The organism is Chryseobacterium camelliae (assembly GCF_030818575.1).
Taxonomy (GTDB): domain Bacteria; phylum Bacteroidota; class Bacteroidia; order Flavobacteriales; family Weeksellaceae; genus Chryseobacterium; species Chryseobacterium camelliae_A.
This window is the reverse complement of the sequence record NZ_JAUTAL010000001.1, coordinates 749,346-864,688: the sequence shown is the minus strand read 5'-3', so window position 1 is coordinate 864,688 and position 115,343 is coordinate 749,346. Positions and strand designations below refer to the sequence as shown.

General features: G+C 41.6%; 111 protein-coding genes, 3 pseudogenes and 1 riboswitch (2 of these 115 cut by a window edge). Of the genes and pseudogenes, 48 read left to right on the top strand and 66 right to left on the bottom strand.

Features of this window, described 5'->3' with window-relative positions:
* A protein-coding gene (dnaA, locus tag QE404_RS03965) for a chromosomal replication initiator protein DnaA (protein ID WP_307446777.1) crosses the window boundary here: on the bottom strand, positions 1 to 231 show its beginning. Its footprint begins 1,224 nt before the window's first position; only the first 231 of its 1,455 coding nucleotides appear in the window; the start codon lies at positions 229 to 231; its stop codon lies beyond the left edge, outside the window.
* Positions 232 to 369: 138 nt separating this feature from the next.
* Here dnaA and QE404_RS03960 point away from each other — a divergent pair, with 138 nt between their 5' ends.
* The 5 genes from QE404_RS03960 to QE404_RS03940 all read left to right on the top strand — a co-directional run bounded on the left by QE404_RS03960 (position 370) and on the right by QE404_RS03940 (position 5,758).
* Positions 370 to 780, top strand: a complete 411-nt coding sequence (locus QE404_RS03960; RefSeq protein ID WP_307446774.1) for an acyl-CoA thioesterase — start codon at positions 370 to 372, stop codon at positions 778 to 780.
* A 9-nt stretch (positions 781 to 789) separates the two neighbouring features.
* A complete protein-coding gene (gene pheA, locus QE404_RS03955; RefSeq protein WP_307453346.1) occupies positions 790 to 1,638 on the top strand; it encodes a prephenate dehydratase in 849 nt (282 codons plus the stop codon).
* A gap of 530 nt (positions 1,639 to 2,168) precedes the next feature.
* Positions 2,169 to 2,885 (top strand): hypothetical protein, encoded by a 717-nt coding sequence (locus QE404_RS03950; RefSeq protein WP_307446771.1) that lies wholly within the window; start codon positions 2,169 to 2,171, stop codon positions 2,883 to 2,885.
* A 111-nt stretch (positions 2,886 to 2,996) separates the two neighbouring features.
* Positions 2,997 to 5,219 (top strand): DUF2339 domain-containing protein, encoded by a 2,223-nt coding sequence (locus QE404_RS03945; protein ID WP_307446768.1) that lies wholly within the window; start codon positions 2,997 to 2,999, stop codon positions 5,217 to 5,219.
* Positions 5,220 to 5,326: 107 nt separating this feature from the next.
* Positions 5,327 to 5,758, top strand: coding sequence for a hypothetical protein (locus QE404_RS03940; protein WP_307446764.1), 432 nt, complete (start codon positions 5,327 to 5,329; stop codon positions 5,756 to 5,758).
* Between the two features lie 45 nt (positions 5,759 to 5,803).
* Here the strand turns inward: QE404_RS03940 and QE404_RS03935 are convergent, their stop codons facing one another.
* Entirely contained in the window at positions 5,804 to 7,081 is a 1,278-nt protein-coding gene (locus tag QE404_RS03935) for a replication-associated recombination protein A (protein ID WP_307446761.1), read from the bottom strand.
* Positions 7,082 to 7,336: 255 nt separating this feature from the next.
* Positions 7,337 to 8,569, bottom strand: coding sequence for a hypothetical protein (locus tag QE404_RS03930; protein ID WP_307446758.1), 1,233 nt, complete (start codon positions 8,567 to 8,569; stop codon positions 7,337 to 7,339).
* 261 nt (positions 8,570 to 8,830) lie between these two features.
* On the opposite strand from QE404_RS03930, the gene yidD reads away from it, so the two are divergent.
* A complete protein-coding gene (yidD, locus tag QE404_RS03925) occupies positions 8,831 to 9,085 on the top strand; it encodes a membrane protein insertion efficiency factor YidD (RefSeq protein ID WP_307446756.1) in 255 nt (84 codons plus the stop codon).
* Positions 9,086 to 9,509: 424 nt separating this feature from the next.
* Positions 9,510 to 10,376 (top strand): prolipoprotein diacylglyceryl transferase, encoded by an 867-nt coding sequence (gene lgt, locus QE404_RS03920; protein ID WP_371935245.1) that lies wholly within the window; start codon positions 9,510 to 9,512, stop codon positions 10,374 to 10,376.
* A gap of 61 nt (positions 10,377 to 10,437) precedes the next feature.
* Here the strand turns inward: lgt and QE404_RS03915 are convergent, their stop codons facing one another.
* Positions 10,438 to 12,000: an NAD(P)H-hydrate dehydratase gene (locus QE404_RS03915; protein ID WP_307446753.1), complete on the bottom strand. Its 1,563-nt coding sequence runs from the start codon at positions 11,998 to 12,000 to the stop codon at positions 10,438 to 10,440.
* A gap of 132 nt (positions 12,001 to 12,132) precedes the next feature.
* Between QE404_RS03915 and mscL the strand changes: the two genes are divergently transcribed.
* Positions 12,133 to 12,513: a large conductance mechanosensitive channel protein MscL gene (gene mscL, locus QE404_RS03910; protein ID WP_307446750.1), complete on the top strand. Its 381-nt coding sequence runs from the start codon at positions 12,133 to 12,135 to the stop codon at positions 12,511 to 12,513.
* A 53-nt stretch (positions 12,514 to 12,566) separates the two neighbouring features.
* Here the strand turns inward: mscL and QE404_RS03905 are convergent, their stop codons facing one another.
* Positions 12,567 to 13,526, bottom strand: a complete 960-nt coding sequence (locus QE404_RS03905) for a D-2-hydroxyacid dehydrogenase (protein WP_307446748.1) — start codon at positions 13,524 to 13,526, stop codon at positions 12,567 to 12,569.
* A gap of 82 nt (positions 13,527 to 13,608) precedes the next feature.
* Positions 13,609 to 14,016 carry an LNS2 domain-containing protein gene (locus QE404_RS03900; protein WP_294206299.1) on the bottom strand — a complete coding sequence of 136 codons (408 nt, stop codon included), beginning with the start codon at positions 14,014 to 14,016 and terminating at the stop codon, positions 13,609 to 13,611.
* Between the two features lie 210 nt (positions 14,017 to 14,226).
* On the opposite strand from QE404_RS03900, the gene idi reads away from it, so the two are divergent.
* Genes idi through gcvT form a run of 3 tightly spaced genes read left to right on the top strand, consistent with a single transcriptional unit; the run spans position 14,227 to position 16,307 of the window.
* Complete coding sequence (idi, locus tag QE404_RS03895; RefSeq protein ID WP_307446744.1) at positions 14,227 to 14,742, top strand: isopentenyl-diphosphate Delta-isomerase; 516 nt, start codon at positions 14,227 to 14,229, stop codon at positions 14,740 to 14,742.
* Positions 14,739 to 15,215: a hypothetical protein gene (locus tag QE404_RS03890; protein WP_307446741.1), complete on the top strand. Its 477-nt coding sequence runs from the start codon at positions 14,739 to 14,741 to the stop codon at positions 15,213 to 15,215. Before idi ends, QE404_RS03890 begins: the two co-directional genes overlap by 4 nt.
* Before the next feature lie 15 nt (positions 15,216 to 15,230).
* Entirely contained in the window at positions 15,231 to 16,307 is a 1,077-nt protein-coding gene (gcvT, locus tag QE404_RS03885; protein ID WP_307453717.1) for a glycine cleavage system aminomethyltransferase GcvT, read from the top strand.
* A 292-nt stretch (positions 16,308 to 16,599) separates the two neighbouring features.
* On the opposite strand, the gene QE404_RS03880 is transcribed toward gcvT, so the two are convergent.
* Entirely contained in the window at positions 16,600 to 17,064 is a 465-nt protein-coding gene (locus QE404_RS03880) for a hypothetical protein (protein ID WP_307446739.1), read from the bottom strand.
* Positions 17,065 to 17,419: pseudogene (locus QE404_RS03875) on the bottom strand (arsenate reductase family protein).
* 111 nt (positions 17,420 to 17,530) lie between these two features.
* On the opposite strand from QE404_RS03875, the gene QE404_RS03870 reads away from it, so the two are divergent.
* From QE404_RS03870 to QE404_RS03860, 3 genes are all read left to right on the top strand, one after another.
* Positions 17,531 to 17,998: an acyl-CoA thioesterase gene (locus QE404_RS03870; protein WP_307446735.1), complete on the top strand. Its 468-nt coding sequence runs from the start codon at positions 17,531 to 17,533 to the stop codon at positions 17,996 to 17,998.
* A 5-nt stretch (positions 17,999 to 18,003) separates the two neighbouring features.
* Positions 18,004 to 18,879: a sugar phosphate isomerase/epimerase family protein gene (locus tag QE404_RS03865; RefSeq protein ID WP_307446732.1), complete on the top strand. Its 876-nt coding sequence runs from the start codon at positions 18,004 to 18,006 to the stop codon at positions 18,877 to 18,879.
* A 178-nt stretch (positions 18,880 to 19,057) separates the two neighbouring features.
* Positions 19,058 to 19,131: riboswitch (Fluoride riboswitch) on the top strand.
* 30 nt (positions 19,132 to 19,161) lie between these two features.
* Entirely contained in the window at positions 19,162 to 20,466 is a 1,305-nt protein-coding gene (locus QE404_RS03860) for a voltage-gated chloride channel family protein (RefSeq protein ID WP_307446728.1), read from the top strand.
* A gap of 84 nt (positions 20,467 to 20,550) precedes the next feature.
* On the opposite strand, the gene QE404_RS03855 is transcribed toward QE404_RS03860, so the two are convergent.
* From QE404_RS03855 to QE404_RS03820, 8 genes are all read right to left on the bottom strand, one after another.
* On the bottom strand, positions 20,551 to 20,742 hold the full coding sequence (locus QE404_RS03855; protein WP_307446725.1) for a hypothetical protein: 192 nt from the start codon (positions 20,740 to 20,742) through the stop codon (positions 20,551 to 20,553).
* 170 nt (positions 20,743 to 20,912) lie between these two features.
* Positions 20,913 to 22,154 carry an MFS transporter gene (locus QE404_RS03850; protein ID WP_307453715.1) on the bottom strand — a complete coding sequence of 414 codons (1,242 nt, stop codon included), beginning with the start codon at positions 22,152 to 22,154 and terminating at the stop codon, positions 20,913 to 20,915.
* Positions 22,155 to 22,234: 80 nt separating this feature from the next.
* Positions 22,235 to 23,800, bottom strand: a complete 1,566-nt coding sequence (gene rny / locus QE404_RS03845; RefSeq protein WP_307446719.1) for a ribonuclease Y — start codon at positions 23,798 to 23,800, stop codon at positions 22,235 to 22,237.
* Between the two features lie 252 nt (positions 23,801 to 24,052).
* On the bottom strand, positions 24,053 to 24,340 hold the full coding sequence (locus QE404_RS03840; protein ID WP_307446717.1) for a cell division protein ZapA: 288 nt from the start codon (positions 24,338 to 24,340) through the stop codon (positions 24,053 to 24,055).
* A complete protein-coding gene (locus QE404_RS03835) occupies positions 24,340 to 24,642 on the bottom strand; it encodes a hypothetical protein (RefSeq protein ID WP_307453340.1) in 303 nt (100 codons plus the stop codon). The genes QE404_RS03840 and QE404_RS03835 overlap by 1 nt, the downstream gene beginning before the upstream one ends.
* 134 nt (positions 24,643 to 24,776) lie before the next feature.
* On the bottom strand, positions 24,777 to 25,559 hold the full coding sequence (gene porT, locus QE404_RS03830) for a type IX secretion/gliding motility protein PorT/SprT (RefSeq protein WP_294214819.1): 783 nt from the start codon (positions 25,557 to 25,559) through the stop codon (positions 24,777 to 24,779).
* A 3-nt stretch (positions 25,560 to 25,562) separates the two neighbouring features.
* Positions 25,563 to 26,294 (bottom strand): bifunctional demethylmenaquinone methyltransferase/2-methoxy-6-polyprenyl-1,4-benzoquinol methylase UbiE, encoded by a 732-nt coding sequence (gene ubiE / locus QE404_RS03825; RefSeq protein ID WP_307446712.1) that lies wholly within the window; start codon positions 26,292 to 26,294, stop codon positions 25,563 to 25,565.
* A gap of 3 nt (positions 26,295 to 26,297) precedes the next feature.
* Complete coding sequence (locus QE404_RS03820) at positions 26,298 to 26,867, bottom strand: hypothetical protein (RefSeq protein WP_307446709.1); 570 nt, start codon at positions 26,865 to 26,867, stop codon at positions 26,298 to 26,300.
* Positions 26,868 to 26,967: 100 nt separating this feature from the next.
* Between QE404_RS03820 and QE404_RS03815 the strand changes: the two genes are divergently transcribed.
* The gene (locus QE404_RS03815) at positions 26,968 to 28,035 is read left to right on the top strand and encodes a 3-oxoacyl-ACP synthase III family protein (protein ID WP_307446707.1); all 1,068 of its coding nucleotides are present in this window, start codon (positions 26,968 to 26,970) and stop codon (positions 28,033 to 28,035) included.
* 70 nt (positions 28,036 to 28,105) lie between these two features.
* Positions 28,106 to 29,311 (top strand): metallophosphoesterase, encoded by a 1,206-nt coding sequence (locus QE404_RS03810; protein WP_307446705.1) that lies wholly within the window; start codon positions 28,106 to 28,108, stop codon positions 29,309 to 29,311.
* A gap of 41 nt (positions 29,312 to 29,352) precedes the next feature.
* Here the strand turns inward: QE404_RS03810 and QE404_RS03805 are convergent, their stop codons facing one another.
* Together QE404_RS03805 and QE404_RS03800 are read right to left on the bottom strand one after the other, a co-directional pair.
* Positions 29,353 to 30,105, bottom strand: coding sequence for a polysaccharide deacetylase (locus tag QE404_RS03805; RefSeq protein ID WP_307446703.1), 753 nt, complete (start codon positions 30,103 to 30,105; stop codon positions 29,353 to 29,355).
* A gap of 83 nt (positions 30,106 to 30,188) precedes the next feature.
* Positions 30,189 to 31,154 carry an NAD-dependent epimerase/dehydratase family protein gene (locus tag QE404_RS03800; RefSeq protein WP_307446700.1) on the bottom strand — a complete coding sequence of 322 codons (966 nt, stop codon included), beginning with the start codon at positions 31,152 to 31,154 and terminating at the stop codon, positions 30,189 to 30,191.
* An 88-nt stretch (positions 31,155 to 31,242) separates the two neighbouring features.
* On the opposite strand from QE404_RS03800, the gene ggt reads away from it, so the two are divergent.
* Positions 31,243 to 32,928: a gamma-glutamyltransferase gene (gene ggt, locus QE404_RS03795; RefSeq protein ID WP_307446698.1), complete on the top strand. Its 1,686-nt coding sequence runs from the start codon at positions 31,243 to 31,245 to the stop codon at positions 32,926 to 32,928.
* A gap of 102 nt (positions 32,929 to 33,030) precedes the next feature.
* Here the strand turns inward: ggt and QE404_RS03790 are convergent, their stop codons facing one another.
* Positions 33,031 to 34,260 carry a tyrosine-type recombinase/integrase gene (locus tag QE404_RS03790; protein ID WP_307446695.1) on the bottom strand — a complete coding sequence of 410 codons (1,230 nt, stop codon included), beginning with the start codon at positions 34,258 to 34,260 and terminating at the stop codon, positions 33,031 to 33,033.
* Between the two features lie 859 nt (positions 34,261 to 35,119).
* On the opposite strand from QE404_RS03790, the gene QE404_RS03785 reads away from it, so the two are divergent.
* From QE404_RS03785 to QE404_RS03740, 10 genes are all read left to right on the top strand, one after another.
* Positions 35,120 to 35,365 carry a hypothetical protein gene (locus tag QE404_RS03785; protein ID WP_307446692.1) on the top strand — a complete coding sequence of 82 codons (246 nt, stop codon included), beginning with the start codon at positions 35,120 to 35,122 and terminating at the stop codon, positions 35,363 to 35,365.
* A gap of 33 nt (positions 35,366 to 35,398) precedes the next feature.
* On the top strand, positions 35,399 to 37,204 hold the full coding sequence (locus QE404_RS03780; RefSeq protein WP_307446689.1) for a hypothetical protein: 1,806 nt from the start codon (positions 35,399 to 35,401) through the stop codon (positions 37,202 to 37,204).
* 192 nt (positions 37,205 to 37,396) lie between these two features.
* A complete protein-coding gene (locus tag QE404_RS03775) occupies positions 37,397 to 37,849 on the top strand; it encodes a transposase (protein ID WP_307446686.1) in 453 nt (150 codons plus the stop codon).
* Between the two features lie 184 nt (positions 37,850 to 38,033).
* Positions 38,034 to 38,246 carry a hypothetical protein gene (locus tag QE404_RS03770; RefSeq protein WP_307446683.1) on the top strand — a complete coding sequence of 71 codons (213 nt, stop codon included), beginning with the start codon at positions 38,034 to 38,036 and terminating at the stop codon, positions 38,244 to 38,246.
* 198 nt (positions 38,247 to 38,444) lie between these two features.
* A complete protein-coding gene (locus tag QE404_RS03765) occupies positions 38,445 to 38,762 on the top strand; it encodes a helix-turn-helix domain-containing protein (RefSeq protein WP_307446679.1) in 318 nt (105 codons plus the stop codon).
* 232 nt (positions 38,763 to 38,994) lie between these two features.
* Positions 38,995 to 40,275 (top strand): dicarboxylate/amino acid:cation symporter, encoded by a 1,281-nt coding sequence (locus QE404_RS03760; RefSeq protein WP_307446676.1) that lies wholly within the window; start codon positions 38,995 to 38,997, stop codon positions 40,273 to 40,275.
* Between the two features lie 14 nt (positions 40,276 to 40,289).
* Positions 40,290 to 40,736, top strand: coding sequence for a GNAT family N-acetyltransferase (locus tag QE404_RS03755; protein ID WP_307446673.1), 447 nt, complete (start codon positions 40,290 to 40,292; stop codon positions 40,734 to 40,736).
* 231 nt (positions 40,737 to 40,967) lie between these two features.
* Positions 40,968 to 41,096 (top strand): hypothetical protein, encoded by a 129-nt coding sequence (locus QE404_RS03750; RefSeq protein ID WP_307446670.1) that lies wholly within the window; start codon positions 40,968 to 40,970, stop codon positions 41,094 to 41,096.
* A gap of 88 nt (positions 41,097 to 41,184) precedes the next feature.
* A complete protein-coding gene (gene tsaA, locus QE404_RS03745; protein ID WP_307446667.1) occupies positions 41,185 to 41,643 on the top strand; it encodes a tRNA (N6-threonylcarbamoyladenosine(37)-N6)-methyltransferase TrmO in 459 nt (152 codons plus the stop codon).
* A gap of 479 nt (positions 41,644 to 42,122) precedes the next feature.
* The gene (locus QE404_RS03740; RefSeq protein ID WP_307446666.1) at positions 42,123 to 42,530 is read left to right on the top strand and encodes a VOC family protein; all 408 of its coding nucleotides are present in this window, start codon (positions 42,123 to 42,125) and stop codon (positions 42,528 to 42,530) included.
* 2 nt (positions 42,531 to 42,532) lie between these two features.
* Here the strand turns inward: QE404_RS03740 and QE404_RS03735 are convergent, their stop codons facing one another.
* The 5 genes from QE404_RS03735 to gyrB all read right to left on the bottom strand — a co-directional run bounded on the left by QE404_RS03735 (position 42,533) and on the right by gyrB (position 50,246).
* Entirely contained in the window at positions 42,533 to 43,384 is an 852-nt protein-coding gene (locus tag QE404_RS03735; protein ID WP_307446663.1) for a diacylglycerol/lipid kinase family protein, read from the bottom strand.
* Between the two features lie 44 nt (positions 43,385 to 43,428).
* Entirely contained in the window at positions 43,429 to 44,253 is an 825-nt protein-coding gene (locus QE404_RS03730) for a DUF3298 and DUF4163 domain-containing protein (RefSeq protein WP_307446660.1), read from the bottom strand.
* A 111-nt stretch (positions 44,254 to 44,364) separates the two neighbouring features.
* Positions 44,365 to 46,302: a transglutaminase-like domain-containing protein gene (locus QE404_RS03725; protein WP_307446659.1), complete on the bottom strand. Its 1,938-nt coding sequence runs from the start codon at positions 46,300 to 46,302 to the stop codon at positions 44,365 to 44,367.
* A 2-nt stretch (positions 46,303 to 46,304) separates the two neighbouring features.
* Complete coding sequence (locus QE404_RS03720) at positions 46,305 to 48,197, bottom strand: DUF3857 domain-containing protein (protein WP_307446656.1); 1,893 nt, start codon at positions 48,195 to 48,197, stop codon at positions 46,305 to 46,307.
* Between the two features lie 114 nt (positions 48,198 to 48,311).
* Entirely contained in the window at positions 48,312 to 50,246 is a 1,935-nt protein-coding gene (gene gyrB / locus QE404_RS03715) for a DNA topoisomerase (ATP-hydrolyzing) subunit B (RefSeq protein WP_307446654.1), read from the bottom strand.
* Positions 50,247 to 50,541: 295 nt separating this feature from the next.
* Between gyrB and QE404_RS03710 the strand changes: the two genes are divergently transcribed.
* Together QE404_RS03710 and QE404_RS03705 are read left to right on the top strand one after the other, a co-directional pair.
* Positions 50,542 to 51,888 carry a cytochrome ubiquinol oxidase subunit I gene (locus QE404_RS03710; protein WP_307446650.1) on the top strand — a complete coding sequence of 449 codons (1,347 nt, stop codon included), beginning with the start codon at positions 50,542 to 50,544 and terminating at the stop codon, positions 51,886 to 51,888.
* Entirely contained in the window at positions 51,885 to 52,913 is a 1,029-nt protein-coding gene (locus QE404_RS03705) for a cytochrome d ubiquinol oxidase subunit II (protein ID WP_307446647.1), read from the top strand. The genes QE404_RS03710 and QE404_RS03705 overlap by 4 nt, the downstream gene beginning before the upstream one ends.
* A 25-nt stretch (positions 52,914 to 52,938) precedes the next feature.
* Here QE404_RS03705 and QE404_RS03700 read toward each other — a convergent pair whose 3' ends face one another.
* From QE404_RS03700 to QE404_RS03685, 4 genes are all read right to left on the bottom strand, one after another.
* Entirely contained in the window at positions 52,939 to 54,345 is a 1,407-nt protein-coding gene (locus tag QE404_RS03700; RefSeq protein ID WP_307446645.1) for a T9SS type A sorting domain-containing protein, read from the bottom strand.
* A gap of 299 nt (positions 54,346 to 54,644) precedes the next feature.
* Positions 54,645 to 56,345 (bottom strand): lysine--tRNA ligase, encoded by a 1,701-nt coding sequence (gene lysS, locus QE404_RS03695; RefSeq protein ID WP_307446643.1) that lies wholly within the window; start codon positions 56,343 to 56,345, stop codon positions 54,645 to 54,647.
* 131 nt (positions 56,346 to 56,476) lie between these two features.
* The gene (locus QE404_RS03690) at positions 56,477 to 56,848 is read right to left on the bottom strand and encodes a c-type cytochrome (RefSeq protein WP_307446640.1); all 372 of its coding nucleotides are present in this window, start codon (positions 56,846 to 56,848) and stop codon (positions 56,477 to 56,479) included.
* Complete coding sequence (locus QE404_RS03685; RefSeq protein ID WP_307446637.1) at positions 56,848 to 57,075, bottom strand: hypothetical protein; 228 nt, start codon at positions 57,073 to 57,075, stop codon at positions 56,848 to 56,850. The genes QE404_RS03690 and QE404_RS03685 overlap by 1 nt, the downstream gene beginning before the upstream one ends.
* A 331-nt stretch (positions 57,076 to 57,406) precedes the next feature.
* On the opposite strand from QE404_RS03685, the gene QE404_RS03680 reads away from it, so the two are divergent.
* From QE404_RS03680 to lipB, 9 genes are all read left to right on the top strand, one after another.
* A complete protein-coding gene (locus tag QE404_RS03680; protein ID WP_307446635.1) occupies positions 57,407 to 58,828 on the top strand; it encodes an anthranilate synthase component I family protein in 1,422 nt (473 codons plus the stop codon).
* A gap of 63 nt (positions 58,829 to 58,891) precedes the next feature.
* A complete protein-coding gene (locus QE404_RS03675; RefSeq protein ID WP_307446631.1) occupies positions 58,892 to 59,506 on the top strand; it encodes an anthranilate synthase component II in 615 nt (204 codons plus the stop codon).
* Positions 59,507 to 59,539: 33 nt separating this feature from the next.
* Positions 59,540 to 60,526, top strand: coding sequence for an anthranilate phosphoribosyltransferase (trpD, locus tag QE404_RS03670; protein ID WP_307446628.1), 987 nt, complete (start codon positions 59,540 to 59,542; stop codon positions 60,524 to 60,526).
* A 55-nt stretch (positions 60,527 to 60,581) separates the two neighbouring features.
* Positions 60,582 to 61,373: an indole-3-glycerol phosphate synthase TrpC gene (trpC, locus tag QE404_RS03665; RefSeq protein WP_307446626.1), complete on the top strand. Its 792-nt coding sequence runs from the start codon at positions 60,582 to 60,584 to the stop codon at positions 61,371 to 61,373.
* Positions 61,374 to 61,378: 5 nt separating this feature from the next.
* The gene (locus QE404_RS03660; protein ID WP_307446623.1) at positions 61,379 to 62,047 is read left to right on the top strand and encodes a phosphoribosylanthranilate isomerase; all 669 of its coding nucleotides are present in this window, start codon (positions 61,379 to 61,381) and stop codon (positions 62,045 to 62,047) included.
* Positions 62,048 to 62,164: 117 nt separating this feature from the next.
* On the top strand, positions 62,165 to 62,701 hold the full coding sequence (locus QE404_RS03655) for a GNAT family N-acetyltransferase (protein ID WP_307446620.1): 537 nt from the start codon (positions 62,165 to 62,167) through the stop codon (positions 62,699 to 62,701).
* Between the two features lie 3 nt (positions 62,702 to 62,704).
* On the top strand, positions 62,705 to 63,916 hold the full coding sequence (gene trpB / locus QE404_RS03650) for a tryptophan synthase subunit beta (RefSeq protein ID WP_307446618.1): 1,212 nt from the start codon (positions 62,705 to 62,707) through the stop codon (positions 63,914 to 63,916).
* A 22-nt stretch (positions 63,917 to 63,938) separates the two neighbouring features.
* Positions 63,939 to 64,673, top strand: coding sequence for a tryptophan synthase subunit alpha (gene trpA / locus QE404_RS03645; RefSeq protein ID WP_307446616.1), 735 nt, complete (start codon positions 63,939 to 63,941; stop codon positions 64,671 to 64,673).
* 33 nt (positions 64,674 to 64,706) lie between these two features.
* Positions 64,707 to 65,435 (top strand): lipoyl(octanoyl) transferase LipB, encoded by a 729-nt coding sequence (gene lipB, locus QE404_RS03640; protein ID WP_307446613.1) that lies wholly within the window; start codon positions 64,707 to 64,709, stop codon positions 65,433 to 65,435.
* A gap of 82 nt (positions 65,436 to 65,517) precedes the next feature.
* On the opposite strand, the gene QE404_RS03635 is transcribed toward lipB, so the two are convergent.
* From QE404_RS03635 to tpx, 15 genes are all read right to left on the bottom strand, one after another.
* Positions 65,518 to 66,273: an SDR family oxidoreductase gene (locus tag QE404_RS03635; protein WP_307446610.1), complete on the bottom strand. Its 756-nt coding sequence runs from the start codon at positions 66,271 to 66,273 to the stop codon at positions 65,518 to 65,520.
* A 157-nt stretch (positions 66,274 to 66,430) separates the two neighbouring features.
* A complete protein-coding gene (locus tag QE404_RS03630) occupies positions 66,431 to 66,889 on the bottom strand; it encodes a DoxX family protein (protein ID WP_307446607.1) in 459 nt (152 codons plus the stop codon).
* 29 nt (positions 66,890 to 66,918) lie between these two features.
* On the bottom strand, positions 66,919 to 67,359 hold the full coding sequence (locus tag QE404_RS03625; RefSeq protein WP_307446603.1) for an SRPBCC domain-containing protein: 441 nt from the start codon (positions 67,357 to 67,359) through the stop codon (positions 66,919 to 66,921).
* A 99-nt stretch (positions 67,360 to 67,458) separates the two neighbouring features.
* Positions 67,459 to 68,292 carry an SDR family oxidoreductase gene (locus QE404_RS03620; protein WP_307446600.1) on the bottom strand — a complete coding sequence of 278 codons (834 nt, stop codon included), beginning with the start codon at positions 68,290 to 68,292 and terminating at the stop codon, positions 67,459 to 67,461.
* A 49-nt stretch (positions 68,293 to 68,341) separates the two neighbouring features.
* Positions 68,342 to 69,205, bottom strand: coding sequence for a VOC family protein (locus tag QE404_RS03615; protein WP_307446598.1), 864 nt, complete (start codon positions 69,203 to 69,205; stop codon positions 68,342 to 68,344).
* Between the two features lie 11 nt (positions 69,206 to 69,216).
* Complete coding sequence (locus tag QE404_RS03610; protein WP_307446595.1) at positions 69,217 to 69,531, bottom strand: DNA-directed RNA polymerase subunit alpha C-terminal domain-containing protein; 315 nt, start codon at positions 69,529 to 69,531, stop codon at positions 69,217 to 69,219.
* Positions 69,532 to 69,542: 11 nt separating this feature from the next.
* A complete protein-coding gene (locus QE404_RS03605; protein WP_307446592.1) occupies positions 69,543 to 69,959 on the bottom strand; it encodes an SRPBCC family protein in 417 nt (138 codons plus the stop codon).
* 73 nt (positions 69,960 to 70,032) lie between these two features.
* Positions 70,033 to 70,464: a VOC family protein gene (locus QE404_RS03600; protein ID WP_307446590.1), complete on the bottom strand. Its 432-nt coding sequence runs from the start codon at positions 70,462 to 70,464 to the stop codon at positions 70,033 to 70,035.
* A gap of 51 nt (positions 70,465 to 70,515) precedes the next feature.
* Positions 70,516 to 70,923 (bottom strand): VOC family protein, encoded by a 408-nt coding sequence (locus QE404_RS03595; RefSeq protein ID WP_307446587.1) that lies wholly within the window; start codon positions 70,921 to 70,923, stop codon positions 70,516 to 70,518.
* A 176-nt stretch (positions 70,924 to 71,099) separates the two neighbouring features.
* Positions 71,100 to 71,696 (bottom strand): Crp/Fnr family transcriptional regulator, encoded by a 597-nt coding sequence (locus QE404_RS03590; protein WP_307446583.1) that lies wholly within the window; start codon positions 71,694 to 71,696, stop codon positions 71,100 to 71,102.
* A 171-nt stretch (positions 71,697 to 71,867) separates the two neighbouring features.
* A complete protein-coding gene (locus QE404_RS03585; protein WP_307446580.1) occupies positions 71,868 to 73,079 on the bottom strand; it encodes a DUF763 domain-containing protein in 1,212 nt (403 codons plus the stop codon).
* 69 nt (positions 73,080 to 73,148) lie between these two features.
* Positions 73,149 to 74,282, bottom strand: a complete 1,134-nt coding sequence (locus QE404_RS03580; protein WP_307446578.1) for an FAD-dependent oxidoreductase — start codon at positions 74,280 to 74,282, stop codon at positions 73,149 to 73,151.
* Between the two features lie 79 nt (positions 74,283 to 74,361).
* Entirely contained in the window at positions 74,362 to 75,150 is a 789-nt protein-coding gene (locus QE404_RS03575) for a helix-turn-helix domain-containing protein (RefSeq protein ID WP_307446576.1), read from the bottom strand.
* A gap of 32 nt (positions 75,151 to 75,182) precedes the next feature.
* Positions 75,183 to 75,587: a glyoxalase superfamily protein gene (locus QE404_RS03570; RefSeq protein WP_294214906.1), complete on the bottom strand. Its 405-nt coding sequence runs from the start codon at positions 75,585 to 75,587 to the stop codon at positions 75,183 to 75,185.
* A 95-nt stretch (positions 75,588 to 75,682) separates the two neighbouring features.
* Positions 75,683 to 76,183: a thiol peroxidase gene (gene tpx, locus QE404_RS03565; RefSeq protein WP_307446572.1), complete on the bottom strand. Its 501-nt coding sequence runs from the start codon at positions 76,181 to 76,183 to the stop codon at positions 75,683 to 75,685.
* Between the two features lie 242 nt (positions 76,184 to 76,425).
* On the opposite strand from tpx, the gene QE404_RS03560 reads away from it, so the two are divergent.
* Positions 76,426 to 78,645 carry an NADP-dependent isocitrate dehydrogenase gene (locus QE404_RS03560; protein ID WP_307446570.1) on the top strand — a complete coding sequence of 740 codons (2,220 nt, stop codon included), beginning with the start codon at positions 76,426 to 76,428 and terminating at the stop codon, positions 78,643 to 78,645.
* Between the two features lie 171 nt (positions 78,646 to 78,816).
* Here the strand turns inward: QE404_RS03560 and QE404_RS03555 are convergent, their stop codons facing one another.
* From QE404_RS03555 to QE404_RS03535, 5 genes are all read right to left on the bottom strand, one after another.
* On the bottom strand, positions 78,817 to 79,800 hold the full coding sequence (locus QE404_RS03555) for an MBL fold metallo-hydrolase (protein WP_307446567.1): 984 nt from the start codon (positions 79,798 to 79,800) through the stop codon (positions 78,817 to 78,819).
* Between the two features lie 13 nt (positions 79,801 to 79,813).
* Positions 79,814 to 81,004, bottom strand: coding sequence for an MFS transporter (locus tag QE404_RS03550; RefSeq protein WP_307446565.1), 1,191 nt, complete (start codon positions 81,002 to 81,004; stop codon positions 79,814 to 79,816).
* A 72-nt stretch (positions 81,005 to 81,076) separates the two neighbouring features.
* Entirely contained in the window at positions 81,077 to 82,081 is a 1,005-nt protein-coding gene (locus QE404_RS03545; protein ID WP_307446562.1) for an aldo/keto reductase, read from the bottom strand.
* 73 nt (positions 82,082 to 82,154) lie between these two features.
* Positions 82,155 to 83,156, bottom strand: a complete 1,002-nt coding sequence (locus QE404_RS03540) for an aldo/keto reductase (RefSeq protein ID WP_307446559.1) — start codon at positions 83,154 to 83,156, stop codon at positions 82,155 to 82,157.
* Positions 83,157 to 83,244: 88 nt separating this feature from the next.
* Positions 83,245 to 84,150 carry a helix-turn-helix domain-containing protein gene (locus tag QE404_RS03535; protein ID WP_307446556.1) on the bottom strand — a complete coding sequence of 302 codons (906 nt, stop codon included), beginning with the start codon at positions 84,148 to 84,150 and terminating at the stop codon, positions 83,245 to 83,247.
* Positions 84,151 to 84,359: 209 nt separating this feature from the next.
* Here QE404_RS03535 and QE404_RS03530 point away from each other — a divergent pair, with 209 nt between their 5' ends.
* Both QE404_RS03530 and QE404_RS03525 read left to right on the top strand, forming a co-directional pair.
* The gene (locus QE404_RS03530; protein ID WP_307446553.1) at positions 84,360 to 85,661 is read left to right on the top strand and encodes a hemolysin family protein; all 1,302 of its coding nucleotides are present in this window, start codon (positions 84,360 to 84,362) and stop codon (positions 85,659 to 85,661) included.
* Between the two features lie 70 nt (positions 85,662 to 85,731).
* The gene (locus QE404_RS03525; protein WP_307446551.1) at positions 85,732 to 86,019 is read left to right on the top strand and encodes a GNAT family N-acetyltransferase; all 288 of its coding nucleotides are present in this window, start codon (positions 85,732 to 85,734) and stop codon (positions 86,017 to 86,019) included.
* Here the strand turns inward: QE404_RS03525 and QE404_RS03520 are convergent, their stop codons facing one another.
* Positions 86,020 to 87,117 (bottom strand): MBL fold metallo-hydrolase, encoded by a 1,098-nt coding sequence (locus QE404_RS03520; RefSeq protein WP_307446549.1) that lies wholly within the window; start codon positions 87,115 to 87,117, stop codon positions 86,020 to 86,022.
* 269 nt (positions 87,118 to 87,386) lie between these two features.
* Between QE404_RS03520 and QE404_RS03515 the strand changes: the two genes are divergently transcribed.
* Positions 87,387 to 88,946: a S41 family peptidase gene (locus QE404_RS03515; RefSeq protein ID WP_307453713.1), complete on the top strand. Its 1,560-nt coding sequence runs from the start codon at positions 87,387 to 87,389 to the stop codon at positions 88,944 to 88,946.
* Positions 88,947 to 89,040: 94 nt separating this feature from the next.
* Here QE404_RS03515 and QE404_RS03510 read toward each other — a convergent pair whose 3' ends face one another.
* Positions 89,041 to 89,634, bottom strand: coding sequence for a hypothetical protein (locus QE404_RS03510; RefSeq protein ID WP_307446545.1), 594 nt, complete (start codon positions 89,632 to 89,634; stop codon positions 89,041 to 89,043).
* 19 nt (positions 89,635 to 89,653) lie between these two features.
* Positions 89,654 to 90,151 (bottom strand): RNA polymerase sigma factor, encoded by a 498-nt coding sequence (locus QE404_RS03505; protein WP_307446542.1) that lies wholly within the window; start codon positions 90,149 to 90,151, stop codon positions 89,654 to 89,656.
* 174 nt (positions 90,152 to 90,325) lie between these two features.
* Here QE404_RS03505 and QE404_RS03500 point away from each other — a divergent pair, with 174 nt between their 5' ends.
* Positions 90,326 to 91,159 carry an alpha/beta fold hydrolase gene (locus QE404_RS03500; RefSeq protein WP_307446540.1) on the top strand — a complete coding sequence of 278 codons (834 nt, stop codon included), beginning with the start codon at positions 90,326 to 90,328 and terminating at the stop codon, positions 91,157 to 91,159.
* A gap of 751 nt (positions 91,160 to 91,910) precedes the next feature.
* Here the strand turns inward: QE404_RS03500 and QE404_RS03495 are convergent.
* The 4 genes and pseudogenes from QE404_RS03495 to QE404_RS03480 form a co-directional block, all read right to left on the bottom strand.
* Positions 91,911 to 92,612 (bottom strand): nuclear transport factor 2 family protein, encoded by a 702-nt coding sequence (locus QE404_RS03495; protein WP_307446537.1) that lies wholly within the window; start codon positions 92,610 to 92,612, stop codon positions 91,911 to 91,913.
* Between the two features lie 194 nt (positions 92,613 to 92,806).
* Positions 92,807 to 94,436, bottom strand: a pseudogene (locus QE404_RS03490) (NADP-dependent glyceraldehyde-3-phosphate dehydrogenase).
* Between the two features lie 167 nt (positions 94,437 to 94,603).
* Entirely contained in the window at positions 94,604 to 95,767 is a 1,164-nt protein-coding gene (locus QE404_RS03485) for a cation:proton antiporter (RefSeq protein ID WP_307446534.1), read from the bottom strand.
* A gap of 130 nt (positions 95,768 to 95,897) precedes the next feature.
* Positions 95,898 to 96,353, bottom strand: coding sequence for an Hsp20/alpha crystallin family protein (locus QE404_RS03480; protein ID WP_307446531.1), 456 nt, complete (start codon positions 96,351 to 96,353; stop codon positions 95,898 to 95,900).
* A gap of 364 nt (positions 96,354 to 96,717) precedes the next feature.
* Here QE404_RS03480 and QE404_RS03475 point away from each other — a divergent pair, with 364 nt between their 5' ends.
* From QE404_RS03475 to QE404_RS03465, 3 genes are all read left to right on the top strand, one after another.
* Entirely contained in the window at positions 96,718 to 96,969 is a 252-nt protein-coding gene (locus QE404_RS03475) for a hypothetical protein (protein ID WP_307446530.1), read from the top strand.
* Between the two features lie 17 nt (positions 96,970 to 96,986).
* On the top strand, positions 96,987 to 97,631 hold the full coding sequence (locus tag QE404_RS03470; protein ID WP_307446527.1) for a hypothetical protein: 645 nt from the start codon (positions 96,987 to 96,989) through the stop codon (positions 97,629 to 97,631).
* 276 nt (positions 97,632 to 97,907) lie between these two features.
* Positions 97,908 to 98,696: an EcsC family protein gene (locus QE404_RS03465; protein WP_307446523.1), complete on the top strand. Its 789-nt coding sequence runs from the start codon at positions 97,908 to 97,910 to the stop codon at positions 98,694 to 98,696.
* Positions 98,697 to 98,909: 213 nt separating this feature from the next.
* Here the strand turns inward: QE404_RS03465 and QE404_RS03460 are convergent, their stop codons facing one another.
* Positions 98,910 to 99,137, bottom strand: a complete 228-nt coding sequence (locus QE404_RS03460) for a hypothetical protein (protein WP_307446520.1) — start codon at positions 99,135 to 99,137, stop codon at positions 98,910 to 98,912.
* Between the two features lie 79 nt (positions 99,138 to 99,216).
* Entirely contained in the window at positions 99,217 to 99,462 is a 246-nt protein-coding gene (locus QE404_RS03455; RefSeq protein ID WP_307446518.1) for a hypothetical protein, read from the bottom strand.
* Between the two features lie 297 nt (positions 99,463 to 99,759).
* On the opposite strand from QE404_RS03455, the pseudogene QE404_RS03450 reads away from it, so the two are divergent.
* A pseudogene (locus QE404_RS03450) lies at positions 99,760 to 101,224 on the top strand (DUF2130 domain-containing protein).
* Positions 101,225 to 102,343: 1,119 nt separating this feature from the next.
* Entirely contained in the window at positions 102,344 to 102,646 is a 303-nt protein-coding gene (locus QE404_RS03440; RefSeq protein ID WP_307446513.1) for a GIY-YIG nuclease family protein, read from the top strand.
* Positions 102,647 to 102,808: 162 nt separating this feature from the next.
* Here QE404_RS03440 and QE404_RS03435 read toward each other — a convergent pair whose 3' ends face one another.
* The 9 genes from QE404_RS03435 to QE404_RS03395 form a co-directional block, all read right to left on the bottom strand.
* Positions 102,809 to 103,852, bottom strand: coding sequence for a bifunctional transcriptional activator/DNA repair enzyme AdaA (locus QE404_RS03435; protein ID WP_307446511.1), 1,044 nt, complete (start codon positions 103,850 to 103,852; stop codon positions 102,809 to 102,811).
* Between the two features lie 2 nt (positions 103,853 to 103,854).
* Positions 103,855 to 104,619 carry an isocitrate lyase/PEP mutase family protein gene (locus tag QE404_RS03430; RefSeq protein ID WP_307446508.1) on the bottom strand — a complete coding sequence of 255 codons (765 nt, stop codon included), beginning with the start codon at positions 104,617 to 104,619 and terminating at the stop codon, positions 103,855 to 103,857.
* A 431-nt stretch (positions 104,620 to 105,050) separates the two neighbouring features.
* On the bottom strand, positions 105,051 to 105,812 hold the full coding sequence (locus QE404_RS03425; RefSeq protein ID WP_307446505.1) for an MBL fold metallo-hydrolase: 762 nt from the start codon (positions 105,810 to 105,812) through the stop codon (positions 105,051 to 105,053).
* A 53-nt stretch (positions 105,813 to 105,865) separates the two neighbouring features.
* Positions 105,866 to 106,408 carry a Crp/Fnr family transcriptional regulator gene (locus tag QE404_RS03420; RefSeq protein ID WP_307446502.1) on the bottom strand — a complete coding sequence of 181 codons (543 nt, stop codon included), beginning with the start codon at positions 106,406 to 106,408 and terminating at the stop codon, positions 105,866 to 105,868.
* A gap of 66 nt (positions 106,409 to 106,474) precedes the next feature.
* Complete coding sequence (locus QE404_RS03415; protein WP_307446500.1) at positions 106,475 to 107,497, bottom strand: cytochrome-c peroxidase; 1,023 nt, start codon at positions 107,495 to 107,497, stop codon at positions 106,475 to 106,477.
* 26 nt (positions 107,498 to 107,523) lie between these two features.
* The gene (locus QE404_RS03410) at positions 107,524 to 109,512 is read right to left on the bottom strand and encodes a urocanate hydratase (RefSeq protein WP_307453338.1); all 1,989 of its coding nucleotides are present in this window, start codon (positions 109,510 to 109,512) and stop codon (positions 107,524 to 107,526) included.
* 271 nt (positions 109,513 to 109,783) lie between these two features.
* A complete protein-coding gene (locus QE404_RS03405) occupies positions 109,784 to 113,983 on the bottom strand; it encodes a T9SS type B sorting domain-containing protein (RefSeq protein ID WP_307446498.1) in 4,200 nt (1,399 codons plus the stop codon).
* A 171-nt stretch (positions 113,984 to 114,154) separates the two neighbouring features.
* Positions 114,155 to 114,448, bottom strand: a complete 294-nt coding sequence (locus tag QE404_RS03400) for a hypothetical protein (RefSeq protein WP_307446497.1) — start codon at positions 114,446 to 114,448, stop codon at positions 114,155 to 114,157.
* 53 nt (positions 114,449 to 114,501) lie between these two features.
* Positions 114,502 to 115,343, bottom strand: partial view of a 2-hydroxyacid dehydrogenase gene (locus tag QE404_RS03395; protein ID WP_307446495.1) — the 3' portion only. The gene runs 139 nt beyond the window's last position; only the last 842 of its 981 coding nucleotides appear in the window; its start codon lies beyond the right edge, outside the window; the stop codon is at positions 114,502 to 114,504.

Genomic DNA, 115,343 nt, shown 5'->3' with positions numbered 1-115,343 from the left:
GGCAGCCGAAAGCAAAGACAGGTAATTGTCTTCAATATATTCTTTGTAGAAATCACTCGGTACCATCAAAGTAAGATTATTGTCCACCAAAGAAATTGGCTGAACTTTATCAAACAGAAGGTCGAAGGATTTCTCGAGTTTTTTTAAATCAGAATTATCTTCAGCAGCGTTGAGATTGTCCCGCATAAACTGAAGGCAGTTCTGCCATATCAACATTAAATTTTCATCCATAATTTATGCCCAGATTATTCTTTAGATTAGTACGTTTTGTAGAAGGAAGACAAAGGTCCAATTTTTTATTTTCAAAAAAAAATTTTGCAGGTATTGATTATTTAAAAATATATTTGTATGTATAAATTAAGCCTCATTATGATACACACAAAACACTCATTACGAGTACGTTACGGAGAAACAGATCCTATGAAATATGTCTACTACGGTAATTATGCAGAGTACTTTGAAGTGGGCCGCGTGGAACTTTTCAGGAGCATAGGAATGTCGTATAATGAGATTGAAAACCAGGGAATTTGGCTACCGGTTTCTGAGTATAAAATTAAGTATTTAAAACCTGCTTTATATGATCAGAAATTAGAGATTCATACCTTTGTAAAAAAAATGCCGGGTGTGAGGATTGAATTCGAATATGAGATCTTTAATGAAGAAGGGACAAAAATTACTGAAGCCTCCACTACCCTTTTTTTCCTGGACGCTGCTACCCAAAAGGTTGTGAAATGTCCGGACTATTTACTGGAATTGATTGAAAAAAACTGGAAACATTAAATACATATGATGAAGATCGCATTTTTAGGACCGCAGGCAAGTTTTACCCAACTTGCAGCCACTCAACTTTTCCCGCATGATGAACTGGTTCCGAAAGCCAATATCCTGGACTGCTTCCACGCGGTGGAAAACGGGCTTGCCGATAAAGCTGTGGTACCGCTGGAGAATTCCATTGAAGGGACGGTATCCATGACCCTGGATTATCTTTACAGGATCCCAGCGATAAAAATAGAAGCGGAAGGCGTAATGCCGATTGCCCATCACCTGATGATCCATCCGGATAATGAAAGCCGGAAGGTAGAAAAAATATATTCTCATCCCCAGGCACTGGCGCAGACATTTCATTTCCTTGATACCAATTATAAGGACGCTTTACGGCAGGATTTTTCATCTACAGCCGCCGCAGCCCTGATGGTGTCTGAAAATCCGGAACTGAATATTGCAGCAGTGGCCAATCAGTTTGCCGCCAACCTTTACGGACTGAACATCATTCACCATAACATTCAGGATTTTGAGCAGAACCATACCCGGTTTATTATCATATCAAAAGGTGATGAATCCTATGATAACACACAGCTGGAAGTACTGGGTGAAAAATCCGGACTGCTGGTTACCCTTCCTGAGGATCATGCCGGTGGCCTGCATCAGGTATTATCTGTGTTTGCCTGGAGGAAGATGAATTTAAGCAAGATAGAATCCAGGACTTTAAAAACCGGCCTGGGAAATTACTTCTTCTACATCAATATCGCAGGAAAATGGGAATCGGTTCTGCATGAAAATGCTTTGAAAGAATTACAATCCATCCATGCTGATGTTGATTTTCTCGGAAGTTATAAGGAATTTCTCCTGGAAGCCTGATATACGAAAATCACTTGGCCATCTTATTCAGATGGCTTTTTTATGCTGTTCATGATCCATAAGAGTTCATGAATACACTGTAGAAAAGCGTTACGAATTTCTTTTCATAATTTTAAATCTCTTCTATTTTTGCTATATTTAACTATTAATACATGTATCGGTATTCGCTCCGCTTTTGTTCTGATTCGGGTGAATGATCGTTACCATATCATGATTATATGATATGACTATTCGTCACCGTATTTTAAAGGGTAATTAATTTTCAATTTCAGGAATACCATCTTTTTTGACAGAAGTTTTCTGGAAATCAATAAAAAGTGACATAAATTTGTTTTGATTTAAAAAAAATAGTTTTAAATTAGCAACACCAGAATTTTTAGTTAAATTTTTTAATATTAAAATTAATTTAAATTAAAATCATTAACTTTAGATTTGTCAAATGTAAAAAAAATTTACATTTGGAGGCATAATTTTTGCTGCATTTGAGGAAACTAATCTTACAATAAATATTAACTATTAATCACTTTATCATGAAAACAAAGTTTTACAATCTGCTTATGTCTTTGGCCGCAATACCTGTTTTCTCCCAAGTTGGGATCAATACTACAACGCCGCAGTCAACTTTGGATGTTAACGGTAATGTTATAATCAGACAAGTTCCTACAGGATCAAGTGTATCAGGCTATCAGGTTTTAGCAATTAATCAGTCGAACTCGGAAATTTCGAGTTTAGATCCTGCCCTTCTTTCCGGAGGCAGTGGCACAGCAAGTAACAGTACAGTATATGCTGCCAAGAAGGCTTCAGGAAACGTAACGCTTTTGAGCCTGGGACTTTTCCCTTCCGGTTTCCGTGCTGTTAATTTTGTTAATTCAGAAAGAACGATTGGAAGTTCAGCTTTATTCTCAGATACCGACAATACCTATACTGTACCTTCTACAGGAGTTTATGCTATAGGTTTTTACTTCCGGTATGGCACAGGACTACAGGCTGCATTATTAGCCAATTCACCGGGTGTAGGGATCGTAAGGACCAGAGCCGGCGTTGCTACATTGATTGACAGCCGCTCATTTACCGGTGCCAATCTTATTCTTTTAAGCTTAACCATTTCTGAGAGCAGCGTGAATTCCCTCTATCCTTTACAAGCCGGAGACAAAATTTCATTTGGGCTTACAGGATCTAGTCTCCTTGATGCCTCTATATTATCTACGAGTACCTCATCCTTTTATATTTATAAGATATCCGACTAAAAAACATATAGCTTAATAACTCTACACGATTAATCCATCATACGCTTGTATGGTGGATTAATTATTTATATTAACCATCAAATTGTGTATATTTGAAAAGAGTGCTCCCTAATGAACTATATCTTTTTTATCATACTGATCGTCATCTTATTCATTCTTTACCGGATGAATCAAAAGATCAACCGCCTGGACAATGAAATCCGCAAGATCAAGAATCAGTCTGCCGGGGCACCTATCAATTCAGAACCTTTACCGGGAATGCCCGAAAAACCTACCGCCCAAAAAGCTCTGCAGGAAAGTCCAAAGGCTCAGCCAGTGATGCCTGATGATGATAACGATCAATTTAAGGACAGAACATCCTGGCTTTCTCAATTATCTGAGTTCTTTGCACAAAATGCACTTACGGTTATCGGCATTTTTACGCTCGTACTGGGAATTGGTTATTTTATCAAATATGCGATAGACAATAACTGGATCGGAGAAACGGCAAGGATATCCATAGGTTTCATAGCTGGACTGGTGATTATTGGAATAGGATACCCGTTAAGGAAAAATTATCCCATATTTTCCTCCGTTATTACGGGAGGCGGCATTTCTGTTTTATATTTTACCGTAACCATCGCATTCCGGGATTACCATTTTTTCTCCCAGCAGGCCGCTTTTTCAATTACCTGTTTGATTACCTTGCTGTCAATCGCTTTTTCCTATGCGTACAAAAGTGAAACACTCAGTGTATTTTCCCTATTGGGAGGGTTTGCCGCTCCATTGATGATCAGCACGGGACAAAGCAATTATCTTTTTCTGTTCTCTTATATTACTATCCTGAACATAGGGATGCTGATCATTGTATTGTTAAGGAACTGGAGCCATGCGGGATGGATTTCTTTTATCCTGACCTACTGTTATCTCTTCTATTGGACTGCATCAAAAACGGAAACTGATTCAATTTATTTTTATATCCTCTCTTATTTTGTTTTTTATGCCTATGGGCTTCAGGGATACCTAAAGGGCCGAAAGCTGTGCGCTACAGACATACTGATGTTGGTTTTCCTTAATTTTTTCAGCATTACAGGACTGGTTTATACTTTTAATAAGCTTCACCTGGAACCGGTTGTTATTTTCCCGCTGATCTTTGCCTTATGTAACCTTTTACTTGCCTTACGGGAACATAAAGCAAAAAGGTCCGGGATCAGCTATTCAGTGTTTACAGCACTTTCCATCAGCCTGATTACCGTTGCGGCGGCGTTACAACTCAATACCCATCTTATTACCAGCGTATGGGCAATCGAGGCTACACTGCTGCTCTTTATCCTGAAAAAAAGCGGACATACCGTTTTCAGGAATGCCTTTTACATTCTGTTTCCTTTGGTTCTGATTGCTCAGACAGCAACATGGGCTCAGTATTTTGAAAAACAAAACTTACCCGTGATTTTTAATCCTGTATTTTTTACAAGCTGTGTGACGATTTTAAGTACTGCTATAAATCTTTTCATGATCAGAAAGAAAACTGCAACAGAGGAAGCAGCCTACTCACTCCCTGAAATCATTCTTTCTGCAGCTTTGTACTGCCTCATCTATGCAACCCTTCTTTTTGAGCTGTTGTACCATACGTCGACGCAACCTTTAACAGTAATCAACAGTATTGCAGCAATATATACTGTATACTATATCTTTATACTGTTATTATGCAGCAAAATATTTAAAATCAATAGCTTTACACAAACTCTACTCAAGTATTTACTGCTGATCCTTTGTATTGAGCATACTTCCGTAAATGGATCCTTTCTAGTCGATAACATTCTGCATCATACCCTTCCGGGAAGTTTCTATTTCCTATATGCCCTGTACCTTATTCCTTTTACCTATACTTTATGGAGCTTTCTCTCAAAGAAAAGAGCAGACCGTACGAGATTCGATTACCGGATCAGTTCCTTTGCTTTGGTTGTGATTATAAGCCTGGAGATTGGGCACCTCTATATTCTTGGGAATACAGAGAGCTGGTTTCAGAAAGATATACTTCAAAAACATTATATAATCCTGTACCTTCCCATCATCTGGATGCTGCTTGCCAGTGCTTTTATTTATACCGGAATAAAGAGGGATTGGATTGAGCTTCGTAAAATCGGTTTTTTCCTTACCGGCATTACCATCGTTAAATTATATATATACGATGTATGGCAGATGGACCATGTATCAAGAATTATCGCTTTCATCATTTTAGGGATTATTTTACTGTTCAGCTCATTTATATTCCAGAGGTTGAAAATAATAATCAGTACTCTGATTAAGGATAAGGAAAAAGAAGAGATCAGAAATAACAAAGAAATTCAATAATTAATAAATCCCTGTATCAATTTGATTTTCAAAATAGAATTTTTATTCATTATTGATAAAAAATAAGTATATTTATCCCGTTTTTAATCATGCTCTAAATTTTTATTATGAAAAAATTATTTTACTCCTTTTTAATGCTGTCATCAGCCATGCTGTTTGCACAAAAAAATACGGCGACAAGATTTGCGGTAGCCAATGGTATTGTAGGAACTGTGGATATGTTCAATAATAAAAAAGAGGTGATCCAGAGCATGAACGTCTATAAGACCGCTGCCAACCTCCCACAGAACCTGAAACAATACAGTTTTATTGCTGATAACGGGATTTCGGAGTTTAAAATTAAAAGCGGCTATGAAAACCTAGACAGGATTTCTTTATCCTCCCTGAATGAGCAATATGCTATTCCTAAGGATAATCCGGTAATTATTGACGGATATACTTTCAGCGATACCGCTACTAAGGTATACGGAGATATACTTGCCAAAATGGAAGTCAAGGATTATGAAGGAAAGAAGACTTTATTCATCTCTACAAAATAATACATCTTACAGATCATAATATAAAGGATACTTTTACAGTATCCTTTAATATTTATTGTTCCACTTTTTTTTCAGCTCGTCGTATATTTTCTTTTCCGTAGCATTATTGCCTGGCTCATAGAGCTTAGTGTCCTTAATTTCTGCAGGCAGGAAATCCTGATCGACAAAATTGCCTTCATAAGAATGGGCATACTTGTATTCCTTGCCATAATCAAGATCTTTCATCAGTTTGGTGGGTGCATTTCTGAGATGCAGAGGAACAGGAAGGTTACCGGTCTTTTTCACCAGGGCCAGCGCTTCATTAATCGCCATATAGGTAGAATTGCTTTTCGGGGACACGGCAAGGTAAACAGCTGTTTCACTTAAAATAATCCTGGCTTCAGGGTTTCCGATTACATTGACTGCCTGAAAACAGTTGTTGGCCATGATCAGAGCATTCGGATTGGCCAGCCCGATATCTTCTGCTGCGAGGATCAGCATGCGCCTGGCTATAAATTTAATGTCTTCCCCTCCGGCAATCATCCTCGCCAGCCAGTAAACCGTACCGTTAGGATCGCTGCCGCGCATGGATTTGATGAATGCTGAAATAATATCGTAATGCTGCTCGCCGTTCTTATCATAAAGTGCCATTGTTTCCTGCAGCACTTCCATAACATCTTCATTCGTAATCTCCCTGGCTCCGTTATCTTTATACTGGTTCAGCACCAGTTCTACAGAATTGATCAGTTTTCTGGCATCCCCTCCTGAATATTGAATAAAGGCCTCTTTTTCGGAAATTTTAAATTGGGTATGCTCATCTTTGTTATACCGCTCAGAAGCAATATCGATGAGCTCTTCCAGTTTTTCATAGCTCAGGGCTTTCAGGACATATACCTGGCTTCGGGAAAGCAATGCCGATACGACTTCAAAGCTCGGGTTTTCCGTTGTAGCACCGATCAGGACAATCCACCCTTTTTCCACGGCATGCAGAAGGGAATCCTGCTGTGATTTATTGAACCGGTGAATTTCATCAATAAAAAGAATGGGCGATTTCCCGGAAAACAAGTTCTGCTTTTTGGCATCTTCAATTACGTCACGCACATCTTTTACTCCTGATGAAACGGCCGAAAGTTTATAGAATTTCCTGCCGGACTGCTCAGAGATAATTTCTGCTAATGTCGTCTTTCCGGTTCCGGGGGGACCCCAGAAAATCACCGAATTCAGGGTATTGTTACTCAGCATTTTCCTGATGGTTCCCTTTTCTCCGGTAAGGTGTTCCTGCCCCAAAACATCATTCAGTGTCTTAGGTCTTAATTTTTCGGCTAATGGTATATTCTGGTTCAAGATGTTCAATTTTAAACAGACCTTAGCAGATATCATCTGCCCGTAAGAATCTGTACTGCTATTACAAAGTTAAAATTTTAATTTTTTAATCAGGCTATTGTGCAATAACTGTATGAAGTCTATGCAATAATCGTGAAGAATTTTATGTTGAGGACCATTTTTTACCAAAAGTCCATCAACCGTGCCCTGCTTATCAAATTCAGACCTAATATAATTGGGTAAACAAGGGAAATGATTTATGTTTCCGGAGACTGATCAACCGGGAATTTTATCTTCATATTTTTCTTTAAGAAAAGCAAAATATAACAGGTATGCAATCAGAAACAGCTGAAACCATTCAAAATCAAGCTTAAAACGGGTATTGGCACTATGGGTAAGCGCGTAAGGAGCTGTAAAATTCAAAAAAAACAAGACCGAAAAAGCCAGTAGCTTCCAGGATTTCCTCCTGTAGATAAAGACGAGTGAAAATACGGTCAGGAGATTAATGATAATGACATACAATTTCCTTGTAATCCATATCGATAAGCTCTGATCATGATAATACCTTGAGGGAACATACCAGAGCATCAGGATATTGGCCAAAGCCTTTTTGAATACAATGGATGGCTGGGCCTTTTCTATTTTCTTCACTTCGCGCCGGTACAGATCTTCCATCCTGAATTCATCCGTCTGCCTTCTCAAGCGCAGGATCTCAGCCTCATGTTCCACCGAATAGACCTGAAGCCCCTTGAAAACCTGTACATCCGAATAATAGCCGAAATACCGGTTCTGCCAGACCGGTGTTTTAGAAATTACCAGCCGGTTAAAAGTAATATAATTGCGTATTACCCATGGCGAATATCCCAGGGCAGTCAATATCAATACCAAGGCCAGTGGTTTCAGGCTGGCTTTCTTGAAGATATACAATGAAAGCAAAAGCAGTAAAGCGAACGGCACCACAACGACCTGACACAGAAACAACAGAGCTGTACTGAGTGACAGCAGCATGATTCGGGATGTATTGAAGCCTTCTTGCCAAACCCTGCTCCACCGGTACAGAAAATTCAGGAAAATAATGATGAAAACATTCGTACTTTCAAGCGTATTGGAATAGATAAAATAAGCAGGCGACAGGAGAAACAGGTAACCGGTAAGGATTCCCACCTTTTTTACATTGAATATCCCTGAAATCCTGACCATCAGCACCGGAATGAAAAAGTAAATCAGGTGTTGTGCAATGACTATAGCTTCTTTGGCAAGATCTTGGAAAAGAGATATAAAAGCGGATAAAAATAACGGATAAACAGGCAGCTTGTAAGCGGTTGGCCCTACATTAATAAACTCGGAATAAACGCCGTAATGTGCTATATTTTCGGCAATACTCCAGTCTTCAAAAGTATTGCCGCTGAAACCGGTGAGAAAAGAGTATAGAATTTTACCTGCCAAAATAATGCAGTTAAACATCATCAATGTTTTAAAGCTCATCAGGAAGCTATAGAGTTTTTTCATAAGCAGGTCACATCATTGCATCACATGACCAGGGGCATGCCCTGATCATTGCATCCGGGATTTGCTGTAAATATAAAACAAAATAACAGGGATCAGAAATTTCCTCTGCCAATCCTGTTTCAAAGACCGGAAGTTAATGATACACTGGTACAGATTTTAACATTTCATTCACTGTCTTCATTCTAGAGTACCCAACAATTAACAACAAAACCACGGTAATGTCATCCGGCTTTTATTTTTTTACGCTACTTTTGCATTGTTTTGATACCTTCATTCAATAAAATCATCACTTTCCCTCTGGTAATTCTGATCCGGTTTTACCAATGGTTTATTTCGCCGTTGCTTCCGAAGAACTGCCGTTACGAGCCTACATGTTCACATTATATGGTGAAAGCTCTGCAGGTTCACGGGCCATTCAAAGGTTTCTGGCTCGGCGTGAAAAGAATTGCAAGATGCCATCCCTGGGGCGGCAGCGGTTATGATCCCGTTCCCCCTAAAAACCATAATCATAATTAAACTACTAAAAAATAAAATAGAGATGAATAACATTTTTTTCAGGATTTATCTGTTTATACTGGTCTTTATGACACAATGCATATTTGCCCAGGACTATCCGGACGGCATGTCTGAGGGAACCTTACAGGTCAACTCCTCCAGTATTCCCGTAAAGATTTACGCGACTACGGAAATCGGAGACCTCAATACCTTTGCCGATAAAAGAACTGAAGGCAATACGCTTGTTATTCTTAATGAATCGAATTTTGAACCCGGATACTTTAATTACAGCGCTGCAACGATGGAAAAGTTCGGACAGGCAGGATATCAGTTTTTTGATAAGGACTTCAGGATGGTTAAATTGCCTGTCACCAAAGAAAATGCTGAAAAATTCAAGTACGCGGTAAAAACTTCAAAGCCTGTTGCCGCTACGGATCAGGTAAAGCTGGAAACACCGTTCAAAATCTGGGATCCTGCAAAGGGCATAAAACTGGGACCAATTACCCTGCACTTTTACAGCCTTATGTTTATTTTCGCGTTTGGTTTTGGCTACCTCCTGATGTCCAGGATATTTAAGATTGATAATGTGAATCAGAAATACCTTGAGCCTCTGTTCACCTGGACTCTGATCGGAACGATCCTGGGAGCAAGGTTAGGCCATGTCATTTTTTACCAGCCGGAACTGTTCAAAGAGGATTTCTGGAGCGTGTTTTTACCCATCAGTACAAAAGGCGGACTTAAATTCACCGGATTTTCGGGACTAGCCAGCCATGGCGCCACCATTGCACTGATATTCACGACTTTGTATTATTCATTCAAAATTATCAAAAAGAACCCGTTCTGGGTATATGACCGTCTGGGAATCGTTGTTGCCTTAGGAGGAGCTTTTGTTAGGATGGGTAATTTTTTCAATTCTGAAATCATCGGGAAACCGGTAGATCCTAATTCCCCATTTGCCTTATTGTTCCCACAGCAAAGCAGTGAATATGGAGTAACCGTTCCTCGATACCCTAGCCAGCTTTTTGAAGCGTTCGGCTATGTATGCCTGTTTATATTGCTGTGGATCCTGTATAGGAAAACAAATAAAAAATACCAGCAGGGATGGCTGTTCGGACTGTTTTTCATCATTCTGTGGGCCATCAGGTTTTTCGTAGAATTCCTGAAAATGCCTCAGGGTGACGAGTTTATCCAGATAGGATCTTTAAACACAGGACAGGTATTATCAATACCTTTCATGATTGCCGGGGTGATCATCATGGTAATATCTAAAAAGTTCACCATTACCCAGGCTGAGAACGAAAAACCGGATTAAATTCACGGGTACCAAAAAAAACAAAAGGCAAATCTACATCTGTAGCTTTGCCTTTTTCGCTTTATAACTTAACGGTTACTTTTTTATTCAGCTCTTCGAAAGCATGGCTTAAGGCATCGACTACATCTGTTGGCAGCATTGATTCCTTTGAATATTTCTCAGCCGCAAAATCCGCTGCCTTTCCGTGAAGCCATATGCCTAATATGGCAGCATGCTCTTCGGTATATCCCTGTGCCAGAAGTGAAGTGATAATTCCTGTCAAGATATCACCGCTTCCACCTTTTGCGAGCCCTGAATTCCCGTTGATATTATAAAATACCGTACCATCTGGGCTTACGATCTGAGTATGATGGTCTTTGAGTACAATGTAAATTTTATGCTCTGCCGCTTTTTTACGGGCAAGCTCCAGCCTTTCAAATGAATTGTCCGTTTTCCCAAACAGTCTTTCAAATTCCTTGGGATGGGGTGTAAGTATAGAATTTTCAGGAATCAGCCTGAGGTTTTTTTCATCTTCTGCCAGGATGTTAAGGGCATCTGCATCGAGCACCAGAGGCTTTTTATACTTTTTCAGGAATTTTATCAGTGCTACCACGGTTTGCGGTTCCCTGCCCAACCCCGGTCCAATTCCATATACGGCATCTTCATCAGCTTCAAAATGAGTGAGGCATCTGTCACCACTTTCCATAAACATGGCCTCGGGGCACAAAGTCTGCAAAATTTCATATCCACAGGCCGGAGCCAGCGTAAATGTGAGTCCTGCACCGGTTTTGAGAGCCGATTTTGTAGCCAGCACTGCTGCGCCGATCTTCCCGTAACTTCCTGCCGTTATCACTACTTTTCCAAAGCTTCCTTTATGAGTAAAATCTTCCCTGGGCATGAAGATACGCTCTACGACAGTATTATCTATAACACAGTCATCGGCATCTGTGGCAGCAATAAAATCTTCGCTCATATGAATATCAAGGATGATGACCTTTCCGGTAAATTTTCCTGTCTCGGGATGAAGGAAACTCTTCTTCCAGAACTGAAAACTCAGGGTATAATCTGCTTTAAAGACCACAGAATCTTCCTTTATGGCGCCATCAGCCGGAAGGCCGGACGGGATGTCTATGGCAATCCTGATATTCGACATTGTATTCAGATGGCTAACCACTTCTGCATAATCTTCCTGCAAAGGCCTGGAAAGCCCGGTCCCGAAGAGCGCATCAATGATAATCGTCTTGCTGTCAAAACGGTAGTTAAGCTTATCTTTAAAACTTTTTACTGACAGGCCGGGAATATCCCTCAGCTTTTTCAGGTTGGCTGCAGCATCTTCAGAAAATTTAGCTTTAAGGTTGTTGGTAAAGATCTCCACATCAAAGCCTTTGGAATGCAGCAGTCTTGCTATGGCAAAGCCATCACCTCCGTTATTGCCCGTACCGCAGAAAACAGCGATGTTCTTGTGGCTCTTGCAGTGCTCGGCAATCCAGTTGGCGCAGGCTACTGCAGCTCGTTCCATCAGCTGTACGGATGAGACTGGCTCATGCGCTATGGTATATTGATCACATTTCCGGATGTTTTCGGCAGTAAATACTTTCATGGATATTTTAAATTTGGTCAGAATAAGGTACGAATATTTTTCCATCCGGGAGGAATTTCGTCCCTGTATCGGGATTAAATAGTCATTAGAGTAGATAATTTTGCGATAAAAGGCATAAAATATCTGAAAAATTTTATATTTTTAAAATCATTTTAAAAAATATTAAAAATATAAATTATGGGATTGATTAAAGAATTCAAGTCTTTTGCCTTTAAAGGCAATGTGCTGGACCTGGCTGTCGGTGTAATCATAGGAGGTGCTTTTGGCAAAATAGTTTCTTCATTAGTAGAAGATGTGATCACTCCGCTGATCCTTAATCCAGCACTGAAGGCGGCCGGCGCGGAAAATATATCAAAACTGTCGTGGAACGGGGTTACGTATGGTAATTTCCTTTCAGCGGTGATCAGTTTCCTGTGTATCGCCATCGTTCTTTTCTGGATTGTAAAGGCAGCCAACAGGATGGTACGCAAAGAAGAGGCTGCTCCGGCAGGACCTACTCAGGATCAGAAATTACTCATGGAGATCCGGGATATCCTTAAAAGCAAAAATACATTATAATAAAAATACCTCCGTAAACAGGAGGTATTTCTCTTTTATTTTACAACAAGATTTTAGTGAATCTGTAAGATACTGCAAATCTGCTCTGCCAGAGATAACCCTATCCTGTCCTGTGCTTCAAGTGTAGAGGCACCGGTGTGGGGCGTAAGGGAAATCTTCGGATGGTTTAAAATAGCTTTAGAAGGTGTTGGCTCATTAATGAATACATCAAGACCGGCAAACCTTACTTTTCCGGAATCCAGGGCATCGATCAGGGCAGCTTCGTCTATCACTCCTCCTCTGGAACAGTTGATGACTGACACACCGTCCTTCATGCTGTCGAATTCATTCTTACCGATCATATAGCCATCCTTCTGTGCAGGAACATGAAGGGTAATAAAGTCCGAATGCTTAAGAACCTCCTGTAGAGGCTCGGTTTCAATATCCACATTGATGAACTGGCTGTTATAAAATTTAACCTTGATGCTTGCCCTTCCTACATTGTTATCCGCAGCAACCACTCTCATTCCCAATCCTAAAGCTATCCTGGCTACTTCCTGGCCGATTCTTCCCATTCCTACAATACCTATGGTCTTTCCGCGCAGCTCTATTCCTGCCGCGTATGCTTTCTTAAGGCCTGCAAAATCAGTATCTCCGGAAACCGGCATTTTTCTGTTGGAATCCTGCAGGAATCTCGCGCCTGAAAAAAGGTGCGCGAATACCAGCTCTGCCACAGATTCTGATGAAGCTGCAGGAGTATTGATGACATGGATGCCTTTTTCTCTGGCATAATCCACATCTATATTGTCCATTCCTACACCCCCTCTTCCGATGATCTCCAGAGACGGGCAGTTGTCAATCAGGTCTTTTCTTACCTGGGTGGCGCTACGTACCAGCACGGTACGGATTTTATGTTCGTTAATGTAATCCATCAGGAATTCCTGAGGTACCTTAGTAGTGATCACCTCAAAGCCCTTTTCAGTAAGTGCGTCAATGCCGGATTGGTCCAGGCCGTCGTTTGCTAAAACTTTCATAAATACTTTATCATATTGTTATAATCCAACCGGCCTCTTTTAACCTCCTACAGATTAAAAAAGGCCGGCCTTTCAATTCAATTTATTCGTCTTCTTTAAAAACTTCGATGGTTACCTGTTTTTCCACAAGGTCGGTAAACCTTCCTTTATATCGTGTAGCCCTCACCAGGTGGTTATCTATCCAGTGGTAGTTTCCGCCCCTTGGCTTTCCGCAAAGCACACTGTGGTATTTGAATCCGTGCTTATCCAGCCAGTCGATGGTAATCTGCTTCAGGTTTTCGGTTCTGGAAGTGAAAAAGCAGATCTGGTGCCCTTCGTCATACCATCTGTTGATGGTTTCAAGCGCGTCCGGAAAAGGCTCGCAGGTCACCATTCTTTCAGGCTCCTCGTTAGGAACATCTTCCGTGATGGTTCCGTCTATATCGATCAGGTAATTTTTAATTCCGTCCTTCAGAATAGGACTGATGTGGTCTTTGTGTTCTAACTCCATTATTACGATTTGAACCACGAAGTTAAGGTTTTTGTGTGTAAAAAGCATGTTAAACTTATCTTACATTTAAAATATCCGCAATAAAGGCCTTTCTGCTGTTTAAACACAAGTGCCACAATATCGATAAGCATCTCTATCCTTTAAGCCTTTAAGCTTATGATATTCATCAAAAATTTCCAAAATACATTTATTAGGCTTACATTTGTGGGGATGGAAGAATTCGTAGTTTTAGTAAATCCCGGCGATGAGGTTCTTGGCCTTATGGAAAAGCAGCAGGCCCATATCAACGGACTGTTGCACCGTGCTTTTTCCGTTTTTTTATTCAACAGAAAAGGCGAAATGCTTCTGCAAAAAAGGGCGACAGGAAAATACCATTCTCCTAACCAATGGACCAACGCCGTATGCTCGCATCCGAGGTCCGATGAATCTTATCTGGAAGGCGCCCGCCGCAGGGTAAAGGAAGAACTGGGCATAGATGTGGAACTCTCTGAAAAATTCAGTTTCATTTATAAAGCAGATGTTGGCGGCGGATTGTGGGAACATGAGCTGGACCACGTATTCGTAGGATTGTATGAAAATGAATTCCGCCTTAACCCGGAGGAAGTGGAAGAAGTACGCTATGTATCCATAGAAGAACTGGACCGTGAGCTGTCTGAAAACCCTGAACATTTTACGGAGTGGTTCAAAATTATTTTACAGGAATATAAAGATCACTTTACATTATGAAAAATATATTTGGAGCATTCTTATTGTTTGTCGCAGGTTTGATGTATGCTCAGACTGTGCCTACAAAGGTCTACGAAAACGATCACTACTCTATTTCCTATCCTGAAGGCTGGAAGCTCACGAATGACAGTGATATCATCAACATTTTTCCCGGTAATGAAATCGGGGCTGTTACCATTTCGGAATACCATGACCTGAATCTTCCGAAGACAGAAACCAAAAAGTTCATCATCGACCTGTACAAATCCGGTGATGATGAATCTAAAGTAAAAAGCAGGGGCAGCAAAAAAGGATATACGGAATACCTGTATGAATACGCAGATGAAAAGAACAAGCTTTTCTGGGTAACCAAAGTCTTCCAGAAAGGCAAAGACCTCTATCTGGTTTCCATAAACTGCGAACAGAAATACTGGAACGGCAACTACAGCAAGCTGTTCAGCGAATCCCTCAATAGTTTTAGCGTAAAGAAATAAAATAAACAATAAAAAATGAAGAAAACAGCCCTGTACGACAAACATGTTTCTTTGGGAGCGAAGATCGTACCTTTCGCAGGATTTGAAATGCCTGTGCAATATTCAGGAGTTACCGAAGAGCATTTTGCCGTAAGAGAAAAAGCCGGAATATTTGATGTTTCCCATATGGGACAATTTTTTGTGGAAGGTCCGGGGGCCAGGGAACTTTTACAATGGGTAACCACCAATAATGTTGATGCTCTGGAAAACGGAAAAGCACAGTATTCATGCCTTCCGAATGAAAACGGAGGGATCGTGGATGACCTTATCGTATACAAAATGGAAGACGATAAGTATTTTGTGGTTGTTAATGCGTCCAACATCGATAAAGACTGGGATCATATTTCAAAGCACAATACATTCGGGGCAAAGATGACCAACGCCTCAGACGAGATGTCTTTGCTTGCCATTCAGGGGCCTAAAGCTACCGAAATCCTGCAAAAACTTACAGATACTCCTCTTTCAGATATTCCTTACTATCATTTTACCGTAGGTTCTGTTGCCGGTGTAAGTGATGTAATCATCTCAAATACGGGCTACACAGGAAGCGGCGGTTTCGAAATCTATTTTAAGAATGAATCGGCTGAAAAACTCTGGGATGCCATCGTAGAAGCAGGAAAAGAAGAAGGCATCATCCCATGCGGACTGGCTGCCAGAGATACCCTGAGGCTAGAAAAAGGATTCTGCCTGTACGGAAATGATATTGATGACACTACGTCACCAATTGAAGCAGGATTGGGATGGATCACCAAATTCGATAAGGATTTTGTTTCCAAAGAAACTTTCGCCAAGCAGAAAGAAGAAGGAGTAACCAGAAAATTGGTTGGCTTTGAATTAACCGACAAAGGAGTTCCGAGACATGATTATCCGGTGGTAGATGCCGAAGGTAACGTGATCGGTAAAGTGACCTCAGGGACTCAGTCTCCGATGAAGAAAATCGGTTTGGGACTGGCTTATGTAGATAAACCGCATTTCAAACTGGGATCAGAGATCTTCATCCAGGTGAGAAACAAAAATATTCCTGCAAAAGTGGTGAAAGCCCCTTTCGTGTAAGGATCAGATAACTAAAAATAAAAGCCGTTTCATGATTTTTGAAGCGGCTTTTTATTATTTTTAGATAAGCACTCCGCGCTTATCCTTTATCCCCCTTAACCACTCCAGCTTCAGCCTAGGAATAATTGCTCCCATCCTATTTATAATCAGTCAATTAAATTAATATTTGAGTTGTGATAACTAAGTCAAATTACTCTGTAAAGTATTCTACCACTCTTTTACTTATTACTATCAAACTCTTCAACCCGAAATTTCTCTAATCTTTCACTCTAAATCTCTACTTCTACTCAACTCACCGATACACCAGAATATCTTTTACCACCTGCTTTCCGTAAAACTTTTCCTCAGATTCAGAAAAATAAAACTTATTCAGTTGATTATTCCTATTCACTGTACGATAGGACAAAGGAGAATCCCAGATGATCAGCATCTTGGTTTCGTTCATTACGGGATAATTCAGGGTATAGAACCGGAAGACAGATTTTTCCAGGATATCATTGTTATGTATTCCGGGAACAGTCCATACGGTTTGTGGTTTTATGAGGACCATTTTGCTTAAAAGAACAGAGAATGGCCTGCCGATATATTCCTTCTTATGGTCTTCAAAGGTTTTGAGATAGGATAAAGTATCCAGTACGGCAGGCTTAACCTTACCGGCATCGGGTAGCGGCAGTTTCTTTTTCTGGCCATGCAGGGGAAGACAGGCTGAAAAGGATATCAGCAGGACTGAAACAATTCTTTTGACTGAATTCATCATTTAGTCGGTCCCGAAAAATGTCCTGAGATCAGCAATGGTCTTCTGGTCATTGCCAATGAAAATCTTTTCATCAGTGATAAAGACAGGGCGTTTCAGAAAAGTGTAATGCTCGAGCAGCAGCGATTTGAAATCCTTGTTCGCCAAGTGCTTTTACATCCAGGTTCCTGAGTTTGATCTGGGTAGACTTCTTGCTGAACAGGGCTTCGTATGAGCCACTTTCTTTATGCATTTCCTCCAGTTCTTCTTCCGTTACAGGATCCTTTTTTATTTCCCGCAGGTCCCAGTCCGCCAGGTCAAACTGGGCCATAATTTTCCGGCAGGTATCGCATGTTTTCAAGTAAAATACTTTTTTCATTGTTGGTTTCTTTTGTTTAAGTTGCCTTTTTCAGGAATTTCAAAGGTCAAAAGTAGGATTTAATCTAAAATTCCGGAAATTATTAAATATCTTTATTCGAAATTTTTCAGCATGCAGAATAAACCTATCACTTTCCAGTTCATTTCCGAGCCTTCGGATGTCAACTACGGAGGCAATGTACACGGCGGAAGCGTCATGAAATGGATCGACCAGGCCGGGTATGCCTGTGCCACCACCTGGAGCGGGAATTATTCCGTTACCGTTTATGTGGGCGGAATCCGTTTTTACGATCCTATCAAAATCGGTGAAGTGGTCAAGGTAGATGCGCAGGTTATTTATACGGGAACCTCAAGCATGCATATTGCCATCAACGTATTCTCCAGAAACCTGAAACAGCCGGATTTTGAGAAAAAAACCCACTGCATCATTGTGTTTGTTGCCGTAGATGAAAACGGTAAAAAACTGCCGGTTCCCAAATGGACTCCCGAAACGGAGGAAGAAAAGCAGCTTGAGCAATACGCCAAACGCCTGATGGAACTGAGAAGCCAGATTGAAAACGAAATGAAACCTTTCCTGTAAGACGTATGCAGAGAAAAGATTTCATCAGGCTTTCATCATTAGGACTCTTAGGATTATACTCCTGCGGAATGACATATAAAAAGAACTATCACCAAAACGGAACATTAGGCATTCAGCTGTATACGGTACGCGACGCGCTTACTGCCGATCCTGAAAAAGCGTTGGAAAAACTCGCTGAAATGGGCTTTACTGACCTGGAAATTTATGGCTATAACGGGACATTTTTCGGCCGTACAGGAAATGAATTCAGATCCATCCTGAAAAATACCGGTCAGCGTGTGGTCAGTTCACACCATACCACAGGAATGGCACATCCCGACCAGGGGACCTTATTGCACGGCTGGGAAAAAGCGGTGGAAGATATGCAGGATATAGGTGCGGAATACATGGTATGCTCTTATCTTTTCCCTGAAGAAAGGACTTCGGAAAACTACCATAAGCTGCCCGATCTGCTTAACACAGCAGGAACGGTTGTCAGAAAAGCCGGAATGCAGTTGGCCTACCACAACCATGATTTTGAATTTGAAAGAATGGACGGCGCCGGAAATGTGTATGATTTTATCCTGGAAAATTCCTCCCCCGAACTGGTAAAAATGGAGTTAGACCTCTACTGGATTGCCAAAGCAGGATTAGACCCGCTTACTTATTTTGAACAATATCCCGGCAGGTTCCCGCTCTGGCATGTCAAGGATATGAAGGCAGGAACAAAAGATTTTACTGAAATCGGAAACGGCACCATTGATTTTAAAACGATTTTTGAAAAAAAGAAACAAGCCGGCCTTAAACATTGGTTCCTAGAGCAGGATTTCAGCGATAAGGATATTTTTGAAAGTATTACCATTAGCAAAAAGTATATCCAGAATAACAATTATTTTTATTAAAACCTATACATACTGAAAATCAAAATCTATCCCATGTATTTCCTCATTCAAACTATATGATCCCATAAGATTTGAAAAATCAAGAACCTTAAAAATGCTTCTGAAAACCAGAGGGAATACATCAGAAGGAAGATCAGTTCTTATTTATGATTTTATTATTAAAAATGATTATCTTCGCATCCTACAGGGAAATGGTGTTCTTCCCTACCCAACCGCCCCGTTTCAGACGGGACTGATGACGCCTGATTAAGAGATTATCAACCGTAATTGAATCAGGAACTTATGTCTATACATCAGCGAAATTTCAGTAAGATTTTATTATTTAACATCAGGTTTTTCTTCAGGAAATACCCCGCATTGCCCTATGTGCTTAAATGGCTGTGCATCAGCCTGATCATCGGAGCATTAGTAGGAAGCGCTTCCGCAGGATTCTTGATTTCCCTTACCTGGGCCACGGATTTCCGGGAACAGCACCTGTGGCTGATCTGGCTGCTGCCCTTCGCGGGTTTGGCTGTAGGGCTTTTATACCATTACTGGGGAAAAGATGTTGAAGCCGGGAACAATCTTCTGCTGAGTACCCTTAATAATCCTGAGGGTACTATTCCCCTGAAGATGGCTCCTTTTGTGTATCTGGGAACCCTGATGACGCACCTGTTCGGAGGCTCAGCAGGCCGTGAAGGAACGGCTCTTCAAATGGCAGGAGCTATAGCGGATCAGTTGGCAAAACCTTTCAGGCTTAACCGGAATGAAAGAAAGACATTGCTGACGGCAGCCATAGCTGCCGGTTTCGGATCTGTTTTCGGCACGCCGCTGGCCGGAGCCGTTTTTGCACTGGAAATATTATTCATCGGGAAAATCCGGTACCATGCTATCTTTCCGGTTTTTGCTTCTGCAATACTGGCCAGCATCATGACCGATCTATGGGGTGCACAGCATACCCATTACCCTATCGGAAAAATTCCGTCTCCCGGCTTTTTACCAGTAGTGTACAGTATTATTGCGGGAATGCTTTTCGGGATCTGTGCGGCAACGTTCAGCAAACTGCTCCATAGAATCAGTGCTGTGTTCAGAGCAAAGATAAACTATCCGCCGCTACGGCCTTTGATCGGTGGGATCATAATTGCAGCAGCCGTTTTTTCTTTAGGAACAACCCGCTACATTGGTCTGGGCATTCCTGTCATTACCGAATCCTTTGAACATAGGCTTCCTGTTGACGATTTTGCTTTAAAAATAGCCTTTACCATCATCACCCTCGCCGCTGGCTTTAAAGGCGGGGAAGTAACGCCGCTGTTCTTTACCGGGGCTGCATTGGGGAGCGCTTTATCCCTGTTTATCCCACTTCCGTTCGGACTATTGGCCGGAATGGGTTTTGTAGCGGTATTTGCAGGCGCTACAAATACTCCTCTTGCCTGTATCCTGATGGGTATGGAACTCTTCGGTGCCGAATGCGGCATCTATGTAGCTGTTGCCTGTGTGGTTTCCTATCTTTTTTCCGGGCATAACAGCATTTACTCGCAGCAGAAAATCGGTTCAGAGAAAAACAGCAGGTACCGTAGTGACCGGGACAAAAGCTTTTCTGACCTTTAAACCAAAATACAGAAGCGTTCCGGAAATCCGGAACGCTTCTGCGTATTAAATGTGGAAATGTTTTTTAATTTCTGATCCTCAGCATTATATCTTATCATTGCAGGTATAGACCTGTGGACAGGCAGTATACTTTACACAGTAAGAAGGACCTGTAACGGCACCTGAGCAGCTGCACTTGCACTGGCTTAGATCCGGGTTTCCGCTTACTCCACCTGTAATGTTTCTAAGATCTGACTTTCCTAATTTTTTAGCGTTTCTAAAAATGTTGTTTGACATGTGATTTGGATTTTTATAGATTAAACAAATTGTTTGGTCTGTTTCAAAGTTAAACAAATATTAATTATTCACAGCATAATTTAATATTAATTTATGAATTATTTATTATAATTGCTTTATCGTATTTAAAACGGAGAAAGCTTCATAAATATTTCTTAAACACCTATTAATTATTCCGTAAAATCAAGATCCTTATCATGGGTTTCAGATATGGTAAGGGAGGAATAGAAGGCAAGCCCGAATACAATTACCCCTAGTATTGCGGCACTCACCACAACGGAAAAGTCCCTCTTAAAAGAATCAAAAGCAAAAATCATGACCGGAACCAGCCCTCTGACCATATTCGGAACCGTGGTTGTTGCCGTATTTCTGATATTTGTTCCGAACTGCTCTGCTGCCAGAGTCACGAACATCGCCCAATAACCTGTTCCAAGACCAAGCCATACACAAAACAGATAATACTTCGTTTCAGAATCCGTATTACCAAAAAGCATGATAGCCACCCCGATGACCGTAAAAACCAGCATATAAAAAATAGCCATTTTACGTGATTTTAAAACATGCGAAATAAAACCGCTCAGCAAATCTCCCACGGAAATACCTACATACGCCCACATAATGGCTTTACCCGGGCTGATGTTAGTGATTCCCAGTTCAGGGGCAAACTGATTGGCCAGAACAGCCAGGATGCCGATGCAATACCAGGTGGGGAGCCCCACTGCAATGCATTTCATATACCGTATAAAACGGTCTTTATGGGTAAAGAAGGACAGAAAATTTCCTTTTGAGACTGCCTTATGCTCCATCGTCCTATAAATACCGGATTCTGAAACGCTGATCCTGAGGAAGAGGAGCACAATTCCCAAAATACCTCCGATGATATAGGAAATATTCCATCCTCCGGCCAGCTCTACGGTAAGCTGGGCAACTACGGCTCCCATCAGTCCGAAACCGGCTACCACAGATGTTCCTATCGCCCTCAGATTCTTTGGCAGGCTTTCTGAAACCAGTGTAATACCTGCTCCGAGCTCTCCGGCCAGTCCGATACCCGCAATAAACCTCAGGGCCGCATACTGGTATTCCAGGTGCGTTTTAGGGAAATAAGGCAGAAAACCGCAGGCAATATTGGCAAGTGAATACACCAGGATGGATCCGAACAGTACGGAAAGCCTTCCTTTCTTATCCCCAAAGATCCCCCAGAACACGCCCCCGATGAGCAAACCGGTCATCTGGCAGTTCAGGATGAATGTCCCGTCAGTATCCGGATTCAGTCCTAAAGCTTTCAGGCTCGGGATCCGCACAATGCCGAACAAAAGCAGGTCATAGATGTCTACAAAATATCCTAATGCGGAAATAATCACGGGGATGGAAAGAATATGTTTCAGTTTTGATGATAAAGAAAGTTCCTGCATACTGCGTTTTTAATTTGGATAAAAATAAAAAACCTTCCAGTTTCCTGAAAGGTTTTTTATCAAATATCTTTTTTGTCTGATTATCTCGCAATATTAACGGCTCTGGTCTCTCTGATCACAGTCACTTTCACCTGTCCAGGATAGGTAAGCTCGTTCTGGATCTTTTCGGAAATATCGTAAGAAAGCTGGGAAGCGATCTCATCATTTACTTTTCCGCTCTCTACCATTACTCTTAGCTCTCTACCTGCCTGAATTGCATAGGCACTGGATACCCCGTCAAAGCTCAATGCAGCGGATTCAAGATCCTTCAGCCTCTGGATATACGATTCCAGCACCTGACGCCTTGCTCCCGGTCTTGCTCCTGAAATAGCATCGGCTACCTGGATGATCGGAGACAACAGAGACTTCATTTCAATCTCATCGTGGTGGGCTCCGATGGCATTTACCACCTCAGGGTTTTCACCGTATTTCTCAGCCCATTGCATTCCCAGTAAAGCGTGAGGAAGTTCAGATTCCTGTTCAGGAACCTTACCGATGTCATGTAAAAGACCTGCTCTTTTAGCCAGTTTTACGTTCAGCCCTAATTCAGCAGCCATGGTAGCCGCGATATTCGCCACTTCTCTGGAGTGCTGCAAAAGGTTCTGACCATATGAGGAACGGTATTTCATTCTACCGATGATCTTGATCAGCTCAGGGTGCAACCCGTGGATTCCAAGGTCAATAATGGTTCTTTTTCCTACCTCGATGATTTCTTCTTCAATCTGTTTCCTTGTTTTTTCTACCACTTCCTCAATCCTAGCCGGGTGAATCCTTCCATCGGTTACCAGTCTGTGCAGGGATAATCTCGCAATTTCCCTTCTTACAGGATCAAAGCAGGAAAGAAGAATGGCTTCCGGGGTATCATCTACAATGATCTCAACACCGGTTACTGCTTCCAGGGCTCGGATGTTTCGCCCTTCCCTTCCGATGATTCTTCCTTTTACCTCGTCAGATTCAATGTTGAATACGGAAACAGAGTTTTCAATTGCCTGTTCGGTCCCGATTCTCTGTATGGTCTGGATAACGATTTTTCTGGCTTCGCTTTTGGCATTTAACTGAGCTTCTTCCATGATGCTCTGAACGTGCGCCTGTGCTCTTGTTTTTGCTTCAGCCTTCATAGTTTCCACCAGTTCTGCTTTGGCTTCCTCTGCGGTATAATTAGCTATCTTTTCCAGGACTTCCACTTTCTTAGCTGTAGCGGTATCCAGTTCGTGCTGTTTCTTTTCTAAGATTTCATTCTTCTTGGCGTAATCTGCAATCTGCTTATCAAGGTCTTTTTCGAGTTTCCCTACTTTACTAAGGTCATCATTAAGCTTATGCTCTTTATCTTTAATCCTCTTCTCAACTTCCTGCATTTTCTTTTCGCGGGCCTGGATATCGGCATCATGTTGAGATTTCAATTCCAGGAATTTTTCTTTAGCCTGAAGGTTTTTCTCTTTCTTTATGGATTCAGCCTGTACATTGGCTTTTTCTATAAGGTTTTCGGCATTTTTCTTGGCATCATCAATAATGAATTTCCCTTTAGTATTAAGTGAGCTTTTAGAGAACAGGATCCCTGCTGCTGCACCGATTACCAGGCAAATAGCGCCGATTATAATTTCTATCATAATATATATTAAGTTTTAATTGTCTTTATACTTCTATTTTTTACATAAAAAAAGCCCACAATAATCCAGAGATTGAGAGTAAACTCCTAATCAACACGATTTGAACTGATTTTCATGGTCTGTAATCCGGACGAATCCGGCACGCCATTCCATGAACATTTGTCCGGTAATTGTTTAGCGTTGAGTTTACCTTTAATGTGTTAGAATTATTGTAGGCAGTCTTTCCGGGAAAAAAATCTATTCCCTGTTATCTTATTCCTTTACTTCGTTCAACGATTGTGCGATTTTGGCTAATCTTTCGCTCGCAGAATGTACGGTCTTATCGTAGTTCACAGATACCACTTCGGCATTGGTTCCCAGTTTGAGGGCACACATGGCCAGGGCATCCTGTTTGTCTCTTACATCAAAATTCTGTTCAAAATCTTTGATCATATTTTCAATCTGCTTCCCTACCTTGCGCAGTGTTTCCTCCTCTGCTGCCGGGACATTCAGCGGATATACCCTTCCGGCGATATTAATGGTTATTCTTCTTACTTCCATTATAATCCACTGTTTTGAAGCTGAGCAATACAGAAATCAATCTCTTTTACCAATCGGTTAATGTGGTTTTTCATTAGCCTGTTGTGTTCAGGATTTCCTGATATCGCTGAATAAAGTTTTATATGTTTTTGTTCTTCTGCTAATACCTGATTTCTCCTCCTCTCTTCATCATATTTCTTCTTCAGTTCTTCATGCTCCATATTCAGCTCTGAAAATTTTTCGGTAAGATTTCTGTAGCCTTTTTGCAGGCCCGCAATCTTTTTTTCCAGCTCTGAAAAATTGTTTTCTAAGTCTTGAAGCATTTCAGGTTTTATTCTAACTAGTAGCAAAAATAAAAAAATATTAACACTAACAAAAATAAAACTCCCTATATTTTGGAATACCACGAAAAAAGGATGCACTTTGTGCATCCTTCCCTATATTCCTATTTTTTTATTTATTCAAATTTCAGTACGAACATTACAGCCCTGGTCTGAAGCGTAGACATTGCAGCGGTCCAGTAAGGCGGTGTAGTGGCGTTATCTGCCACGATCTCGTTGTTCATGATGAACGTCCCTCTGATGGCTGGCGTGAGCTTGAATTTATTAAAGTAGAACTGGATCCCCATTTCTGCAGACCATGCAAAATTGTGGGTGGTGGATCTGAATACCTGCTGACGGTTGTCATCCGTAGAGTCTGAATTGGACTGCAGGTTTACAATATAATTTACCCCTGCTGCCACATAAGGCCTGGAGTTATACCATCGGTCACCATGAAGTTCTAATAATACGGGAACATCAACAAGAGTTGATTTTACCTCTCTTACCCTGTCTTTCTCCGTTAACGGAAAAGGAGTAAAAGGCGGGTTGGTCAAAGTACCATTAGCGTACTGGTCATTCGATTGTGTATTGAATGTAAGCTGCCTCTGAGCAAATTGCAAGCCTGGCTCCAATCTCAGGTCCAAATAATCGTTCAGCCTCCATTTACCGATCAATCCGGCTCCGAAGCTATAACTTTCTTTAGAGGTAACAAGATTCTGATTGCCATTCATACCGTATCTCGGGTTGAGGACGATGCGGTAATCCAGTCTATTGCCGTTTAAGTAGAACCCCCAGCTGAACGTCTGCTGATCAAACTCTTCCAGTCTGTCCATTCTGTTACGGGTTCTGAATTGCGCGTTGGATAACACGGCAACATTTACTGAGGCTAAAACCAGTGCTTTTAATAGAAATTTATTCATAGGTTACTTTGTTGCTTTATAAATTGTGGCTATACCTAAACTTAGTTTTTTATATTCAACTTTTTTAAATCCTGTATCTAAAAGAATTTGCTTCATTTTCTCCCCATACGGAAAAGCATTTACAGAATCCGGAAGATATGTATATGCCCTGTTGTCTTTAGACACCAGTTTGCCGATGGCCGGCAGGATGTTTTTAAAATAAAACATATACAATGGCCCCATGAAACCCTCAACCTTTGAAAACTCCAGTATATAAACACTCTTGTTATCCTTCACTACCCTTCTTAGCTCTGCTAAACCTTTGGTAAGATTTTCAAAATTCCTTACTCCGAATGCAACGGACACTGCATCAAAGCGGTTGTCTTCAAATGAAAGATTTTCCGCATCGCCCTTTTGCATTGAAATTTTGCCGTCTAAATTAAGTTTTTTTATTTTAATAACGCCAACATTTAACATTTGTTGCGATAAATCCAAACCAATTACCTTTGCCTGTGTACCTTTCTGAACGGCAATAGCCAGATCTCCCGTTCCTGTAGCCACATCCAGCACTTCGCGGGGTTCATCTTTTTTCATCCATTTCACCAGCGTATTCCTCCATAAAACATCAATTTTCATGGATAAAACATGATTCAGAAGATCATATTTAGGTGCAATATTGTCGAACATATCCTCTACCTGGCTCTTTTTGGTAGCCTCAGAATTGTAGGGGGTTACTTGGTTGATATCTTTTGCCAAAATTTAAAACTTATAATATTCTTTATAATAATTGATGAAATCCTGCTTCCTGAAAATTTTCGATCTGGATTCCACTTTCTGGATGTTTTTAATGAGCTTGTCATAATCTTCATCCACGTTATAGTAAAAATCGTCGGTATACAGTTTATTGAAGCGTTTGGGTGCTCCCAGGTACGGCTTTCCGTCGATCATGGTTTTACCAAGCTCCAAAAGTAATGAATCTTTCTTAAGGTTGTATCCATAATATTGGGTATTGATATAATAATCCTGATGGGCGATATTCAATAAGCCACGGATTTTATTCACTTCAAATGCCGAATCGTACAGCAATTTTTTATTCTGATCAAATACCTTGATGGAATTTTTACCTTTATCGAGATTTACAGGAACGGTCTGGCCTGCGGAGATGATGCCTTCTGAGCCATTGTTGATTTTAAAGTAAAAAGTACCGGAAGTGGGGTTATCTATAACGTAATAGTTTCTTTTTGCCAGAAAAAGGTAATAGATCCCAAAAGCAACCATAAACGCCACAACTGCAACTAATAAACCTTTCAGGGATGCGTTATTTTTCATAAGGGGTAAAGTACGTTTTTGCAAATTTAATAATATTTTTAATTCTTTCTTATTAAGATTAATTATTAACTTTGCATTTTTAAAAAAAACATATTAACGAATGCCGAATACGATCATTATTGGTTCCGGGTCTTATATTCCCAACCGAATTATTGGTAGAGATTTCTTTTTAGATTCAGACTTTTATACGGAAGATGGAATAAAGATTGACAAACCTGCTGCAGAAACTATCGGAAAATTTGTAGAAATTACTGAAATCGAAAACCGGAGATTCATAGAAGATGATCTTTCAAATTCACAAATCGGTTACGAAGCTGCCAAAAAAGCACTTGAAGATGCCAATGTAGATGGTGAAGAGCTTGATTATATTATCTATGCAAGCAATTTCGGAGAGGTTACGCCTTACGGGTATGCCGATTTTATGCCGACTATGGCTGCAAGAGTAAAAAACAAACTGGGAATCAGAAACAGAAAATGCATCACCTACGATATGCTCTTCGGATGTCCGGGATGGGTGGAAGCCATGATCCTTGCCGATACCCTGATCAAAGCAGGAACCGCTAAAACCATCCTTGTTATAGGTGGTGAAACATTAAGCCGCGTAACAGACCCTCACGACAGGAACAGAATGATTTTTGCCGACGGAGCCGGTGCCGTTGTAGTTCAGGCTACCGAACAGGAAAATGTAGGGATCATCGCGCATAATACCATCTGTGATAACGGGCCGGAGCTGGATTACCTGGCTAACGGACCTTCCATTAATAAAGAATCGGACCAGACCAGGCTGTTCGTAAGAATGCAGGGAAGAAAGATCTATGAGTACGCTCTTAAAAATGTCCCTGTAGCCATTAAGGAAACCATTGATGACGCAGGACTTTCCATTACTGATATTGATAAAATCCTGATCCACCAGGCTAATGCCAAAATGGACTATGCCATGATTGAAAGGCTTCATAAGCTGTATGACATCAAAGAATACAACCACAGCATCTCCCCAATGACAATCCAGGAGTTCGGAAATTCATCTGTGGCAACGATTCCTACCATGTTTGACCTTATCGTTAAAGGAAAAATGGAGGGTCAAACGTTTAAAGATAAAGGGAACATTGTGATGACTTCGGTGGGAGCCGGAATGAACATCAATGCCATTGTTTACCGATTTCCTTAAATCATTATTTTAATAGTAATAAATTCAGAAGCACAAGGAAGTTATTCTTTGTGCTTTTTTAAACCACCATATGCAAAAGAATTTTTTATTTATAGCAGCGCTTTTCCTTGTTCTGGAAGTCTATATCTACCAGGCGGTAAGAACCCTTACGGATAATTTCTGGCTCAGGCTGGGGTACTGGATTATCTCTCTGGCTATCTACGGTGTCTTCGCCTATGAAATTACCCATTTTCAACGCTCAGACAGAAATCCTTTCAGAATCCATCTGATGATTTCGCTGTTCCTTGTTGCCATTCTTCCTAAAATATTCATTGTTTTATTTCTGCTGATCGATGACATTTTCCGGACGGGAACCTATCTCATTGGCCTTACAAGACCGGATGAGCATCTTTTTCCAGAGAGAAGGAAGTTTTTAAGCCTTTTAGGTCTTGGTCTCGGCGGCGTGCTATCAGCATTGTTCATAGACGGGATCACATTCGGAAAATACAGGCATAAGGTGAGAAAGGTAACGGTAAAAATCAAGAACCTGCCTGAAAGCTTCAGAGGATACAAAATTATTCAGATTTCGGATGTACACAGTGGAAGTTTTTCCGACCCTTCAAAGCTCGAACATGCCATCCATCTGATTAACGAACAAAAGCCTGACCTGGTCCTGTTCACTGGGGATATGGTGAATAATGTTGCCGAGGAATTCAAGCCGTTTATCCCTCTTTTTTCTACAATAAAAGCCATCGATGGTAAATTTGCCGTGCTGGGCAATCATGATTACGCGGACTATGTTACCTGGAACTCCCTGGATGCGAAAAAGAAAAACCTGGAAACACTGATTGGGTATGAAAAAGAAGCCGGTTTTGAGATGCTGAGGAACGAGCACAGGATCATTGAGAAAAACGGCGAGAAGCTGTATATCCTTGGTGTAGACAACTGGGGGCTCAAACCGTTCCCACAGTTCGGAGACCTGGACAAGGCTCTTAAAAACGTCCCGGAATCTGCCGCAAAAATCCTGATGAGCCATGACCCTACCCATTTTGATTATGTCGTTAAAAAGCACCCGGGAAATGTCCAGCTGACCCTTTCAGGCCATACCCATGGCATGCAGTTCGGACTTGATCTGAAAAATATCAAATGGTCCCCGGTACAATACCGCTATCCGAAATGGGCAGACCTGTATGAAAGTGAGGGAAAAATGTTGTATGTAAACCGTGGATTCGGGGTATTGGGTTATCCGGGAAGGGTGGGCGTTTTGCCTGAAATTACGCTTTTTGAACTTGCTTAAAAACATCTGCAGTATAACGTCTGATATATGACATCTGCTATCTAAAAAATATAATCCTTTACGCGGGAAGTAGCCAGCTCCTTCTCATTGATCCAGCTAAGGAGGGCATCCAGCTTGTCCTCCATTTTTTTGCCTGCATTCAGGCGCCTGTAAAAAGGTACTGAGAAGCAGTGTTTCTTAAGATCGGTAAACTGCCATGAATCGAGGTAGATGAGGACAAAGTCATCATTTTTCAAAGTCTCGAAGACCATGTTCTGATAGAATTTTACCGGCAGGAACTGGAAAACGAAATCATTATAAGGCAGCTGGCTGTAGGGAGAAATGCTTTCCGGAATAATACTTAATCCGTCTTCCTCTGTAATTTTTGTCGTCGTCTTAAGCCTCTTCAAAGGGAACAGCACATGCGCATGATCAATCCGAGAGATATAATTGAACCCTGCCATCTTCAGGATCTCCGGAGATATTATCAGATCTTTCTGACGGATTCCTCTTACCTGCTTCTCCAGAAAATATTCTGTTTCTTTTTTGGTTTCTTCAATAAAGTCAGCCTGTGAATCTTTATTATAAAAAGCAATTTCATGCCCTTGGGATGAAATTGCTTTGATCATATTTTTGAGTTTTCCGGCAATGGAAATCTCTATAAAAAAGCTAGCCTTGATATCATGGAGATCTAAAATCCTGAGTATAGCTTTGGTATTATCTATAGTTATATTCAGCCTGTCTTCATAAGAAATTTCACTCCCTTTTTGAGCGGGAGCTTCTATGTTGACGATGTTAAAAGTTAATAATATCATTTAAATATAATTCTAGATAATTTGTGTAATTAATTAAAAATCAGATGTTAAAATAAATATTATTTAAAGTTCAAGTTGAACAATTAATCTTTACCTAATTTTACTCTGAGATTTTTGATCATATCTTTAGTCATTTCAGAAATTCCGAAATCATAAGAGAGATTCCAGTCTTTCTTAGCTGTTGAATCATCAATGGATGCAGGCCATGAATCTGCTATAGCCTGTCTGAAATCCGGCTGATAGCTGATCTCAAATTCCGGGATCTCTTTCTTGATTTCTTCAGCCAGCTGCTTCGGGGTAAATGACATTCCACCCAGGTTGTATGACGAACGTACACTAAGGCTTTCTTTGGGTGCATCCATTAATTTCAGCGTAGCCTCAATGGCATCATCCATATACAGCATCGGCATGGCCGTATCCTCAGAAATAAAGCTGGTGTATTTTCCGTCTTCAATGGCTTTATAAAAAATCTCCACAGCATAATCCGTAGTTCCGCCTCCTGCCGGTGTTTTCCAGGAGATCAATCCTGGATACCTGATGCTTCTCACATCAACCCCATATTTGTCAAAATAATATTCGCACCACTTCTCTCCTGCCATTTTAGAAATCCCATATACGGTGGTAGGATTCAGGACCACCTCCTGCCCTACATTTTGCTTTGGAATTCCTTTCCCGAAGACTGCAATGGAACTGGGCCAGAAAATCTTTTTAATAAGCCCTTCCTTCGCCATTTCACAAAAATCAATAAGAGGCTCCAGGTTTAATTTCCATGCAAAGAGCGGCTGTTTTTCTGAAGTCCCGGACAACAGGGATGCCAGATGATATACTGTGGTGATCTTATAATCTTTGATGACTTGTCTCACCAAGTTTGTATTGGTAACATCTATTCTCTCATAATGACCTGCAGAAGTGATGTCTTTCTGCCATTTGTCAAGACCCGAAGCTACTACATTGTCTGCGCCGTGAATTTCAACCAGGCGGTTCGTAAGCTCTGTGCCGATTTGGCCCAAAGCACCGGTAATCAGGATTTTTTCCGTATAGGATTCCATTGTTTTCTTTTTAGTTGATTGAAGCAAAAATAAAGATTTTACCCCCCTATTCAAAAACAAAATTGTAAATTCGGGTATATTTTTTATCATGAAGAAGCTGATCATTATAGGGGTACTGATAACGCAATATTTCTCAGCGCAGTACACAGACATTACGATTGTAAAGGAAGTAAAAGTAAAAAACAAGGGCGTGGTAGTCTCCGCCCATCCGCTCGCCAGCGAGGCAGGTGCCAGAATCCTGAAAATGGGTGGTAATGCGTATGATGCGGTAGTTGCCACTCAATATGCATTGGCAGTGGTTTATCCCCAGGCTGGTAACATAGGCGGCGGCGGCTTTCTGGTAGGAGTAAAAAGCAACGGTGAAAAGTTCACTGTGGATTACCGGGAAACCGCCCCACTCAAAGCATCAAGAGACATGTATCTTGATAAAAACGGAAAAGCCAATACCGACCTTTCCCAGAACGGAAGACTTGCCGTGGGCATTCCCGGAAGCGTGGCAGGCTTTTTTGCTACGCTGAAGTACTGCAGGCTTCCTATGGAGAAGATCATTCAGCCATCTATCGACCTGGCTGAGAAGGGATTTGCCATTACAGAGCAGGAAGCGGAAATGCTCAACAGGCATAGGGATGCATTCAAGAAACACAATAAAACAGCCATCGCTTTTGTGAAAGATGTACCCTGGAAGGCAGGTGACATCCTCATCCAGAAAGAGCTGGCCGAAACTTTAAAACTGATCCAGAAGCTTGGAGCAAAAGGCTTTTATGAAGGTAGGACTGCTGAATTGTTGGTTGCAGAAATGAAGAGAGGCAACGGAATCATCACGATGCAGGATCTTAAAAATTACAGGGTTGCAGAAAGGAAGGCGCTCGAATTCGATTATAAAGGCAACCATGTGGTCTCCATGCCTTTGCCGTCCAGCGGCGGGCTTCTCCTCGCCCAGATGCTCAGAATGGCCAGTTTTGAAAACCTTGAACATTACCAGCAGAACTCAGCAAAGGCCGTACAGATCATGGCAGAAGCAGAGAGGAGGGCATTTGCAGACCGTGCAGAATATATGGGCGACCCGGATTTCATTCAGGATAAAACCAATTACCTGATCTCTGATGATTACCTGAAAAGCCGTTGGAAAAGTTTCAGCTTTGATCATGCCACCCCAAGTTCAGAAGTGGGAAAAATCATTGCCCAGCCGAAAGAATCTACCCAGACTACCCATATTTCCGTCCTTGACAAAGATGGTAATGCAGCTTCCGTCACCACTACGCTTAACGGATACTACGGAAGCAAAGTAGTCGTATCCGGAGCAGGATTCTTCCTCAACAACGAAATGGATGATTTTTCCATCAAGCCAGGAGTTCCGAATATGTTCGGAGCCGTAGGCGGTGAAGCCAATTCCATACAGCCTAATAAGAGGATGCTGTCTTCTATGACTCCTACTATCCTTCTTAAAAACGGAAAACCGTTTATGGTGGTCGGGACACCCGGCGGAACGACCATTCCTACCTCGGTTTATCAATCGGTTGTGGATGTTATTGATTTTAAATTAAATGCCAACATTTCCGTTAATTCTCCAAAATTCCATCACCAATGGCTTCCTGAAGCCGTTGCCTTTGAAAAGAACTTCCCTGAGACTACCATCAGTGAGATGAAAAAACTGGGCTACAAAGCCGAAAGATGGAACCAGATCGGAAGAACCGAAATGATCCTGATTGATGAAACCGGAAATATTCATGCGGTAGCTGATGGCCGCGGCGATGATTCTGTGGCGGTAGAGTAATGGAAAGTTGTCTTATTCATAATTAAAATTCTTCCTTTCATAAAATTCATCAACTACATATTCATTTATAATTTTATGTTGAAATTTGTTCATCGTGGTCATCTATCCCCTATAAAGTTGATCAAAATAGTTTCCCAGCGTTGCCAGGCGATCATGGCTATTGTGATTAATATAATTTAAAAACATTTTTTCCGTGCTATGTCCGGTAGCCTGCATCAGCAGAGGAGTCGGGATCTTTCCGTAAAAATTGGAAGCAAAACTGCGCCTGCCGATGTGGCTGCTGATGACTTCCCATTTTTTTACCAGAGCATCTTCCGAACGGTGACCGGTACGCTTCCTGGCATTGATTTTTTCGTTGATCCCTGCCAGTTTGGCAATCTTCCTGATTCGCCGGTTATAAATATTATGGTCGATGGGATCGGGAAAGCTGTAATTGTTTTTCTTCAGAATATTCAAAACCACAGGATGGAGCGGGAGGATAATTTCCTTTTGTGTTTTCTGCTGTACAAAGGTTATGTACATACGATTCCCCGCTTCCGAAAGCTGATTTTTATGAAAAACCATAAAATCTGAGATCCTTTGCCCGGTATAGCAGCTGATCAGCAGCCATTTTTTAGCTGTTTCATATTCTTCAGGAACTTCGGTTTGCTTTATTGTTGCGATTTCGGACTCGGTAAGGATAATAATGCGGGATGACTGTTTTTCCCTTCGGATTTCCAATTCACGTACATTGGTTGCAATTCCTTTCCTCTCCACAAAATTCAGGATGGTCCTTACAAAATGAACCGTTCTGTGAAGCGTATTTTCGCTGTATTCCTCTTCTTTACCGAAGATTAAAAAATCCCGTACAAATCCTGCATCAATGTCTTCTATCAGTAGATGCCTTTGTAAAAATCCTTCAAAGCGCTGGAGAAGCCTGAAGAACACAAGATACCGTTTGTAGGTTGAATGACAGATTATTTCTTTACGGGCAGTAATATAAGAAAGGGTAAGATTAAGAAAAGAGTTTTCTGATCGCTGAACAGGCTTTGTGGTGATGACTTCACTAAGTTTTTTTGAAATCCCTGTTTTGGTAACTGCTTTCCTGCCTGTTCTCCGTTGCCGGATATATTCAGCCAATTCTACTTTGATACGATCCAAAACAGTATTAATGTTTTTATTTTTTTTCAGGTAAATATTTTTCGGACGCCCCTTTTCAACGTTCCATTCCTCAGGAGCCACTGTAATACCCGTACAAAAAATAAAATCAAGATGAAATGATTCATCCAGAAGGTGCAAATAAATAAGCCCGGAATCTTTGGATGTTTCCGGAAGATAAAAAGTGAAATTCATTTATTATTTTAATCATTTTATAGTCGCTAAAATAATAAAAAAGTAGTCCTATCTAGACTACTTATATGCACAAATATAGATAAAATATCCATACCACCAAAAAAACTAAAACATTGTTCTATAAGTGTTTATAACTCATCCATAAGTGTTTATTGTTTGAAAAAAATTACTGTTTTCATTTGCTTTAACATAAATCTTCATCAAAAACACAATATAAATTATTGAACTGCAAATCAGTTGAATACAAAAGTAGTCTAGATAGGACTACGTTTAAAATTAAAGATCGAAAACAAGCATTACTCCAACAAATTAATGTTCATTTATCCCAAACCAAATGCGTTTAAGAATAACTTTAATTTATAGAAACGATAACCAATAGTATAAACTAAAAATAGAAATATGACAATTTTTTAATTACAATATAAACACAATACAGAACATGATGAAGAACACAATTTTAATACTTACTTCAGAATAAATCGCTCCAATACTTTTAATATAGGACACCGATATTTTCTGCCACAAATCCAAGACCGCTTTGTTTTCCGATTCTTATTTCTAAAAGAAAATTCTCAGGAGTTTCTTTTAGAGGTGTAAAGATCAATCCGAAATTCTTATCAAAGAATCAAGTTTGTGATACACAAGAATCAGAAATTTTAATGAATAATAAAAACCTAAAAAAGTATGATAATTAAAACGGTACCAACACAAAAGATGAAAATTCTAATAAAAAAGTAATGACGATTGATCTATTAAAGTATCTGTGGTTTAGGTATAATAGATGACCAACTCGTATATAACTGCTTTTTATATACTAAGCTTTAATTATTTAATATAACAACCTTTTATAAAACTTCAAATGAAAAAAACATTTCTATCGGCCGGTATCATTTTATCAAGCCTTGTTTACAGCCAGATAGGCATCAACAACAATACACCCAAAGCGACATTGGATGTGACTACAAAAACCACTGACGGTAGCAAGCCGGAAGGAATGATTGCCCCTCGCCTGACCGGCGACCAGATCAAATCCGCTGATGCCAGCTACGGAACTGATCAGAAAGGAAAATTGATCGGGATTAAACTTAAACAGGCTCATAGATAAAAAAATATCATTTAACACAAAAAATCTGAAAAAATGAAATATATACATAATTTGTTTACATTAATATTTTTTATTAATATCAATATATCTGCACAGGTGGGCATCAATACAGACAAGCCCAATGCATATGCTGGGCTTCATATCTCTGAAAGAAAAGATCCGGCAAGCGCAAGTCCCGACAAATATAATGGGATCATCATTCAGCGTTATACCGAAGCACAGCGGGATACGCAGCTTACTCCGAATATGACTGCCGGGCAAAACAGTCTGATGATATTTAATACCACCGAAAACTGTTACAACTATTGGAATAGTGAAGATAATGAATGGAAAAGCCTTTGCGGACGTTTTGGAAAAGGCACGTTTTCTTATAATTGTAATGCAGATGTGACTGTTCATGGTATTTACAGCAAAGGAAAAGAACTCACTACATCCCATTATCTCAGTATTAGAGTAACGGTTACAAAACCGGGATCTTATGAGATTGCAGGAACAACCAACAATGGATACAACTTTTACAAGACGGGGACTTTTCTGACGACCGGCAGCTATACAGTGAATATTCCCGGAACTGGGATCCCGGCAAATACTAACACTGCAGGTGGTGGCGATACTGTAGCTATTACCAACAATGGAGTCTCTCAGCCATGTTCTCCACCTGTACAGGTCCCGGTACTTTCGGACTCGGGAACATACACTATGAGCTGCGGTTCGGCTATTGTGAATGGAGTTTATAAAGTAGGTACCGCACTTACTTCAAGTAATACCATTACTTTACCGGTAAATGTGACAGCATTGGGAAGCTATACCGTTACCACCAACACGGTGGATGGAATTTCTTTTAGTGCTTCAGGTACTTTTACAGCAACAGGTAACCAGAACATCATGCTAAACGGAGCAGGAACACCCACATCTACAGCTATAAAAAAGTTAACGATAACATCAGATAGCCAGGGTGGCGTTTCCAAATCGTGTAATGTAAATGTGATTGTAGTTATTCCTAAAAAAATATTATTGACTATAGGGACTTCTCCTAATGAATATGGTTATAATTTTTCCGGTACAGCAGCCTCAAATGGACTTATCACAACGACAGCTAACTATGGAACGCTTGCTAATAGCATCGTTAAATATGAAGGCTGGGACCAGATCATAAACGGAACAAATGCACCATCAGCAGCTCAGCTTACTGGTTGGACAACAGGCAGCAATCCCGTAGACATTATTGTAATAGGGTACTCTTGGGCAGCAAGTACCACCGAAGCCCAAATACTTGCAAACTATATTGCGAAAGGAGGCGTTGTATTGGCATTCTCTGAAAGCACCGGGGGGATGCAAAACTTATTAAGAATAGTATTTGATGCTTCAGTTTCTACGGGAAGTGTAAATAGTGCGGGCGCATTGTACAAATTACCTCTCACAAATGATTCTATTTTGAATGGCCCTTTTGGTGACATCAGGGGATTACAATGGGGAGAAGATGCTTCCTCAACAACTTACGCCACGGGATTACCTTCCAGCGAAATAACTGTATATTCTGGTGATACCAATATATCAACAGCTAATCCGGCAGGAACCATAGGACGTGTTACAGCATTCAGGCACAATACCCTCAATTTTATTTGGGTAGGTGATGGCGGTTTTAACTCTAATAATGGCGGTACTTCGGATACTATTTGTCCATTCGTTTTAAATGCCAACAATTTTCCTGTATTTAAGCCTAATTATGGAAATGGAGCTGCTACTTATAAGATGAATGTATATAATTCAATATTTACAGCCAATGCTTTTGCTTGGGCTCTCGACAAAGCTGAGCACAATGGTATTAATAAATATTAATCGATTTTAATGTTTTGGTTTTCAAACCATCCGTATGAAACAAATGATGAGAGAGAAGGTTGCAGAAAGCGGGATAGAAATATCCCAATGCCTTCAATTAAATACAGAACCTATTTCAATGCAAATTGTTAAATCATAACGATGCGAAAAGCGGGCTGAAACCGATATTTTAAAATAAAAACATAAAAGATAATGAATTTCAAAAAAATACACATCGGAGAACTGATCAAACAGCGGGTATACGAAACCGAAATCGAACATATGCGGATCTGTAAATTCTTCGACTGCACTGAAAAGGAAATCGCTGAAATGTATGAAGCTGAAATCCTATACCCGGATGTGATTATGAAATGGTGCAAGCTTCTAGAATACGATTTTTTCAGAATCTACACTCAGCATTTGATCCTTTACGCTCCTATTAATCACGAGAAATACAGCAAGAAAAAAACCGGTAAATCAGCATTGCCTTCCTTCAGTAAGAGCATTTATACCCAGGAAGTCATCGAATTTATTTTAGAGCTTATCCTTACCGGCCAGAAAACCAAAACAGAAATCATAAGTGATTATAACATTCCTAAAACAACTTTATATAAATGGCTGCAAAAATACAGTACAACAGAGGGGAAAAAAGAAAAAAAACAATGATGTATAAAATAAGCGTATATAAATTTATTCAAATTTCAGCTTATGTCTGCACATTTAACAGATCATACAATCAAGAAAATAGACAAAAAATGTTTACATCTTGCAAGAATTATATTCACCATAAAGAATATTTCAACAAGATTAATCTAATGTATTAAAATGAGTGTAACATAATATAATGACGATGAAGAATAAAAGAAAAAATAAAACTCCACAAAATATAGTGCTCATCGGTAAAAAAAAAGCAGAAATCACTAAAATTCTAGGTGAGAATTATACGATTGACCTGGATGAGAATATGGTTTATACGATAAGAAGAATGTTTTTTTTCACTCAGAGGATTTGTATTGGATTTAACGAAGCCGGGATTAGTGACAGCATTCACAGGGTGGGTTGATTTTCATCTCTGTTATACAGGAGTATTTACACAACTTAATATCACACTTGGAAGGCCTAATACATTCAATGAATGCTTCCGGCATCACCAGATACTATTGCCGGATAAGAATACTTACACTTGAATCCAGATATTCTCATCATAATCAGCTCCCTTGCTATCAAGCATTACATTTAATACTATTAAAAACAATTATCTATGAAGCATCCAAACTATAAAAAAATTTATGCCGATATGATTACCATGAAGATTCCCGATAAGCAGGAAATCTGCAGGAGCATACTTGACAAATCGAAACTAAGCACAATTGATATCATCGATCTACAAAAGAAAATATTCGGAATAGATAATATTTCAATGGGACAGTCTAATCAGCGCTATAAATCCTATGACAAATCTACGATACTGAAAATCTTGGACTATCAAAAGAAGAACGGACTTAACAATAATGAACTGGCCAGACATTTTAATTTAAGCAGAAATACCGTAGCCAAATGGAAAAAGCTGTTTCAGTGATCTGTATTTTTAAAAATCTTTCACACATTTATTATAAGCAGAGAATCTAATAAAGTTTAATATAAACGGATTGTATTTTAATCTTATTGAAATCAAAGAAGCTATATATTACGATCTTAATCCAATCGGTGCAATTATTAATTTCCGTACGATCGAAACAAAACAAATATTTCATGACTGTTATCATCAATCCCATAAATTTTCTTATTTTTCGGTACTAAATTCGGTTTCATTGAAAGCAAAAAAAATTTACCGGCAGATCTATTTTCAGGTTATTGTCGCCATTATTGCAGGAATTCTTTTAGGAAGGTTTTATCCGGAACTGGGTGAAAAAATGAAGCCTTTAGGCGACGGATTTATCCGGCTGGTAAAAATGATTATTGCTCCGGTGATTTTCATTACGCTTACCCTGGGGATTGCGCATATGACCGATCTTAAGAAAGTAGGCAGAATTGCCATGAAGGCGATGATCTATTTCATTACCTTCTCAACGCTTGCGCTGATTATCGGACTTATTGTAGGCAATCTTTTGCAGCCCGGGCATGGGCTGAACGTTAACCCAGCCACACTTTCCGGAGACGTTACCCAGTACCAGCAGAAAGCGCACGAATCTACTCTCACAGGCTTCATCATGAATATCATTCCTGAAACCCTGTTCAGTCCTTTGGTTGGTGAAAACATATTACAGGTACTTTTGGTAGCCGTTCTAATGGGCGTTACCCTGGTCCTTACGAAAGAAAAAAGTGCTAAAGTAACTGAATTCCTGCAGGATCTTTCTGCCCCGGTCTTCAAAATTGTGCACATGCTGATGAAACTGGCGCCTGTCGGGGCTTTCGGGGCAATGGCCTTTACCATCGGAAAATACGGGCTACATTCAGTACTGAACCTTATTTTCCTGGTTGGAACGTTTTATATTACTTCCATCCTGTTTGTGGTGATTGTTCTGGGTTCTGTTGCGCTCTATAACGGCTTCAACATCTTCAAGCTGATGTATTACCTTAAAGAGGAGCTTTTACTGGTATTGGGAACCAGCTCCTCGGAATCCGCTTTACCGGGAATCATGGAGAAACTGGAAAAGGCTGGCTGTTCAAAAGCCATTGTAGGACTCGTAGTTCCTACAGGTTATTCATTCAATCTGGACGGCACCAATATATACATGACGTTAGCTTCCCTGTTCATTGCCCAGGCACTGAACATCCACCTGCCGCTGGAAAAACAATTGCTTCTTCTTCTTGTTGCCATGCTCAGTTCAAAAGGTGCGGCAGGAGTAACGGGAGCCGGATTTGTCACTTTAGCGGCAACGCTGGCTGTTGTCCCTGAAATTCCGCTCGCGGGAATGACCCTGATCCTGGGTATTGATAAATTTATGAGTGAATGCAGGGCTTTGACGAATGTGATCGGAAATTCCGTAGCTACTGTAGTTGTCGCCAATTGGGAGAAGCAGCTGGATAAGGAGCAGCTGCATTTCGCTTTAGACCATCCGAATGAGGCTGAAAAGAAAATTGAAATTTAAATAGGTACTGAGAAATGGAACACATAACGCTGTATAAAGACCAATTCTGCATTTCTACAGATAAAACAAGACTGGATATTGATGATATACACGGCTTCCTTTCAACGAAGGCATACTGGTGCCTGAATATTCCTAAAGAAACAGTACTGGCCGCCATACAAAACTCCCTTTGTTTCGGAGTTTACCTGAACGAAAAACAAATAGGTTTTGCCAGGATTATCTCTGATTTTTCCACTATTGCTTATTTAGGGGACGTCTACATTTTAGAGGAATACCGCGGAAACGGACTTTCTAAATGGTTGATGGAAACCATTATGAACCATCCGGATTTACAGGGTTTAAGACGATGGATTTTGCTCACCGGAGATGCACATGGACTTTACCGACAATTTGGATGGACCGATATTGCGGATCCTAGCAAATGGATGGAACTGCATAACAAAAATGTTTACAGCAAATAATTCATGTTAAATTAAGGGTAGTAAGGCTAGAAGGCTGTACCTTTAGATGAGTGGGAGATTTTATCTTATTAAATTCCCGGTTCAAATTTCAGTTTTTGGTATTTATCTTAAATTCAATCTCAAAAACGGGAATATAGGTGGGGGAATGATAATCACTGAGCTTGTTAGGTAACATCCGGAATGCAAGTAATGCGGAATATGTCAAAGGAAATTTTTGACCAAAACCATAAAATGGAACGCCCCCCCATGCTTGGTATTGATAAATTTACGAGCAAATGCAGAGCGCTGACGAATGTGATCGGAAATTCCGCAGCTAATGTTGTGGTTGCCAACTGGAAGCAGCAGCTGGCTAAGGAATAACTTCTATACTGCCTGGATCACCCGCGTTAAGTTGAGAAAAAACTGGAAATCTAAAAATCAATATAAAATATTAATAATCAAATCATATATGGAAATTACACTTCAGCCTGTAGCAACGGTAAAAAATTTCAGGACGGAACCAATCGACGACAATTGGGAAACCATCATTGCAGAAATTGAATTGGCAGACCATATTCCTACAGAAGCTTTTAACAACATTTCAAGCTTTTCCCATCTGGAAATTATTTATTATTTTGATAAGGTAGAAAAAGAAGATATCGTTTTTTCAGGCCATCCGAGAGGTAATGTAAATTATCCGATGACAGGTATTTTCGGGCAGCGTAAAAAGGATAGACCGAACACAATAGGGCTTGCAACAGTGGAATTACTGGAACACAATAATAGAACCATCAAAGTAAAGTTTCTTGATGCTATTAACGGAACGCCTGTACTTGATATTAAACCTGTATTTAAGGAATTCCAGCCAAAAACAGAGATCAAACAGCCTATATGGGTAGCGGATCTTATGAAAAACTACTGGAAATAGTCCGGCAAAAAACTATATTAAAATATTTAAAATTAACGGCTGTACTTTCATATGAATCGGTAATTTCATTTTGTTAAATTCCCCGTCAAGATTCCAGTTTTTGGTATTCACCTTAAATTCAAATCTCAGAAACTGGAATATAGGTGATGTCATCATCATCCCTGAGATTGTTAGGTAATATCCGGAATACAAATAACGCGGAATATGTCAAAAGAAATTTTTGACCAAAACCATAAAATGGACTGACCTAATGCTTGGTATTGATAGATTCATGAGCGAATGCAGAGCGCTGACGAATGTGATCGGAAATTCAGTAGCGATGGTTGTGGTGGCCAACTGGGAAGCAGCTGGATAGAGAGCAGTTGCAGTACTGCCTTAATAACCCTCATAAGATTGAGGAAAAACTGGAAGTCTAATTAATTACTGTTGAAATGCATCAATACATCAGGAAGCTGTTATACGTGATTTGTATCTTGCTTATGTCCTGTACACAAAACACCAATAAGATCATGAAAGAAAACAATCCTGTGGTCTACTTTGAAATTCCTGTCACAGATCTGGAAAGGGCCCAAAAGTTTTACAGCCATGTATTTGGCTTCAGGTTTGAAAAAGAAATTATTGATGATTATGAAATGCTGCTGTTCCCTTTTGAAGAAACCGGAAGCGGGATTTCCGGGGCGCTGGCAAAAGGCGATGTCTACCAGCCGACCCAAAAAGGTGTTATCCTTTATTTCAGGACCCAGGACATTGATCTCACATTAGAAAAAGTCCTGGAGAAAGGAGGAAAAATCCTTTATCCTAAAACCCTTAATGAAAAACATGGTTTTGCAGTCGCAGAATTTGAAGATAGCGAAGGAAACCGCATTGCCATTCATCAGGCATTATAATCTCAGATCAGGATATTCAGGCTGGCCGGCTGGACTTTGACATGTATCGGAGATTTTATTTTGTTGAATTCCCCGTCAAGATGCCAATTTTTGGTATTTACTTTAAACTCTATTTCTGAAACCGGAAGATAGGTGACGTAATCATCATCTTTCAGCCGTTTTGTAAACATCCGGAATGCAAACAACGCGGAATATGTCAAAGGAAATTTTTTGACCAAAACCATATCGACCAGACCGTCACTTTTACTGGCTTTCGGGGCGATGTAGGCGTTATTGCCGAACTGCCGGGTATTGGCGATATTCAGCATCAGGTATTTCCCGTTATACTGATGATACTTTTCATCAAGGAATTTAACCTTGATGGGTTTATAATTAAAGAATGTTTTAAAGGAAACTTTGATGTAGTTTTTGAATCCGCGGTCTGTCTTTTCAAATTCTTTTACGACTTTACCATCGAAACCGGTACCGGAAACATTGATAGAAAGTTTGCCATTTACGGTAAAGGTATCTATTTTTCTTGATTTTCCAGACTGCAATTTACTGACCAGCTCATCCAGGTTCTTGCTGAAATTGTTTTCATTTGAAAATCCATTTCCCGAACCTGCAGGAAAGATCGCCAGAATTTTGGAAGTCCCGATCAGATACTGCGCCACCGTAGAAATCGTTCCGTCCCCTCCTACTGCAACAAAAATATCCACATGGCTAAAATGTTCCTGTATGAAATCATGGGTTCCGGCAATAGAATCTGAAATGTAATATAAAGGGTCTTTAATCTTTGATTTCAGCGCATTGAGAAACGGCTGGTAATTTCCTTTGGCTGAAAAAGGATTGATGATGAATGCGACATTGTTCATTATCACAAAAATAAAAAATGCTTCCGTAAAGGAAGCATTAAATATTATTTAAATTTCATTCTTTCCCGGAACGCGGGCGTAAGGGTTTTATCCAGTTCCTGCCAGGAAACCGGAATCGTTATATCACCGGCTGCGAAAGCTGCAATTTCGTACGGGCTGTAATGGAAATACAGGTTTTTATCATCAAAATAAAAATTATCCGTTGCCGGGATCACGTCTACCAGAAGCATTTCGGAATTGTTTATCTGTCCATTGTTGTCTGTGCTTCCGCTGCTGATCTTATCGATATTTTTGATCAGCAATGCTTGAAGGCTGCTGACCGGCATGGTGGTAATATCTTTCAGTTCCAGTTTTTTATTGTTTTTAAGGTCGAAAACACGTTCAAAAAAACCATAATTGCTATGGGCTCCGCCTTCATATGAACCCCAGGTATACTGGATATGCATAAAATCATTGGTGCGGGATTTCAGTCGCATAGCCGTATCAAGATACCATTTTTGCCCGAAATCTATGTCCGACAGGTAATCTTTGCTCTCTTTTCTTATTTTGTTGAAATAATCATCCTTACCCTTTTCAAGATAAGACTGAATGCCTTTTTTAGAAAAATCCTCCAGTCCCTTTCTGTCGAAATAAATGCTGTCGAGCAAGGTCTTATCCTGTAGGGAAGGAAATACCAGCAGCCTGGCAGAATACTGTACGGTAAGGGAATCCGCAATCTTTACGGAATCATTGATGGCTACGGAATCTACCCTGAAAGGTTCAGGTCTGGAAATCTCCGTTGCAGAGGCTATGCCTGATTTTTCATTTTTCTTACAGGCCGAAATAGTAAAGAGAGCAGCCAATGCTGCAGCTGCCAGCAGATTTTTCATAATTCTTATTTTAGGTACGTATGCAAAAACCATTCAAAAATGAATGGTTTTTAACATAATCTGAAAGCTTTTTTTATATCAGGTAAATCTTAGCGTCAGCAGTTTAACTCATTATGATTTCCTGATCAGGCTGATCACCTGGTTTTCGCTTTTGGAGGCTGTTCCCCAGATCTGTTTAAAGGCAGGGTAATATTCCTTAGGATAATCTGCACTCTTAACAGTCATTACAGAGGTTACCTCCAGCATATTGCCGTTTTGCTCTGCAGAATAGCTGTACTCTATTTCTTTATCCTGAGTGACGATTTTTTTGCTTTTAGGCATTTCTTCTATAGCGTAGCCTTCAGGGATTTCCAGTGTGATCTTTTTCACCTTGGTGAATGGGGAAATGAAATCAATCTGGTACTTTCTTTCATCAGTCTGGTCAAACTCATTTGAGTTTTTATTCAGGAACAGCATTGGATTGATGATGATTTTCTTCCCTACTTTGTCAATCAGGTTTTCGGATGAAAAGCTCATGCTGCTTTCAAAATCGCCATTATCCAATACTTTGGAGGTAATGCCGGTAAAGTCGAGTGCAAAGTTCTCTTTGTACTGCTTTTTGTAATTTTCCTGGTTATCATCGTAGTTTTCTTTGGCATACATCGCGTAAGTTCCTGTATCCCTGTCAGTATAAGTACCGGAAATGCTTCCATCCGGGTTTATTTTAGCAGTTGTGGTCAGGTAATTAAAACTCGGTTTACCGTTTACCATCTGGATCTGCTTTACATTTTCTTTAGCCATGAGGATGCCATATTGGTTCCAGTCTCTTGGCGGAAGCTGGTCTACGGAAGACTGTTTGGTGGTCGCATCATAAATATGCAGTTCACCGTTGACCTCAATAGCAGCAATCACCAGGTTCAGATTGGCTACATTGGGAGAAACCAGGTTAATCATGCCGTTATTGATGGTAGAAATCAGTACAGGATCAGCTTTGATACCCGCTTCACGCAGCAACATTACCAGGAACAGATTGATTTCCGCTGCATTACCGGTCTTGGTTTCCAGCATTTTTCTTATTCCGTCTTCTGTATAAATTCCACGGTTGTTGTTCCAGGTAAAGGCTTTCTGTACATAGTTGAATATGGCATTCGCCTTGTCCAGGTCATTTTTCATTCCTGCAATGGCGGCAGGCATATTATCTTTGGCCAACCTGTTTTTTTTCAGTTCTCCTCCGAAGTCTTCATCTTCGTACAGCCTCTTCCTGATCTGGTCCCATGATGAGGAATAGAGTTTAAGCTCACTGAAATTGGTGGAATGCAGCTCTGCACTTACTTTTGTTCTGTAATTACGGTCGTTTTTAACGAATTTTTCAACCTTGAAAGGCTTAAGGTTTTCGTAGGCAAAACGGTACGTCTTATAATCCATCCCATACAGGTTTTTATCTGCAATTTCCCTGTATTTTGGATTTAACGACCCGGTATAATTTACATTATAGGACATATTGATAGGATTGTCCAGTACATATTCCGTATAGATGGATGGCGTATCCATCTCAATGAGGAATTCAGGAATGGAATAGCTGAAAGGAGATTCTACTGTATATTGGTATTCGATTATGGAGCCGTCCTTGACATTAGGAAATGCGAATTTTGTTACCGTAACATTCTTATTTTCCTTGCTTTTATATTTGGAATTGTTCTCCACCTTGGTCTCTACTTTTACCCCGTTGTCCAGATTATAGGTGAATGCTTTGATCTTGCTGATGGTTTCCTGGTTTCCGCCATCACTATGATACAAAGGAATTTCAAGATTCAGCCAGTCTTCAGCCTTATCTTTCTGATAGATCTTCACCCGGTAAAAATAGCTTTTGGAAAGATATCCGGTACGGGAATCCATCTTATAATGTGCTGAACGGTACAGCACTTCCGCCGGAGCATTCTCATCCAGCAGGGATTTGGGTTTGGAAAGATCAGCATCATTAAACTTCGGAGGATCGAGGAACTCATGTTTTTGAGCCTTGACGAAAGTGATGGCAAGGGAGCCTACTGCTGCCCACAATATTTTTTTCATGGTTATATTTTTGAAATTAAAATTTTTGAATTATCATTTTTTAATGTCTTCTTCCTGAAGTTGATGTACTCATTGTATTTTTCTTTCGGATAAATACCTTTGTTGATCCTGATACTCCGCACAACTTTCAGCTCCTCCCCGTTGCGGACAAAATTCAGCTGGTAGCTTCCGAATTCAGAACTGAAACTGACATTCTCAGGAACCTCATCCAGCTTATAATGGGCAGGAACAGTAAATGTGATCTCATAATCATCCTGGAATGACTGCTGGAGCTCAAAAGGAAGCGTCCTCGACTCATCCGTTTTATAAATAACATTGGTAAAGATAGGGACAGCCCTGAACAGCATGCTGTTTCCTGCAGTTTTAGCATAATTCCCGGCTTTGAAGTCCAGTTCATACTTGGCAACGGCATTGTCCCTGTCATTAATGACGTTTTTCATCTCGATCTTATCAAAATTCAGAATATTCAGCCTTTCCCTGATGGCTTCATTCCGTTCTTTCGGTGAAAGGCCTGTAAAAGCTACGTTATAATCATATTGATTTCCGGTATAGGAGAACTGGCCTTCGCCGCTGATACTGTTGTCTTCGTTGATCCTTACTTTCAGGATCTGCTTTTCATTATTCTGCTCCGGCGGATATACGGGAGTATTGATCAGTTCTATGCCGTCTTTTCGGATCGAGAGCACATTCCTGTCTGTGGTGAAAGTGCTTAAATGGTTGAATGCCATCATCTGGCTCGTATTTTCCAGCCAAATGCTCCCCTTTTCTGTAGGAACCATGAGTATCACATGATTTCCGCCCATTTTCGGGAAGTCCGGATCGAAAGTAAGCTGTGAATCCCCTGAGTTGATCACACAGTAATAAGAAGGAATTCCTGCTTCCTCCAGCAATACTTTCATGTAGTTTGTAAGCCCCTTACAGTCTCCATAGCCTTTTTTGGATACTTCCTCCGGCTGCATCGGCTGCCATCCTCCAATTCCTAAAGCTACCGCAATATACCTGGTCTTAGACTGCATATACTGGTACAGCTTCTTGACTTTCTCTTCTGTAGACCCCTGTAAATGCAGTGCCGCTACTTCGGCTTTAACTGTAGGGGTCACGGTAGATACGGGCTGCAAAATACTGCTATAGTACCAGGCACCGAAATCCTTCCAGCTGCTGATACTCCCCTGCTTGCCCATCAGGTTGAACTTCGTTAATGCAAAGCTTACTTTAGGCAGGATTTTATCCGGCTGAGGCATTAAAAAAGTACCGTCAACCGCAGGAATATCTTTATAGGAATAGAGTTTATCCGCACTACTGCCGTTTTCAGCAACCTCAGCATAATTGTATTTTGAAGGATAAGTTTTGGTTTTAAGCTCTATTCCTGAATTGTTAATGACTCTCAGCTCCTTGCTTTCAACCGATGTGTTGGTTGTAGAAAACGGTACAAAATCCGGAATGAAGACCGTATTCTTATCTTTAAGCTGATAAGAAAATTCTATGGTGTAAGGATATTGTGTTGGAATATAGGATAGCGCCATAAAACGGTCATCCGAATAGAATATGCCATCCGGAGTATTGGCAAAATCACCAAAGTCTGATTTGGAGAATGATTTGATTTTCTTGCCGGCTTCATCATAGATGGTCACTTTTACATCTGAAATCTGGTCTCCTTTCTGATAGTTGATAACGGGAGTCGCCTGATCTTTACCGTCCTTATTCATCACGGTTCTTACTTTCTGGTACTGGTACCGTATTTCATCTACGCTGTTGATCTGGAGGGTGGTCAGGTCTTTCCGGATGACCAGGTTTGCGTTCTTTTTTAAGGGTTCAGGGATGGCCGAAGCGGGATAATTCTGAGCAAAATGTAAAGAAGCAATAGAGAGGGCTCCTATACAAAATATTTTCATCATAGTTACTAAAATTTTCCAAAAGTAATGAAATACTGAGAAATTGGAAAATTAATTTTTAATCATAAAAAAAAGCCTCCGTTAAAGAGGCTTTTATACATTATGTTTTGCTATCGATTAGGCATCAATATTGGCATATTTGGCATTTTTCTCAATGAATTCCCTTCTTGGCGGAACTTCATCTCCCATCAGCATAGAGAAGATACTGTCAGCCTCTACGGCATTATCAATGGTTACCTGCTTCAGGATCCTGTGTTCAGGATTCAGTGTGGTTTCCCAAAGCTGCTCAGGATTCATCTCTCCAAGACCTTTGTAACGCTGAACTTCCACTCCTTTTCCGTCCGGAGACATTTCCAGAGTGAATTCTTCACGCTCCTTTTCATTATATGCATATATCTTTTTATTCCCTTTCTTGAGGAGATACAAAGGCGGCTGAGCGATATAGATGTATCCGTTCTCAATAAGTTCCTTCATATACCTGAAGAAGAATGTAAGGATCAGCGTGGAGATGTGGGAACCATCGATATCGGCATCGGTCATGATGACAATTTTGTGATATCTTAATTTGGCCATATTCAGCGCTTTGCTGTCTTCTTCAGTTCCTACGGAAACACCTAGAGCGGTATAGATATTCTTGATTTCTTCATTATCATATACTTTATGAAGCATTGACTTCTCCACATTCAGGATCTTACCCCTTAAAGGAAGGATAGCCTGGAAGTGCCTGTCTCTCCCTTGTTTAGCGGTTCCACCTGCGGAATCACCCTCTACCAGGAAAAGTTCAGATATGGCAGGATCTTTGGAAGAACAGTCGGAAAGCTTACCCGGAAGTCCGGAACCTCCCATCGGGGATTTTCTTTGGACCATTTCACGGGCTTTTTTTGCGGCCTGTCTTGCCTTGGCTGCCAGTACTACCTTTTGTACGATCTGCTTGGCTTCCGTAGGGTTTTCTTCCAGGAAGTTAGACAGCATTTCCCCTACGATTTTATCTACAGCTCCTGAAACTTCAGAGTTTCCAAGTTTGGTTTTGGTCTGTCCTTCAAACTGAGGTTCCATTACTTTCACGGAAACCACGGCGGTCAATCCTTCTCTGAAGTCATCACCGGTGATGTCCACTTTTTCCTTCTGCGGAATCCCAAGGTCATCGGCATACTTTTTAAGTGTCCGGGTGAGTGCCCTTCTGAACCCTGCCAGGTGCGTTCCTCCTTCGTGCGTATTGATATTATTAACATACGAGTGCAGGTTTTCATTGAAAGAAGTGTTGTAACGCATCGCTACTTCAACCGGGATATCGTCACGCTCACCTTCCATAAAGATGACATTTTCCATGATGGATTCACGGTTTCCGTCGATATAGGCAACAAATTCCTTTAATCCTCCTTCAGAATGGAACACTTCTGTACGGAAAGATCCGTCTTCCAGTTGTTCCCTTTCATCTGTTAATGTAATGGTAATTCCTTTATTAAGATAAGAAAGTTCTCTTAAACGGCTTGCCAGCGTATCATAGTTGTACACCAATTCGGTAAAAATGGAATCATCCGGCTGGAAAAACTGCTTAGTTCCTCTCTTGTCGCTGTGTCCTATTTCCTCAACACCGGTTTGGGCTTTTCCTCTGGAATAAATCTGCTGATAGATATTGCCGTCACGGTAAACGGTAGTCACCATTTCGTTGGAAAGCGCATTCACACACGATACTCCAACCCCGTGAAGACCTCCTGAAACTTTGTAAGAATCTTTATCGAACTTACCTCCGGCCCCAATTTTTGTCATTACAACCTCAAGAGCGGATTTCTGTTCCTTTTCATGGAAGTCAACCGGAATACCTCTACCGTTATCGCTTACCTCAATCCCGTTCCCTTCCTTGATGCTGACGAAGATCGTATCGCAGTACCCTGCCAAAGCCTCATCAATAGAGTTATCCACTACTTCATAAACCAAATGGTGGAGGCCTCTTACGCCTACATCACCAATGTACATGGAAGGACGCATACGTACGTGCTCCATTCCTTCCAATGCCTGAATACTACTAGCTGTATATTGTTTCTGACTCATATAAAATATTAAAAATCCTGCTAAGTGCAAAGACCCACAAATATCGTGATTTTTTTCGAGGTATGAAAGTTAAAAAGTGTCAAAAAACAGGAGGAAAGAAACAGAATTATTCACTGTAATAAGGAAGGATGAATGCATTTTCCGCTAAACACAGGAACACGGATACTCCTGCACCGGATATGCTTTTAAAGGCATAAGAATTCAAAGGTAAGACAGATTTTGAAAACTCTTGCTGTCTTATATCATATCCCCTCTTATAATTTATCCGTAAATTGAGTACTTAAAAGTTGAGCGTATGGATGATTTTATTGCTGCCCGCGCCCAGATGGCCATGTCCTTGGGTTTTCACATTATCTTTTCATGTGTCGGGATGGTAATGCCGTTTTTAATGGCATTCGCACACTGGAAATACCTGAAAACGGGCAACGAAATTTACAAAGGTCTTACCAAAGCCTGGAGCAAAGGGGTAGCCATCCTTTTTGCTACCGGAGCGGTATCCGGGACCATGCTGTCTTTTGAGCTCGGCCTTTTATGGCCCCAATTCATGAAGCATGCAGGACCTATCTTCGGGATGCCGTTTTCCCTGGAAGGAACCGCTTTTTTTATTGAAGCCATTGCCATAGGCTTTTTCCTCTACGGATGGGACCGCTTCAACAAATGGTTCCACTGGTTCTGCGGATTTCTTGTAGGCATCAGCGGACTGGCATCCGGTATTCTGGTGGTTGCTGCCAATGCCTGGATGAACTCCCCTTCCGGATTTGATTACATCAACGGACAATACCTGAATATAGATCCTATAAAAGCCATGTTCAACGATGCCTGGTTTTCACAGGCACTTCATATGACAGTCGCTGCCTTCTGTGCTACCGGTTTTGCCGTAGCGGGAGTACATGCTTTCCTGATCATGCGCAGGAAAAACGTTGAATTCCATACCAAAGCGTTCAGGATTGCTGCCGGTTTTGCCATGATCGGAGCCTTCGGAGCACCTCTAACGGGTGATACTGCAGCAAAATCCGTTGCTGAAAGGCAACCCATCAAGCTTGCTGCTATGGAGGCACATTTTGAGACGGAAAAAGGAGCTGCTTTCGTGATCGGCGGAGTTCCGAATCAGCGAAAGGCAGAACTGAATTATGCGATTAAGATCCCCAAAATGCTCAGTTTTCTGGTAGCCAGTGATTTTAACGCTGAAGTAAAAGGACTGAAAGACTTCCCAAGGGATGAATGGCCACCGGTAGCCGTTGTCCATTATGCTTTTCAGATCATGATCTTTTTTGGCGTAGTGATGATCATTATCGGAATGATATACCTGTATGCGAGCTTTTTTAAGAAAGAGTGGCTGAATAAAACCTGGTTCCTGAAAACATTCCTGATTGCCACGCCTTTCGGGTATATGGCACTGGAAGCGGGCTGGACGGTAACCGAAGTCGGACGTCAGCCGTGGATCATCTACGGAATTATGAGAACAGTGGATGCAGTAACACCCATGCCAGGAATACAGTATTCATTCTACTTCTTCACCGCCATATTCGTTTCCCTGTCTTTTGTAATGGCATTCCTGCTGACTAGGCAGATTAAGATGGTACCTAAATTATATGACCCTACCGATCCTCAGTTCAACACTATTAAAAACAAAAAATTATGATTTATGTTGTCATAGGTTTTCTCTGGCTGTCCATCTGCCTCTATGTAATTTTAGGGGGAGCTGATTTCGGGGCAGGAATTGTGGAAATGTTCACCAAAAAAAAGAACCGCCACAAGACACAGATCATGATGTACGAATCAATCGCCCCGGTGTGGGAGGCCAATCATATGTGGCTGATTATTGCCATCGTTATTCTTTTTGTTGGTTTTCCTGAAGTCTATACTACACTGTCCACCTATCTTCATATTCCGCTGGTCCTGATGCTGATTGGCATCATCGCCAGAGGAACATCCTTTACGTTCAGGCATTATGATGCCGTGAAAGACCAGTGGCAGAAAGTATATACCCAGATTTTTTATCTCTCCAGCTTATTAACGCCGTTTTTTTTAGGACTAATCGCTGCTGCAACCATTTCAAGATCCATTCATCCGGACGCGAACAGCTTCCTGAAACTCTATATTTTCAGCTGGCTGAACTGGTTCGGCGTGGCTGTAGGCCTTTTTACGATTGCCATCTGCGCCTATGTTGCTTCGGTATTTGCCCTCCGGGAAGCGATAGACCGTATGGAACTGAAGCTGATGATCAAAAAATCAAAACAGACCATGGTGTTTGTAGTCATCACAGGGATTTTGGTTTTTATAACAGCATACATTTCCGATATTCCTTTGGTAATGTGGGTGTTCTCCAAACCTTTGGGAATCATGGCTACCGTTTTTGCAACGGTGTGCCTAGGACTGATCCTAAGAGCGATGCATACCGGAAAACTGCTTTCTGTAAGAGCTCTTGCAGGATTCCAGATCATTATGATCCTGGTAGCTGCCACATATCAGCATAATCCGAATATCATCCTGTTCGGGAATGGCCAGCATCTCTCCCTGCTAGAACATGTGGCCGCCCCTAAAACCATCAATGCATTGGGATGGGCTTTAATCTTAGGCTCTGTTTTTATCCTTCCGTTCCTGTTCTACCTGATGGTTTCATTCAGCAAACAAAGAAGATCTTTACTGAAAAAACCGTCGCGATGACGGTTTTTTTAGTCTATATCATGTGTTAGTTTTTAATTCCTTTTTTCACTGTTCCTTTACCGGATGCTGAAATTATTCTGATGAGGTAGTTGCCTTTAAGCAGAGATGAGGTATTTAGTTTTGAACCTTTTCCTGTCAGGACGATTTTTCCGCTTTCATCCAGGATTTCCACTTCTCTGATATCCGCATCAGACAACAGGATCAATTGTTCATTAAAAGGATTTTCAAATCTTATGGCATCTTTCTGATCTGTCCGTTCCTTTACAGATAATACGGGTTTTTGAATAATATACCTTGAAATATTGTTGTCATGCATCACGTAGAGGAAATTATCTTGTACAAACATAAACCTCAGCGTTGTATATGAAGTGCCTGGCAGAGGATAAAAGGTACTGTTATTGACGGTCAGATTACCGCCATTCAAAGAATAGCAGGCAATTCCCAGATCCTGGGAATAAGTTTCCGCAGGAACCAGAATCACATCATTGTATACGAGAGGTTCGGTATCCTGTGCCGAGTAAGAAGTCCCGTTGTACAGAAATGATTTATCCGTGGTAATCACACCACTGCCTCCCACAGTCTGGTCAAGCATTCCCTGGCCGTCTGTCTTTGTAAAGTACAGATTGTTGCTACCGGTAAATTTATTGATAAAAGAGCCATCAGCCAGAGCTGTCCTTACGCTGGTTGCATAAGCGGCAGATACCGGAAGAACCAAATTTCTTACCTGAGCATAGCCGCCCTGTCCATACGAAGCATCCAAATTACCGGTAGCCACACTTACTTTCCGGATATTGGACAGCCCCGCTGATGGAGATATAAATTCATACACGGCCTGGTCTTTATTGAAAAAGAATTCATAATGGCTATTTCCGCTGGGATCTCCGGCAACTGAAGCATCAGTATTTACAGAACCGTTAGTCCCGTAAGAAGTATCAGGGTTGCCGCTTGGAAGGAATTTACTGAATGCATTATCCCCTCGAAAGAAAATCTTACCATCCGGAAATACAATTTTGTAATTCCAGTCCGTATTCTGCATGTCCACATTAGAAAATCCGGTATCTTCCTGGCCAGTGGAAAGGTATTTCTGGTTTCCGGTGGTATAGAAAAAATCATTATTGGCATAAAAATAATAGGCTTCAAACACCGGAATCACCACATTTCCATTGGTGCCGAATGTTGTATCGGGAGAACCGTCTGTATTCAGTCTGGTAAACTGGGTGAAAGAACTGTTGTCCGCATGGTAGCTGACAAAAATTTTGTTTCCCTGAAAGGTGGAGTGAATGCGTGGAATCAATAACAACCAGTCATTGGGTGAAGAAGATCCTAAACCGCTTACGGTTCCGTTGTTTCCGAATGAAGTGTCTTTAGTAATGGTAATCTGGGCATTAGCTATAGAAAAAGCCAATACCAAAAAGGTAAATGTTTTTTTCATTGATTGTGTTTTTTATAATCACAAATGTACAAATTAATTTAGATTTTGAAAATAACATGTACTAACACGTGAGACTCTTTATATAAGACTACATTGCAAAAGCTTTTTAACACTTTAGAATAGTAAGAGACATCTTTGAAAACAGAAGAGCACATGAGTTTTGCAAAATCTGCGATTTTATCCTTAAGGAGAATAAAAGATATCTTATCTGATTAGATTACAGCACAAAACAGAAAACCACAAAAAAACCTCTGCAAAATTGCAGAGGTATATATCAATGATCAATAGAAGTATCTGTATTATGCCAGCTTCATCAAAAGGTGGTCATCAGTCTTTTCTACCTTCACCAGGTTATTTTTGGTCAGTACCTTTGAAGCTTTGTCCCATTTTTTACCGGACAGCTGGCTTCTTTCTTTAACCTCTGCCAATGAAAAAGGCTCCTCCCGGGAATTGAGGATCTCAAGGATTACTTTTTCATCTTCTCCCAGCTCAATTTGAGGAACGGCTTTTTCCGGTTTCATTTGTGGGAAGAACAGCACTTCCTGGATGGAAGCATTGTTGGTAAGGAACATGATCAGACGGTCCATTCCGATTCCTAAACCGGATGTCGGCGGCATTCCGTACTCCAGTGCTCTCAGGAAATCCTCATCAATGAACTGGCCTGCTTCGTCATCTCCTTTTTCAGATAATTTCAGCTGGTCTTCAAAACGTTCCCTCTGATCGATCGGGTCATTCAGCTCAGAATAGGCATTGGCGATTTCCTTACCGCACACCATCAGTTCAAAACGCTCGGTAAGCCCTTCTTTGCTTCGGTGTTTTTTGGTTAACGGAGACATTTCCACCGGATAATCCGTAATGAATGTCGGCTGGATAAAGTTCCCTTCACATTTCTCCCCGAAAATCTCGTCGATCAGCTTTCCTTTCCCCATGGTTTCGTTCACATCAATGCCAATTGACTTGGCAAAATCGAACAGTTCCTGCTCTGTTTTCCCGGTAATATCAAAACCGGTAAACTTCAGGATTGCATCGGTCATGGAAATCCTCTGGTACGGTGCTTTGAAATCCACTTCATATTCACCGAAAGTTGCTTTGGTAGTCCCGTTAACCTGTACGGCACAGAATTCCAGCAGCTTTTCAGTGAAATCCATCATCCAGTTGTAGTCTTTATAAGCTACATAGATTTCCATAGCGGTAAATTCAGGGTTATGGGTCCTGTCCATCCCTTCATTCCTGAAGTTTTTGGAAAACTCATACACACCGTCGAAACCACCTACGATCAGCCTTTTCAGATATAATTCGTTGGCAATTCTTAAATATAATGGGATATCTAATGCATTATGATGGGTAATGAACGGCCTTGCAGCAGCTCCTCCGGGAATAGACTGCAGGATCGGCGTTTCCACTTCAAAATAACCGGCATCATTAAAGAAGGTCCTCATGGCATTGAAAAGCTTGGTCCTTTTCACGAAGACTTCTTTTACCTGAGGGTTAACCGTTAAATCCACATAACGCTGTCTGTATCTTAGCTCAGGATCGTTAAATGCATCGTATACAACGCCATTTTCATCAGTTCTCGGTTGTGGAAGCGGGCGCAGTGACTTTGTAAGAAGGGTAAAGTTCTTTACCATTACCGTCATTTCCCCTACCTGTGTTTTGAATAGTTCACCTTCAATACCAATGATATCACCGATGTCCAGAAGATGTTTGTACACTTCATTATATAAAGTCTTGTCTTCTCCGGTACAGATTTCATCTCTGTTAAAATACACCTGAATCTTTCCTTTGGAATCCTGCAATTCGGCAAAAGAAGCTTTCCCCTGTATCCTTCTGGACATCAGTCTCCCGGCAATCTTAACCTGTTTATTATCAGCGAAATCCTGTTTTATAGATTCTGTAGTATCTGTGATGGTATACTCATCGGCAGGGAAAGCGTTGATCCCCATTTCAGTCAGCTTGGACAGCTTTTCTCTTCGGATTATTTCCTGTTCTGATAATTGCATTTTTCTGTATTTCAATAACGTGCAAAGATAAGGGTTTTTCAGGGTATGAGGCAAAAAAAATTCCGCTCCTTACACAACAAAATGCTGCCCCATATATGGAACAGCATTTATTCTTTTGCGACCGTGAAAGTTTATTTGTTTTTCAGGGTAAGGATATATCCTACCATCTTCTTTGCATCTTCTTTGGAAATCTGCTGATGAGGCGGCATAGGTACACTCCCCCATACTCCGCTTCCCCCTTCAATGATCTTGGAGGCCAGCAGTTCCATATCCTTTTCCGTATATTTCCCGGCAATTTCCCGGTAGGAAGGTCCGATCATCCTTTCATCCACAGCGTGGCAACCCGAGCAATCCAGCGTCTGGATCATCTGTTCCCCGGAAAGCTGGGTAACCTTTTGCTCGGATTGCCCTGACCCTTCCGTAGATTGCACGGCCGTATTTTCTTTTTTAGAACAGGACGCTATTAGTAACCCAATGCATCCTGTTAAAAACAGTTTTTTCATTATTTTGCTGCTGTAGAATCTTTTTTGGCAGCAGCAGTAGCGGTTGATGCAGGTGCTGTAGCTGTGGCAGCCGGTGTATCTGCCTTTTTAGCAGTAGAATCGGTTACTGTTGGCGCTTCAGGTTCTTCCAGCATCGTGTTGCTGTCCTGTAGGGAATGATCGGTTTTCTTAGAGCAGTTGATCATGAATAAGCTTGCTATAAATGCGGCGGCTAATACTTTTTTCATTATTTTTCTATATTATTTAAGCAAAAATATAAAAAATAAATTTCAGGTTATGACAAATCCTGATTTTTTCAGGCTTCTGCCCCTTTAATAGTATGATAAAGGTTAAGCTTTAATAATTTTTTCCTTTTTTTATCCTTCGTATTAAAAAAATATTTACATTTGTCCCATGAATCAGATCAGCAACAATAACTGGTGGTGGCTTTCAAACTCTTCGTCGGGTCTGGAAGTATTGTTATGTTGTTAACGCAAGACAAAAATAATATAAGCATATAAAGACTTTGACGGATACCGTTGAAGTCTTTTTTTTATTTAAAAATTTAAACAAGTACAGATGTTCCACAAAAAAATCAAAATAAAAACCGTTTCAAAAAAAACACTCGGAGACCTCCAGACTCCCATGAACATTTACCTTCAGGTAAGGGATCATTTCAGGGATACCGTACTGCTGGAAAGTTCGGATTCAAGGAATGCAGAGCACAACTTCTCGTATATCGGCATCAATGCCATCGCCGGAATTGAGATCAGGTCACTGAAAGAATACGAAGTGAAACTTCCTCTGGAAGAACCGGTAAAACAGTCGCTGGAAGGTCATTCCGTTACGGATATATTCAGCAACTTCTGTCAGATCTTTGAATGTGAAAAAGCAAAGGACGCGGTAGAGGAAACTGCCCAAAGCGTATTCGGGTATACCAGTTTTGATGCCGTACAGCTCTTTGAAAAAATCACTTTTAAGGCGCAGAGCCCGGAGGTGGAGATTCCACTGCTCAGGTATCGCCTTTATCAGTATGTCATTGCTATTAATCATTATAATGATGAAATGCATTTTATTGAAAACCGCATCGAAGGTGTCCACTCCGAACTTTATCTCCTGGAAAGCCTCATCAAAAACAGGAATCCTGTGATCTATCCTTTCGGAAAAGCCGGTTCCGAAACTTCCAACCTTACAGATGAAGAATATATAGCGCTGGTAAAAACAGCCCAGAAGCATTGTATGAGAGGTGATGTATTCCAGCTGGTACTCAGCAGGAGGTTTCAGCAGAAGTTTACCGGTGACGAATTCAATGTATACCGCGCTTTGCGGAATATCAACCCTTCCCCTTACCTCTTTTTCTTCGACTATGGCAATTACAGGCTGTTTGGTTCCAGTCCGGAAAGCCAGCTAATTATTAAAAATAACCAGGCAGTGATCCATCCGATTGCCGGGACATTCAAAAGAACAGGACATCTGGAAACTGACCTGAAGGCTATTGAAACCTTAAAAAAGGATCCAAAAGAAAATGCAGAGCATACCATGCTGGTGGACCTGGCCAGAAATGACCTCGGAAAGCTGGGTAAAAATGTAACCGTTACGAAACTGAAAGAAATCCAGCTGTTTTCACACGTTATTCACATGGTAAGCGAAGTCACTGCTGATCTTCCGGAGGGCATTCAGCCTTTTGAGATGGTATCTGCCACTTTCCCTCAGGGTACTTTAAGCGGGGCTCCGAAGCATAAAGCGCTTCAGCTGATTGATGCGTATGAAAAAGATTCCAGGGGATACTATGGGGGCTGCATCGGGATGATCGGCCTGAACGGTACCTGCAACCAGGCCATTATGATCAGGACGTTCCTGAGTAAGAACAATACGCTGTATTATCAGGCAGGAGCAGGCCTTGTAGCCCACTCGGTGCCTGAAAACGAACTTCAGGAAGTCAATAACAAACTGAATGCCCTGAAGAAAGCAGTGGAAAAAGCAGAGAAAATAGTAGATTAACCTACCTTTAATTGCTTGTACCCCATCCATTACTCCTAACTAAACAAACAACTGTTAATAAAAATGAACACTACCCTACCTATAAATACATCCGATACAAATCAGGAAACAAAAATCCTGGTTTTTGATAACTATGACAGTTTTACCTATAATCTTGTGCAGATCATAGAGAGAATCTTAAACAGAAAAGTGGATGTTGTAAGGAACGATGAAATTTCTCTGGAAGAGATTGCACAATATGATAAAATCATTCTTTCACCTGGTCCCGGTATTCCGGAAGAAGCAGGCATCCTGCTGGACCTGATCCGGGAATATGCTCCCAGCAAAAGCATCCTGGGCGTTTGCCTGGGTCAGCAAGCCATTGCAGAAGCATTTGGCGGAACTCTGATCAACCTGTCTGAGATCTTCCATGGTGTTTCTACCCCGGCCCATCTGGTCAGGGAAGAAACCAAACTTTTCCGGAACCTTAGTTCCGGAATGGAAGTCGGAAGATACCACAGCTGGGCTGTTGACACGGAAGGTTTTCCAGAAGAACTGGAGATTACCGCCGTGGATAATGATGGCATGATCATGGCCCTGCAACATAGACAATATGATGTGCATGGCGTCCAGTTCCATCCTGAAAGCATCCTGACGCCGGACGGAGAAACCATCATCCGAAACTTTCTTCTGCATTAAGACCAGACTGATTAATATTTACAGAATCCTGTTATGAAAGAAATACTGCAATACCTGTTCAATCATTATACACTCTCCAAATCTGAGGCGAAAGCGATCATGCTTGAAATTGCCCACAATAAATTCAATGATGCTGAAATCACAGCTTTCATCAGTGTCTTCCTGCTTAGAAATATCACCCTGCAGGAACTGGAAGGCTTCCGGGAAGCACTTTTACAGATGGCGGTCCCGGTAACGCTGGAAGAAGACGGCTTGCTGGATATCGTAGGAACGGGCGGTGACGGAAAAGACACCATCAATATCTCTACCCTGGCCAGCTTTGTTGTTGCGGGGACCGGACAGAAGGTGGCCAAGCATGGAAATTACGGCGCTTCAACGGCTACGGGTGCTTCCAATGTGCTGGAAGAGCTGGGCTACCAGTTTAAAAAAACCTCAGAAGACCTCAACGAAGACCTTTTCAAAGCCAACATCTGCTTCCTGCATGCCCCCTATTTCCATCCTGCCCTGAAGTCCGTGGGCGCCTTGAGGAAAGCCCTTGGACTGCGTACATTCTTCAATCTTTTAGGACCGTTAGTCAATCCTGCAAAACCAAAATATTCTGTGATCGGAGTCTATAACCTTGAAATTGCACGGATTTACCAATACCTGCTGCAGAAAGACAGCAGGGAATTTGTCCTGGTTCATGGCATGGATGGATATGACGAAATCAGCCTTACACAGGATACCAAGATCATCACAAAATACGGTGAGGAAATGTATTCCGCTCAGGACCTCGGCTTCCATGCCGTAAGTCCGGAAAGCATCCAGGCCGGAGCAACCATTGGAGAAACGGCGGCTTTATTCAGGAAGATCCTGGAAGGAAAAGGCACGGAACAGCAGAATTCCGTGGTGCTGGCGAATGCTGCCGTAGCACTTTACCATACTCACCAGTACGGAAGTTATAAAGATTGCCTCCTGATGGCTGAAGAAAGCCTGAAAAACGGCAAAGCCCTGCAAAGCCTAACATTGCTGCTTCAATAGAAGATGCGGAATTTTTAAAAAGCATCCATTATAATAGCCTTTAAAATAACCTATTATGACCATATTAGATCAAATCATACACAGGAAAAAAGAAGAAGTTTTATCAGCTAAATCTAAAATCCCTTTGGCCGTGCTTAAAGATTCTCCGTTTTTCAGGAGGAAAACTAATTCTTTAAAGACTTCCCTGAAAAACAGCACGGGAATTATTGCGGAATTCAAACGGCAGTCACCATCCAAAGGGATTATTAACGATACATCTACTCCTTTAGAAGTAGTTTCAGGCTATGAACGCACCGGAGCCGGGGGAGTGTCTATCCTTACCGACCATGATTTTTTCGGCGGAAGCCTGGATGATATTGCGGAAGTAAGAAACCACATCCGTATTCCGGTTTTACGTAAAGATTTCATGATTGATGAATACCAGTTTTATGAGGCTAAAAGCATTGGTGCCGATGCCGTGCTGCTGATTGCCGCATGCCTTTCTCCGGAACAGGTAACTGAATTCACTGCATTATCCCATGAACTGGGTCTGGAAGTACTGCTAGAAATCCATGCCGAAACCGAACTTCAGCATTATCATTCCGCTATTGATATGGTTGGCATTAATAACAGGAACCTGAAAGATTTTAAGGTTGATTTACAGCATTCCGTACAGCTTAAAGATATGCTTCCTAAAGAGACACTCTCTGTAGCGGAAAGCGGCATTTATACTGTTAAGGATTTCCTGTTCCTTAAAGAGCAAGGCTTTGATGCTTTCCTGATGGGCGAATATTTTATGAAAAACAGTGATCCGGGACAGGCTTTTGCAGGTTTTGTCAATGAGTTTACCCATGGACATTTATTATAAGGGATATGAAGAAAGGAATAGAGGCGCTGAAAGTATGCGGCATGACCAGGAAAGAGCAGATTAATGAGCTTATTGCCATGAATGTGGACTTTATAGGGTTCATATTTTATGAATGTTCTCCACGCTTTGTACTGAACTCGCTCACATTGGCCGACATTCAATCTATAGACCATTCTGGAAAGACCGGTGTATTTGTAAATGAATCAGTCGAAAAAATTATTGAAATAGCCGAAAAAGCTGGTTTAAATATGATCCAGCTGCACGGAGATGAAGATCAGGATTACATTAGTGAACTCAGAAAAGAGGCAGGCAATAAAATTAAAATTATGAAGGCTGTTAGAATTGGGTTCCAGGATACTGTTTCAAAAGAGCAGTATTCAGAAAAGATTTCGGAACAGATCCGGGCTGTTCGGCACGATGTGGATTATATTTTGTTTGATACGGACAGCAAAGGATACGGCGGTACAGGAAAAAGCTTTGACTGGAGTCTCCTTGACAGCCTGGATATTCCGATTCCCTATTTTTTAAGCGGCGGGATTTCAGAAGCCAATATAAATGACTTGGACATGATCAGCCATAAGCCTTTTGCCATTGATATCAATTCCAAGTTCGAACGGGCACCAGGTGATAAAGACATAGAAAAAATAAAAACTTTTAAAAATGGTATCTGCTAAAAAGAATACCGAGATGAATTCATCATCATTTCAGAAAAAAAATTTGATGAAAAAGTATTCCGAGGATTGATTTTGATAAAGCAATACGATCAGATTGTAATAATATTCGCTTGACAAATGAAATATGAAACCAAAAAAGTACATGAATTAACCGCCACACAGATTGAAGATATCCTGGAACTCTGGAATGTACCCCAGTGGAATGGCATTACAACAGATGAGTTCCGGACGTCATTCAGCAATTCGGAATTTCACTTTCTTGTAGAAGGTAATAAAATTCTTGCTGTACTGAGATTGAACATGGATTTAATTCTGGACATCGATGATAAAGAACACGCTTTTATGGAAGTAGTAGGTTTTGTTTCATCAGAAAAGAATAAAGGGTATGGCAGGAAACTCCTCCATTATTTTAAAGATCATATTCAGGAAAGAAATCTTGAAGTTATTGGTTTCTGTAAGGCAGAATTACGTCCCTTTTATGAAAAGTGTCAGATCAGAATTTTATATAATCAGGCCAGGATTATTAAAGAAAAAGAAGGAACAGCTTGGATCAATTCTGAAGATGATGATACCTTGATCTTCACTTTATCCGATGAAAAAGCAACATTGCTAAGCCAGCTTCCTGAAAACAAAACATATTTAAAAGATCAATAAAAAATGAAATATAAAAACCCAGACGAAAACGGATACTACGGTGCATTTGGCGGAGCGTTCATCCCCGAAATGCTGTACCCTAATGTAGAGGAACTGCAGAACAGTTATATTGCCATCATAGAATCTGAAGATTTCCAGCAGGAATACCAGGACCTCTTGAAAAATTATGTAGGACGTGCCACACCGCTGTATTTTGCTAAAAACTTAAGTAAAAAATACAATACTCAGATCTACCTGAAACGGGAAGATCTGAATCACACCGGAGCACACAAGATCAATAATGCACTTGGACAGGTTTTGTTGGCCAAAAGACTCGGCAAAAAAAGGATTATCGCAGAAACAGGAGCCGGACAGCACGGTGTGGCGACTGCGACCGCCTGCGCCCTGCTCGGACTGGAGTGCATCGTGTATATGGGAGAAGTGGATATCAAACGGCAGGCACCCAATGTAGCCCGGATGAATATGCTGGGTGCGAAGGTAGTGCCATCCACATCAGGTTCCAAAACCCTGAAAGATGCGGTAAACGAGGCACTGCGCGACTGGATCAGTAATCCTGTGACGACCCATTACGTCATCGGAAGCGTCGTTGGTCCCCATCCGTTCCCTGACCTTGTGGCAAGGTTCCAGAGTATTATCTCTCAGGAAATCCGGGAACAACTGTACGAGCAGACCGGAAACCGAAATCCTGACTATGTCATAGCCTGTGTAGGCGGCGGAAGCAATGCTGCGGGTACTTTTTACCATTTTGTGGAGGAAGAGAATGTTAAACTGATTGCCGCAGAAGCGGGTGGCTTAGGCATAGATTCAGGAAAAACAGCAGCAACGACTTTTTTAGGGACACTGGGCGTCCTGCATGGAAGCAAAAGCCTGGTCATGCAAACAGCGGACGGACAGGTGATTGAGCCGCATTCAATTTCTGCGGGGCTGGATTACCCGGGTATTGGACCTTTTCATGCGCACCTTTTCAACGAAAAACGGGCTGAATTTTTCAGCATTACGGATGAAGAGGCATTACAGTCTGCCTTTGCACTGACCCGCTCCGAAGGCATTATTCCGGCGCTGGAAAGTGCCCACGCTCTGGCAGTTCTGGACCAGAAAACGTTCAAACCTGATGAGGTGATCGTCATTTGCTTAAGCGGCCGCGGAGATAAGGATATGGAAACCTATTTAAAGAAAATCCAGGATATGGATCAGGAACTTTCTGGTCAACTCTAACCAATCTTAGCTTTTTATTCAAATGAAAAAACTTAATATATACTTTACGGCCGGTATTCCTGAAGCCGAAGACACAGCAGATATCATGAAGCTGATCCAGGATTCCGGAGCAGAAATGATGGAAATCGGCATGCCGTATTCTGATCCTGTAGCGGACGGACCGGTAATCCAGCAGGCCCATGAACGGGCCCTTCATAACGGCATGACGCTTGAGAAACTTTTTTCCCAATTGAAATCCGTTAAAGACGACATCACGATTCCGGTTATCCTGATGGGGTATATCAATCCGGTACTGAGTTTCGGATTTGAAAGGTTTTGTGCGGCCTGTGCGGAAAGCGGAGTTTCCGGACTCATCATTCCGGACCTGCCACCCGTTGAGTTTGAAAAGAATTATGGACCGGTGATCAGGAAATACGGCCTTAATTTCACATTTCTGGTAACTCCTGAAACGTCTTCGGAAAGAATCCTGTATCTGGATTCCCTGAGTTCAGGTTTTTTATATGCCGTAAGTTCTTCCTCTACAACCGGCAGCCAGAAAGCAGCCGTCAACAACGAAGATTATCTTTCCAAACTGGCCTCATTACCACTTACCAATCCTTTAATGATCGGCTTTGGCATCCAGTCCAGGCAGGATTTTGAAAGGGTGACCAAATATGCGGACGGCGGAATCATAGGGACTGCTTTCGTTAATATTCTGCTTCATGAAACCGAATGGAAGGAAAAAGCGACCCGCTTTATCCGCTCTGTTAAAGCTTAAAAAATCACTATCTTTGTACTTCAATAACTGGATATGAATACACATCAGAACAAAGCAGTGGTGTTTGAGGACTTAGGCATTAAAGACTATCAGTCTGCTTGGGATTATCAGGAGCAACTGATGAAAGGGATCATTGATACCAAGATCAGGAACCGGGACCTGCCTCCTGAGCAGCACCATACAACGTCCAATTATCTGCTTTTTGTAGAGCATCCGCATGTATACACACTGGGTAAAAGCGGTCATGAAGAAAATATGCTGGCCGGAATGGAGCAGCTTAAAGAAATAGAAGCCACTTTTGTAAAGACCAACCGTGGCGGGGACATTACCTATCACGGCTACGGGCAGCTGGTAGGATATCCGATTTTAGACCTTGAAAATTTCTTTACGGACATTCACCTGTATATGAGGAACCTTGAAGAAGTTATTATAAGGACTATTGCTGAATTCGGTCTGAAAGGGGAACGTTCAAAAGGGGAAACCGGCGTATGGCTGGATGTGGGAAAACCTTATGCGAGGAAAATCTGTGCCATGGGTGTTAAAGCATCCCGTTGGGTAACCCTGCACGGTTTTGCGCTCAACGTCAATACAGACATGCGGTATTTTGAATATATTATCCCATGCGGCATTAAAGACAAGCAGGTTACCTCTCTGAAAAGAGAGCTGGAAAGGGATCTGACTCCTGAAGAAATTGAAAAAGTAAAATCTGCGGTCAGAAAACATTTTACCGAAGTTTTTGAAGCAGAGCTTGTCAATGTATAATAAACTGACAAATATTGCAGCAGGCACCACGTGCGCAATAATAATATATAAAACCCATCGTGCATCAGATGGGTTTTAATTTTTAATGACCAACCACGGAAATCCCCGCGTCTACCCGGAGTTCCGCACCATGGATATAGGATGCATCACAGGAGGCCAGAAATAGTACAGCCCGGGCAATTTCAGCCGGATCTCCCTGCCGTTTAAATGGAATCGCAGGAATGATTTGCTGGATAGCTTCATCAATCTGCTCAGGGTTAAGACCGGTATTATTAAAAATATTCGTCTTGATATGTCCCGGACTTATGCCATTTACGCGGATTCCTCTGGCAGTAAGTTCCGTCGCAAAGCTTTTTATGAATGATTGTACGGCTGATTTCGCTGCTGAATAAACTGAGAAATTGGGCATTGACATTTCGGTGGCAATTGAAGTATTAAAGATAACCGAACTTCCCTCTTTCATGAGCGGCAGCATCTGCTGTACCGTAAAAAACGAACCTTTTACAAGCGTGTTGAACAGCTCATCAAAAAAGGTATCATTCACAGCCTCAATAGGGGCAAATTTTCCGTAGCCGGCATTCGCGAAGACAAGGTCTATGCTGTCTGTGTAATTTTTTACCTCCCGTTGCAAATTCATGACGTCTTTTAAATTGCCCGCATCACAGATCATTCCGAAAGCTCTGTTACCCAAATTTTTCATTGCTTCACTGACTGTTTTTTCACTTCTTCCTGTAATGACCACGCTTCCGCCTTCGCTGATGAACTGTTCTGCCGTAGCAAAGCCCATTCCGCTGGTTCCGCCAGTGATCAGGGCAAATTTGTTTTTAAATCTCTGCATTGTTTTTAATTTAAATGATGATGCAAAGATTATTATTTTAAGGCCTTGTAAAAATCCGGAACTTGCTGAATTCAGGATATGAATGATGCCGCTGGTATCGCATGGTGAAAAGTATGGATCAATAAAAACGTCTCAACATTACTGTGAGACGTTTTTATTAGTTTAAGTGTATTCCGAAGAACCATGTCCAGGCAATTAAGATAATCTGCATCGGAAGTCTTTCCTTATAGAGATAGTTCATGCCCGGGCCGGTATAATCTGCTTTGAACAGGTTAATCCTTTTCCTGGATGAATTGATATTGGCAACAAAAACCAGCATAAAAAAGATGATCAGCAAAACGGCAGTCAGTTCCCGTAAAGAGGGAATCAAAAGTCCTATGCCGGCGGCTATTTCAATAAAGCCGGTAGCATACACCCAGAATATTTTAGCAGGAATGAAATCAGGAATCATCATGGCCATCCCTTTCTGATATCTGAAATGAGCTATTCCGGTAAAAAAAAGGAATATGGCCATCCCGAAGTTTCCTGAAAACAGAATATTCCATTCTCCCTGAAACACCCTGGTTCCAACAAGTGCAAGTAGGAAACTCCCGAACATGATCACCAGTAATTTCATAGCCGCAATATTGTAATATAATTTATCATCTAAACCTGTTCTGCCAATTGTTTTACGGTTTGAAGGCCTTTTGTAAAGCCTGCATCCATCGCTTCCCGTCTCTGTTTCTCTGCCTGAACTTCTATATAAAGTTTGGTTTTTCCGCCAAACTCAGTAAGAAAATACCTTTCGAAAGAGCCGCTCCATTCTTTTACTTCTTTGCTCTGCGTATCTTCTACTCCGTCTTTTAATACGCCCAAATGTTTAAAAACTACGTAATGAGGCTGTTGCAGGCTCCCTATCGTAGAAACCAATCCGTTTCCTTCCGCATTCAGGAAATACGTTTTTCCTCCGATCTGCCAGTCAGATTTAACTTTAGATCCAGGGTTAAAGTACTGAGTCCATTTACCATACGTTTCATCACCCCAAAGCACATTCCAAACTTTCTGCAGCGAAGACTCAATCATAATCATGTAAGATAGTGTTTCCATAATTGTTATAGTGTAAAATCACAAATTTGTGAGTACAAAAAAAAGATTTTTTTTTTGATTTTTAAATATGTTAATAAGGCTTTAACATAATATTTTAATTTAACCTCCTACAAAATCTCCGCCATTAATGTGGATAATATCGCCGGTGATATAACTTGAGTCTTCAGAAGCCAGGAAAACGAATGCAGGAGCCACTTCAGAGGGTTGTCCTGCCCTCTTCAGCGGAGTGTCTTTTCCAAAATCGGAAACATCGTCAAAAGTTTCTTTTACCAGTGGGGTCCATATAGGTCCCGGTGCAATTCCATTAACCAGAATCTTCTTTTCGGCAAGATTGGTGGCCATGGAACGTATGAAGGTAGCAATAGCCCCTTTTGTGGAAGAATAATCGATGAGGTGGTCACTGCCGCGATAGGCCGTTACGGATGTAGTACAGATGATCCTGCTGCCTTGCTGCATGAGCGAAAGGCAATCCCGGGTAAAGGAGATCATGGAAATGATATTGGTATTGAAGGTTTTCAGGATCTGCTCGTCGCTGATATTTTCTATTTCATTTTTGGGAGACTGTATTGCGGCATTATTCACGAGGATATCAATCTTCCCCCAATCCTGGGCAATCTGATCTATGATCTGCTTCCTGAATGCTTTATCGGAAATATCGCCTTTCAGCAACAGGCATTGCCGGCCTTCTTCTTCAACAAGTTTTTTGGTTTCTTCAGCATCGTCATCACTTTCTTTATATATGATGGAAACATCTGCCCCTTCCCTGGCAAAGTGAACAGCCACTGCCTGGCCGATTCCGCTGTCACCTCCGGATATCAGAGCTTTCCGTCCCAGAAGCTTTTCACTGCCTTTGTAACCTTCCCGGATAATCTCGGGATACAGGCCTTCCTGGGGCACCTCTGATTTGGATTGTGATTGGTTGTGTGTTTTCATATTAATTTAGATTTCATAATAACACATCAAACAACACGCCGAAACACACTTATGAATAATAAGCTTTTTCCAAATCCTCTATAATAATTTTCTGCATCTGAAACATTGCCTGAACGACTTTATGAGCCTTTGCAGGATCCTGATCATTCATCAGCTCGATCAGCCTTTTGGGAACGATCTGCCAGCTGAGCCCATAACGGTCCTTCAGCCATCCGCACATGCTTTCCCTGCCGCCACCTGCAACCAGTGCATTCCAGTAATGGTCGGTTTGGCTCTGATCATCGGTCATTACCACAATTGATATGGCTTCGTTGAAATCAAACTGGTGATCATATGAGTTTTCCGTGCATAGAAAGCTGTACCCATTAATGATAAAATGCCCCTGGCTGATATGTCCTGCCGGTTCAGCATTATTATTTTCACCTGAATCACCATATCTCTGTATTTTTTTAATTTCCGAATCAGGAAAAATCTGTGTATACAATTCCATAGCTTGCTGTGCTTTACCATTGTTCTGATGGATGAACATTAAAGCAGGCATAATCTTCTGTTCAGGTATTTTTTCATCCAGCGTCAGTTGCCAGCTTACCCCGTACTGGTCTTCCACCCAGCCAAACTTCCTGCTCCACGGATAGGAATCCAGAGGCATCATCACTTTTCCTTTTTCACTGAGCCGTTGCCAATATCCGAGGATTTCTTCTTCAGTTTGGCAAAATACCGTAAAAGATACGGAAGGATTCTTGGTGAATTGCGGACCGGCATTCAGCAGCATGAATTTCTGTCCGAAAAGTTCGATGTTCAATACTACAGGAGTATCTGCCGTAAGCTTTCCGCCGAAAACCTCACAGTAAAACCGCGCCGATGCTACAGCATCCTGATCATACCACAGGCACGGAAAAATATTGTTGTTCATAATCTCTGATATTAAATAACGTTTGATTTGCCTTTTCTTTCTGTAAGTTCCGTCATAATTTTAATCTTACTTCCCGGATTGTTCCGGAAATCCGCCTGATGATCCTTCATATACTTCTTCAGCCTCTGCATGGAATATTTTCCGAAACCCTGCATTTGCAGGATTTCCGCTTCAGAATATCCGCACAGCTTTTCCAGTGAATCGATTTTCTCTCTTTCCAGCGCTCTTCTGGCTGTTACAGGCAGGATATCCTTTAAAAAGTCACTTTCCGGATGGTAAGGAACAACATTTTTAAGGCATTTGGCCATAAGCACTAAATTGATCATACCCGGAAGAGTTATGCATTTTCCTCCACATACTTATGGAAGTTATTCATAATGGCATACCATCCGTCCCGCTGCATCTGTATGGGATTTTGATTTTCAGGCTCGAAAGTCTGGATAAGCTTTGTGGTATGGGCATCGATCTGCTCGAAAAGAACTTTCACTTTTCGGCCGTCATCCAGATGGTATTTTATCCTGTGTTCAGGAACAATTTCATCGTATGTTCCCTGAAAGTCAAATCCGAAGCTGCCGTTTTTTGCTTCCATGCGGTACCTGAAAGTTCCGCCTTCCTTCAGGTTGTTTTCCGCTTCCGGACAATGCCAGGTTTCATCCGCAAAATTCCAGCGGATAATATGTTCCGGACTGTTAAAATACTGCCAGACTTTCTCTGCAGAAGCAAGAATAGTAATTTCAAGGGTGATAGATTCCATAATATCGATTTAAGAAATGGTGTAAAAAAGGTACCCACAACATGGATACCACTTAACTGATTTAAAGGTAAGACTATTTTGGATAGGATTCATTATAATTGATCATCCAATATATTCCGTAACGGTCCTGGAAGCTTCCGAAATAGTCTCCCCAGCACTGGTCTTCAATAGGCATCTCAATGGTTCCTCCCTCTGAAAGAGCATGGAAGATCCGGTCTGCTTCGTCCCTTGAATCGGGAAAAACAGATACATAATTGCTGTTTCCGATATTCAGCTTCTGTCCGAAACCCGGAACAATATCAGATGCCATGAGGAGATCATCTCCTATCGGAAGTGCAATGTGCATAACGCGGTTTTTCTCTTCTTCAGAAAGGCTTTCCGTTCCGGGGGCATTTCCCATTTTGTAAATTTCTCCCAGGAATTCCCCTCCGAAGACGGATTTGTAAAAATGAAAAGCTTCTTCTGCTTTTCCGTCAAAATTTAGGTACGGATTAAGTTTAGGCATAGGTTTGAAGTTATGAGTTATGAGTTTGCAGGCTTGTCTAATGATGATTGATTATTCCGGGAGCTTTGGAGAATCAACATAGATGATGTTCCAGCCATAGCCATTGATATCCCAGAAAGAGTTCTGGTACATCCCGTTGTAATCCTGAGGCTCTTCATGTTGGGAAGATCCATTTTTTACCGCGGTAGCTACCATCCGGTCCACCTCCTCACGGCTGTTCAGGCCTAAAGCAAGAAGCACCTGTATTGTCCCGGCTTCCGGAACAGGCTTTTCCGAAAAAGTGCGGAAATAGTCTTCCTGAAGAAACATAACCGATATCTGCCCCTGTTTCATCACAATACATACACCCTTTTCATTTGACATCTGTTCGTCGGCGGTAAAACCCAGCTTTGTCCAGAATTCCTTTGTTTCCTGAACGTTTTTCACAGCAAGGTTAATATAAATCTGATTGATTTCCATGTAGTTATTTTTAGTTAGACCTTTAAACCAAAATTAACGGCTTGGCAGGACAATTAGCTTGCCATAAGGCAAGAATTACCATTAAGTTCAAGTTTTTTATCCGTTGTGTGTGTATGCAGGAACCTTTTTTGACAAAATAACTATGGTCTGCTCCCAGGCAGAATAGGATTATGACATCAGGACTGGATTTTACCAGGATGTGAAACCAGTTCCTTCCGTATACGGCTCAAAGAGGTGTCCGTAACGCCCAGATAGGAAGCAATCTGTTTTAACGGCGCGTACCGGATGACTTCCGGTTTCTGCTCCAGGAGGTTCAGATAGCGCTTCGTAGCGGAGAGCGTAAACATTTCCACAGAACGCTGCTTGTACAGGAAAAGCTGCTGTGACATCCAGGCCCTTCCCCATTCCCTGAGGTTGGGAATCCTGTGGAATAAATCCTGAAAAGCTTCAAAACTCAGCTTCCAGCATTCACAATCCGTAATGCAGACCATATTTTCCTGTGCCGGTATCCGTTGAAACAGGGAAGAGACTTCAATGATAATTTCATTTTCGGTAAAAAAATTGGTGGTGACTTCATTTCCGTTGAAATCATTGACAAAAGAACGGGCAAGCCCCTTTTCAAGAATGAAATATTCATTGGCCGTTTTACTTTCCCTGAGGATATATTCTCCTTTATGAAAGGTAACCCGTTCGTGCGCCTGGAAAATTTCGGCAAGCTCTTCATCAAGGAAGAACGGAAATTCATACGAAATCTGTAACGCTTTGCTGGTCATTGCTTTTAAATTTAAACTTCTTAAAAGTAACTTTTTTACCGGATATGATCAAAAAAGATTCAGGGTTAACAATTCCCTGCCTTTATTAGAATATTTCAAACAAAAAATATTTGTAATTATGAATACTGTAAACCTGCTGAAATTTCAGGTCAGATTCCGGACAATGAAAAATTAGAAAAGGGAAAGCTGGATCGGTTTGGGAGGTGAAGGTTTCTGTGCATCTCCAAAGACAGTTTTTCCGCCAAAGCGCCAGGAATTCTGCCTTTCTTCTTCAATTACTTCCCGGATATCAAAATCCGGTGTGAAGCCTTTTTCGGTTTCAGCAATAATCTGATGAAGCTTGTTCAGGGTCTTGAGCTTATCTGAATTCCCAAGTTTAGATTTTTCAATTCCTTTCTTAATGATGCTGAGGCTTTCATCGTATACGAGTGTCGGAACCGGAAAAGGATGGCCGTCTTTACCTCCGTGGGCAAATGAAAACCGCGCAGGATCGGTAAACCGTGACGGTGCACCGTGGATCACTTCACTTACGAGTGCTAAAGACTGCATGGTTCGCGGTCCTACTCCCTCCAGCAGCAGGAGCTCCTCAAAATTTTGCGGCTGCTGCTCCCGGGTAACATATAAAAGCGCACCCAACCGTTTTAGGTCGACATCTGAAGCCTGCACATCATGGTGAGCAGGAAGAATCAGCCTCGAAAAATCATTCATAACCTCTGCGGAATCAGTATGGGATATTTCCAGGATGCCTTTCCTGTTGCCCGAAGCTTCTGCATCGGTGAGGTTCAGGATCATTCCTCTTGAAATGCCATCGATTCCTGTATGCGGTTCTTCCACAAAAGAGGTTATATTTTCAGAGTGCCAGTGGTAGCGTCTTGCCGTACTGTCAGATTCATGCATTCCCTGCTGCACAACGCTCCAGTTACCATTGTCGGCAAGGATGAAATTATGCAGGTAGAGCTGATAACCATCCTGAATAGCGGTATTATCCACTTTGGCAGAAAGCTTACTGGCTCTTACCAGTGCATTCCCGTCCAGGCCTGTTTTGTCTGCAATCTGAAGCAGTTCGGAAGGTGTTTCCCTTGAAAACTTGCCTTTTCCCCCGCAGATGTAAAGGCCCAGGGATCGGGAATTGGGATTAACAGAGCGTTTTAAAGCACCCATCACGGATGTGGTAATTCCTGAAGAATGCCAGTCCATTCCCATCACTGCTCCAAAACTCTGAAACCAGAACGGGTCCGCCAGTCTCCGCAATACCTCATCTTTACCGTAATCCATCAGGATGACTTCAATAACAGACAGTCCTAAAGCAGACATACGTTCATACAGCCATGGCGGAACTTTGCCATAGTGAAGCGGTAAATCTGCAGTGCCTGAACGTTTCATTATTATTTTAAAGCATAAAGATAGCTTTATTTATTTGAAAAATTAATGATCTGCATCATCTGATTGCGTTCAGGTCCAGTGAATGAAACTGGTAAACGAAAAATCAGGATCATGCATCTGCTTCTCGTTCTCTTCCGATTCTTTCTGTGCTTCTCCCGCATACACGAGCATCCTCTGTTCATAATCCTGGATAGCCGCCTCAATACTTTCAAAATTCCCGCCGGTTAGATTCTCTGATAAATGAACAGCATCCATCAATCCTGTATTCACGCCCTGCCCTGCAAAAGGCGGCATCAGGTGCGCAGCATCCCCGATCAGCGTAACAGGCAGAGGCCGGGCAATTTTCCACGGTTGATCTAAAGGCAGTTTCTTTGTCGGAAGGCCGACAAAAAAAGTAGTGGCCCTGAACAGCTCTTTGTAAACGTCCCCCCATCCTGAAAATCGCTGTAAAAGATATCTGACCACAGCATCCTGATCACTGAAATCCAGGGCATCCATATCCGGACCCTTCGGGGTTTTAAAAATAACACCGTAGCTCAGGGAGCCGCTATTATAAGGATTGGCAACCAGCAGATTTCCGTTTTTCGCCGTCATCAGCCTTTTGCCGTCACATAGGCGATAAAAATCCGGACAGTTGATTTCGGGTTTGGGAACATCTCCCTGTATGATAAGGGTTCCCGTTTCTTCAACTTTAGCATCCGTAATATAGCTGCGGACTTTAGACATTCCGCCATTCGCCACAATCACGACATCCGCCATTGCAGCAGCCTGCTGTTCAAATTGAAGTAACCATTGACCATTATGTTCTTTAAGTCCGGTCACTTTTCTGTCCCAAACTACCGTATCCGGCTTTAAACTATTGAATAGTAGAGTCCTCAGGCTGTTCCTGTTGATTTCGGGATTATTGAACTGTTCTTCCGGTTTTATTTCTTTAGAGAATACAATATGTCCGAGCTTATCTGCCACATTCACACCCATCGGGATAGCAGCCTGGTAATAATTTTCGAGCAGGCCGGCTTTTTCCATGGCCAGCTGCCCGGAGGTTTTATGCAGGTCCAGGGTTCCGCCCCAAATCCTTATTTCTGCATTTTGATCCCGCTCGTATACGGTTACATCAACATTTTTCAGCTGTAACAGCCGTGCCATGGTAAGACCAACAGGCCCGGCACCTAAGATCGCCACATGTTTGTTTTGCAATAGCATATTCTGTATAATTGAATGATTACAAAATTCAGCAATGCGGATAAGCGGTGATTGTATAAATGCGACAAATAAAGACGCGCTATTTATCTTTTTTAGATTTCCTGGCGAAGGCAGCAGGCGTCATATGGGCATAGCGCTTAAATTCCCTGGTGAGGTGGGATTGGTCGGTATAGCCCAGTTCATAAGCAAGACCTGCAAGATTAGAATCAGGATTGAGCATCAATTCATTTCTCACCTGTTCAAAACGGATGAGGGCACACATATCTTTTACGGTATGCCCGGAAGACTTTTTAAATTTCCGTTCGAGGGTACGAATCGTTGAATGAGAAGAATCTGCAACCTGATGTACGGGAATACTTCCTTTAGCCGTCCTAATGACGGCTCCTGCTTTGCTTAAAGTATTGTCAAAAGACATCTTTGAAAACAGTTCAAGGAAATATTGCTGTACTTTGGCAACAGCGGTTTCTATTTCTTCGGAAAGCATTAAAGCAGCCAGATCCGGATCCAACTCCTTAACAGGATGATCCAAAATATGGATCCCTTTACCCGGGGGAATATTCAACAAGTCAAATACCACCCATGGATAGCATCTGACGCCAATAATTTCGAGCGTATTGCCTATATAAAATAAAACAGGCCCATCCTGTAGTCCCATAATGAAAGGCGAAGGTAACGGATTCAGCATTTCATTGCAGTAAATCTTCAGCCCGTCTCCGAAATGAAAAATAATTTCGGCGTGTCCGTCCGGGATCACCTCAAAACAGGATTGCTCCTCACCAACAGCTCTCTTATGATACCAGAAACACTGGATGATGTGCTTTAAATTTTCTGCAGGCTCAAATTCCTGATAATAGGTCTGAAGCGACATGGCTTAAAAGGTAAGTTGTTGCATTGAATGAATCAATGAATGGAATTAAAATTTAAATCTTTATGCTTTTCCTCATCAAATTTCTCGTTAAAAATAATCCTGTTTCCAAAAGGATCAACCACCGTAAAAGCAACGGCTGCATAAAAGGTTTTCTCAAGCCCGGGGCGGTTGTATGGGTAGTTTTTATCGATCAGTTCTCTATGATATTCCGCAATCCCCTGTCCCCAGATAAATGTGCTGCTGCCTGGAGTTGCATCATCATGATGTTCGCTGAGGTGAAATACCATACCGTCTTTTATTATTTCCATATAGGCTGGCGAATGGTTTTCAAAACGATGTTCCCACACCATTTCAAAACCCAGCCAGTTCATATAAAACTCAACGGCTTTCTGATAATCAAATATTCTTATAACGGGTATAATTTGCTCTGCTTTCACATGAATGCTTTTACATTATTGCTTGTTCTGAATAATAAACAATCATAAAAAGCCTTGCGACGAAATCAATCTGCAAGGCTTATTAATTTTTCCAGTTATTTCAATGCTTTTAAAGCCGCATTATAATCCGGTTCCTGGGCAATTTCGGGAACCTGTTCGGTATAGACTACCTTATTGTCGGCATCCGTTACGATCACCGCACGGCTCAATAGCCCCTGCATAGGAGAATCCGTCATGGTAACTTCATAATCATCTCCGAAATTTCCCCTGAAATCCGAAAGCGTTTCCACATTGTTCAATCCTTCTGCTGCACAAAATCTTCCCAATGCAAACGGCAGGTCTTTAGACACATTGATGACTACAGTATTATCAAGGCCGGAAGCCGCTTCGTTGAATTTTCTTGCTGATTCGGCGCAGATGCCTGTATCGATGCTCGGGAAAATATTGAATACTTTTTTCTTACCTTCAAAGTCCTTAAGGGTTTTCACATTCAGACCGGAATCTACCAGAGCAAAGTCTTTTACTGTAGTCCCTACAGCAGGAAGCTTACCTATGGTATGCACTTCGTTGCCTTTCAAAGTAATGGTTGTTGACATAATGTATTTTTTTAGTTCCTTACAAATTTAACCAAAACAAGGACTTGTATGTTCAATGGGTGGTTAAATAAATCTTAAAGTGTACATAATGGATGTTTTAATATGGAATCATGTCTCATACCATAAGTCAAATATAATCTAAAGAGGCAGCAGCCTCTTTTTTTACGCAAAATAACTCAATACACAATCATATTTACTAAATTTGTGAGTCTTAAAAAAATCAAATAATAAATAACAGTATAATGTCAGACAAATCAAAAATCTATTACACCCTTACGGATGAAGCTCCCATGTTGGCAACACACTCATTTTTGCCGATTGTAAAAGCATTTACAAAATCAGCAGACATTGAAATTGCTGTTCCGGATATTTCCTTGGCAGGAAGGATTTTAGCCAACTTCCCGGAGTTCCTGAAAGAGGATCAGAAAATCGGGGATGCACTGGCGGAATTAGGTCAGCTGGCTACACAGCCGGATGCCAATATCATTAAGTTGCCGAATATTTCTGCTTCTGTGCCTCAGCTGGATGCAGCGATCGCAGAATTGCAGGCTAAAGGTTTCGCAGTTCCTGATTATCCGGCAGAACCTAAAAATGATGATGAGAAAGCGATTAAAGCTAAATATGCCAAAGTATTGGGAAGCGCCGTAAACCCTGTATTAAGAGAAGGAAATTCTGACAGACGTGCTCCGAAGGCCGTTAAAAATTATGCTAAAGCCAACCCGCACAGAATGGGCGACTGGGCTTCTGACAGCAAAACGGATGTAGCCCACATGGAAAGCGGTGATTTCTACGGGACGGAAACCTCCACAACCCTGGAACACGCAACACAATATAAAATTGTTTTCAAAGGAAATGACGGTACTGAAAACACATTAAAGGATTTTGCTAAACTTCAGGCGGGAGAAGTAATCGATTCTTCCGTGATGAACTTAAATGCTTTGAAAGCTTTCGTTCAGCAGGCGATCGACGAGGCAAAGAACAGGAATGTCTTGCTTTCTGCCCACCTGAAAGCCACGATGATGAAAATCTCTGACCCGATTATCTTCGGAGCTGTAGTGGAGACCTATTTCAAAGACGTATTCACGAAATATGCTGATACATTCAAGTCTTTGGATATCAACCCTAATAACGGCCTTGCCGATCTTTTTGAAAAAATCAAAGGTAATGCCCAGGAAGCTGACATCAGAGCTGACATCGAAGCTGCACTGGCCAAAGGACCTAGAGTGGCTATGGTAAATTCTGACAAAGGAATTACCAACTTCCACGTTCCTTCTGATATTATTGTGGATGCTTCTATGGCTGCCCTGGTAAGAGGCGGAGGTAAAATGTGGAATAAAGACGGAAAAGAAGAAGATACAGTATGCATCATCCCGGATCGTTCTTACGCAGGATTTTATCAGGCGGTGATCGATGATATGAAAGCACACGGTAAACTGGATCCTACTACCATGGGTTCTGTTCCGAATGTTGGTTTGATGGCGCAAAAAGCCGAAGAATACGGTTCCCACGATAAAACGTTCCAGGCATCTGCTGAAGGGACTATCGAGGTTCAGGATGAGAATGGAGCAGTTCTTCTTTCCCAGAAAGTGGAAAAAGGTGATATTTTCAGAATGTGCCAGACTAAGGATGCACCGATCCAGGATTGGGTAAAACTGGCTGTGAACAGATCAAGACTTTCTGATACGCCTGCCATTTTCTGGCTGGACAAAGGAAGAGCCCATGACAGGGAGATCATCAAAAAAGTAGAACAATATCTTAAAGATTACGATACAACCGGCCTAGACATCAGGATCATGGATGTGAAAGACGCCATGGCAGAAACCCTGAAAAGAGCCAGAGAAGGAAAAGATACCATCTCAGTTTCCGGGAATGTACTGAGGGATTACCTTACAGACCTTTTCCCGATCCTTGAGCTGGGAACCTCAGCAAAAATGCTTTCCATCGTTCCTTTGATGAACGGAGGAGGTTTATTTGAAACCGGTGCCGGAGGTTCTGCTCCTAAACATATTGAGCAGTTCCTTGAAGAAGGTTATCTTCGTTGGGATTCTCTGGGTGAATTCCTGGCGCTTCAGGCTTCTTTGGAGCATCTTGCACAGACCCAGGGCAATAAAAAATCTCAGGTTTTAGCCGACGCTCTTGATGAGGCTAATGCAAAATTCCTGGCTACGGACAAATCACCGGCAAGGAAAGTAGGACAGATTGACAACCGCGGATCTCACTTCTACCTGGCCATGTATTGGGCTGAAGCATTGGCAGCTCAGACTGCTGATGCAGAGCTTGCCGCTCAGTTTGCTCCTATTGCACAAGCCATGAAGGAAAACGAAGAGGTAATCAATACCGAATTAATCGGGGCTCAGGGTAAACCTCAAGACATCGGAGGCTACTACAAAGCGGACACTTACAAAACGTATTCTGCTATGAGACCGAGCACGGTTCTTAATGAAATCATTGACGGAATTTAATATCCGGATACGCTATAAATGAAAGCTCCTTTTTTAAAGGGGCTTTTTTGTTAGGAATACTTTGTGAAGCTGTATTCTTATATCAAAATGCATTTTTAGACCGTAAAAATCCCCTCAGCAATGAGGGGATTCATGAAGAAAATTATAAAATAGAAAATATAAGTGTCTTTATTAAGGCGTCATAAAGCTTTCCGGAAGCCATTCAAAACCCTGTGGCGCTATCTTTCTGGTGAAGCCTAATCCAGGCCACGGCATATGATAACCAAATGCCCTTGCCTTGGTTTCAGATAACTGCTGAAGAAACCTGATCCTGGTCTCTATTGCAATATCCTGATCTGTATCTCCGAAATAGCCCCAATCGGGGTGCGGGAATAACACGATATCAGAATGGACAATATCAGCAATATGGATCAGCTTTTCTTTTCCGGAAAAAATCGTGATCACGGTCAAGCCAGGGGTATGTCCCGGAGCCGCCTGAAACCTGAAATGGTTATAAAGCTCGCTGTTGAGATCAAAAAATGTCAGTTTAGGCTGTATGGTTTTCAGAATACCCTGCAACGGAGGAATCATCTGGCTGATCAATTCCGGTTGGTCCTTTAAAGCACTGTTGCCGAAATCTTCAAGGGTTGCATTCATCCAAAAGTCGTATTCAGTCTCTGATATAAAATAACCGGCATTGGAAAATACAAGGCTGTTTTGTTGATCCACCAATCCTCCAATGTGGTCGGGATGTGCATGAGAAATGAAAACATCGGTGATGTCTTCCGGGGAAAAGCCTGCCTTATGAAGGCTTTTTAATAGGAACCCGGCCCTTTCATCGGCAAAAATACCCATGCCTGCATCCAATAAGATCAGCCTGTCCTTTGTTTTTACCAGAAGGATATTCAACGCCATATCAATATAATCTTCAGGCCGGAAATGCTCCTTAAGAATGTTTTTCAGTTCCGATACCTGACTTCTCGGAGCAAAGGAGTTTACATTCTCTTCGTGAAGGTATCCATCCGTAAGGATAAATAGTTCCAGCTCGCCAAGTATCATTTTCCTAAAACCTGAAAGGTCATTTTTTATTTGCTGAAAACAATCTTTTGAAACCTGACCCGCACCGGCAGATTCAGCTAATGCATCTTTTTCTGAAATTTCTTTTTTATCCATCATTTTAAATTTTATCTTAAATATGGGCCTTCCTGATTTTGATCATGCTGAGAATAAACAATCCCAGTATCCCCAGAACAAAGTATCCTTCCGCAACCTCCAGCTGAACCTGCGGCCTGATGACCGCAACGATACCATAGCTTACTGCGGAAGTGATGATATAAGCTACCCCACCGGTCAGCCCGCCCGCTACACCTGCGGATTCAGGGAACCTGCCAATACAGTAGGCAAAATAGTTATTGAATACAAATCCGGCCGTAATATGAATGCAGAACGCAAAAGCCACAAGGCTGTAAATATTGCTTAAAAAATAAGAGGCGATAAACATCAGGACTATAAAAGCCAACTGGATGAAATTGGCATACCTTATTTTCGGCAGGAAAGCCTTATTGATCAGTGCTTTTCCCAGGAAGCCCCCGGTCATCCAGGCGAATCCTAGGATCAGGGAAACATATCCGGCCACTACCTCTGAATAGCCCATTTTATGCTCGATGATGAAAGAGCCGCAAAGGCTGAAGAACATAATCATCGAATAGCTGAGCCCGCACATGATCATGCCGTAAAAGAAATCTTTTGTTTTAAACATAGAAACGTACTGCTCAATCAGGTATTCTACATGGAAAGGATTCCTCTTCTTCAGTGTTTCGCCTGAAAAAACAAACTCCAGAACGAAAAGCAGCAGGCTGTACCCCGCCAGTACATAGAAATTGGACTGCCAGCCAAAATTTTTCTGAAGGTATCCCCCAATAAAGGGTGCAATAATAGGGCCCACCGACCATACAATGGTCATGATGCTGAGATAATGCTTCCGTTTGTCGCCATCATAGACATCCACAAAAAATGCCCGCTTCGATACCACTGCAAAGCCTGACAGTATCCCCTGCAGTACCCGCATGGCATAAATGATAAAAATATTCTGGGTAGTCGCTGTAATGATAAAAGAAACCACAAATAAAGCCAGCGAAATCATCGAAACCTTATATCGGCCAAATGAATCCACAATACTCCCGGCAAAAAACTGGGTTAACCCGTAACTGATCAGGAATATTGAAAGGGTAAGCTGGATACGACTTTCCGGCTGGTTCAGTTCCACGGCCATACTGGGCATGGATGGAAGGTAAATATCGGTTGACAGCCCGGACATCGGGATTACGGCAAAAGCCAGAAGTGTAGCAATAAATTTATTTTTCTCTTTAAGTGTAACCATTATCGTCTCTATATTGATAAAAAACTCAGATTCCGGATGATTCCGGAACCTGAAGATTATGGATTGTTGTCGTTAATTATTGACCAGTTCTTTCATAAGGCCTTCATTATACCTTTCTCCCACGTCAGGATATTTCTTTAAGATCGAATCAATGGTGATAAGGTCTTCCCCGGAAAGTTCAAGATTTGCAGCTTCAACATTTTCCTCCAGGTACTTAATCCTTTTCGTCCCTGGAATCGGGATGATATCGTTCCCCTGGTTCAGTACCCAGGCGAGAGCCAGCTGCGTTCCTTTTACTCCTTTCGAGGCTGCAAAATCATTGATCTCCTGAGCCAGTTTTCTGTTGTTCTCCAGGTGTTTTTCCTGGTAGCGGGGAAGGGATCTCCTGAAATCCTCCTTGTTGAGATTCTGTACTTCATTGATATTGGAAAACAACCCTCTTGCCAAAGGGGAAAACGGAACCAGGCTGATGCCGAGCTCCCTGACTACCGGCAGAATTTCTTTTTCAACATCCCTTGTCAGCAGCGAATACTCTGACTGTAAAGCGGCAATAGGATGAACCGCATGGGCTTTCCTGATGGAGGATGCGGAAGCTTCTGATAGACCCAGGTATTTTACTTTCCCGGCTTTTACCAGTTCCGCCATGGCGCCTACCGTTTCTTCAACCGGAATGTTCGGATCTACCCTATGTGCATAATATAGGTCTATTTCATCCACCTTAAGCCGCTGAAGACTTGCATCCACCGCCTTTCTGATCCATTCCGGAGAGCCATCGAAATATGTTCCCGTGGCAACACTGTGATTGGCCTCCCCTTCCCTGTACCTGAATCCGAATTTTGTAGCAATAAAAATTTTATCCCGGTTCGGAGCCAGCACCTTAGAGATCAGTTTTTCATTCTCACCATTGGCATAGATATCTGCGGTATCCCAGAAATTAACGCCAAGATCAAGAGCCCTATACAGCGTCCTGATATTATCCTGCTCATCAGCCGGGCCATAAGCAGCACTCATTCCCATACATCCCAGTCCAACGGCTGAAAGCTCTTTTCCTGTATTTCCTAATTTTCTGAATTGCATAATAATTTATGATTATATACGGCATTCTCCGAGTTACTACAATAACAAAGGATGCCGTCTTATTGATTACAATTTAATTATTGACCAGCTTCATGGATCCTTCACTGTACCTCTCTCCTACATGAGGGTATTTCTTTAAGATGGAATCAATGGTGATAAGGTCTTCTCCGGAAAGTTTCAGGTCTGTTGCCGCAATATTCTCTTCCAGGTATTTGATCCTTTTCGTGCCTGGAATCGGGATAATATCTTCTCCCTGATTCAATACCCAGGCAAGCGCAAGCTGTGTTCCTTTCACTCCCTTGGAAGCGGCGAAATCATTGATTTCCTGCGCCAGCTTCCTGTTGTTCTCCAGGTATTCATCCTGATATCTTGGAAGTGACTTTCTGAAATCTTCTGCTCCGAAGTTCTGAACATCATTGATGTTGGAGAATAATCCTCTTGCCAGCGGAGAATAAGGAACTAAAGTAATCCCAAGCTCCCTGATTACGGGTAAGATCTCATTTTCCACATCCCTGGTAAGCAGTGAGTATTCAGATTGTAAGGCAGTGATTGGATGAACAGCATTCGCCTTCCTGATAGAGGATGCAGAAGCTTCTGATAACCCGATATATTTTACCTTCCCGGCTTTTACCAGTTCTACCATGGCACCTACCGTTTCCTCGACTGGGATATTGGGATCTATGCGGTGGGCATAATACAAGTCGATTTCATCAACTTTTAGCCGCTGAAGACTTGCATCTACAGCCTGCCTTACCCATTCCGGGGAGCCGTCAAAATACGTTCCCGGCGCGCCGCTGTGGCTTGCCTTACCGTCTTTAAATCTAAATCCGAATTTAGTGGCAATGAAAATTTTATCCCGGTTCGGAACCAGCACTTTAGAGATTAGTTTTTCATTCTCCCCATTGGCATACATGTCTGCGGTATCCCAGAAGTTTACACCAAGATCAAGTGCTTTATGAAGTGTGTTGATGCTTTCCTGCTCATCCGCTGGGCCATAGGCAAAACTCATCCCCATGCACCCTAATCCAATAGCTGAAAGTTCTTTTCCTGTATTTCCTAATTTTCTGAATTGCATAACGGTTTGTATTTTATGATTAATAAGACAAAGTTAGAATGGAAATAGATCCTTTACCCTATAAAATTCAAACTAAGAATTATAAAAATCAAACCAGTGTATTTCTTACGGCATTAGGCGTTATCCCGGCCTGTTTTTTAAAATAGTTGGTAAAATAAGAAGGCTCTTCAAAACCCAGTGCATAAGCAATTTCCGAAATATTCCAGTCCGTATGCTTAAGCAGCGCGTGGGCTTCCTGGATTACCCTTGAGGCAATCTGCTGCCCTGTTGTCCTGCCTGTAATCTCTTTTACGGAACGGTTCAGCGAGTTGACATGAATGGAAAGGCTTGCCGCATAGTCATTGGGGGTTTTCAGCCTTAGATACCGTTCCGGACTGTCAATCGGGAACTGGCGCTCAAGGAGTTCCATAAACAGCGAAGCAATGCGCTGTGAAGAATTCTGGTAGGGCTGGAAGTTTTCCGTAGGATGCATTTTCATCGTTTCATGAATGAGAAGATGGAGGTAAGCCCTCAGCAAATCATATTTGTGTGGATAATCCGACTGTATTTCCGCCATCATCTTACCAAAGAGCTCTCCCACTTCCTGCTGCTGTTTTTCATCTACAAAAAATACCGGGGTGCCGCCTATTTTAAAGAGCCAGGAATCCGAAAGGCTGCCGAAACGACTGCCATTATGAAGGAAATGGTCTGTAAAAAGGCAGAAAAAACCCTTCTGATCTTCATTTTCAGCCTCCCATGAATACGGAATCATGGGATTTGAAAACAGGACTGCGGGCCGGTCTAAATAAATCCACTTATCTGCATAATGGATTGTTCCTTTCCCTATGATGAGTGAGATTTTATAATAATCCCTTCTGCTGTAAGGAGTGGCAGAGGAACAGTTATCCCGTGCAAATACATTGAAATGCCCGAGCCCGGGAGCCGTGCAGCCTTCCGGCAGCCTGTAAAAAGTGTTCCTTTCGTAAAAACCTTTTAATGTCTCAGTTGTTTCCATACCTCTAAATTATAAAATTCAAACAACATACAAACAACAAATATCATTTCGTTACAAGAAAAATACTGTTGGCAGCAGAGCATACAAATGGATCATCTTAAGCTCTTTAACACATTTTACTTTATAATATCCGTCAAACATGGCTGCTCAACCTTCGATCTGTAAAATTATGTCTATATTTAGAGAACACCATTTACAGATAATTCATTATGGAAATGATCATTATCATCCTGCTCATCCTTCTTAACGGCATTTTTTCAATGTCTGAAATGGCATTGGTATCAGCCAAAAATTTTAAACTCGAAAATGAAAAAAGATTGGGCAGCCGCCATGCACAAAGGGCTCTTCAGCTAACCGGAAATCCCGGCACTTTCCTTTCAACGGTACAAATCGGGATTACCCTGATCGGCATCCTTCTGGGAATTTATTCAGGCGACCGCCTTACTGCTGACCTTGCTGCACAGATTTCCGGCATTGGGCCGCTGAGTGCTTATTCCAGGCCGATTGCATCTGTCATCATCATTGGAATGGTTACATTTTTGTCCATTGTATTTGGGGAGCTGATTCCTAAAAGGCTGGGACTGAAATTTCCGGAAAAGATTTCCATGCTGATAGCCGGGCCTATGTACTGGCTGGTCTTGTTTACATCCCCGTTTGTCTGGCTTTTAACGGTTACCAATGAAGGAATCTTAAAACTCTTCGGGATCAGTCATGATGAAAAAGAAACCGTGACTGAGGAAGAAATAAAATCCATTATCCGGGAAGGAAGAGAAGGCGGAATTATTGAGAATAAGGAGCATGATGTCCTCGAAAATGCATTCGAACTGGTTAACAGAAAGGTCAGTTCATTGGCTACCCACCGGTCAAAGATCATTTCTGTGGATGCCGACGATGATTATCAAACGGTAAAACAGAAAATCAGAAACTGCTCGTTTTCCACCTATCCCGTCACGGATAATCATAATCCCGATCATATTATCGGGATCGTAAAACTCTGCGACCTTTTTGACCTGGAGACCAACAGCTTCAATGTAAGGTCACACCTGAGAAAAGCTTTATTCATCAGTGAAAACTCTTTTGTTTACCCGCTCATGGAAAGTTTCCAGAAAAACAGGGCTCACCTGGCCATCGTCATTGACGAATACGGCACAACAAAAGGGATTGTAACCCTCAATGATATCCTGGATGATCTGGTAGGCAATATTCCGTACGGTTTGGATGACGAGCCTGAGATTGCCGTAAGAGATGAGCATTCATGGCTGATAGACGGCAAATGTTCCATCTATGATTTCAGGAAATATTTTAACCTTACGCTTGATGAAGATATTGAAAAGAATTTCGTAAGCGTTTCAGGGCTGTTCATTCACGGCAAACATACAGTTCCCAGAACCGGTGACCGGATCGATATTGGCGATCTGATCCTTGAAATTGTAGATAAGGACGGCCATAAAATCGACAAAATCCTGGCCACAAGAAGAGACGAATCTACTATGGCAATTCATAATTCATAACTAATAAATTAATTCGTAACTTTAATCAAGAGAAAAGTTCTCTGTCCTTTCAACACAAATATCAAAAGTCATGGAAAATATAACATTTGAGGTAACTCCTTACCAGGATGAGCTGCAGCTGTTGATCGACGGCCGGAAAGCAGGTTATATGTCTATAAAGATAGACGGAAGACAACTGATTGTATATTACACCAAGCTTGATGAGGAATATGAAGGGCATGGCTATGCTAAAATGCTGCTGGACGAATTGGTGCGCTACGCCGAGGAAAATGACCTTTTGGTAGATCCGGAATGCGATTTCGTAAGGCAGCAGTTTGAAAACCATCCGGACCGTTACCGGGATATCTGGCATGCCTGATCAATCCTTCCACCAAGGATCGAAATGCTGTGGTGAGCCATTGAGATTAACAGGCTGACCGATCATCGGAGTCAGGATATTCAGGTGGTTTTCTTTGCCCAGAAGGGTTACTTTTTCAAGCGGTTCATTCCACGGATGGAGTGCAAGAGCAAACTTTGCGGAATGTACGGGAATGATATTTCTTGCTTTCACATCTATCCCCGCCTTAACAACATCTTCAGGTAAAGAATGGATGTATTTCCAGGCTTCGTTGTACTGGCCGTTTTCCATAATGGCATAATCGAAAGGGCCGTACTGTTCGCCAATGGCTTTAAAATGGGTGTCGTAGCCGCTGTCTCCGCCCAGAAATATTTTCTTGTCCGGGGTCTGCAATACGTAAGAAGTCCATAATGTTCCGTTTCTTCTGACTTTCCTCCCCGAAAAGTGCCTTGCCGGCGTAAAAGTGATGCTAATATTATTTTTCAGCTGTACGGTGGCGCCCCACTCCTCTTCAATAAGACTGCTTCCGGCATATCCCCATCGTTCCAGATGTGCACCGACACCCAATGGCAAAATAACCTGGTCCACCCTATCCCGCAGGGCTTTTACCGTAGGATAGTCCAGATGGTCATAATGGTCATGGGTAATGACCAAATAATCCAGGTGCGGGATATCATCAGGACGAAAAATATCTGATCCTGAAAATGCTTTATTGAAATATTTAAACGGTGAACCGTAAGAACTCAGGACCGGGTCAATCAGGAAAGAGACACCATTGGTGCGGATATAATAGGATGAATGGCCCAGCCATACCATTACATCCTGATCCGCAGGAATCGCTTTTAAATCGGTATGAACGGATGGGATTGCTTTAAGCGGTTTCAGCAGCGGGTCCTTTTTACCAAAGAAAAAATCAAACATCACGCGCGGCATGCTGTATCCCTCGGCAATGGACGGTGTATAGCTGAGGTTCTGAAACTGCCGGTTTTTATAATGCTGAGACAGCTTCATCCTTTCCAGCCTATTTCCGCTGGGTTCAGCCCCGAAAACTTCACGGGAAGTAATAAGATAATAAACTCCGATAACGATCAATGCAATAACAACGATGGAAAAAATCATAAATAGTGGCAGAAATTAAGGTTCAAATGTAATACTTTTCAGGTAACAGGCAAATCCGGTCCTGTATGATCTTCATCAACAGACGAAGCTAGCACCTTTTTACTTTAAAAATCGCGATCAGGACTATAGTTTCCACGTCTATTTACACACAGATGCGCAGATCACCCTGATATTCAATTAATCCGTACCAGGAAAAAATGCAGGAAATTTCCGGGAGCAGGAGACGAAAATAATATCGCAGATTCAATTTAAATTTTTAAATTCACTGCTTGAAAAATCATCAGATATTAATATTTATCATTGTATTTCTTACTTCATGCACATCGGTAAGCAAATACAATACTCAAAGAATGTCCTGCATCCCTCCTGAAAAGCTTAGGGAAGATGTGGACTATGCTTATAACAAGCTGAAAGAAATGCACCCTAACCTGTATTGGTACATTTCGGAACAGGATCTTAAATATAAATTTGACAGTCTTAAGAACACGCTTAACACTCCCCTGAGCCCGCTGCAGTTTTACTTCAGGCTGCAACCGCTCATCGCTTCGGTCCGTGAGGGGCACCTTTCCCTGAAGGTTCCTGCACGCAGGTTTACCAAGAAAGAAATCAAGGCATTGGAGCATACCAAAGGGCTTTTCAGCCGTTTCGGGTATTATGTGGAAGGTGACCGCCTGTTTATCGTCAGCAATGCAGATTCTATCCAAAATATACAGCCCGGTACCGAAATCCTTTCCATCAATCATGTTCCCGTTTCAGATTATATGAAAAAATACAGGAAGCTGATCAGCAGCGACGGATTCAACACAACTTTTTATCCTTATTACCTGAAGGATGTATTTTTCAATTTTTATACAGCAGAACACGGATTTGACAACCAGGCAGTACTGGAAACCGTTTATCAGGGACAACACAAGACCTACACCCTGAAAAGGGAATCCAAGTCTGAGTCTGAACTTGCCAGCGAAAAAAAGCAGGCCAAGCTTACCCCTGAAAAAAAAGTACATGATTACGATGCATTCACACAAAGCTATAACCGGAGCTTCAGTTTTCTGGATCAGGACAGCACGGTTGCCTATATCGGAGTAAAAAGTTTTTCAGAAAACCATTCCGAACAATTTTACAAAGATGCCTTTGCCCGGATCAAAGCAGCCGGTTCAACATACCTTATCTTAGACATCCGGAATAATTACGGCGGTTCACTGTATGAAATCAACCATCTGTATTCTTACCTGACGTCTAAACCTTATACCCTGATCCGGCCTTCCATGCTGGCTTCTTCCAAAACCCCGCTGAAGACCAATTACTTCAGGCAGAGCAGCCCTTGGCAATACATTATTAAAGGCATCACCTACCCTGTTTACCTCACTACCCAGGCATTCAGCACGTACAGCAGGGACGGAAAGATATATTACAGGATGAAGGAAAGCAGGCAGAACAAGCCACAGCCCAACGCTTTTACGGGAAAAATTTTTGTACTGATCAACGGTTCCAGTTTTTCTGCCTCATCTATTTTAGCTTCCAAGCTCAAAAACGACCGCCGTGCTATATTGGTGGGAGAAGAAACCGGCGGAGCCAACGACGGTACGGTGGCAGGATTTTATTCTTATCAACAACTTCCAAATTCAAAGCTCAGCCTGCCGGTAGGATTGCTGCTGGTACAGCCTGATATTACTTTTTCCGGAACCCGTCAGGGAGTCGTTCCTGATGTTATCATACGGAAAAGCATACAGGAAGTCATAGATCAAAAGGATCCGGAGATGAATTGGGTTATGAGCACGATTATGATGGAAAAGGGAGATCCGGTGAAACGGCATGCAGAGGCCAGGTGATATAATAACACCGTTGTTCAAGCATTTTCTCTAAAATCTCCTCCGAATTTCAAAATTAAATGAGGATAACCGGATTGATAAAGGCATCCTTATCTCAGCTGCCAAGCTCTTTAACCAGTTTTTCAATTTTGGTAATATGCTTTCCATAAAGCCTTTCAAACCACCACTGACCAAAGAAGTACAGAGCGAAAAGGCCTGCAACCATAGTGCTGATGAGGACCACTGCAATTCTTAGATCAGACAAAGGTTCTTTTCTTGGGATACATTCTATCACAATGATCAGTTCACAGACCAGAAACGGCACAAAAGCCAGGCAAAACGAAAGATAGTATTGTTTGTTGAGGTTCAGCTGTAACAAAAGATCACGCAGGGAATCAGCGGTTTTCATAACCGGATTGCTCATTTCCCTGTACAGTTTAAAAAACTTACTGAAGAAAAATGCGGTTACAATCAGCATCGAGGCAATCAGCACGTCAAAGTAAAATTTAAATTTAAACGGAGCCGCACAAACGGTAATAATGCTGAAGGAAAAAACAAAAATAGCAACCGTGGACCAAAATTCCATACGCATATTTTTACGTATTTTTTCCAACGGAAGGTTGATTTTATGGCTTTGCTCGGTACTTATTTCAGGGGTGTTTTCAAAAATGTCTTCATTCCAGGCATTTTTTAATTCATCTATATTCATTGCTGTACATTTTAAGGGTTTAGGTATTGGAGTGTAAGATATCTTTAAGTTTATTTTTGGCACGATTCATTTTTACTCGGACGTTGCCTTCGGAGATTCCCATCTGCTCAGCAATCTGCTTTCCGGAAAAATTTTCCAGGTAATAGAAGATGAATGCCTTATCTATGGGGTTGAGCTGATGGATCGCAGCATACATTTTTTCCAGACGCTCTTCCTTTTCATGGTCATACTCATCTTGCTCGATTTTATATTCTGTATAATCCTCATGGCTGATCAGGCTTCTTTTCTTTTCAGATTTCAGGAAGATGATTGCAGTGTTAAGGGCTATCCTGTACATCCAGGTGGAAAACTCACTTTCACCTTTAAAATTGGGATAGGCTTTCCAGACCTGATAAATGATCTCCTGGAAGAGATCATCCCGATCGTCTTTTTCATCCATGTACATTTTGGAAATCTTAAAGAGGATTCCCTTATGCTTCTCCATTTTAGCTAAAAATTCGTGTTCCAGTGTAACCATGGTTGTAAACTCTATACAGTTAGTTGTATTCTGAAAAAAATGTTACACCAGTTTCAAAGAATATAACCCAACCTATTCTATGGTTTTTCACAGACTGTTAATTATTTTTAACCATTTGATTGTTTTTTATGGCTCAGTATTTGTTCAGAACGATACAACACTAAAAATCAAAATATGCCTTACATTACAAAAGAAAATGAAAAAAATGTTCAGATTTACTATGAAGATTTAGGTTCCGGACAACCCATTATTTTAATCCACGGATGGCCGTTAAGCGGAAAATCATGGGAACTTCAGGTTCCTGCCCTTCTTAATCTGGGCTACCGTGTGATCAAATATGATAGAAGAGGTTTCGGAAAGTCCTTCCCCTCTTCCTCACCTGAAGGATATAATTATGACGAACTTGCAGGAGACCTGCACGAACTGATTACAACTTTGGACCTTAAAAATGTAATCCTATTCGGATTCTCTATGGGTGGCGGAGAAGTTGTCCGCTACTTAACCAATTATGGGGCTGAAAATGTAGACCGTATAGCTTTAATCTCCTCCATCATCCCGATCGTAAAACAAAAAGACGACAACCCGGACGGCGTTCCACAGGAGAAACTGGATGAAATCATGGAAAACCTGAAAAAAGACAGGGTTACCTTCCTGGAATCTTTCCACAAAGACTTCTATAACTACGGAATGCTTTCACATTCGGTAAGCCAGAAGCAGCTGGATTATGACTGGAGTATCGCCGCGCATGCGTGCCCTATTGCCACCATTAAATGTGCAGAAAGCTGGGCGAATACCGATTTCCGCCCGGAACTTCAGAATGTTACGGTAAAAACACTGATTGTACATGGTGATGATGACAATGTAGTCCCTATTGATACCGCAGGCCGCCAGGCTGCACAAGGTATTGCAGACAACCGTTTCGTAATTGTTGAGGGAGGTCCTCACGGACTGAATATTACTCATGCCGATCAACTGAATGCAGCTTTGGCTGATTTCCTGATGAAATAGAAACTGACCTTCAATATTTACTATAAAAATTCCCGCAGTGAACAAAGTTCACTGCGGGGATTTTGTTTACTTTTATTAACTGATGATCAGCTAATTGCAAGAATGAATTCTCCGTCTGTTCGAGTGTGGAACGAAGTGGAGTGTATCGAGAACTTGTTGAAAAGAATCAGTCTTTGTCTGTTATTCATTGGTTCTCGATACATTTTTCTTCGCTTTGCTGCGAAAAATACTCGAACTGACGGAGCCGAACTGATTATTAGAAAATTGACTTTGCGTCTGTTCGAGTGCGGAACGGAGTGGAGCGTATCGAGAACTTGTTGAAAAGAATCAGTCTTTGTCTGTTATTCATCAGTTCTCGATACATTTTTCTTCGCTTTGCTGCGAAAAAACACTCGAACTGACGTAGCAGAACTTATTGTCAGATAATCGATTTTCGTCTGTTCGAGTACGGAACGAAGTGGAGCGTATCGAGAACTTGTTGAAAAGAATCAGTCTTTGTCTGTAATTCATTGATTCTTGATACATTTTTCTTCGCTTTGCTGCGAAAAACACTCGAACTGACGGTACCACAGTGTTTGTCAGATATTAATTTCCGTCTCCGTCTGTTCGAGTGTGGAACGGAGTGGAGCGTATCGAGAACTTGTTGAATAGAAGCACTCTTTTGTTTGTTACTTACCGGTTCTCGATACATTTTTCTCCGCGTTGCTGCGAAAAACACTCGAACTGACGGTGCCGCAGTGTTTGTCATAGATTAATTTCCGTCTCCGTCAGTTCGAGTGCGGAACGGAGTGAAGTGTATCGAGAACGCCCATCTCTCATACAGCATATAACGGGTTTCATCTTTGGGATCACGGTTTGCAATCATCGTGATACAGGTATCTTCTGAAGCTACACGTTCCAAATGGGGAAGCAAGACAGCTTCAAATTCATTGATTACACCAGGTTTAAGGCTGAATTCTACACTAAGACCAATTTCGTGATTTTCCGTCTGCTGTTCATGATCTTCATTGCTGAGCGTATGATTACCCAATCTTTTTATTCTTACAGCATCTTCGGAAGTAAAGTCAGGATCAACATAGATGTGTACACGCTTAATTAAATCTCCATCAAATTCAAATACATTGCAGAATTTACCAAAAGCTGTAACATTGTCCGGAAATGGTTTATTATCTGCATTTACACCTGCCTCTCTACCTTCAACTACAACCATATTTCCTGAAACAACGTAATTAAAGTTTTCAATATCGTGCGTAAGTGATTTCACATAGGCTGCCATTGCTTCACAGAATTTTCTAATGCCTGCTTTCCCATAAGCAAACCCAAACTTTGGAAAATAAAGTTCTACGTCTTCTGTAAAGAGCTGATAATAAACAGCATCAAATTCACCCGCATCTACTTTTTTGAAATAAAGCTCCACATTCTGCTTTTGTTTATGCCGGATTCCATTTGTCATAATTTTTCTTTTTTTTCATTAATTTGTTTTTAATTATATAAGTACAAGTTTAAACTTGAATACACAAGGAAATAAAATGTATCGGAAAACTGTTTTTAATGATATCTTTTTCATTTGATAATCAACAGTTCTCGATACATTTTCTTCTTTAAGGAATACTTGAACGGATTTTTATTAATAGTGCATGAATCCCTTTAAAAAATATAATCCGTGCTCAGGAATCCGGAGTCATGATCGCGGACAATGGTGTTCAGCAAGGTTTTATTAGACTCGGTGAGCTTCGCAGCAACCAGCGAACGGATCGAGAAGGACCTCAGGGCATCAAAAACAGAAAGTGTTCCTTCGGCGCTGTCTTTTCTTCCGGTAAACGGGAAAACGTCGGGACCGCGCTGTGCCTGGCAGTTGATGTTGACACGGCTTACAAGGTTAACGAAAGGATCTATCAGCCGTGCAACTTCCAACGGGTCTTCACTGAAAATGCTGACCTGCATTCCGTGTGAAGCGTGGATCTGGTATTCCAGAGGCTCATTGATAGAATCAAAAGGAACTACGGGAATCACAGGTCCGAACTGTTCTTCATGGTATAATATTCATCTCACTGTTCACCGGATATACTACCGCAGGGAATACAAAAGAGGATTCTGTGAAGCCTCCGTTTTCGTTCAGCACCTGAGCTCCTTTCGATAGGGCATCGTCGATGCATTCTTTGAGATACCCCGGTTTATTGGCTTCCGGAAGCGGAGTGATTTTGACATCTTTTTCCCACGGAAGCCCCGGTTTCATGGCTGAAACGGCTGCAGTGAGCTTTTCAGTAAATTCTGCAGCAACATCTTTCTGAACAAAAATCAGTTTGAGAGCGGTACAGCGCTGACCGTTAAATGACAAAGCTCCGAGGATACATTCACTTACAGCAACATCCAGATCGGCATTTTTGGTTACGATAGCAGCATTTTTTGCATCAAGGCTTAAGATCGCCCTCAATCGGTTAACTTTAGGGTGCAGTTTTTTCAGGCCATTAGCCACTTTGCTTGAACCGATAAAGGCAAGTACATTTACTTTCCCGCTCTCCATGATCGGGGTGATAATTTCTGCTCCTTTACCATACAGAGTATTAACCGTTCCTTTCGGAAAGGCTTCCTTAAATGCTTTCAGCAATGGGTAATGGGCCAGAACTCCGTGTTTCGGAAGTTTGAACAGAATGGTATTTCCCATAATCAGAGCAGGAATCAGTGTCGTGAAGATCTCATTCAAAGGATAGTTGAATGGTCCCATGCTGAGCACAACGCCTAACGGAGCTCTTCTGATCTGGGCTATGGTACCCTCCGCCTGCTGGAAACGGGAAGATTCTCGGTCAAGCTCCTTAAGTGCATCAATGGTCTGATTGATATAATCTACGGTACGGTCGAATTCTTTGGTGGAATCTGCCAGGGTTTTTCCAATCTCCCACATCAGGAGTTTAATCACCAGGTCACGTTGCTGAAGCATGAGATAGACAAACTTCTGCATGCACTTGATGCGGTTTTCAACGGACATGGAAGGCCATTCTCCTAAACCGTTATTGTAGGCATTAACGGTAGCATCCAGGATTTCCATAGCTTCCTGCGGACTGATATTCGGGATGCTGCCTAAAAGTTTTCTTTGTAGTCCGTTCTCCGTAGGGATGCAGACTGGCGAATAAATTTCAGTGACGTCCCCGTTCCATTCTACCAGTTCTCCGTTGACCAGATACTCCCGCTGATGGATTTCAGGGACTTTATATTCTTCGGGGATTTCGTTTTCGCTTTTAAAAATGTTCTGAAAAAGTGATTTGTTTTCTGAATTCATAAATCTTTTATTTTTTTTAATAATCGGGTCTATTAAAGGTAGGGGTAAAAACCCGTTTTTCAAAGACCTTAGCTATAGATTTATTCTATTTTCCACACGCTGTATTAGGGATGGGTGTTATCAAAAAAAGAAAAACTTTTTCAGTCTATGCTTTATTCCAAAGCACTTCAATGGTCAATAATCTTCTTATCCGTAAGCTTTTTAAAGACTGAAATCCAGATGGTGGAAAGCAGCAGGCTGAGACAGGTGATACAAAGCCCGGCTTTGAAAAGATCGTAAGGAATAATACCGGCTTTATAAGCCACTGACAGTGCCAGGATCCCGAACTCTCCAGTCTGGGCCAGCAGCGCACCGCCGTACCAGCTGCTCCTTCGGTCAAATTTTAAAAACCTGAATACCAGTGCAGACATTACACTGTTGCTGAGAAGTACCACGAGGGTTCCGGTTATCACCAGGCCATAATGCCCATACAAATAAGCAAGGTCAAGCCTAAGGCCCACGGAAACAAAAAAGACCGTGATGAAGAATACCTTAAAAGGTGTAAGGGAGTGCTCCAGCCAGCTAAATATCTTAATCCTTCCTACCAAGACACCTGCTAGGAAACTTCCCAGAGCCCCGCTTAGCCCAATAGCTTCGGCAAGGATCCCAAAGCCGAGACAGATCAGCAGGCCTGTAAAAACCTGTAGGTCATGGTCATATTCTATTCCCCTGAAAATCTTCGGGATTTTAATTTCCTGGGTATTCCTGATTTTTCGGAATATGAAAAAGATAACTATACAAAGCAGTACAGGGAGAACCAGGTTCAGCAAATCGAAATGTTCTCCTTTCCACACCTTAAGGACTGTGAGCACGGGCGCCAGCAGCAGATCCTGTATGATCAGGATGTTCAGGATCATCATCCCGAACGAAGTATTGAGCATCCTGTCTTTTTTAAGGAATTCACTAACCACTGCCGTACTGTTGAAAATGAACAGGAATGCCATCAACACCATGCTCCTGATATCGAGATGCAGAAAATACCCGGCAAGAAATGCAAAGGCAAAACTGAGTATGATCTTACAAGCCTGCGCAATCAGTGGCCTTACAATCAGGCTGTGATGGTTCGGAATGTTGATTTCCATTCCCAGGAAAAACATCAGCAGAAGGATACCGATCTCACCAATCACCTCAATCTGCTGCGTTTCCGTGAAGACTTTCAAAACGTACGGACCCAGAAGAATTCCTGCGATAATATATGCAATAAGATAAGGCTGCCTGATTTTTTTCAGCAGGAAAATTAAACCTGTTGTGGTAAGGCACAGAATGGCTATTGATACCAGCAATGTATTCATGATAAACGTATTTAATCCCTAACAATTAAAATAATTTCAGAACATAATGCCCGTTAAACAGCAATTGGTCTTCCTGAGGAAAACCAATTGCTGTATTATATACATTCTTAGTTAAATTAAATAATAATGCTTACTGAATTTCAATCAGTCTCGGTGCCTGTTTCTTGGCTTTTTCCGTTTTCGGAATGGTAAGCTTCAGGACGCCGTTGTCGTATTTGGCTTCAATATGCTCTTCATCCACCACATCCTTGGCAAGCTCAAATGTTCTTGTAAAAGACTGATAGCTGAATTCCCTTCTGGTGTACTGATCCTTGTTTTCTTCCGATTCATTTTTTCTTGAAGATGAAATCGTCAGCATGTTACCTTCCAGGGTGATCTGAAAATCTTTTTTATCCATTCCCGGAGCGGCCACTTCCACCTCGAAGTTTTCTGTGTTCTCCCTGATGTTCACCGATGGAACGGTGGTCATGGTAGAAGAAAAATTGTTGTTGCCCCAGTTAAAAAGTTCACGTCCGAAAAAGTCATCGAACAGTGCACGCGGAGCGGCAGGGAGCATGCTGCCGTTGTTTCTTTTTACGATTGACATAACAAACGAATTTTAAAGGTTAAACAATATTTTTAATGAACACGCTAAAATATTTTCAAAAGCTGTGCCAGTGCTATAAGACTGAAATGTTGTCACTTGAAATGAAAAATTGTCATTTTTCAGGTCATATTATACCCTATCCTGCAAACGGGTTAACAAATTATCTTCCATTAAAAATAATAAAAATTACCTTATAAAACCTGAGTGCCATACTGAACTTTTGACGTTTAATCTTTTACTTAAAAAACACAAATATGCCCTCCTTACTATATGACAATTCCTGTTCTGGTTTTCCACAATTTAATTTAGGTGCTGCTTGCTATTTTTGAAAAACTAAATCATTAATCAATTTAATCCAAAAACAATGAAAAGAAAAACACTGACGTTTTTAGCTGTTTTGGCCCTTACAGCGGCCGAAGCAAAAGTATGTACCAAAAGCTGTTATAACTCATCAGGCGGTTACGGAATAGGAATGGGATGGAATGTCCCGAACGGCACCGCATGCTCCGGGAATCCTCCCCGCGGAAAGACCGTTTACTTTGCTTATGCAACAACTGACGGGGTTTTTGATTCCGGTGTTGTAGATTCATGGGAAGGTACAAGTGTAGGATGTTAACTAATAAATAATATAACATGAAAAATTTAATTCTAAGCGGAATCGTAGTTGTCTCAATGTTTTCAAGTTGTTCAAAAGAAGACGTTACAAATAATGAAAAAATGACCGATAAGGGTCAATTTAAATCATCTATTTTAAATAAGAATAATAGTTCAAAAATTGCAGGCAAAGAGTATATGGACCAATTGCCGTATCTTGATGCTCACACTGATTTTATGGCATTCAATGTTGAAAATGATTTGGGCCACAAAATGAATGATCCGAAAATTGATTGGAAAACTCTGAATTCTCTTTATAGTTCTGATTTGAGTACAGCTTCAAAACAGTATCTGATTTATATTTTATTTGCTAAAAAAGATCTTTTGGGAATTCAGGATGAAACACCATCAAAAGACCAGGAAGATATTATCAAAGAATATACAAAAGAATTAGTGAACACAAAATATTTCGGCTATTGTCTTTTGTATAATGCGCTAAGCGTATTGAATAATGATTCTGAAAACACTGCCTTAGTTAAAGATTTGGCAAACCAAATTTCAGTGTATTCTGAATCAGAAAAATTTCATTCGGATTTCCTCAGTAAACCAACAGGTAGAGAAAAATGGATTGAAAAAGTTAAAGAGGATTACTCTTACCTGGATAAGATCAAAGGTTTACAATAATATCAAAAAAAACTCCTGTCGTGGCAGGAGTTTTTTTTGATATTATATTTACCATTCCAATCAGGGACTCGAGTACGAGCATCAAGCTCGTGCTTTAAGGAAAGAAAAAAACAGAAAGATCAATCAATATTTCCTAATTTTAATCCATGATCGGAGAATATAAATTTCATGACCAGAAATATGCTTACTTTATCGGTACTCCCTTTTTTTGAATAGACATTTTTACAAGACCTGAATATTCGAAAACGTATAAACCAAATAACAACCACCAAAATAATGAACTTATCTGAAAATCACCTTGAAGAATTGCGCCAGGCCATGGAAATCCTGGAAAATCCGGGAATTGTAGCTAAAATTACCAATGCGATTGGTCAGCCTCTGGAAAAAGCACTGGAATTCCTCCCTAAAAACGTACATGAAAAAATCGGTACCATTACGGAAGCGGCATTAATAAAAGCGGCAGATACTGCAATCTTTACGATGAAAGATACGCCCAATACCAGGCCTTCCAACTGGTGGCATAAATTCGGGGTAGCGGCATTCGGGGCCGTTGGCGGTTTCTTCGGGCTGCCTGCGCTGACCATTGAGCTTCCGGTATCTACCACCATTATGCTGCGATCCGTTGTTGATATAGCACGAAGCGAAGGGGAATCTATAGCCGATCCGGATGTGAAGCTGGCCTGTCTCGAAGTGTTTGCACTGGGCGGAAAAAGCGAATCTGATAACGCAAGCGAGAGCGGATATTTCGCAGCCAGAATTGCTTTGGCACAAACCATGGCTGAAGCAGCCAGGCAATTTACGACCAAAACCGTTGCGGATGAGGGCGCATCTGTCATCGTTAAGTTAATTTCAAAAGTAGCCGCAAGGTTCAGTGTACAGGTTTCTGAAAAAGTGACTGCACAGGCTGTTCCGGCCATTGGAGCTGCCGGCGGTGCCATCGTTAACACCCTGTTTATCGATCACTTCCAGGCGATGGCAAAAGGCCATTTTACAGTCAGACGGCTGGAAAAGATCTATGGTAAAGAAACTATCAGAACGACGTATGAAGAAATGCTGAGGAAGTAGTCTGCTGAAAATCTAAATTCTATACTTTCCTATATTCTCAGCCTGCTTTGTAGCAGGCTTTTTTGTGGAATTAAACAGCCGTGTACAAATCCAGATACATATTCCACAATGTGGCTCTGGTCAGCTGCAATAGGAAATTCTTATTTTTTCTAAGATTTCTTATTGTAGCCAGGATCCTGAAAGTTTTGGATAATTCGGATAATTTTTAACACATCATTTTTCAACGGCGTAAATGAGTGTATTATGTTTCGTGATCAATATTTTATGGTAATGGCTACCTTCATATTTTTGAAATACGACATTTCCACTGCAGATCATCTGTACAATCTCGTCCAGTTTTGTAAGAAAATCATCCAGTACTTTATCATTCCAATGCATAAGAGGACACTCTTCTATATTTCGTAAATCAAGGAATGATTCATCAGAGAATTGTATTTTCATTCCTGTGTTTTTCTAAACGCTCCCTTGCTGCTTCCATAACGTCCTGATAATCTTGAACCCTTCCCCCATTAAAATCTTCTTAAGAGCGTTTTAGCGACTCCATAATTTCCTCCTTCGTTTCATTGCGCCATTTTTTCATTTCGATGGTTTTTGAAATCGTAAGAAGCTCTTCCGGAGTGAATCTCTTTTCTTTAAGCTTCTTGAAAAATGTAGGTTTTTTAATCCCCGACTTCTCAATGATATAAGACATTTTAAAGGGAGAATTTTTCAGAATCTGGTCAATATTATTCTGGATTTCGATAAATTTTTCTATTTCAGCAATCATAATTTTACACTTTTTTTGTATCATTATTTTATACAAATACAATCATTTAATGACACCTTTACATAATGATACTGGTATTTAAAATCTACAGACTTATCTTAAAGCAGACATAACAGGATCATAATCAAAACAGAAAACACCAAGCGACATTTAAACTCATTTACGGGAAACCTCATTGAGAATTCAAGTTAGTTTTTCTATATTTGGTTTATTGCAGTTAGGCCTTATTACTTTGCACAATCAAAGGTATTAGCAGAAAGCCAAAACTTACATTATACAATAAAGGTAAAGTACATCATGAACGATATTAAATGTCCCCATTGTCACAAAGTTTTCAAAGTAGATGAAACCGGTTTTGCGGATATCCTCAAACAGGTAAGGGACCATCAGTTTGAAGAAGAGCTGCACGCCAGGCTTGCCTTGGCTGAAAAGGAAAAAGAAAATGCCGTAAAGCTCACGGAAGCCCATCTTAAAAATACCATACAGGCTGAACTGGCCAATAAGGATCAGGAAATCCTCCGTCTTAAAGCAGACAATGATAAAATCCTGGCTGAAAAACTGGCTGAAAAAGACTATTTGCTCACCGATTTAAAATCGAAACTTGACCATGCGGAAACTGAAAAAAAATTATCGGTTTCTGAAGCTATCAAAAATATAGAAAAAGAAAAAGACGAAAAAGAGAAGGAAATCATCCAGCTGAAAGCCGATATTGAACGTAATTTGAACGAACAATTATCTCACAGGGAGATCATGATCTCTGAGCTGAAACTAAAGCTGGATAATGCTGAAACGGAAAAAAAGCTTTCCGTTACGGAAGCGGTCCAGAAAATAGAAAAGGAAAGGGATGATTTTGCCAGCAAAGTCACGCTAACCAAAACCGAAATGGAATTGCTGGAAAAGTCTTTGAACGAAAAACATCTGGCCGAACTGAAAGCCAAAGAAGATATCATCCGCCATAAAGATGAAGAAATTGCCTTCCGCAAAGACATGAAACTCAAACTATCCACAAAGATGCTGGGAGAAACCCTGGAGCAGCATTGTGAAGTGGAGTTCAACAAACTCAGGTCTATTGCGTTCCAGAATGCCTATTTCGAAAAAGACAATGACGCCAGATCAGGAAGCAAAGGCGACTATATTTACAGGGAAACCGATGAGGCCGGGAATGAGGTGATTTCGATTATGTTTGAAATGAAAAATGAAGGCGATGAAACCGCAACCAAGAAAAAGAACGAAGATTTTATTCAGGGAACTGGACAAAGACAGGAATGATAAAAGGTGTGAATATGCCGTTCTGGTTACCCTCTTGGAAGCTGATAATGAGCTGTACAATGCAGGCATAGTGGATGTTTCCCATAAGTACCCTAAAATGTATGTGGTACGGCCCCAGTTTTTTATCCCAATGATTACTTTATTGAGGAATGCAGCCCTCAATTCAATGAAAGTAAAGGCAGAGCTGGCCATGATCAAAAACCAGAATATTGACATTACCAATTTTGAAGAAAACATCAATAGCTTTAAAGAAGGTTTTGCCCGGAACTACGAGCTGGCCAGCAGGAAATTTAAAACCGCCATTGAAGAAATCGACAAAACAATTACGCACCTCCAGAAAACCAAGGACGCCCTGCTTTCTTCAGAAAACAACCTGCGGCTTGCCAATAACAAAGCGGATGACTTAACCATCAAAAAGCTGACGAAAGGAAACCCAACCATGGCCTCAAAATTTGAAGAACTGAAAAACGGCTCCAATACCGGAGAGATGTGATGGTATGATATGGGCTTTCTTCTTCGCGGACGCGAGCCTGGGCTCTTGCTCCTTCTAAGGTTTTAAAAGTAGCACATTACCCAAACAAAAATATCGCTGAAAACCAAAGCGCAGAAATGTATAGATAACCAGTGATTATCAAACAAAAGAAGATTACCATCCGCAACAAGTTCTCAATACACTCTACTCTGTTCTGCACTCGAACAGACGCAAAATCAATTATCCAATTTAACTGCGGCTACGTCAGTTCGAGTGTTTTTCGCAGAGAAGCGAAGAAAAATGTATCGAGAACTGATGATTAACAAACAAAGGTTACCATCCGCAACAAGTTCTCGATACGCTCCACTGCGTTCCGCACTCGAACAGACGGAAAATCAATTTTACAACAATGAGTTCGGCTACGTCAGTTCGAGTGTTTTTCGCAGCAAAGCGAAGAAAAATGTATCGAGAACTGATGATTATCAAACAAACAGAGGTTACCATCCGCAATAAGTTCTCGATAAACTCCACTTCGTTCCGCACTCGAACAGACGTAAAGTCAATTTTCTAACAATCAGTTCGGCTCCGTCAGTTCGAGTGTTTTTCGCAGCAAAGCGGAGAAAAATGTATCGAGAACCGGTGATTAACAAACAAAAGTGTAATTATTTTCAACAAGTTCTCGATACACTCCACTCCGTTCCGCACTCGAACAGACGCAAAATCAATTTTCTAACAATCAATTCGGCACCGTCAGTTCGAGTGTTTTTTGCAGCAAAGCAAAGAAAAATGTATCGAGAACCGGTGATTAACAAACAAAAGTGTCATTATTTTCAACAAGTTCTCGATACGCTCCACTGCGTTCCGCACTCGAACAGGCGGAAAATCAATTTTACAACAATGAGTTCGGCTACGTCAGTTCGAGTGTTTTTCGCAGAGAAGCGAAGAAAAATGTATCGAGAACCGGTGATTAACAAACAAAAGATGGTTACTATCCTAAACAAGTTCTCGATACGCTCCACTCCGTTCCGCACTCGAACAGACGGGGAATTGATTATCTATTAGTAAGTGCTTAAAACATATATACAAATGTATTTAAACACATGACAATAGTATAATCCCATCCAGAAATTCACTATTTTTATGCAATGCAAACTTCCTTTGTTTATATACTGCTCTGTTTGTTCAGATAACACCTATTATACAGGCGTTACAGAAAATGTTTATAAACGGTTTGATGAGCATCAGGACGGAAAATATTTCGGTTCTTATACCTTTACAAGACGGCCTGTCCAACTGATCTACTATTGTACTTTTACAGATATCAGTCAGGCCATTATATTTGAAAAGAAAATTAAGAAATGGTCACAGGCAAAAAAGACTGCGCTTATAGAGGGGAGATTTGAAGATTTACCGAATTTGGCTAGAAAAAGTTTTAAAAGATAATCTCTGCCCACAGCTAGAGCCGGCTTCAAGCTTGTGCTTTATAAAACATTAGAAATTAATACAAAATTAAACCAGACATTACTCAAAGTGGTACGAGCAAGATACCCGCACCAGCGACAATGTAAATATATATTTACGCTAGACTTTTTAACTAACACAGTTCTAAAATAAAATAGCCCTTTCCAATTCCAGCAGTTTTTGTTTTCTCCAGATTCCTCCTCCATAACCTGTTAAATGCCCATTACTCCCGATTACGCGATGGCAGGGTATAATAATGGATATCTTATTCAGTCCGTTGGCATTGGCTACGGCCCGTACAGATTTGCGATTTCCCAGAATATCGGCCTGTTCTTGGTACGTCCTGGTTGTTCCGTAAGGAATTTCCTGCAGAACCTTCCATACTTGTTTCTGGAAATCGGTTCCTACCAGAGAAAGCGGAACGGAGAACCGGGTTCTCTTTCCTTCGAAATACTCTTTCAGTTCTTCTTCCAGAGTGATAAAGTGAGGATTTTCTCCCTGAATAATATTCGCCTTAAAATATTCTGCGATACTCTTCAACTCTGTGGGAAGCGCTTTCCTGTCTGAAAACTCCAGAAGGCAGATTCCATGCTCATCGGCGCAGGCGATCATGGTTCCCAGCATGGTCTCTATTCTCTTAAGGTCAATGACCTTTTCCATTGGAGTATTTTTAGGAGATACCCCAAAAATATTTTTAAAACCCTCATTAAAACCGCTCAGACTATCATACCCCGTATCATAGGCAACTTCCGTAACGGATTCTCCCTGACGAAGCTTTTTAAATGCCGTATTGAGTTTTGACATCCTCTGGAAAGCGTGAAAAGTAATTCCATGGTGTTTCAAAAACCATCTGCGTACGGTAGCCGGTTCTAAGCCTCTTTTTACAAGATCATAATCTTTAAGCTTCAATGTTGGGTCATCCGCAATTTCTTTAAGCAATTCTTTGATATATTGTGGTGTTGCATCAAGGTTTTCTAAAGGCCGGCATACTTTACACGGGCGATACCCTTTTAGCATCGCATCTTTGGTGTTGAAAAAAAATTCTACATTTTCAAATTTTGGTTTCCTTGCTGTACAAGTAGGTCTGCAGAATATTCCCGTGGTTTTTACACCCATCCAGAATATCCCTTCAAATGAAACGTCTTTGCTATAAGATGCTTCATACATTATTTTTTCCGTGAGCTCCATAATTAAATAAAAAGTTTTGAAAAGCTTTTCTCATCTATGATGGCCTGACCTGATTTTTCCATTTCTCGGTAAATATGTGCATAAATAAAAGCACCTGACGTAATTCTTTTCACCCCTAATTCTTTAAGTTGATCAAAATCCGGCAGATTACGCATACCCATCACATTCACAGGAAGAGAAGTAGATGCCGTAACCGTCCTGATGTCATTTTTAGCAGTTATTCCGGGAATGAAAATGCCGTCTGCATTAAGTTTTTCAAACAACTGTATTCTTGCTAAAGTTTCTTCCAACGCGTTTTCAATATTCAGTAAAAAAGGATCGGTACGAATATTGATAAATATCTTATCCCTGTCTTCTCCCAATTTTATAAAAATATCGTTCAGTTTTTCGTACAAAACATTTTTGTCCGTTAGCCTTCGTGTTCCATCAATAACCTTTGTATCTTCAATATTAATTCCCGATATTCCTGTTTCTATAAGCTTTATGATATTAGAAACAATACTATTATTTTCAGTCCCGTATCCGGATTCCAGATCTACCGACAAAGGAATTGCTACAGAAGCTTTGATTCTCTTAATGATATAAAAATATTCTTCAAAGGTCATTTGCTCTCCATCCTCATATCCCAAACTATGCGCCACTGCCGAACTTGATGTTGCTAATGCCTTGTACCCTAATTTTTCGTATACCCTTGCACTCTCTACATTCCATACATTACCCAAAAGTAATGGTTCTTCACCATAATGTAACTGTTTAAAGCTGATCATAATTTTTTTTATTCAAAACTAGAAAATGGTGAGGTGCTTTACAACCGAAAAATGGACATCTATTTTTTTTAATCGTTCTCAGAATCCGGACTTCAGTTGAAAGAAGAATGGCTCTGAAGCTTCAGCAGATCTTGTTTTCCTCCCACTAGTGCGGGGCTAAGAAAATATATCGGGAACCGGTGGGTATCATCCGCAACAAGTTATCAATACGCTCCACTTCCTTCCGCAGTATAAAAGATGCAAAATCAATTTTCTAACAATCAATTCGGCGCCGTCAGTTCGAGTGTTTTTTGCAGCAAAGCAAAGAAAAATGTATCGAGAACCGGTGATGATCAAGCAAAAGAACATAATCCTCTGCAATAAGTTCGCGATATATACCACTTTAGTAACTCGTTAATACTCAAAAACCTGCCTTCCGGCAGGTTTCCTATTTATATTTCATGCAGTACATCACCATCTTTTAAGGTAATATACTCCTGTCCAGTTTCTTTAGAAAGGCTTTCCAGGTCATGGTCATCGAAGATTTCCGGAATATAGTATTTTTCATGGGCAAACAGTCCGTAATGGATTGGCACCAGCTTTCGGGCATGCAAGAGCCGGGCCGCTGCGAAAGCTTCTTTGAGGTTGAGCGAAGCAGCGATAGGACTATATTCCAGTCCGATGATCCCGAAATCCACAACGACACCATTGACAGGCAGAAAGGCGTAGTCGATCCCTTCATTTTCTTTTCCCAGTTTCCAGAACCGGTTATGCCAAATGGTATCTCCGCCGTGAAAGATCTTTTTTTCTCCGTCGTCCACAATCCAGGAGGACTGGATCTCACCAATTCCATCCATGGCAAATACAGGCTTAAAGGTAATGTTGTTTTCTGTAAAGGTTTCATCCAGGTCCAGTGCTATAATTTCCACACCGTCAACCGAATCCCTTACTAAAGGTTCCAATGCCGAATAAACAATCAGCTTCCCGTCTTTTTTCAGGCATTTTTTAATAACGCTTACATCAAAATGGTCCAGATGAAGGTGTGTAAACAGGATATAATCTGCCTGCACAGCATCCGAGAATTTTATCAGCTGTTCTACAGCCTCTCCTAAAACGGGCTTATAATAAGAGAAATCTTCTACTGCATCAATCAGTACCGTTCTGTTATGGGCGGTAATTTTAAGGCCTGCCCAGTTGAGCTTTTGTATTTCCATATTCTTTTTTAGCAAAGGAAAAGACTTATGGAACGGGAGTCAATAAACAAAAGTTAATTAATCCTCTTTCTGATGCGGCTCAGCGAAATAGGCGTAATGCCGATGTAGGAAGCCAGGTACTTTAACGGAATATTCTGGATGTAGTGCGGCTTGTTTTTTAAAAGGTACTCATAGAGTGCCTGCGGCGAGTTCTGAAGCAGGAGCATTTCACGCTTCATGGCCGCATCCAGTTGGCGGCTTAAATAGTAGTTCTGGACGAAGCGGCATTGAGGATTCACCACAAACAGTTCCTTTACTGCATCCAGGGTAATTTCCCAGGCTACACCAGAGGTAAGCGATTCATAGCTGCCTTCAGAATCATGTTTCTGGATGCTGAAAATTTCCCCAGGGAAATAAAAGCCGGCAGAAATTTCAGTATCGATATCTGTTGTGCTGTGGATATAATACTTCCGTACGAAGCCGTCTTCCAACAGATAAGCTTTATCCGTATCAAACACATGTTTTTTCGCAAATTCTACCGGAGAGAACTTGTCCCAGACGGGGTCATCATCCTCAACACGGAGGTGCGAAAATATTTCTTTGTTGATCTTTGCCATAGTGATGCGTTTTATGTAAAACAATCTCAAAGTTAATTGCGGTTCAGCAAGATAAAGATACATTAACTATTTCGGCTTCCCGAAACTGCTGTCGGAAACTAAAGTGGAATCATTCAGCGCTGCCAGAAAAGTCAGCAGGGCATCTTTTTCGTCCGGATTAAAAATAATAGGCTGCTGAAGTTCTTTCGCTAAACCAGGGCTTTTCACAATTCCTTTTTCATAATGTTCTAAAACCTCATGAAGCGTACCGAAGCGGCCGTCATGCATATACGGATAGGTATACGCCAGGTTCCTGAGGCTGGGAATCTTGAACATCAGCCGGTCCTGAGGTTCCATCGTTTTATTCCATTTGCCGTAGTCTTTAAGTTCCGGGTGTACGGGAAGTCCGTTGTTGGCAAATCCATATCCTGAAAACAGCGGTTCAGTATGACAGGCATTGCAGTTTTTGCGGAACAGTTCATAGCCCTTTATTTCCTTTCCGGTGAATGTAGCCTTCCCTTGCTTTACCCGGTCATATTTTGTGTTGGCGGACACAATGGTAAGCTGGAACTGCGAAAGGGCTTTCATGGCCCGTTCCGCGGTGGCTAGACTATCTCCGAAACTCCTGTAGAACAGTGTTCTGTACTCTTTGGAAGCATTCAGCTTGCGGACCACCACATTGATGTCCTCCCCCATTTCTTTGGGATGGTTAATGGGCGCGAGCGCCTGCACATCGATATTTCCTACTGAGCCATCCCACATGAATGTTTTTTGCCAGGCCAAATTAAAAATCGCCGGAGAATTGCGGTCTCCTATTCCATCTTCTATCCCTTTGCTGAGACGGTTTCCGACATCGGAGAAAGCATGTTGCTGCTGGTGGCAGGAAGAACAGGAAATAGTATTGCTCCTCGACAGCACAGGATCGTAGAACAGTTTCCTGCCCAGCTGTATGACCGCACGTTTTAACGGACGGGCTTTGAAATCATAAGCCGGAACAGGGAAATAGGAAGGATAAATAAGCTGAATATCCTGAAGGCTGTAAAAAGCCATCAGCACAAACAGCACCAGCATTCCGGCAGGTTTCAGTTTTGAATACACGACAGTACGCATCCTTCTCAGGGTTATACAATGATCATTTATAAGAAAAGATTATCATCCACAAAATTCGGCAGCGTTACTTTAAGGTTGGGTTCCGCTTCCATCGCTCTTTTAATCGCAAAAACGGCACCTTCATTTCTCGCCCAGCTTCGCCTTGAAATTCCGTTGTTGACATCCCAGAACAGCATGGATTTCAATCTGCGGTCCGCATCATCGCTGCCGTCCAGCAGCATCCCGAAACCTCCGTTGATCACTTCGCCCCAGCCTACGCCTCCGCCATTATGGATCGATACCCAGGTGGCGCCCCGGAAACTGTCGCCGATTACGTTATGGATAGCCATATCGGCCGTAAAACGTGATCCGTCATAGATATTGGAGGTTTCCCTGTAAGGAGAATCCGTCCCGGAAACGTCATGATGGTCACGCCCTAAAACCACCGGTCCGATTTCCCCGTTCCTGATCGCTTTATTGAATGCTTCCGCAATTTTCATTCTTCCTTCCGCATCAGCATACAGGATCCTCGCCTGCGAACCCACAACAAGGTTGTTTTCCTGAGCGCCTTTGATCCACTGGATGTTGTCTTTCATCTGCTGCTGGATCTCTTCAGGAGAATGTTTCTGAATTTCTTCTAACACACGGCATGCTATTTCATCAGTTTTCTGCAAATCTTCCGGTTTTCCGCTTGCACATACCCAACGGAACGGCCCGAAGCCATAATCGAAACACATTGGCCCCATAATATCCTGTACATAGCTTGGATATCTGAATTCCCGGCCAAGCGAAGGATGTTCCGCCATAACATCGGCACCTGCTCTGGATGCTTCCAGCAGAAAGGCATTTCCATAATCGAAAAAGTAGGTTCCTTTTGCCGTATGTTTATTAATGGCTTCTGCATGCCTTCTGAGGCTTTCCTGGACTTTTTCTTTAAACAGCTCAGGATTTTCAGCCATCATCGCATTGGATTCTTCAAAACTCTGGCCTACCGGATAATAACCGCCTGCCCATGGGTTATGAAGCGAGGTCTGATCTGAACCGATATCAATACGCAAATCTTCTTTGTCGAATTTTTCCCAAACCTCAACAATGTTCCCTAAATACGCCAGCGAAACAGTTTCTTTCTGTTCCTGCGCTTTTCTGACCCTTTCCGTTAATTCGTCCAGGTTATCATGAATTTCATTGACCCATTTCTGATCGTGGCGGATTTTAGTGATCTTAGGATTGACTTCCGCACACACCGTTACGCAACCTGCAATAGTCCCGGCTTTAGGCTGGGCACCGCTCATTCCGCCTAATCCTGATGTTACAAACAGTCCGCCTTTCGGCTCTTTTTTAATTTTCCTGAAAGCATTCAGCACGGTGATCGTAGTTCCGTGAACAATTCCCTGCGGTCCAATATACATATAACTCCCCGCTGTCATCTGGCCGTATTGCGAAACGCCCAGGGCATTGAATTTCTCCCAGTCGTCCGGTTTTGAATAATTCGGGATCACCATTCCGTTGGTCACCACCACTCTCGGCGCATCTTTATGGGATGGGAAAAGCCCCATCGGATGCCCTGAATACATGACAAGTGTCTGCTCATCGGTCATTTCGGAAAGGTATTTCATCGTCAGGAGGTATTGGGCCCAATTGGAAAATACAGCTCCGTTTCCTCCATACGTAATCAGCTCATGCGGATGTTGGGCTACGGCATAATCCAGATTGTTCTGGATCATCAGCATAATCGCTTTTGCCTGCTCAGATTTTCCCGGATATTCTGAAACCGGCCTTGCCTTCATCTCATATTCCGGACGGAAGCGGTACATATAAATCCTCCCGTACTGTTCCAGCTCCGCCCTGAATTCAGGCAGCAGCTCAGCATGGAACTTAGGTTCAAAATACCGTAAAGCATTTCTTAAAGCCAGTTTTTTCTCCTCTTCACCTAAAATTTCTTTCCGTTTAGGCGCATGGTTGATGGTGGTATCGTATGGTTTAGGCTGAGGCAGTTCTGCCGGTATGCCCTGCCGGATCTGTTCCTGGAATGTGATGGTCGTATTCAAAGTCTTTGATTTTAAATTCAAGGTTTTAAAGATATTCAAATTAGAAAATACCAAGCAAACAAAAGCCTGAAAATTCCTTTACAATAGAAAAGCTCTCCAAATCAGCATGGTTTCCGCATATTTTAGCTTTACGATATATACTAAGTTATTTTAATTTAAAATCTCATTTTAAAAAGCGGGATGCTTCACCAGATCATAAAAACGCCATTCGCGGGGCAACTTCGTTGCCCCGCGAATGGCGTTTAAACTATCATAAGTATTAATTATTGTTCTTTACCAGGATCCATCCCGTAAACGTCCTTCCGTCCGGCAATGTGATCACATACCAGTAGCTGGAAGTAGGAATAGCCCTGCCCTGTATGGTTCCGTCCCAGATGATCTGCGTATTGGTGTTCTGCTCGAAGATCAGCGCCTGGTAACGGTCGAATACTTTTACATTCGTCATTTTACTTCCGAAAACATGCAGGTTTTTAACGATCCACTGGTCATTTTTCCCGTCACCGTTAGGCGTGATAGCATTCTTGATATCCAGGATAACCCCGTCCTGTTTGATGATACATTTCCCTTCTGCATACTTTACATAGAACGTGGTAATTCCGGTAGGAAGGTTGTAAAATACATTTCCGGTCTGCCAGGTTGTTCCATCTATGGAATACAGTATTGGCTGGGATCCGGTAGCAAAAACCGTAAAGGTATTGCCGTCAGCAACCAGTTTTTCGATTACCGGAACATCATAATATTTCAGGACAAAGGTATCGGTGTAAGAACATCCGTTAGATGCCGTTACCGTAACGCTATAAGTTCCCGTTGCATTAACTCCTGACAGAGTATTTGTGGTTGAGACGATCTGCCCCGAAGGATTCGTCCAGGTATAGCCTGTAATGACATAGTTTTCTACGTTCAGGGTATAAGTAAGGGAACCGTCCGGGCAGATGTACTGGTCCGGAATGTCGAAAACAGGAACCGGCTTAAGCGACAGGTTGATCAGTACTTTTTCCGGACATAGCCCAGGTACGCTTACTTTAACATAGATCGTATTAGGTCCTGTATTCTGGTTAAACGGATAGGAATCCGGATTGGCAATGGCATTGGTACCGGCATTAAGGTCAGCGAGTGAGGTATAATACGTGAAAGTCGCATTGGACCCTGTGTAGATCTGGGCTTCAAACTGCTTAAGATTCACATTTTCTACCCCGTCATTGCCTGTATCGCATACATTGTTCAGCTGAAATGGCCCTGCGTTCTGAAGGGTTACCTTATTCCCGAATACAAAGTTGACAGCAGCAATATCATTGCATCCCGGCAGGTTCTGGACCTTTACCCATATCTGCGCCGGAAACGGCTGTACAGAAAAGTTCTGCGGGTTGGTAATAGGATTGGTATTGTTCTGCGCATCCTGCTGGGTATAATAAAAGACAAATGTATTCGCTGCATTGGGCAGGTCTACCATCTGGCTGGTATAATTCAGGAGGTTGACTTCATAGCTTCCGTCCAGGTTTTCATCACAGACCGTAATGGTTGAATTAATTGCTTTTGGCGGAAAATACGTATTCAGCTGAATAGATGCTACAGAGTAACAACCTGTGGTTTTAGACTGGAATCTTGCCCAGACAGTCACTGTAGAAACATTGGTGGTTACAGTGCTTCCAATCTGTGCAGAAGCATTTCCAGCATTGGCATCAGCAGCCGTATTGTAGTACGTAATCGTCATATTGGATACCGGCTGTGTATTCTGGGAAGCGATAAATAACTGTGGCGTTGCGGCACTCAGCTGAAAAGTTTCGTTCAGGTCGAAATTTTGATCACAGATATCGAGAACGGCATTATTCAGTACTACAGGCGGAAGGAACGTCATCTGGATGTTCAACTGTGCCACAGAAAAGCAATCGCTGTTATTGAATTTAACCTTTACATATACCGTAGCACTTCCCTGCACTGAAAATTGCGAAGGATTGGTAATTTCACCCGAAAGAGCCTGGGTAGAAGGATTGTATGAGGTATAATAAGTAAATATCACGTTGGAGCCGCTGTATATCTGCGGCTGGGCAAGCGTAAGATTATAGATTTCCGTACCGTCATTATTATTGTCGCAGATGTTGCTGAGCGTAATCGTCACGGGTGAACTCACCGCCGGAGTGGATACCAGCCCCACTGTTACCGGATATACCTGCGAACAGTTGTAGGAAGTAATCTTCACAAAGACCTGCTGGGTACCGTTCAGCGTTATGGTATTGACAGGATTGGTCCCGTTCTGGGCATCACCCTGTGTCAGATAGAATACCGCAGATGCATTCTGTGTCCCGATTATGGCGGCTGAAAACTGGTTCAGCTGGACATTTTCAGAATTATTATTATTGATATCACATACGGTAAAGCTGGACTGTACCGCAACAGGATGAACAAGATTGACATTGATAGGCCTTACGGTAAAACACTGATCTGAAATTTCAAACCTTACGTAATAAGTCTGGGTTACGAAATTCCCATTAGTGGTGATAGTCTGGTTGGGACTGATAGGAGTAGTCCCGGCCATGGCTTCATTGTAACCAGCATAAAATTCAGTTACGGGAACCGATGTAGGGGAAATCAACATACCCGCCGAAAGGGTATTCAGGTTAATACTGATGTCATCAGTCCCGTTGAAGCAGATGTATTCATTCTTTTCATTGGCCTGTATCTTTGTAAAGGTAACATTCATATTTACCTGGGCTACAGCAAAACATCCGTTTGGGGTCTGAACCCTAATAAAAACGGGATATTGTCCTTCTTTGATAGTTCCCAGCGTAGGTGCTGATCCTGCAAGTGCGGCAGCATAGGTTTCGTAAGCACTGAATGTTACGCCCTGCTGACTGCTGATCAGAGGACCGACATTAACTGCAAAATCAAAGGGTTCTTTATTATCCGCATTAATATCACATGTCGTATACGGATAAGTAATCGGTGTATTAATATTGGCACCGGGCCTGAACTGAAAATGGACAGGTCCAAGAATATAGGTACATGATCCATCCTGAAGCCTTACCCAAATACTGGTGTTGGCTGTAATGGTAGCGGTGGTAACACTGTTTACATTGTTTTGTGCATCAGCCTGGCTGAGATGATAGGAATACCCGGAAGTACCTGGAGGAAAAAGTTCGCCTGTTATAGCAGAGAGATCATATCCGGATTCTGTACCGTCATTGTTGGTATCACAGATTTCTACGGTGTTCTTGAGAAGGTTCCTGGTCAGGAAATTCAGGGTAAGTACCGCTGTCCTGAAACACCCCGGTACGCCTGGATTCTGTATCCGTACGTACAGAACGGTATTGGAACTTACTGTATAAGTGTTAGGCAATGGATTTTGCCCGCTCTGTGCATTCTGTAACGTTGTATAAAAACTGAAATTAAAATTGGCAGGATTCTGGGAAGTCAGGTTCTGCTGAAAGCTGTTCAGGCTGACATTCACCGGCGCATTGCCACAGATATTCTGTGTAAAGTTTTTTGCAGCAGGATACGCAGCATCAAACGTCACCGGAAAGTCATCCGTTAGGGTGAGTGTACTGTTTCCACAGCTGTTGAATACTACATTGGCCGTATATACTTCGTTCTGAGCAGGGCACAGCGTAGTCTGAACTCCGGTAGCTACCGTCTGCCCCGCAGCATTCGTCCATGTTACCTGAGGCTGAATGACATTTCCGGTAGGCGTAAACCTCCATGCTTCCTGTGAAGCCTGCCAGTTACCCGTATTTCGGGAAGCGGGTGAGATTCCATCTGTACCGGTACTGTTGATAATTCCTATCAACGCATTTTCAAATTTCCTGGTCGGACACGGCAGAGGCTTTTTATCGACAAATACATCGATGACATTGGTAGTTTCATTCAGGACAATCTGTGAAGTAGACCGTTCAGTACATCCTGCAATCCTTCCTTCATAAAAACTGATGACAAACTTCCTGTACGGTGCGGTTCCAAGGGTAGCATAATAGATTTCGGAAGCATCAGAAGCGGAAAATACCATATCATGATAGACCCCGAATACAGCATTCTTCGGAAGGTTAACGTTAGGATTCTGTCCCTGAACGTTTGGATAATTGATTTTTCCCAGCTGGCTGAGGTCAAAAGTAATCATCCCGTTGGACCCTACGACCAAGGATTCGTAATACTGATTGTAAAAGCAGAACTTAAAAGGCAGATCCAACTTTTTGGCAAACACGTCGTCGTAGTTGGCATTAAGAGCCGTTCCCTGATTGAATGCCGCAGCAGGATTGTAGGTTTCCTGGCTCACCTGGTAGCCTGTTGTTTCCTTTAGAACCGGATACTCTACATGAAGTGACAGACATCCGTTAGAATCCAGCGTATTGGTACAGGACACATTAAAACTTTCATTGCCTGAAGCATCTTTAACTTTAACGTTTACCTGAGACTGTGCATACAGTGATACTCCAATACATATTAAAAAAGATTGTATAAATTTAACCATATATAAAAACTATCTCTAAACAGAGATAAAAATAGATATTTTTTCTTATTCCAAATCATAAACATTTATGATTTTTATCTATCTAAAAATAAATTAATATATATAAAATAAATTCATACAAATCCCCAATATGGTGATATAATTAAAAAACCTTACTTAATTCAGTAAGGCTTAGCGGATTAAATCTGTATTTTCTTCTTCGTGGTTATCATCATTGTCGCTGATGCTCCAGTAATCATTCTCCTCATCATCAAGACCATTATTGTCTACCACTTCGTCATCTTCAGTACCGGGAATATCCAATCCTTTGTCTATTTCATCCTCATCCGTCACTGTATCGGGAATAGGATTTCCATCTCCGTCAACGGGAATATGTTCTTCCTGATTAAAAATGTCCTCTCCCGGACTGTAATCCATCTGTTCTAGTTTTCTGTCCTGCTCCTGAGGACTGTTTTCTGATACCATAAGATTGTTGTTTAGTGTAGTGTGTAAAGATCAAAAATAGTTCCAAGCTTCCCTTACCGTGCAGAATATATTTCAGGATTGACACAATACGGCATTATCTCCCCATGCGAAAATGCAATGATATTCAGGGCAGCAATGCGGGCCATGCCATTCCGCGCTTCATGGGTTGCGGAGCCGATATGCGGGAGCACACATACCTTTGAATGTTGCAGCAAAGGATCATCAGGTGACATCGGCTCAGGATCGGTAACGTCCAGGCCTGCCCCCCAGATGTCTCCTGCAACCAAGGCGCCATACAGGTCGTCCTGCTGATGAAATCCTCCTCGGGCTGTATTAATAAAGATCGATCCGGGTTTCATTCTTTTAAATACGGATTGGTTGAAAATACCTTTTTGATCCGGATTAAAATTAGCATGGATACTCAGCACATCAGAAACCTCAATCAGTTCATCAAAAGAGACATAATGGGCATCCAGCAGTTTTTCTGATTTTTCGTTGCGGTGCCGGTTGTGATACACAATCTTCATATCGAAAGCACGCTGTGCCTTAAGTGCCATTTCAAAACCGATCCTTCCCAGCCCGAAAATCCCCAAGGTCTTGCCGTACAGTTCCTGTCCCAAAGCATGCATAGGATCAAAATCTGTCCAGTTGCCAGCCTTTACCTTCTCGAAATTATAACTAGCCCTCCTAGCCACAGACTGCATCAGTAAAAATGCAACATCGGAAGTAGCCCTGCTCAGCACATCAGGGGTGTTCCCGACAGGAATATTTCTACGGCTTGCTTCCCAGACGTCTACTTGGTCAAACCCTACAGAGTAAAGCGCAATCGCCTTCACATCCGGGCAATGGTCAAAAAATGCCCTGTCATAACGGAACCTGCTCCCTACGTTCAGAA

Excerpts from the sequence above, each read along its gene's own strand:
- QE404_RS03475 (WP_307446530.1), top strand. The coding sequence starts at position 96,718 with ATGAAAAGAAAAACACTGACGTTTTTAGCTGTTTTGGCCCTTACAGCG.
- QE404_RS03585 (WP_307446580.1), bottom strand. The coding sequence starts at position 73,079 with ATGAAACGTTCAGGCACTGCAGATTTACCGCTTCACTATGGCAAAGTT.
- QE404_RS03790 (WP_307446695.1), bottom strand. The coding sequence starts at position 34,260 with ATGAATTTCACTTTTTATCTTCCGGAAACATCCAAAGATTCCGGGCTT.
- QE404_RS03530 (WP_307446553.1), top strand. The coding sequence starts at position 84,360 with ATGGAAATGATCATTATCATCCTGCTCATCCTTCTTAACGGCATTTTT.
- QE404_RS03405 (WP_307446498.1), bottom strand. The coding sequence starts at position 113,983 with ATGGTTAAATTTATACAATCTTTTTTAATATGTATTGGAGTATCACTG.
- QE404_RS03820 (WP_307446709.1), bottom strand. The coding sequence starts at position 26,867 with ATGAAAAATAACGCATCCCTGAAAGGTTTATTAGTTGCAGTTGTGGCG.
- QE404_RS03500 (WP_307446540.1), top strand. The coding sequence starts at position 90,326 with ATGCCTTACATTACAAAAGAAAATGAAAAAAATGTTCAGATTTACTAT.
- QE404_RS03905 (WP_307446748.1), bottom strand. The coding sequence starts at position 13,526 with ATGAAAGTTTTAGCAAACGACGGCCTGGACCAATCCGGCATTGACGCA.
- QE404_RS03595 (WP_307446587.1), bottom strand. The coding sequence starts at position 70,923 with ATGGAAATCAATCAGATTTATATTAACCTTGCTGTGAAAAACGTTCAG.
- QE404_RS03710 (WP_307446650.1), top strand. The coding sequence starts at position 50,542 with ATGGATGATTTTATTGCTGCCCGCGCCCAGATGGCCATGTCCTTGGGT.
- QE404_RS03485 (WP_307446534.1), bottom strand. The coding sequence starts at position 95,767 with ATGAATACATTGCTGGTATCAATAGCCATTCTGTGCCTTACCACAACA.
- QE404_RS03945 (WP_307446768.1), top strand. The coding sequence starts at position 2,997 with ATGAACTATATCTTTTTTATCATACTGATCGTCATCTTATTCATTCTT.
- QE404_RS03480 (WP_307446531.1), bottom strand. The coding sequence starts at position 96,353 with ATGTCAATCGTAAAAAGAAACAACGGCAGCATGCTCCCTGCCGCTCCG.
- QE404_RS03705 (WP_307446647.1), top strand. The coding sequence starts at position 51,885 with ATGATTTATGTTGTCATAGGTTTTCTCTGGCTGTCCATCTGCCTCTAT.
- QE404_RS03435 (WP_307446511.1), bottom strand. The coding sequence starts at position 103,852 with ATGGAGCTCACGGAAAAAATAATGTATGAAGCATCTTATAGCAAAGAC.
- trpB (WP_307446618.1), top strand. The coding sequence starts at position 62,705 with ATGAAATATAAAAACCCAGACGAAAACGGATACTACGGTGCATTTGGC.
- QE404_RS03575 (WP_307446576.1), bottom strand. The coding sequence starts at position 75,150 with ATGTCGCTTCAGACCTATTATCAGGAATTTGAGCCTGCAGAAAATTTA.
- QE404_RS03805 (WP_307446703.1), bottom strand. The coding sequence starts at position 30,105 with ATGATATTATTAACTTTTAACATCGTCAACATAGAAGCTCCCGCTCAA.
- rny (WP_307446719.1), bottom strand. The coding sequence starts at position 23,800 with ATGATAGAAATTATAATCGGCGCTATTTGCCTGGTAATCGGTGCAGCA.
- QE404_RS03870 (WP_307446735.1), top strand. The coding sequence starts at position 17,531 with ATGCAGAATAAACCTATCACTTTCCAGTTCATTTCCGAGCCTTCGGAT.
- QE404_RS03690 (WP_307446640.1), bottom strand. The coding sequence starts at position 56,848 with ATGAAAAAACTGTTTTTAACAGGATGCATTGGGTTACTAATAGCGTCC.
- QE404_RS03785 (WP_307446692.1), top strand. The coding sequence starts at position 35,120 with ATGAAAAAAACATTTCTATCGGCCGGTATCATTTTATCAAGCCTTGTT.
- QE404_RS03890 (WP_307446741.1), top strand. The coding sequence starts at position 14,739 with ATGAAAAATATATTTGGAGCATTCTTATTGTTTGTCGCAGGTTTGATG.
- QE404_RS03725 (WP_307446659.1), bottom strand. The coding sequence starts at position 46,302 with ATGAAAAAAATATTGTGGGCAGCAGTAGGCTCCCTTGCCATCACTTTC.
- trpC (WP_307446626.1), top strand. The coding sequence starts at position 60,582 with ATGACCATATTAGATCAAATCATACACAGGAAAAAAGAAGAAGTTTTA.
- QE404_RS03655 (WP_307446620.1), top strand. The coding sequence starts at position 62,165 with ATGAAATATGAAACCAAAAAAGTACATGAATTAACCGCCACACAGATT.
- QE404_RS03555 (WP_307446567.1), bottom strand. The coding sequence starts at position 79,800 with ATGATGGATAAAAAAGAAATTTCAGAAAAAGATGCATTAGCTGAATCT.
- QE404_RS03940 (WP_307446764.1), top strand. The coding sequence starts at position 5,327 with ATGAAAAAATTATTTTACTCCTTTTTAATGCTGTCATCAGCCATGCTG.
- QE404_RS03605 (WP_307446592.1), bottom strand. The coding sequence starts at position 69,959 with ATGGAATCTATCACCCTTGAAATTACTATTCTTGCTTCTGCAGAGAAA.
- QE404_RS03430 (WP_307446508.1), bottom strand. The coding sequence starts at position 104,619 with ATGATCAGCTTTAAACAGTTACATTATGGTGAAGAACCATTACTTTTG.
- QE404_RS03750 (WP_307446670.1), top strand. The coding sequence starts at position 40,968 with ATGGAACGCCCCCCCATGCTTGGTATTGATAAATTTACGAGCAAATGC.
- QE404_RS03730 (WP_307446660.1), bottom strand. The coding sequence starts at position 44,253 with ATGAAAAATCTGCTGGCAGCTGCAGCATTGGCTGCTCTCTTTACTATT.
- QE404_RS03775 (WP_307446686.1), top strand. The coding sequence starts at position 37,397 with ATGAATTTCAAAAAAATACACATCGGAGAACTGATCAAACAGCGGGTA.
- QE404_RS03615 (WP_307446598.1), bottom strand. The coding sequence starts at position 69,205 with ATGAACAACAATATTTTTCCGTGCCTGTGGTATGATCAGGATGCTGTA.
- trpD (WP_307446628.1), top strand. The coding sequence starts at position 59,540 with ATGAAAGAAATACTGCAATACCTGTTCAATCATTATACACTCTCCAAA.
- QE404_RS03800 (WP_307446700.1), bottom strand. The coding sequence starts at position 31,154 with ATGGAATCCTATACGGAAAAAATCCTGATTACCGGTGCTTTGGGCCAA.
- QE404_RS03400 (WP_307446497.1), bottom strand. The coding sequence starts at position 114,448 with ATGGTATCAGAAAACAGTCCTCAGGAGCAGGACAGAAAACTAGAACAG.
- QE404_RS03850 (WP_307453715.1), bottom strand. The coding sequence starts at position 22,154 with ATGCAGGAACTTTCTTTATCATCAAAACTGAAACATATTCTTTCCATC.
- QE404_RS03635 (WP_307446610.1), bottom strand. The coding sequence starts at position 66,273 with ATGCAGAGATTTAAAAACAAATTTGCCCTGATCACTGGCGGAACCAGC.
- trpA (WP_307446616.1), top strand. The coding sequence starts at position 63,939 with ATGAAAAAACTTAATATATACTTTACGGCCGGTATTCCTGAAGCCGAA.
- QE404_RS03735 (WP_307446663.1), bottom strand. The coding sequence starts at position 43,384 with ATGAACAATGTCGCATTCATCATCAATCCTTTTTCAGCCAAAGGAAAT.
- QE404_RS03865 (WP_307446732.1), top strand. The coding sequence starts at position 18,004 with ATGCAGAGAAAAGATTTCATCAGGCTTTCATCATTAGGACTCTTAGGA.
- QE404_RS03835 (WP_307453340.1), bottom strand. The coding sequence starts at position 24,642 with ATGCTTCAAGACTTAGAAAACAATTTTTCAGAGCTGGAAAAAAAGATT.
- QE404_RS03685 (WP_307446637.1), bottom strand. The coding sequence starts at position 57,075 with ATGAAAAAAGTATTAGCCGCCGCATTTATAGCAAGCTTATTCATGATC.
- QE404_RS03900 (WP_294206299.1), bottom strand. The coding sequence starts at position 14,016 with ATGGAGTTAGAACACAAAGACCACATCAGTCCTATTCTGAAGGACGGA.
- QE404_RS03505 (WP_307446542.1), bottom strand. The coding sequence starts at position 90,151 with ATGGTTACACTGGAACACGAATTTTTAGCTAAAATGGAGAAGCATAAG.
- QE404_RS03540 (WP_307446559.1), bottom strand. The coding sequence starts at position 83,156 with ATGCAATTCAGAAAATTAGGAAATACAGGAAAAGAACTTTCAGCTATT.
- QE404_RS03440 (WP_307446513.1), top strand. The coding sequence starts at position 102,344 with ATGCAATGCAAACTTCCTTTGTTTATATACTGCTCTGTTTGTTCAGAT.
- QE404_RS03780 (WP_307446689.1), top strand. The coding sequence starts at position 35,399 with ATGAAATATATACATAATTTGTTTACATTAATATTTTTTATTAATATC.
- QE404_RS03465 (WP_307446523.1), top strand. The coding sequence starts at position 97,908 with ATGAACTTATCTGAAAATCACCTTGAAGAATTGCGCCAGGCCATGGAA.
- QE404_RS03880 (WP_307446739.1), bottom strand. The coding sequence starts at position 17,064 with ATGATGAATTCAGTCAAAAGAATTGTTTCAGTCCTGCTGATATCCTTT.
- QE404_RS03625 (WP_307446603.1), bottom strand. The coding sequence starts at position 67,359 with ATGGAAACACTATCTTACATGATTATGATTGAGTCTTCGCTGCAGAAA.
- tsaA (WP_307446667.1), top strand. The coding sequence starts at position 41,185 with ATGGAAATTACACTTCAGCCTGTAGCAACGGTAAAAAATTTCAGGACG.
- QE404_RS03455 (WP_307446518.1), bottom strand. The coding sequence starts at position 99,462 with ATGATTGCTGAAATAGAAAAATTTATCGAAATCCAGAATAATATTGAC.
- QE404_RS03630 (WP_307446607.1), bottom strand. The coding sequence starts at position 66,889 with ATGAAATTACTGGTGATCATGTTCGGGAGTTTCCTACTTGCACTTGTT.
- QE404_RS03545 (WP_307446562.1), bottom strand. The coding sequence starts at position 82,081 with ATGCAATTCAGAAAATTAGGAAATACAGGAAAAGAGCTTTCAGCCGTT.
- gcvT (WP_307453717.1), top strand. The coding sequence starts at position 15,231 with ATGAAGAAAACAGCCCTGTACGACAAACATGTTTCTTTGGGAGCGAAG.
- QE404_RS03610 (WP_307446595.1), bottom strand. The coding sequence starts at position 69,531 with ATGATCAATTTAGTGCTTATGGCCAAATGCCTTAAAAATGTTGTTCCT.
- QE404_RS03770 (WP_307446683.1), top strand. The coding sequence starts at position 38,034 with ATGAAGAATAAAAGAAAAAATAAAACTCCACAAAATATAGTGCTCATC.
- QE404_RS03580 (WP_307446578.1), bottom strand. The coding sequence starts at position 74,282 with ATGCTATTGCAAAACAAACATGTGGCGATCTTAGGTGCCGGGCCTGTT.
- QE404_RS03660 (WP_307446623.1), top strand. The coding sequence starts at position 61,379 with ATGAAGAAAGGAATAGAGGCGCTGAAAGTATGCGGCATGACCAGGAAA.
- QE404_RS03525 (WP_307446551.1), top strand. The coding sequence starts at position 85,732 with ATGGAAAATATAACATTTGAGGTAACTCCTTACCAGGATGAGCTGCAG.
- QE404_RS03855 (WP_307446725.1), bottom strand. The coding sequence starts at position 20,742 with ATGTCAAACAACATTTTTAGAAACGCTAAAAAATTAGGAAAGTCAGAT.
- QE404_RS03960 (WP_307446774.1), top strand. The coding sequence starts at position 370 with ATGATACACACAAAACACTCATTACGAGTACGTTACGGAGAAACAGAT.
- QE404_RS03840 (WP_307446717.1), bottom strand. The coding sequence starts at position 24,340 with ATGGAAGTAAGAAGAATAACCATTAATATCGCCGGAAGGGTATATCCG.
- tpx (WP_307446572.1), bottom strand. The coding sequence starts at position 76,183 with ATGTCAACAACCATTACTTTGAAAGGCAACGAAGTGCATACCATAGGT.
- QE404_RS03915 (WP_307446753.1), bottom strand. The coding sequence starts at position 12,000 with ATGGAAAAATATTCGTACCTTATTCTGACCAAATTTAAAATATCCATG.
- QE404_RS03420 (WP_307446502.1), bottom strand. The coding sequence starts at position 106,408 with ATGGCAAAGATCAACAAAGAAATATTTTCGCACCTCCGTGTTGAGGAT.
- idi (WP_307446744.1), top strand. The coding sequence starts at position 14,227 with ATGGAAGAATTCGTAGTTTTAGTAAATCCCGGCGATGAGGTTCTTGGC.
- lipB (WP_307446613.1), top strand. The coding sequence starts at position 64,707 with ATGAATACACATCAGAACAAAGCAGTGGTGTTTGAGGACTTAGGCATT.
- QE404_RS03810 (WP_307446705.1), top strand. The coding sequence starts at position 28,106 with ATGCAAAAGAATTTTTTATTTATAGCAGCGCTTTTCCTTGTTCTGGAA.
- QE404_RS03620 (WP_307446600.1), bottom strand. The coding sequence starts at position 68,292 with ATGAAAACACACAACCAATCACAATCCAAATCAGAGGTGCCCCAGGAA.
- QE404_RS03720 (WP_307446656.1), bottom strand. The coding sequence starts at position 48,197 with ATGATGAAAATATTTTGTATAGGAGCCCTCTCTATTGCTTCTTTACAT.
- lysS (WP_307446643.1), bottom strand. The coding sequence starts at position 56,345 with ATGCAATTATCAGAACAGGAAATAATCCGAAGAGAAAAGCTGTCCAAG.
- QE404_RS03740 (WP_307446666.1), top strand. The coding sequence starts at position 42,123 with ATGTCCTGTACACAAAACACCAATAAGATCATGAAAGAAAACAATCCT.
- QE404_RS03600 (WP_307446590.1), bottom strand. The coding sequence starts at position 70,464 with ATGCCTAAACTTAATCCGTACCTAAATTTTGACGGAAAAGCAGAAGAA.
- ggt (WP_307446698.1), top strand. The coding sequence starts at position 31,243 with ATGAAGAAGCTGATCATTATAGGGGTACTGATAACGCAATATTTCTCA.
- QE404_RS03590 (WP_307446583.1), bottom strand. The coding sequence starts at position 71,696 with ATGACCAGCAAAGCGTTACAGATTTCGTATGAATTTCCGTTCTTCCTT.
- QE404_RS03560 (WP_307446570.1), top strand. The coding sequence starts at position 76,426 with ATGTCAGACAAATCAAAAATCTATTACACCCTTACGGATGAAGCTCCC.
- QE404_RS03680 (WP_307446635.1), top strand. The coding sequence starts at position 57,407 with ATGTTCCACAAAAAAATCAAAATAAAAACCGTTTCAAAAAAAACACTC.
- QE404_RS03460 (WP_307446520.1), bottom strand. The coding sequence starts at position 99,137 with ATGAAAATACAATTCTCTGATGAATCATTCCTTGATTTACGAAATATA.
- QE404_RS03550 (WP_307446565.1), bottom strand. The coding sequence starts at position 81,004 with ATGGTTACACTTAAAGAGAAAAATAAATTTATTGCTACACTTCTGGCT.
- QE404_RS03535 (WP_307446556.1), bottom strand. The coding sequence starts at position 84,150 with ATGGAAACAACTGAGACATTAAAAGGTTTTTACGAAAGGAACACTTTT.
- QE404_RS03425 (WP_307446505.1), bottom strand. The coding sequence starts at position 105,812 with ATGGAAATACAAAAGCTCAACTGGGCAGGCCTTAAAATTACCGCCCAT.
- QE404_RS03415 (WP_307446500.1), bottom strand. The coding sequence starts at position 107,497 with ATGCGTACTGTCGTGTATTCAAAACTGAAACCTGCCGGAATGCTGGTG.
- mscL (WP_307446750.1), top strand. The coding sequence starts at position 12,133 with ATGGGATTGATTAAAGAATTCAAGTCTTTTGCCTTTAAAGGCAATGTG.
- QE404_RS03470 (WP_307446527.1), top strand. The coding sequence starts at position 96,987 with ATGAAAAATTTAATTCTAAGCGGAATCGTAGTTGTCTCAATGTTTTCA.
- QE404_RS03675 (WP_307446631.1), top strand. The coding sequence starts at position 58,892 with ATGAACACTACCCTACCTATAAATACATCCGATACAAATCAGGAAACA.
- QE404_RS03700 (WP_307446645.1), bottom strand. The coding sequence starts at position 54,345 with ATGAAAAAAACATTTACCTTTTTGGTATTGGCTTTTTCTATAGCTAAT.
- pheA (WP_307453346.1), top strand. The coding sequence starts at position 790 with ATGAAGATCGCATTTTTAGGACCGCAGGCAAGTTTTACCCAACTTGCA.
- porT (WP_294214819.1), bottom strand. The coding sequence starts at position 25,559 with ATGAATAAATTTCTATTAAAAGCACTGGTTTTAGCCTCAGTAAATGTT.
- QE404_RS03860 (WP_307446728.1), top strand. The coding sequence starts at position 19,162 with ATGTCTATACATCAGCGAAATTTCAGTAAGATTTTATTATTTAACATC.
- QE404_RS03815 (WP_307446707.1), top strand. The coding sequence starts at position 26,968 with ATGCCGAATACGATCATTATTGGTTCCGGGTCTTATATTCCCAACCGA.
- QE404_RS03755 (WP_307446673.1), top strand. The coding sequence starts at position 40,290 with ATGGAACACATAACGCTGTATAAAGACCAATTCTGCATTTCTACAGAT.
- QE404_RS03765 (WP_307446679.1), top strand. The coding sequence starts at position 38,445 with ATGAAGCATCCAAACTATAAAAAAATTTATGCCGATATGATTACCATG.
- QE404_RS03510 (WP_307446545.1), bottom strand. The coding sequence starts at position 89,634 with ATGAATATAGATGAATTAAAAAATGCCTGGAATGAAGACATTTTTGAA.
- QE404_RS03930 (WP_307446758.1), bottom strand. The coding sequence starts at position 8,569 with ATGAAAAAACTCTATAGCTTCCTGATGAGCTTTAAAACATTGATGATG.
- QE404_RS03520 (WP_307446549.1), bottom strand. The coding sequence starts at position 87,117 with ATGATTTTTTCCATCGTTGTTATTGCATTGATCGTTATCGGAGTTTAT.
- gyrB (WP_307446654.1), bottom strand. The coding sequence starts at position 50,246 with ATGAGTCAGAAACAATATACAGCTAGTAGTATTCAGGCATTGGAAGGA.
- QE404_RS03495 (WP_307446537.1), bottom strand. The coding sequence starts at position 92,612 with ATGACAAATGGAATCCGGCATAAACAAAAGCAGAATGTGGAGCTTTAT.
- QE404_RS03950 (WP_307446771.1), top strand. The coding sequence starts at position 2,169 with ATGAAAACAAAGTTTTACAATCTGCTTATGTCTTTGGCCGCAATACCT.